The organism is Klebsiella sp. CD33 (assembly GCF_051992865.1).
GTDB lineage: Bacteria > Pseudomonadota > Gammaproteobacteria > Enterobacterales > Enterobacteriaceae > Klebsiella > Klebsiella pneumoniae.
Genome location: NZ_CP197023.1, coordinates 5,000,132 through 5,115,474, shown reverse-complemented (window position 1 = coordinate 5,115,474; position 115,343 = coordinate 5,000,132). Strand labels below are relative to the sequence as shown.

Below are 115,343 nucleotides of genomic sequence, written 5' to 3'. Positions count from 1 at the left end.
GCGTCAAACGGCAGGCGCGAGCTGAGCAGCACCATGCCGTCGATCTGCTTGGTGATGATAAGGTCGATAAAGGTTTTTTCTTTCTGATTCTGGTGGGCGCAATCGCCGATTAACACCAGATAGCCGTGCTCGGCGGCAGTGACTTCAATACCGCGGATCACTTCACTAAAGAAGGGGTCGCAGATATCCGGGACGATCACGAGGATCGTCCGCGATTCGTTGCGCTTCATATTGCGTCCGAGCGACTGCGGTAAATAGCCGACTTCCAGCGCCGCCTGCTCGACCCGGTTACGGGTGGCTTGCGACACCTTATCAGGGTTCATCAACGCTCGGGACACGGTTGCCGTGGAAACGTTTGCCTTGAGGGCGACGTCTTTCATGGTGGCGGCAACCACTTGTTTTTTGGGCTTCACCTGGTTTCTCCTCGCTGAATGGCGCTGGCATTTCCCTTGGGCGCTAACTGCTGCATCATTTTTATCAGATAGTCGCGGCAGTGAGTTACAGAATTTTCATGAAAAACGTGATGCTTGTTAAATTTTTCGATCCGGCTCGCAAGAGAAGGCTTATCCTTCAATCGGATCGACATCCAGCACCCACTTCACTTTTCTCGCCTCCGGAAGCGTATTGATCAGCGCCAGCGTACCGCTAACGATATGTTGCAGACGCACCCGCGAAGGATGCTGCAGCAATATTTGCCAGCGCCAGCGGCCGCCGCGCTTTGGCGCCAGCGCCGGAACCGGACCGAGCACCCATAGCTTTTCGTCGGCCAGCGGGCTGGCCTGCAGCAGATTGCGCAGCTGCTGTAAAAACAGCGGCGCCTGCTGGTTGTTATGGTCTTCCGCACGAATCAGCACATGGCTGGTCCACGGCGGCAGCTGCATCGTCTGCCGCTCTGCCAGCGCCTGTTCGGCAAAGGCGTCGTAGCCTTTATACAGCAGGGTCTGCAGTAGAGGGTGTTCCGGATGGTGGGTTTGAAGAATGACCTCGCCCTGTTTTCCTGCCCGGCCCGCTCGCCCGGAGACCTGGGTATAAAGCTGAGCGAAACGCTCTGCGGAGCGGAAATCAGCGGAAAACAGCGCCCCGTCGACATCCAGCAGGGAGACGAGGGTGACGTCCGGGAAGTGGTGCCCTTTGGCCAGCATTTGGGTGCCAATCAGAATACGCGCCCCGCCGCGATGGACGGCGGCGAGATGCTCCTCCAGCGCTCCTTTGCGGCTGGTGGTATCGCGGTCGATACGCGAGATAGGCACCTCAGGGAACAGCGGCGCCAGGGCCTGCTCCAGCTGCTCGGTGCCGATCCCTACCGGCACCAAATGCGTGGAGCCGCAGGAAGGACACTGGCGCGGGATCGGGCGCTGGCTGTCGCAATGGTGGCAGCGTAGATGGTGCTGCGCCTGGTGCAACGTATAGTAACTGTCGCAGCGCGGGCATTCCGCTATCCAGCCGCAATCGTGGCACAGCAGCGCTGGCGCAAAGCCGCGGCGGTTAAGAAACAGGATCACCTGGTTATCCGCTTGCAGGTGCTGGCGCATACGGTTAATCAGCGCGGGAGACAGGCCCGCCTGCAGCGGTTGCCCTTTGAGATCGAGCACGTGCTGCTGGGCCGGGCGCGCATTGCCCGCGCGTTTGCTTAAGGTTAACTGGCGGTATTTACCCTGGCGGACGTTATGCAGAGTCTCCAGCGCCGGCGTCGCCGAGCCGAGAATTATCGGGATCTGCTCGCTGTGGGCGCGCCATACCGCCAGGTCGCGGGCATGGTAGCGCCAGCCTTCCTGCTGCTTGTAGGAGCTATCATGCTCTTCGTCGATGACGATGACGCCGAGATCTTTAAATGGGGTAAACAGCGAGGAGCGGGTGCCGATCACAATGGCCGCTTCGCCATTTTTCGCCTTCAGCCAGGCCGAGAGACGTTCGCTGTCATTGAGCCCGGAGTGCAGCACTTCCACCGGCGCGTTAAAGCGCTGGCGAAATCGGGCGATGGTTTGCGGCGTCAGGCCGATCTCCGGCACCATCACCAGCGCCTGGCGCCCCTGCGCCAGCACATTCTCCAGCACGCTCAAATAGACTTCCGTTTTCCCGGAGCCGGTAATACCCGCCAGCAGCCAGGCGGAGAAACGATCGGCGGCGCTGTGGATCGCCCCGACGGCGGTGGCCTGCTCGGTATTCAGGCGCAGGCGTTCGCCGGCAACCGAATACGCGCTGCGCCAGTCGGTGAGGGCGGGCGCTTCGCAGGCCAGCTCCGCCAGCCCTTTACCGCGCAGCGCCTGCAGCGCCGCTTCATTGAATTCCAGTTCGCCAACCTGATGACGCCAGATTTTACCCTGGCGCAGCGCCGCCAGCGCCTGCTGCTGCTTCCGGGAGCGTTTCAGGCCGTTAAGGTCGACAACCTGCCCCTGCTCGGTGGCGAACCAGTACCACAGCGGCGTGGCGCTGGCGGGTTTGCCCTGGCGCAGCATAACGGGTAATGCATGGAACAGCACATCGCCGATCGGGTGATGGTAATACTCAGCCGCCCACATCAGCAGTCGCCAGACAGTCGTGGAGAAGACCGGCTCGTCGTCCAGCGCTTCGGCGACCGGTTTTAGCTCATCCAGCGGCAGTTCGCTGCGCTCGCTCACCGCCGCGACAATGCCGATCCGCTCCTGTTTGCCGAACGGCACCCGCACCCGACAGCCCGCTTTGACCGCCATGCCTTCAGGCAGCAGGTAGTCAAAAGTGCGCGGTAGCGGAACGGGTAGGGCAACGTGGGCGACGGACATGTCATCTTCCTGACTTGAAATCTGGCGGGATAGTATACACATTACGATAAGGCGGCGCGGATCAGTTTGCATATGCTGGTCAAATTCTGTATGATTCGCCGCCTTTGATGCGCTTTATATCGCATTGAAGATTGACCATTACCGCGTGCTTCACGCTGTCAGCAGCGTAGAAGGCGACGGGAAATTACTAATATCGCGTGGTGTCTGGCGTTAGGGCTGGAAGAGCGACGCGGCCTTAACTGAGGTTCTCCCATGAAAAAAGGTATTCACCCAAATTACGACGAAATTACTGCTACCTGTTCTTGCGGTAATGTCATGAAAATCCGCTCCACCGTTGGTCACGACCTGAACCTCGACGTGTGCGGCAAATGCCACCCGTTCTTCACCGGCAAACAGCGTGATGTTGCTACCGGTGGCCGTGTTGACCGCTTCAACAAGCGCTTCAGCATCCCGGGCAGCAAGTAAGTTGCCAGAAGAAGCCGCCTCAGGGCGGCTTTTTTGTCTCTTCCGCCTGCCTGGGCGGGAAAGAAAAAAGGGCGGAAGATTATTCCGCCCTTTTTATCGTCTCAGTATTCCCACGTATCCGGGTCGATTCCCAGTTCACGCATAATCGCTTTCGCCGCTTCCGGGATCTCATCGCTGCGCTCTTTACGCAGGTCTTCATCGTTAGGCAACGGTTGTCCGGTAAAGGCATGCAGAAACGCTTCGCACAGCAGCTCGCTGTTGGTCGCGTGACGCAGGTTATTCACCTGACGACGCGTGCGTTCATCGGTGAGGATTTTTAACACCTTCAGAGGAATGGAAACCGTAATTTTCTTTACTTGTTCACTCTTCTTACCGTGCTCAGCGTATGGGCTGATATATTCGCCGCTCCATTCAGCCATGAGATACCTTAATCCTCTGTTTATTAGTGAAGGGCCAGAATATTCCGCCCGGGCTATAATTGCGCGTAGTTTACCGTATGCGCGGGCTTTCTGACATGAGATAAGCCGCCGACGACGTGCGCTAATGCATATAATTTTAACGGCTATTTGCACTTTGCTCAATCTATACGCAAAGAAGTTTAGATGTCCAGATGTATTGACGTCTATTGTGACAATGATTACTCTGGAGCCTGACTTTTCACCGATTCAGCCCAGGAACTTCCCAACATGACGCGTAAACAGGCCACCATCGCAGTGCGTAGCGGTTTAAATGACGACGAGCAGTACGGTTGCGTTGTCCCGCCGATTCACCTCTCCAGTACCTATAACTTCACCGGCTTTAATGAACCGCGCGCCCACGACTACTCCCGTCGTGGCAATCCGACGCGCGATGTGGTGCAGCGCGCCTTAGCGGAGCTGGAGGGCGGCGCCGGCGCGGTGCTGACCAATACCGGAATGTCGGCGATCCTGCTGGTGACGACAGTGTTCCTTAAACCGGGCGATCTGCTGGTGGCGCCGCACGACTGCTACGGCGGCAGCTACCGTCTGTTCGACAGCCTGGCGAAGCGCGGCTGCTATCGCGTCCAGTTTGTCGATCAAAGCGATGAGCAGGCGTTGCGGGCGGCGCTGGCGGAAAAACCGAAGCTGGTGTTGGTGGAAAGCCCAAGTAATCCATTGCTGCGGGTGGTGGATATTGCGAAAATCTGTGGTCTGGCGCGTGAGGCCGGGGCAATTAGCGTGGTGGACAACACCTTCCTGAGCCCGGCGTTGCAAAACCCGCTGGCGCTGGGCGCCGATCTGGTGCTGCATTCCTGTACCAAATACCTCAATGGTCACTCCGATGTGGTGGCCGGGGTGGTGATTGCCAAAGATCCGGCAACTGTCACCGAACTGGCATGGTGGGCGAATAATATTGGCGTCACCGGCAGCGCCTTCGACAGCTATCTGCTGTTGCGCGGGCTGCGGACGCTGTCTCCACGGATGGAAGTGGCGCAGCGAAATGCCCTGGCGATCGTTGAGTATCTGAAAACCCAGCCGCTGGTGAAAAAGCTGTATCATCCATCGCTGCCGGAAAACCAGGGGCATGAAATTGCGGCGCGTCAGCAAAAAGGTTTTGGCGCAATGTTAAGCTTCGAGCTTGACGGTGACGAGCAGACGCTGCGCCGTTTTCTGAGCGGGCTGTCGCTGTTTACACTGGCGGAATCGCTGGGGGGCGTTGAAAGCCTGATTTCCCATGCGGCAACGATGACGCATGCCGGCATGGCGCCTGAAGCGCGTGCCGCCGCCGGAATTTCAGAAACGCTCCTGCGTATATCGACCGGTATTGAAGATGGTGAAGATTTAATTGCCGACCTGGAAAATGGCTTCCGGGCAGCAAACGAGGAATAAAGATGAGTGTGATTGCGCAGGCAGGGGCGAAGGGTCGTCAGCTGCACAAATTTGGTGGGAGTAGTTTAGCGGATGCGAAATGTTACCTGCGCGTCGCGGGGATCATGAAGGAGTATTCGCAGGCGGGGGATATGATGGTCGTCTCCGCCGCTGGCAGCACCACCAACCAGCTGATCAGCTGGCTTAAGCTTAGCCAGAGCGATCGCCTTGCTGCGCATCAGGTTCAGCAGTCGCTTCGCCGCTATCACACCGAGCTGATTGGCGGTCTGCTGGAGCCTGCGGCGGCGGATACGTTGATAGCCGCCTTTATCCACGACCTTGAGCGTCTGGCTGGTCTGCTGGACGGCGGGGTTTCCGAAGCGGTCTATGCGGAAGTGGTCGGCCATGGGGAAGTGTGGTCCGCGCGCCTGATGGCGGCGGTCCTCAATCAGCTGGGTATGGAAGCCGCCTGGCTGGACGCGCGCGCGTTCCTGCGCGCGGAACGCGCCGCGCAGCCGCAGGTGGATGAAGGATTATCCTATCCGCTGCTGCAGCAGCTGATGGCGCAGCATCCTAACAAACGTCTGGTGGTGACCGGCTTTATCTCCCGCAACCAGGCCGGCGAAACCGTCCTGCTGGGCCGTAACGGGTCTGACTACTCTGCCACCCAGATCGGCGCGCTGGCGGGCGCCTCCCGGGTCACTATCTGGAGCGACGTTGCCGGGGTGTACAGCGCGGATCCGCGCAAGGTGAAAGACGCCTGCCTGCTGCCGCTGCTGCGTCTGGACGAAGCCAGCGAGCTGGCGCGCCTGGCCGCGCCGGTGCTCCATGCCCGCACGCTACAGCCGGTTTCCGCCAGTGATATCGATCTGCAGTTACGCTGCAGCTACACGCCGGAACAGGGTTCCACGCGCATTGAGCGCGTGCTGGCCTCCGGTACCGGCGCACGGATTGTCACCAGCCATGACGACGTCTGCCTGGTGGAGTTCCAGGTGCCGGCCGGTCACGATTTCAAACTGGCGCATAAAGAGCTGGACGCTCTGCTCAAACGCGCCCAGCTGCGCCCGTTAGCCGTTGGCGTCCATGCCGACCGTAAGCTGCTGCAGTTCTGCTATACCTCCGAGGTGGCCGACAGCGCGCTGAAATTGCTCGATGAAGCCGGTCTGCCGGGCGAGCTGCGTCTGCGTCAGAAGCTGGCGCTGGTGGCGATGGTGGGCGCGGGAGTCACCCGTAACCCGCTGCACTGCCACCGTTTCTGGCAGCAGCTCAAAGGGCAGCCGGTGGAGTTCACCTGGCAGTCTGAAGAGGGGATCAGCCTGGTGGCGGTGCTACGCGCCGGGCCGACGGAAAGCCTGATCCAGGGGCTGCATCAGTCCTTGTTTCGCGCCGAAAAGCGTATTGGCCTGATGCTGTTCGGCAAAGGGAACATTGGTTCCCGCTGGCTGGAGCTTTTCGCCCGTGAACAAACTACGCTCTCGGCGCGTACTGGTTTCGAGTTTATTCTCGCCGGCGTAGTCGACAGTAAACGCAGCCTGCTGAATTACGACGGGCTGGATGCCAGCCGGGCGCTGGCTTTCTTCAACGATGAAGCGGTGGAGCAGGATGAAGAGTCGCTGTTCCTGTGGATGCGCGCGCACCCGTATGATGATTTAGTGGTGCTGGACGTCACCGCCAGCGAACAGCTGGCCGACCAGTATCTTGATTTCGCCAGCCATGGCTTCCACGTCATTAGCGCCAACAAGCTGGCGGGCGCCAGCAGCAGTAATAAATATCGTCAGATCCACGACGCGTTTGAGAAGACGGGGCGCCACTGGCTATATAACGCCACCGTGGGCGCCGGCTTGCCGGTGAACCATACGGTGCGCGACCTGATCGACAGCGGCGATACTATTCTCGGCCTGAGCGGTATCTTCTCGGGAACGCTCTCCTGGCTGTTCCTGCAGTTCGATGGCACCGTGCCGTTCACCGACCTGGTGGATCAGGCGTGGCAGCAGGGGCTGACCGAGCCGGATCCGCGCGTCGATCTGTCCGGTAAGGATGTGATGCGTAAGCTGGTGATCCTCGCGCGGGAAGCGGGCTATGACATCGAACCGGATCAGGTGCGTGTGGAATCACTGGTGCCGGCGCACTGTGAAGAGGGGTCGGTCGATCACTTCTTTGAGAATGGCGAAGAGCTGAACGAGCAGATGCTGCAGCGTCTGGAAGCGGCCCGCGAGATGGGACTGGTGCTCCGCTACGTGGCGCGCTTTGATGCCAACGGCAAAGCACGCGTCGGTGTGGAAGCGGTACGCGAAGAGCACCCGCTGGCGGCGCTGCTGCCGTGCGATAACGTGTTTGCCATCGAAAGCCGCTGGTATCGCGATAACCCGCTGGTGATCCGCGGGCCCGGCGCCGGGCGTGATGTGACCGCCGGGGCGATCCAGTCGGATATTAACCGCCTGGCGCAGCTGCTGTAAGCGTCGCGTTATACTCTTGAACCAGTGAGGCCACTATTTGCGTTACGCGCCCTGCGGAATACAGGGCGCTCTGCGCAAACGCGGGTCTGTTTTTCAGCCATATTGTAAACCGTCGGCTGGCCGCAAGGTCTGGTAGAAAGGCGTTCTCTTCTGCAGTGCCGGCAAGCCGGCAGACCATTTTCTGATTCTCTTCCTGCGTCCAACGCTGCCATGAATTTTGCCACCAGCCATGATGGGTTTTCCCCTGTAGCTGCCACGGAGCCGGGCTGGCTGGGTTCCTTATCTCTTCTTCCACATACCATAGATCGCCTTGCCGCTGACGAAAAAGCGGCGCCCAGGCAACGATCGCCGCGCCGCGTAAAAAGCATTCATGCGCAATAACGTGCGTTTTCACCTCTGGAAACCGCTGGCTGAGCAGTTTGAAATGACCGTGCGCGGCGATAACCGGGCGCAATATATTGCCGCGGGCATGGCGCTTTTGCATTGCGCTGCCGTACTGGATTTCATCGAACTGACTGCGTTGTAAAAAGCGCATTTCAGTGAGAGAAATACGTTGAATAATATCGTTAGTCTCCTCCCTGTCGGCTTGTCCGCCGCGCCAGTGATAGCGTAATGATTCGCCTACCGCGAAAGGAGTGAAATTAGAGGTAAGATGAATAACATTACCGCGCACGGCATCAAAGCTTAATAAAAAATAGAGCTTTTGCCCGGCGGCATTACCTTGGAATGGCGCTATCAACGGTACGCTGCAAATACGTCGTGGGGCTTCAATTGGGACGATGTGTGGGAATTTTGGCGTCCAGACCTTTTTACAGTGGCGGCACTGAAGGCGTTGCGTACCCTGCGGATTGCGGCCGTAGCGAATAATATCCCGCTGATAGCATACCGGGCAAAAATAGCCGTAGCGGCGGGCATGATCCGTCAGATAAGCCGCCAGCCAGGGGCGGAATTCCCGTTCGTTAAACAGGGGGGGATAGCTGCCGCAGGCTGCGCAGTAGAGCGCCGGGTAGCCCAGCCGAAAATTCGGGAAATGATACTCAGCCGCAGACGGTAAACCTAAATTGCGGCAGCCAAAAGTTTTACAGGCATTAATGGTAAAGAGAGTATCCACTGGCAGGTCAATACCAACGATTTTTACAGGTCGTTAATTTTGTCCTGCTCAGGTTGCATACAACTGTGAATGCTCTCACATAAAAAAGTCTTTCAGAACGTAACTTAGCGGTTCTTTATCACTCTGAAAGGAACTCCGATGAAACTAAAAACAATGAGCGCAGCACTTCTGTTGACTTTGCCTTTCTGGGCCTGCGCCAAAGATGTCACCATAATTTATACCAACGATCTTCATGCCCATGTCGAACCTTATAAAGTGCCATGGATAGCGGATGGTAAACGAGATATTGGTGGTTGGGCGAATATCACGACGATGGTGAAACAGGAAAAAGCGAAAAATAACGCGACCTGGTTTTTTGATGCCGGGGATTATTTTACCGGGCCTTACATCAGTAGCCTGACGAAGGGCAAAGCGATAATCGATATTATGAATACGATGTCCTACGATGCGGTGACTATCGGTAATCATGAGTTCGATCACGGCTGGGATAATACGCTGCTTCAGCTTAGCCAGGCGACATTCCCGATTGTTCAGGGCAATATTTTTTATCAGAACAGCGATAAATCGTTCTGGGATAAGCCCTATACCATTATCGAAAAAGATGGCGTGAAAATTGGCGTGATTGGCCTGCACGGCGTGTTTGCTTTTAATGACACCGTTTCTGCCGCGACGCGAGTGGGTATCGAAGCGCGCGATGAGGTGAAATGGCTACAGCATTATATCGATGAACTTAACGGTAAAGTGGATCTGACCGTGGCCCTGATCCATGAAGGCGTCCCGGCGCGTCAGTCGAGCCAGGGGGGAACCGATGTGCGTCGTGCGCTGGATAAAGATATTCAGACTGCGGGTCAGGTGAAAGGTCTGGACGTTTTAATTACCGGCCATGCTCACGTTGGCACACCGGAGCCCATTAAAGTGGGTAATACGTTGATTCTTTCTACCGATAGCGGCGGCATCGATGTGGGTAAACTGGTGCTGGATTATCAGGAGAAACCGCACCAATTCACGGTGAAGCACTTTGAGCTGAAGACGCTTTATGCCGATGAGTGGAAGCCTGATCCGCAGACAAAACAGGTCATCGACGGCTGGAATAAGCAACTTGATCAACTGGTGCAGCAGGTTGTCACGCAATCACCAGTCGAACTGACCCGCGCTTATGGCGTCTCTTCGCCGCTGGGCAATCTTGCCGCTGACGCCTTGCTGCTGGCAGCAGGTAGGAGTACGCAGATGGCGTTAACCAACTCGGGCGGGATCCGGAATGAGATCCCCGCCGGGGCGGTGAGCATGGGCGCCGTTATCAGCACCTTCCCGTTTCCCAACGAGCTGGTCACCATGGATCTAACCGGGAAGCAGTTGCGTAGCCTGATGGAGCATGGCGCCGGGTTGAGCAACGGCGTGCTGCAGGTCTCCCGGGGACTGGAAATGAAGTATGACAGCAGCAAACCTGTGGGCCAGCGCGTTGTGTTATTCAGGCTAAACGGTAAACCGATTGACGATACGACGGTTTACCATATTGTCACCAACAGCTTCCTTGCAGATGGCGGCGATGGTTTTGTCGCGTTTACCGAGGGGCAGGCGCGTAATACCTCCGGCGGCTATTACGTTTCAAATGCGGTCGTAGACTATTTCAAAGCCGGGCAAAAGATAACGGATGAGCAGCTTAACGGGCAGCGCGTTGTCGATGTGAAGAAATAAGTTTTTAAGGCCGGGCAGTCAGCCCGGCCTTAAGCGATCAGCGGGCCGCAAATACCGCCCTGGCGGCAAACAGGCCGTTGAGGGCCGCCGGGAATCCGGCATAGACTGCCATCTGCATGATCGCTTCCGTAATCTCCTCTTGCGTCAGGCCGACGTTTAATCCCGCGGCAATGTGTACTTTCAGCTGTGGCTCGGCGTTACCCAACGCCGTGAGCGCGGCGATGGTGGCGATTTCCCGGCTGCGTAAATCGAGCCCTGGCCTGGCGTAAATATCGCCGAAGGGGAACTCAATCAGATAGCGGGCGAAATCGGGGGCGATATCCCGCAGGCTGTCGACGACGGCTTCCCCGCCCTTACCATCCACCCGCTGAAGCATTTCCTGACCGATGATGTAACGTTCGCTGGACATCGTTTTTTCCTCTCTGTGATGGTGCGTTAAGAGGAAGGGTAGGGAAGTGTGCCGGACTTGAGTAATACCCTTTTCGTGATACCTTTTCAGTATGACAACTTCAAGATTACATTCTCTGGATATTCGCCTGCTGCGCGCCTTTGCCGTGGTAGCGGAGGAAAATAACATCAGCCGGGCGGCGCAGCGGTTATTTATCTCGCAGCCGCCGCTGACCCGCCATATCCGCCATCTGGAAGCGCAGCTGGGGGTGACACTGTTTCAGCGCCATAGCAAAGGCCTGATCCTGACCGACGCGGGTAGAGAGGTGCTGGAGATGATTCAACCTCTGCTGGTGCTCCAGGAACGCACGCTGGCGGCATTGAGTGAGCTCGCCGCCCACTCGCCGCAGGCTCTACGTCTGGGCGTGACGACGGCCTTCGAACAGGGCATTTTCGCCGCCGTTGAGGCTGCGCTGAGCGAACATACCCGCGCGTTGCATATCACCCGCCACGCCTCACCGGCGCTGGTTCAGCAGGTACGCAAAGGCAAACTCGATGCGGCGCTGGTCGCGTTGCCGCTCAATACTGAAGGGCTGCACCTGCACCCATTGCCGTATCATGAGCCGCTCATGGCGGCATTACCTGCCTCCTGGCCGGAAGCCGCCAGGCCAGGGCTGACGTTAAGCGCGCTCAATCATCGGCCGCTGTTCTGGTTTAAACGCGAGCGTAATCCTGGTTTCTTTGACTACACGCGCCGCATTTTCGACCGGGCTGGCTATGCCCCGACGTATGTGGAAGAGCCGGCCGAGCATGATGTGCTGCTGGCGCGTATTGCGCGCGGGGAAGGCATGATCCTGCTGCCGGCGTCCTTTTCCGCGATTCAGCGTCAGGGGGTGGCGTTCTGCCCGGTGGCTGAGGGCGACGCGATGCCGTTAAGCCTTGGGGTGATTTATCCGCCTCACCAGGCAGAGTCCGTGCAGCAATGGCTTTCTCTGCTGGATGGCATTCTGGCGACTGGCTAGTCTCAGGCTGACTCGCGAGCCACCTTATATTGCCCACCGAGCCGCTTCCTGTGCGTGGCCAGGTGATCGGAAGATGAACTTTTTTCATGTAGGTGACCTATTCCTCACTCTTTACGCAGATTTTTCTATTGACGCCCGCGCGCTTTTCCGTCATTTTTACATCTGGACGTCTAAACGTATAGAAGTTCGCAATATAACAGCCATTACATGCGATTGATGAGGTAAGGTATGAGCTTTTTTCACGCCAATCAGCGGGAAGCCCTGAATCAGAGCCTGGCGGAAGTCCAGGGCCAGATTAATGTGTCTTTTGAATTCTTTCCGCCGCGCACCAGTGAAATGGAGCAAACCCTGTGGAAATCCATCGATCGCCTGAGCAGTCTGAAACCGAAGTTTGTTTCGGTAACCTATGGCGCGAACTCTGGCGAGCGCGATCGCACCCACAGCATCATCAAAGGCATTAAAGAGCGAACCGGTCTGGAAGCAGCGCCGCACCTGACCTGTATCGATGCCAGCCGCGATGAGTTGCGCACTATCGCTCAGGATTACTGGAACAACGGTATCCGCCATATCGTCGCCCTGCGCGGCGACCTGCCGCCGGGCAGCGGTAAACCGGATATGTACGCCGCCGATCTGGTGACGTTGCTGAAAGAGGTAGGCGATTTTGATATCTCTGTCGCCGCGTATCCGGAAGTGCATCCGGAGGCGAAAAGCGCGCAGGCGGATTTACTGAACCTGAAACGCAAAGTAGAAGCAGGGGCCAACCGCGCGATCACCCAGTTCTTCTTCGATGTGGAAAGCTACCTGCGTTTTCGCGATCGCTGCGTCTCGGCAGGCATCGACGTGGAAATCATTCCCGGTATCCTGCCGGTTTCCAACTTTAAACAGGCGAAAAAGTTTGCGGATATGACCAACGTCCGTATCCCGGTGTGGATGTCAAAAATGTTCGAAGGGCTGGATAACGACGCCGAAACCCGTCAACTGGTGGGGGCGAATATCGCCATGGACATGGTGAAGATCTTAAGCCGGGAAGGGGTCAAGGATTTCCACTTCTACACCCTGAACCGCGCCGAGATGAGCTACGCCATCTGCCATACGCTGGGCGTACGCCCGGCCTGAGTTTTCATTAACGTTTAGTGCGATGGCGAAGCCGGTATTCGCCATCGCTTTTTTTTGCCCAAAACGCTGATACAGGTCAGGGGAGAGCAGAAGATAAAGCGCGTATAGTGCCAGCCTGATAATTGACAGGGATGGGTTATGCAATGGCAAGGAAGAGCGATCCACTGGCGTTTGGCGGTTTGGCGTTATTAACGCTGATCTGGAGCTTTAGCTGGATCGCGATGAAGCAAGTGACGAGCTATATCGGCGCTTTTGACTTCACGGCGCTGCGCTGTATTTTTGGCGCCGTGGTGCTATGGATAGTGATGTTGATCCGCGGTAAAGCGCTCAAGCCGACGCCTTTCGGCTACACCCTGGCGATCGCGTTATTGCAAACCTGTGGCATGGTCGGTCTGGCACAGTGGGCGCTAATGAGCGGTGGCGCCGGTAAAGTGGCGATCCTGAGTTATACCATGCCATTCTGGGTAGTGGTGATGGCCGCGTTATTCTTAGGTGAGCGCATGCGGCGATGGCAGTATATCGCCATCGGGGTGGCATGCGTGGGCCTGATACTCGTACTTCAGCCTTGGCAACTCGACTTTACTTCCCTGAAAAGCGCCTTGCTGGCGATCCTCTCCGGCGTGAGCTGGGGGGCAGGTGCGATCGTCGCGAAGCGTATGTATACCCGGTATCCGCAGGTTGATTTGCTGGCGCTAACGACATGGCAGATGCTATATGCCGCCGTAGTAATGAGCGTAGTGGCCTGGCTCGTCCCGCAACGGGCGGTAGACTGGCAGCCCGACGTTTTCTGGGCCCTGGCTTACAGCGCAATCCTTGCAACGGCGCTGGCCTGGAGTCTGTGGCTTTTTGTACTGCGTAATTTACCGGCAAGTATAGCCGGTCTGAGTACGCTGGCCGTACCGGTCTGTGGCGTGCTATTTTCCTGGTGGCTACTACATGAAAATCCAGGAAAGGTGGAAGGTTGTGGCATTGCGTTGATAGTACTGGCGTTGGCGATGATCAGTATCAAGAGACGAGGGGCATAGCCTGCTCCGGCCTGCAGAGATGCATAAAAAACACCCGGCTGACGCCGGGTGTTTTGCTCTGGTTTATTCCCATTCCTGCAGGAAGCGCTGACCATACTGGTCGGCCACCAGCAGCGCGGCGTAGACCTGGTCGGAATCAACGCCGCCCGGCATATTGTGAATGGTTTCGCCTTCAGCGCAGGCGGCTTCCGCCACCAGACGCATTTTGGTCGGGATATCACCTTTGATATCCAGCTGCGCCAGGGTGATCGGCAGCCCAACGCTGTGGCACAGCGCGGCGACGGTCTCTATTTCGTCCACCGGCGCATTTTCCAGCACCAGCTGCGTCAGGGTTCCGAACGCCACTTTTTCCCCGTGATAATAGTGATGGGCGTCAGGGATGGCCGTCATGCCGTTATGAATCGCGTGCGCCGCCGCGAGACCACCGCTTTCGAAACCCACGCCGCTCAGATAGGTGTTGGCTTCCACCACCCGCTCCAGCGCCGGGGTGACCACGTGCTGTTCGGCGGCCAGCATCGCTTTTTCACCCTCTTCGAGTAAGGTGTTGTAGCATAGCTCGGCCAGCGCCAGCGCCGCCTGGGTGCACTTCCCGCCCGCCATGGTGGTGGCGCCGCTACGGGAGCAGGCGCGGGCTTCGAACCAGGTAGCCAGCGCATCGCCAATCCCGGCGGCCAGCAGGCGGGCCGGCGCGCCGGCAACGATCTGCGTATCGACAATGACCATGTTGGGGTTGCGCGGCAGCATCAGGTAGCTGTCGAATTCCCCTTCGTCGGTGTATATCACCGACAGCGCGCTGCACGGCGCATCGGTGGAGGCGATGGTGGGGGCGATCGCCACCGGCACATTCATAAAGTGGGCCAGCGCTTTCGCGGTATCCAGGGTTTTGCCACCGCCGATCCCCAGCACGGCGGTGCACTTCGCGTTGCCGGCGATATCGCGTAGGCGGTTGATTTCATTATGCGAACACTCACCGCCAAACGGCGCGATTTCGGCCGCCAGGCCAGCGTCGGCCAGGCTTTTACGCAGCATCTCTTCCGCAAACCCCAGGACGAACTTATCACCGACCACCAGCCAGCGCTCGGCCAGCGGTTTCAGATAGTCGCCGAGGCGCTTGATGGCGCCTGCGCCCTGGATATATTTGCCTGGTGATTGAATAATGCGATCCATTTCGATTCCTCCTCGATGACCGTGACGCCGCCCGCAGGCGGCTCGCGGATCCGGTTACAGATTCAGCGTGCCAAAGGCGTTATTCCAGTCTTGTTCAAACTTCTCTATGGCTGACTCTACCGCAGGGGTGCCGAGCATTTGTTGCGCTACATCTAGTGGAAGGGTGATTGCTTCGCAGCCAGCCAGCAGACAATCCAGCGCCTGGCGTGGCGTTTTGAAGCTTGCCGCCAGAACTTTGCTCTCGAGCGCATGCATTTCCAGCAGGGATTGCAGCTCCTGCACCATGCGGATGCCGTCCCCGCCCTGGGCGTCGACGCGGTTAACGTAAGGCGCGACGTACTTTGCGCCGGCCAGCGCGGCCAGCAGGCCTTGCGAAGCGCTGTAGACGGCGGTGCCAAGGGTCGGGATGCCTTCTTTCTTCAGCAGTTTGATAGCGGCGAGCCCTTCGGCGGTGACCGGGATTTTGACCACAATGCCCGGCACGGCATTGCTCAGACGTTTGGCCTCTTCCACCATGCCCTGCGCGTCGCGGCTCATGGTCTGCGCGAAGAGGGTGCCCTCCGGACCGACGGCTTTTTGCAGGCGCGGCAGCACATCCCAGACCGGGACTTTACCGGCGGCGATAATGCTCGGGTTGGTGGTTACCCCGGCCAGCGGGTAGATGCGGGCCAGGCGTTCCACTTCGGCGACGTTGGCGGTATCCAGATAGAGTTCCATTGTGTTTTCCTCAATGCTTAATTCGGTGCTGTCGTTGAGGTAAGCATACGGCTTTCGTTCGAAGGATAGCCAGATGACAAATTTGCCAAAAACTGGATAAATGTACGCATCGTGATTAAGGATGATTTAGATCACATTTATCGGCGCTGGCTGGGATGGAAGGTTACTATAGCGCGCAAAAAAGTCAGGTTTAACACACAAAAATCTAGTTTTTTACCGGGGATGCTTTTTCCGTCAGCTGGCTATGGTACTGGCGGCGGTATTCAGACGGCGAGCGTTCCGTAGTTTTGCGGAACAGGCGGCAGAAGTAGTTGCTGTCGGCGAAGCCGCAGGCGTGGGCGATGTCTTTCACTTTCATATCGTGGCCCTTCAGCAGCATACGGGCCTGTTCGAGACGAATATGGTTTAGATATTCATTGAAGCCCATTGGCCCACATTTCTGGAACAGATGGGAAAGATAGTTGGGAGAGAGGTAGAACGCCTGGGCCACCGATTCCCGGCTCAGCGGTTCCGCATAATGGATGTCCATATATTGGCGGATCGCTTCAAACAACGCCTGGCTGCGCGAGGAGGTTTGCGCCTGGCTGCCGAGAAGATCATGGCAGTGGCTGAGCAGGCTGACGACGATGCTGCGGGCGGTTTGCTGCTCCTGCGGTTGCATCCGGAGTTCATTGAGCGCCTGCAGCAGAAATGATCCGACGCGCGGCCCGCGGCGCAGCGCCTGCCGCTTGTCGACAACAGTTATCGCCTTGCCATTCCAGTGCTGCAGCGAGCACTCCAGCTGCTGCTTAGCGAACAGGATGCTTAACAGCAGGCAAGGCGCTTGCCACTGCGGGCAGTTCCAGCTATCGCCAGGGATATAGAGCACGTCATGGGCCTCAAGGAGCGGGGTGTTATCGCCGAGGGCCTGGTCGGGCAACTGCCCATCAAGGAGAATATTCAGACGGGGAAAATCCACCTGCACCACCGGCTCAGCAGGCGAGCGCGTCTCGCCGGCGAAATAAACCCGGCCGAGGCTGGTCTGCTTTTTTAGCAATGCATCAATAAGCTGATTGATATCGTTGTCCATCATTCTTCCGTTCAGCGCATCACCCTTTTCATCATACCGGACATTATTCCAGCGGTAAAAGCGCTGCCTGTCGCTCTTGCCTCTCAGATAAGATATGTTATATCGTAACAATTTTTCGCCATTGATAGCAAACTCAGGAGAGAGTAATGACCAGAAAGATCCCCCTGCTGGCCTTAGGATTCGGCATGGCTTTAGCCAGCGCCCAGGCGTTCGCCCACGGCAACCATAGCCATGGCCCGGCGTTAACCGAAGTGGAGCGTCAGGCCAGCGAAGGCATTTTTGCGGATAAAGATGTGCAGGACCGCGCGCTGAGCGACTGGGAAGGCGTCTGGCAGTCGGTGAACCCGTATCTGCTCAACGGCGATCTCGATCCGGTGCTGGAGCAGAAGGCGAAAAAGCCCGGCGGCAAGAGCGTGGAGGAGTATCGCGCCTATTATAAGAAGGGCTACGCCACCGATGTGGAGCAGATTGGCATTGAAGATGACGTGATTGAGTTCCACGTTGGCCAGACCGTCAATAGCTGTAAATACCGCTATTCAGGCTATAAAATTCTGCATTACGCCTCCGGTAAGAAGGGCGTGCGTTATCTGTTCGAGTGCCAGCAGGGCGATGCCAAGGCGCCGAAATTTGTGCAATTCAGCGACCATATCATTGGCCCGCGTAAATCACAGCATTTCCATATTTTCATGGGCAATGAATCACAGGAGGCGTTGCTGAAAGAGATGGATAACTGGCCGACCTATTATCCGTATGCGCTGCATAAAGAACAGATCGTTGATGAGATGCTGCACCACTAGAACGGGCGGAAAACCCCCGGCCGGGCGGCCGGGGAGAGATAGATTAACCGGTGTTACGCATACCGGCGGCGACGCCGGCGATGGTGACCATCAGCGCTTGTTCAACGCGCGGATCCGGGTCCTTGCCCTCTTCTTCAGCCTGGCGTGAACGGTGCAGCAGTTCCGCCTGCAGGACGTTCAGCGGGTCGGTATAGATATTACGCAGCTGGATAGACTCGGCGATCCACGGCAGGTCGGCCATCAGATGGGAGTCGTTGGCGATGGCCAGCACGACGTTGATATCGGCAGCCAGCAGCTTGCGCAGCTCGGAACCCAGCGCCCACAGCTCCGGCTTCACCAGGCGCTGATCGTAGTACTCCGCCAGCCACAGGTCGGCCTTCGAGTAAACCATCTCCAGCATGCCGAGGCGGGTAGAGAAGAACGGCCAGTCGCGACACATGGCTTCCAGTTCACTCTGTTTTCCACCTTCGACCACCTTCTGCAGCGCAGCGCCAGCGCCCAGCCAGGCCGGCAGCATCAGGCGGTTCTGGGTCCAGGCGAAGATCCACGGAATGGCGCGCAGCGACTCGACGCCGCCGGTTGGACGACGTTTTGCCGGACGCGAACCCAGCGGCAGTTTGCCCAGCTCCTGCTCCGGGGTCGCAGAGCGGAAGTAAGGGACGAAATCTTTGTTTTCACGCACGTAGCCGCGATACATCTTGCACGACACGTCGGACAGCTCGGCCATGATGTCGCGCCATTCTGCTTTCGGCTCCGGCGGCGGCAGCAGGTTGGCTTCCAGAATGGCGCTGGTATACAGCGACAGGCTGCTGATGGTGACTTCCGGCAGGCCGTACTTAAAGCGGATCATCTCGCCTTGCTCGGTAACGCGCAGGCCGCCTTTCAGGCTTCCCGGCGGCTGCGAGAGCAGCGCGGCGTGGGCCGGCGCGCCGCCGCGGCCGATAGAGCCGCCGCGACCGTGGAACAGCGTCAGTTCAATACCGGCTTTTTCGCAGGTTTTGATCAGCGCGTCCTGCGCCTGGTACTGCGCCCAGGAGGCGGCCATCACGCCGGCATCTTTAGCGGAGTCAGAGTAGCCGATCATGACCATCTGCTTGCCCTGGATAAAGCCGCGGTACCAGTCGATATTCAGCAGCTGGGTCATGACGTCGTTGGCGTTGTTGAGGTCATCCAGCGTTTCGAACAGCGGGGCCACCGGCAGAGCAAAGCCAATCCCGGCTTCTTTCAGCAGGAGATGAACCGCCAGCACATCGGACGGCGTTTTCGCCATCGAGATCACGTAGGCGGCGATCGATCCGCGCGGCGCCTCGGCGATCACCTTGCAGGTGTCGAGAACTTCACGCGTCTCTTCGCTTGGCTCCCACTGGCGCGGCAGCAGCGGACGTTTGGAATTCAGTTCGCGGATCAGGAAAGCCTGTTTGTCGGCTTCCGACCAGCTTTCGTAGTCGCCGATCCCGAGGTAACGGGTCATTTCACCCAGCGCTTCGGTATGGCGGGTGCTTTCCTGACGAATATCAATACGCACCAGCGGTACGCCGAAAGACTTCACGCGGCGCAGGGTGTCGAGCAGTTCGCCGTTGGCGATAATGCCCATGCCGCAGGCCTGCAGCGATTTATAGCAGGCGTACAGCGGCTCCCACAGCTGCTCGTTCTGAGTGATCAGTCCCGCCGGTTTCGGCAGCTTCTGACCTTTCAGACGCGCTTCCAGCCAGGCCTGGGTCTCCATCAGTTGAGAGCGCAGTTTTTTCATCAGATAACGGTAAGGTTCCTGAGCGCCCTCGGCGCCAGCCAGGGCGCGCAGCTCGTCGGTACACTCCACCATCGACAGTTCGGAGATCAGCACCTGCACGTCTTTGAGGAACAGGTCGGTCGCTTTCCAGCGGCTGAGCAGCAGCACGTGGCGGGTGATGTCGGCAGTCACGTTCGGGTTGCCGTCGCGGTCGCCGCCCATCCACGAGGTGAAACGCACCGGGACGAAGTCCACCGGCAGCTGATAGCCAAGGTTGGCTTCCAGCTGTTCGTTCAGCTCGCGCAGATAGTTAGGCACCCCTTCCCACAGGCTGTTTTCCACCACCGCGAAGCCCCATTTGGCTTCATCGACCGGGGAAGGGCGGTGCTTACGAATTTCATCGGTATGCCACGACTGGGCGATCAGCTGGCGCAGACGGCGCATTAGCTGATGGTGCTCGTAGTCAGCGATATCTTTGTTGTCCAACTGCTTAAGGCAGTTGTTCACTTCCACCATTTTATGGATCAGCGTCCGGCGGGTGATCTCGGTCGGGTGGGCGGTTAACACCAGCTCCAGAGACAGCGATTCCACCGCTTGTTTGATGGTCTCTTCGTTGAGATTGGGTTGGTCTTTGAGCTTTCTCAGGGTACGCGCAATGACTTCCGGATTGCTGGCCGCTTCGCCATTCGCCGAAATGCTGTGGTACTGCTCAGCGGTGTTGGCCAGATTCAGAAACTGGCTGAAGGCACGGGCCACCGGCAGCAGTTCGTCGTTTGACAAATTCTGCAGCGTGGTCAGCAGCTCCTGGCGGTTAGCTTCGTTGCCGGCGCGTGAAGATTTGGACAACTTACGGATAGTTTCGACACGATCAAGAATATTTTCTCCCAATGCATCCTTGATGGTATCGCCCAGCACCTTGCCGAGCATACTGACATTACTACGCAATGCGGAATATTGTTCGTTCATGTTACCCCAGACACCCCATCTCATTTTATTTTGTTATATCCGCTGCGCTGGAACGTGAGCAACGGATAAGCAACCCGTCTTTTATAAAGCCACGTAAATACCCCCACGTCAATTACTGCGAAATCGCTTCAGCAAACGAGTAAATCGCCGTAATTTGCGAAATTTAATTCAGGGAGCGCTGGATAAGTATCGCTTATGGAAATGTGACGATCGTCACCGTTCCGCCCCGGGAGAACGGGGCGGAAAAAGAGGGCGATTTTAGTGCCAGCAGAAGTGATGAACCACCTGGCTAATCAGCTCCCGGGTCGGCTTGATAAAGCGCGTCTCCAGATACTCGTCAGGCTGATGGGCCTGATTGATGGAGCCCGGGCCGAGAACCAGCGTCGGACACAGCGTCTGGATAAACGGCGCTTCGGTGCAGTAATTCACCACGTCGGTCTGCGCGCCAAGCAGTTTCTCGACCACCTGCACCAGCTTATGGTCCGGCGGGCACTCGTAGCCGGGGATCGGCGGATGCAGCTCAGAGACCGTCAGGCGGCCCGGCCAGCGTTCGCTGACCGGGGCCAGCGCCTCGCCCAACAGACCATTAAGATCGTTTAGGGTCATCCCCGGCAGCGGGCGGATATCCATATGCAGTTCACAGCAGGCGCAGATACGGTTTGAGGCATCGCCGCCATGGATAGCGCCCAGGTTGAGGGTTGGGTAAGGGACCGTAAACGCCTCGAAGTGGTAGCGCTCTTTAAGCAGATCGCGCAACTGCATAATCCGGCCGATGGCGTCGTGCATCAGCTCAATCGCGTTGACCCCGCGCGCCGGATCGCTGGAGTGGCCGGACTGGCCCTGAATACGGATCGCGTTGGACATATGGCCTTTGTGGGCGCGGATCGGCTGCAGGGAGGTGGGCTCGCCGATGATGGCGCAGTCCGGGCGCAGCCGGGTGGTTTCGGCAAAGTAGCGCGCGCCGGCCATGCTGGTCTCTTCGTCGGCAGTGGCCAGAATATACAGCGGCTTTTTCAGCGTGGTGACGTCGACATCGCGCAGGGCGTCGAGAATAAAGGCGAAGAAGCCTTTCATATCGGCCGTGCCGAGGCCGTAGAGCTTGTTATCGTGTTCGGTGAGGGTGAACGGGTCGCGCGTCCAGCGGCCATCATCGAACGGCACGGTATCGGTATGCCCGGCGAGCAGCAGGCCGCCGGCGCCGTGTCCGGTGCTGGCCAGCAGGTTGAATTTATGGCGCGTATCCGGCACCGGCTGTATCTCAACATTGAAGCCGAGATCGCGGAACCAGCCTGCCAGCAAATTGATTAAAGACTCATTGCTTTGATCGAGAGCCTCTTCGGTCGCGCTGATGGACGGTGTGGCGATCAACGCGCGGTAAATCTCGATAAAGGGCGGTAAATTGTTTTTCATTGTTGACACACCTTGGGTCGTGATAGTATCAATATTCATGCATTTATTGTGAATAAAAATACAATATCGTTGAGCGTAAGAAAACCCATCGAATGTAAGGAGATGCGCTTCCAATGTTAAATACGCTGATTGTGGGTGCCAGTGGTTATGCCGGCGCAGAGCTGGTGACCTATATCAATCGTCATCCGCATATGAACATAACCGCTTTGACGGTCTCCGCGCAAAGCAATGATGCGGGAAAATTAATTTCCGACCTGCATCCGCAGCTCAAAGGCATTGTCGATATGCCGCTGCAGCCGATGTCCGATATCAGCGAATTCAGCGCTGGCGTGGACGTGGTGTTTCTCGCCACCGCGCACGAAGTGAGTCACGATCTGGCGCCGCAGTTTCTTGCCGCTGGCTGCGTGGTGTTCGATCTCTCCGGTGCCTTCCGCGTTAACGATGGGGCGTTCTACGAAAAATATTACGGTTTCACTCATCAGCATCCCGACCTGCTCAAACAGGCGGTGTATGGTCTGGCGGAGTGGAGCGCGGATGCGCTTAAAGACGCGCAGTTAATCGCAGTGCCAGGCTGCTATCCGACGGCGGCGCAGCTGTCGCTGAAGCCGCTGATTGAGGCCAATCTGCTGGATCTCAACCAGTGGCCGGTAATCAACGCTACCAGCGGGGTGAGCGGCGCGGGTCGTAAGGCCGCGATCGGCAACAGCTTCTGTGAAGTTAGCCTGCAGCCGTACGGCATATTTAACCATCGCCATCAGCCGGAGATTGCCAGCCACCTCGGGGCAAAGGTAATTTTTACCCCGCACCTGGGTAATTTTAAGCGCGGCATCCTGGAAACTATCACCTGCCGCCTGAAGCCGGGCGTCGGCCATGCGCAGATCGCGGCGGTTTACCAGCAGGCTTACGCCGATAAACCACTGGTACGTTTATATGATAAAGGCGTGCCCGCTTTGAAAAGCGTCGAAGGCCTGCCATTCTGTGATATCGGTTTTGCCGTGCAGGACGATCATCTCATCGTCGTCGCGGCAGAGGATAACCTGCTGAAAGGCGCCGCAGCGCAGGCGGTGCAGTGCGCGAATATTCGTTTCGGCTTCGCTGAGACGCAGTCTCTTATTTAAGGTGTGATGATGAACCCATTAATTATCAAACTTGGCGGCGTATTACTCGATAGCGAAGAAGCGCTGGAGCGCCTGTTTACCGCGCTGGTTAACTACCGTGAAGCGCACCAGCGTCCGCTGATTATCGTCCACGGCGGCGGCTGCGTGGTGGATGAGCTGATGAAGCAGCTCAACCTGCCGGTGCAGAAGAAAAATGGCTTGCGCGTTACGCCGGCTGAGCAAATCGACATCATCACCGGCGCGCTGGCGGGAACCGCCAACAAGACGCTGCTGGCGTGGGCGAAAAAACATGGTATTTCCTCGGTAGGCCTGTTCCTCGGCGATGGCGATAGCGTGAAGGTGACGCAGCTGGATGCTGAGCTGGGCCATGTCGGGCTGGCGCAGCCGGGCTCCCCGACGCTGATCAACACCCTGTTGGCCGGCGGTTACCTGCCGGTGGTGAGCTCTATCGGGGTGACCGATGAAGGCCAGCTGATGAACGTCAACGCTGACCAGGCGGCGACAGCGCTGGCGGCCACCCTGGGGGCGGATCTGATCCTGTTGTCTGACGTTAGCGGTATCCTCGACGGTAAAGGGCAGCGCATTGCCGAGATGACCGCCGAGAAAGCGGAGCAGCTGATCGAGCAGGGGATTATCACCGACGGCATGATTGTTAAAGTGAATGCGGCCCTTGACGCCGCACGTGCTCTGGGTCGTCCGGTGGATATCGCCTCCTGGCGTCACGCCGAGCAGCTGCCGGCGTTATTTAACGGCACGCCGATCGGCACACGTATTCTGGCTTAAGATTTCATGCCCGGCGGCGCGTCGTCTGCCGGGCTTACAAGACCGTAGGCCGGGCGGCACAATGCCGCCGGCGGAACTAACGAATAAAGGAAGCATGTTATGGCACTTTGGGGCGGGCGTTTTACACAGGCAGCAGATCAACGGTTCAAACAGTTCAACGACTCGTTGCGCTTCGACTATCGTCTGGCGGAGCAGGATATCGTTGGCTCTGTCGCCTGGTCGAAAGCGCTGGTAACGGTCGGCGTTCTAAGTGCCGCTGAACAGCAGCAGCTGGAAGAAGCGCTGAACGTGCTGCTGGAAGAGGTGCGCGCCAATCCGCAGCAAATCCTCGCCAGCGATGCCGAAGATATTCACAGCTGGGTGGAAGGCAAGCTGATCGATAAAGTGGGCCAGCTGGGCAAGAAACTGCACACCGGGCGCAGCCGTAACGACCAGGTCGCCACCGATCTTAAACTGTGGTGCAAAGATACCGTTGTCGAACTGCTCTCGGCGAACCGTCAGCTGCAGAGCGCGCTGGTGGAGACCGCCCAGCAGAATCAGGACGCGGTAATGCCGGGGTACACCCACCTGCAGCGCGCCCAGCCGGTGACGTTCGCGCACTGGTGTCTGGCCTACGTGGAAATGCTGGCGCGTGACGAAAGCCGTCTGCAGGACGCGCTGAAGCGCCTCGACGTCAGCCCGCTGGGCTGCGGCGCGCTGGCGGGGACGGCGTATGAGATCGACCGCGAGCAGCTGGCCGGCTGGCTGGGCTTTGCCTCCGCCACCCGCAACAGCCTCGACAGCGTGTCCGATCGCGATCATGTGCTGGAGCTGCTTTCCGATGCGGCTATCGGCATGGTGCATCTGTCGCGCTTTGCGGAAGATTTGATTTTCTTTAACTCCGGCGAGGCGAACTTCGTCGAGCTTTCCGACCGTGTAACCTCCGGCTCCTCGCTGATGCCGCAGAAGAAAAACCCGGACGCCCTGGAGCTTATCCGTGGCAAATGCGGCCGCGTGCAGGGTGCGCTGACCGGCATGATGATGACGCTGAAAGGACTGCCGCTGGCCTACAACAAAGACATGCAGGAAGATAAAGAGGGGCTTTTCGACGCCCTGGATACCTGGCTCGACTGCCTGCATATGGCGGCCCTGGTGCTGGACGGCATTCAGGTAAAACGCCCGCGCTGTGCGGAAGCGGCGCAGCAGGGCTATGCCAACGCCACTGAGCTGGCGGATTATCTGGTGGCGAAAGGCGTACCGTTCCGCGAGGCGCACCATATTGTCGGTGAAGCGGTAGTGGAAGCCATTGCGCAAGGGAAACCGCTGGAAGCGCTGACCCTGGCCGATCTGCAGAAATTCAGCCCGGTGATTGCGGACGATGTGTATCCGATCTTGTCGCTGCAGTCCTGCCTCGAGAAACGCGCAGCGAAAGGCGGCGTCTCGCCGCAGCAGGTAGCCCAGGCTATCAACGAGGCGAAGGCTCGTTTAAGCTAATCCTTAGATATCTGCCCTCCCTGACCCGGCCAAGCCCAGCGACGCCGGGTTTTTTATGCAAAAAAAAAGCGGACGCAAGGTCCGCAAAAGTTCACGTTGGCTTTAGTTGTTCGGGTAGAGAAACAGTGTGACGGGTCAGTGATTTTCACAGGTAGACCGTCTTTATGGGCGTATTATTGAACAGAAAACTTGATAGGGATAATCGTTCGTTGCTATGCTATCTATCGCCATGGACTATCGTGGCGATGGAGGATGAATAATGAATATTCGCGATCTTGAATACCTGGTAGCGCTCGCCGAACACCGCCACTTCCGGCGGGCGGCTGACTCATGCCATGTGAGCCAACCGACGCTCAGCGGACAGATCCGCAAGCTGGAGGATGAGCTTGGCGTCATGCTGCTGGAGCGCACCAGCCGTAAGGTTCTGTTTACCCAGGCGGGGCTGTTGCTGGTGGATCAGGCGCGTACCGTGTTACGCGAAGTAAAAGTGCTCAAGGAAATGGCAAGCCAACAAGGGGAAACCATGTCCGGGCCGCTGCATATCGGCCTGATCCCGACAATTGGCCCGTACCTGCTGCCGCACATCATTCCGATGCTGCATCAGACCTTCCCGAAGCTGGAAATGTATCTGCACGAAGCGCAGACCCATCAGCTGCTGGCTCAGCTCGACAGCGGTAAGCTCGACTGCGCCATCCTGGCGCTGGTCAAAGAGAGCGAGGCCTTTATCGAGGTGCCGCTGTTCGATGAGCCGATGATGCTGGCTATCTATGAAGATCATCCGTGGGCGAACCGCGATCGGGTGCCGATGTCGGATCTGGCCGGTGAAAAGCTGCTGATGCTGGAGGATGGCCACTGTCTGCGCGATCAGGCGATGGGCTTCTGCTTTGAAGCGGGGGCGGATGAGGATACCCACTTCCGCGCGACCAGCCTGGAAACGCTGCGCAATATGGTGGCGGCAGGCAGCGGCATTACCCTGCTGCCGGCGCTGGCGGTGCCGCAAGAGAGAAAACGCGATGGCGTAGTCTACCTGCCGTGCATTAAGCCAGAGCCAAGACGCACCATCGGTCTGGTTTATCGTCCGGGCTCCCCGCTGCGCAGCCGCTATGAACATCTGGCGGAGGCCATCCGCGGCACGATGGATGGCCATTTCGACAAGGCGTTAAAACAGGCGGTTTAAGCCGTTCAGCGCGGCAACCCGGTACGCTTCCGCCATGGTCGGGTAGTTAAAGGTGGTGTTGACGAAGTACTCAATGGTGTTGCCACCGCCTTTCTGCTCCATGATCGCCTGGCCGATATGAATAATTTCGGCCGCGCGCTCGCCAAAGCAGTGAATGCCAAGGATCTCCTTGGTTTCACGATGGAACAGGATCTTCAGCGTACCAACGCTCATACCGACGATTTGCGCCCGCGCCAGGTGTTTAAACTGGGCGCGGCCCACCTCATACGGCACTTTCATCGCCGTCAGCTGCTGCTCGGTTTTCCCGACGGAGCTGATTTCCGGAATGGTATAGATCCCGGTCGGGATATCTTCAATCAGATGCGCTGAGGCTTCGCCTTTCACCAGCGCCTGGGCGGCAATGCGTCCTTGATCGTAAGCGGCAGAAGCCAGGCTTGGATAGCCGATGACATCGCCAACCGCATAGATGTGCGGGAGGGCGGTCTGATACATGCTGTTGACCTTCAGCTGACCGCGGCTGTCGGTCTGCAGACCGATATTTTCCAGCGCCAGGGTGTCGGTGTTGCCGGTGCGGCCGTTAGCGTACAGCAGGCAATCGGCCTTCAGCTTTTTGCCGGACTTCAGGTGCATGATCACCCCGTCATCCACCCCTTCAATTTTCTCATACTCCTCGTTGTGGCGAATAACCACGCCGCTGTTCCAGAAGTGATAAGAGAGCGAGTCTGACATCTCCTGATCGAGGAAGGCCAGCAGACGATCGCGGGTGTTGATCAGATCGACCTTCACCTCCATGCCGCGGAAGATCGACGCATATTCACAACCGATCACCCCGGCGCCGTAAATGATCACATGGCGCGGCTCATGCTGCAGGCTGAGAATCGAATCGCTGTCATAGATGCGCGGGTGGTGGAAATCGACATCCGCCGGATGGTAGGGGCGCGATCCACAGGCGATAACGAATTTCTCCGCGGTCACAGTCTCGACCGTGCCGTCATGGCACTCCAGCGCCAGAGTATGCTCATCCACGAAGTGGGCATTGCCCTGCAGAATTTCACAGTGGTTGCGCTCATAGAATCCCTGGCGCATATGAGTCTGCTGGTTGATGACGCTGTCGGCATGGTTAAGGATGTCGGCGAAAGAAGAGCGAAGAAGGCGGGAGTGGTCGCTGTAGAGGGGGTTTTGGTTAAACTCGATAATACGGCTGACGGCATGGCGGAGGGCTTTCGACGGGATGGTGCCCCAGTGGGTGCAACCGCCGCCGACATTATGGTAGCGCTCGATGACGGCAACGCGTGCTCCCTGTTTCACCAGTCCCATGGCGGCGCCTTCCCCGCCAGGACCGGAACCAATCACTATTGCATCATAATCCCAAGAGTGTGACATGGCATTACTCACCTGTTTTATACATAAAATAAACACGATGATAACATTCGCTGCGCTTTAACCCAATTATCGTTGTGCTTTTTTGCAGCATAAAAGCAGAAACGGCTCGTAAACAATCATTCACAATCCAGGGCAAACCGATTAGTTTTAATCTCTGGTATAGTGCCAGCAGGGCTATTGGAAGGATTCATACATCGTGATGGGCGTAAGAGCACAACAAAAAGAAAAAACCCGCCGTTCGCTGGTGGAAGCGGCATTCAGTCAACTTAGCGCTGAGCGGAGTTTCGCCAGCCTGAGCTTGCGTGAAGTGGCACGGGAAGCAGGGATCGCGCCGACGTCCTTTTATCGTCATTTTCGCGACGTCGATGAGCTGGGCCTGACGATGGTCGATGAGAGCGGACTGATGCTGCGCCAGCTGATGCGCCAGGCGCGCCAGCGGATAGCCAAAGGCGGCAGCGTGATCCGCACCTCGGTCTCCACCTTTATGGAATTTATCGGTAACAACCCGAACGCCTTCCGCCTGCTGCTGCGCGAGCGCTCGGGAACTTCTGCGGCGTTTCGCGCCGCCGTCGCACGCGAGATCCAGCACTTTATTGCGGAACTCGCCGACTATTTAGAACTCGAAAACCATATGCCGCGCGCCTTTACCGAAGCGCAGGCTGAAGCTATGGTCACCATCGTTTTTAGCGCTGGCGCGGAAGCGCTGGATGTCGGCCCTGAGCAGCGCCGGCAGCTGGAGGAACGGTTGGTACTGCAGCTTCGAATGATCTCGAAAGGCGCGTATTACTGGTATCGCCGTGAACAAGAAAAAATGTCACATCATTCCGAATAACGTGAAGGACGAGCAATGAAACACTCAGTTCAAGATAAAGGTACGCTGCTGCTGGCGCTGATTGCCGGGTTATCCATTAATGGCGCCTTTGCGGCGCTGTTCAGTTCGATAGTTCCGTTTTCCGTCTTCCCCATTTTATCCCTGCTGCTGACGGTCTACTGTCTGCATCAGCGCTATCAGAATCGCAGTATGCCCGTTGGGCTACCGGGCCTGGCCGCCGCCTTTTTTATTCTCGGGGTGCTGTTGTACAGCACCGTCGTGCGTGCGGAGTACCCGGATATCGGTTCTAACTTCTTCCCGGCCGTTCTGTCCGTCGCGATGGTCTTCTGGATCGGCTACAAGATGCGTAACCGCAAAGATACCGCAGCCGAGTAAGCCGCAAGCGGTAAAAAAACCGGCAATATGACGTTGCCGGTTTTTTTGGGCCTATTTGCGGGTCAGCAGGACGCCGCACTCCATGTGATGGGTATACGGGAACTGGTCGAACAGCGCCAGCCGGGTAACGTTGTGCGTCTGGCTTAGCGTTTCCAGATTGCGACACAGCGTTTCCGGGTTGCACGAAATGTACAAAATACACGGATAGGCCTGCACCATTTTTTCCGTCTCGCTGTCCAGCCCGCTGCGCGGTGGATCGACGAAGATGGTTTCGCACTGATAGCTATGCAGATCGATACCCTGCAGCCGGTTGAACTGCCGCACCCCGTTCATCGCCTGAGTAAACTCTTCCGCCGCCATGCGGATAATCTGCACGTTGTCGATATGGTTAGCGGCGATGTTGTACTGCGCCGCCGCCACCGACGGTTTGGCGATTTCGGTGGCCAATACGCGATCGAAATTACGTGCCAGCGCCAGCGAGAAGTTACCGTTGCCGCAGTACAATTCCAGCAGGTCGCCAGTCGCCCCTTTGGTGACATCCAGTGCCCACTCCAGCATCTGAATGTTCATGGCCGCGTTCGGTTGGGTAAAGCTGTTTTCCACCTGACGGTAGATCATCTCCCGCCCGCCAACCGGCAGGCGTTCATCTATATAATCCTGATCGAGCTCGATTTTAGTTTTGGTCGCCCGCCCAATCAGATGCACATTGAGCCCCTGGGCTCGCAGGGCGTCACGCAGCGCCTCCGCTTGCTCACGCCAGGCATCGTCCAGCTTTTTATGATATAGCAGCGAAACGACCGCCTGGTTGCTGAGGGTGGTCAGATAGTCAATCTGGAACAGCTTCTGGCGTAGCACGGGATTGTTGCGTACGCCCTCCAGCATGGCGGTCATCAGCTGATTGATCAGCGCGCTGGCGGCCGGGAAGCTGTCAACGCGAATTCGCGACCGGGTCTGCTGATCGAAAATAATATGGTACAGATCGTCGCCATCGTGCCACAGACGGAACTCGGCGCGCATACGGTAGTGGCTGACCGGCGAACGAAACACTTCCGGAACCGGCGCGGCAAAAGGCGCCATCATGGTTTGCAAACGGACGACTTTTTCTGCCAGCTGCGCTTCGTATTGTTCGGTAGGAAGGTGTTCGGGGGTCATGATGTATCCTGAATAAAATAAGTACGCGGGGATTGTAGGGAAAGCGCCGGGGATGTCCAGCCTCGAATGCCGCGGGAAATATAATTAGCAGTCTGGACATCTATATGGTTCTGATTGTAGCATTCGCCTACCGGTCCTGTGAGTTAAAAGGGAACCCAGTGGAAATCTGGGGCTGACGCGCAGCGGTAAGGAAGGTGAGAAATGAGCGCACTCGGTGCAGACACTGCGGCTAGCCGTGGGAAGTCATTATTTCTTGAAACAGCCTCCAAGCCCGAAGACCTGCCGGAATACGTCGCACTGGGTTTTATCGTCGCGAGCAACTGATAAAACCTGCGGCATCCTTTTTCTGTTTCGGATGCTTTTACAATGATTAAAAAAGCTTCGCTGATGACGGCCTTATCCGTCACGGCATTTTCCGGCTGGGCGCAGGATAGCAATTCAGATACGTTGGTGGTGACAGCAAACCGTTTTCAACAGCCGGTCAATACCGTGCTGGCGCCGACCGACATTGTGACGCGCGATGACATTGACCGCTGGCAGTCCAAAGATTTAAACGATGTCATGCGTCGTCTTCCCGGGGTCGATATTGCCCGCAACGGCGGCATGGGGCAGAGCGCTTCGCTGTATGTTCGGGGGACGGAGGCTCGTCACGTGCTGGTGCTGATCGACGGTGTGCCGATGGCGCGTCCGGGGATCTCCAACGGCGTAGATATCAGTCAGATCCCTATCTCACTGGTCCAGCGGGTGGAATACATCCGCGGCCCGCGCTCCGCGGTGTACGGCTCCGGAGCGATCGGCGGGGTGGTGAACATCATCACCATGACCGACGCTGAGCGTTCGCAGATCAACGCCGGCGCGGGTACGAACGGCTATCAGTCCTATGACGGCGCCTTTAACAAGCGGTTTGGCGATACGTTGGTTACCGCTGCTGGCGCCTATCAGACCACCAAAGGGTTTAACGTCCAGCCGAATTCCTCTTACAGCGGCGACAGCGATCGCGACGGCTACCGCAATAAAATGCTGTGGGGCGGGGTACAGCATCAGTTCGATGACAACTTCTCGGGGTTCTTCCGCGGCTATGGTTATTCCGCCAACGCTGACTATGACCAGGGTAACTGGGGCTACGCAGGTGGAAACGATGAAGATCAATCCTATACCCAATCCTGGGATACCGGTCTGCACTACCACTCCGGAATTTACTCCTCCCAGCTGATTGCTAACTATCAGCGCATCAAAGATTACAACTACAGCAGCGACGCTGGCCGCTATGCCGCGGGCACCACCCTGGATGATATGGAACAGCGCTATATCCAGTGGGGAAATAATGTTGTGGTAGGCCATGGGGCAGTGAGCGGCGGCGTTGACTGGAAACAAGAGAAGCTGAAATCCAGCGGAACGACCAGTACCGACGTGTATAAGCGTGACACCACCGGTCTTTATCTGACGGGACAGCAGCAGATTGACAGCGTGACGCTGGAAGCTTCCGGCCGTGAGGATCATGACGAGCAGTTTGGCTGGCACGGTACCTGGCAGACGGCCGCAGGCTGGGAATTTATCGACGGTTATCGGACAACGCTCTCGTACGGCACAGGATTCCTCGCCCCCTCCCTCGGGCAGCAGTACGGCGCAGAACGCTTTGGCATCGCCTCTAACCCGAATCTGAAGCCAGAGGAGTCGAAGCAATGGGAAGCGGGCCTTGAAGGGTTAACGGGGCCGGTCGACTGGCGCCTCTCCGCGTATCGCTATGAGATTCAAAACCTCATCGATTACGACAACAACGCCTATTACAACGTCAAGTCGGCGACGATTAAGGGGCTGGAGTGGACGGGGAATATAACCACCGGGCCGGTGGAGCACCATCTGACGCTGCAGTATGTTGACCCTCGCGATGATGAAACCAATAAGATCCTCTATCGCCGGGCGAAGCAGCAGGTGAAATACGAGCTGAACGGCCAGGTCTACGATCTGGGGTGGGATGTGACGTATCACTACATCGGCAAGCGTTACGATTATGACTACGACAACTCGCGTACCGTCAATATGGGTGGGTTGAGCCTCTGGGATGTCGGTTTATCGTATCCCGTCACCTCACACCTGACAGTTCGTGGTAAAATAGCCAACCTGTTCGATAAAGATTACGAGACAGTTTATGGCTACCAATCTGCAGGACGGGAATACACCTTGTCTGGCAGCTACACCTTCTGATCCACGTCCCACCGTGCTGGTGTTTGATTCCGGCGTCGGTGGGTTGTCGGTTTATAATGAGATTCGGCAGCTGCTGCCGAATCTGCATTACATCTATGCTTTCGATAACGTTGCCTTCCCCTATGGCGAGAAGAGCGAGGAGTTTATCGTTGAGCGCGTTGTGGAAATCGTCACCGCTGTCCAGCAGCGTTATCCCCTGGCGCTGGCGGTGATCGCCTGCAATACCGCCAGTACCGTCTCCCTGCCTGCCCTGCGTGAAAAGTTCGCTTTCCCCGTCGTTGGCGTGGTGCCGGCGATCAAGCCCGCCGCCCGTTTAACGGCGAACGGCATTGTTGGCCTGCTGGCGACGCGCGGTACCGTAAAGCGTCCTTATACCCGTGAGCTGATCGACCGCTTTGCCAATGAATGTCGGATTGAAATGCTGGGGTCGGCGGAGCTGGTGGAGCTGGCGGAAGCGAAGCTGCACGGCGAGCCTGTGCCGTTAGAAGAGCTGCGCCGTATCCTGCGCCCATGGCTGCGGATGCAGGAGCCGCCGGATACGGTGGTGCTGGGCTGCACCCACTTTCCTCTTTTACAGGAGGAGCTGCAGCGCGTTCTGCCGGAAGGCACACGGCTGATCGATTCCGGCGCGGCGATTGCCCGTCGCACCGCCTGGCTGTTAGAGCATGAAGCGCCGGATGCGAAGTCCAGCGACGAGAATAAGGCATTCTGCATGGCGCTGACGGCAGAAACAGAACAGCTTTTACCCGTTCTGCGTCGCTATGGCTTCTCGACGCTGGAAAAATTACCGCTCTAAGGGCGTTTTGCACAAAAAAGAGACGGTTGAATAATTTTTTGAAAACAGGGCTTGTCAACGTCTCAGAACTCCCTATAATGCGCCTCCACTGACACGGAACAACGGCAAGCAAGCCGCCGGGTCAGCAGGGTTTTAGCGGTGAAGTTCAGCGCTAAAAACTGACAGAGAAAAGCAAAATAAGGGCTTGACTCTGAATGAGGAAAACGTATTATACGGGACCTCGCAACGGTGAGCTGAAAGCCGCGTTGCAACTGCTCTTTAACAATTTATCAGACAATCTGTGTGGGCACTCAAAGTGACATGGATTCTTAACGTCCTCGGACGAAAAATGAATACCAAGTCTCAAGAGTGAACACGTAATTCATTACGAAGTTTAATTCTTTGAGCATCAAACTTAAATTGAAGAGTTTGATCATGGCTCAGATTGAACGCTGGCGGCAGGCCTAACACATGCAAGTCGAGCGGTAGCACAGAGAGCTTGCTCTCGGGTGACGAGCGGCGGACGGGTGAGTAATGTCTGGGAAACTGCCTGATGGAGGGGGATAACTACTGGAAACGGTAGCTAATACCGCATAATGTCGTAAGACCAAAGTGGGGGACCTTCGGGCCTCATGCCATCAGATGTGCCCAGATGGGATTAGCTAGTAGGTGGGGTAACGGCTCACCTAGGCGACGATCCCTAGCTGGTCTGAGAGGATGACCAGCCACACTGGAACTGAGACACGGTCCAGACTCCTACGGGAGGCAGCAGTGGGGAATATTGCACAATGGGCGCAAGCCTGATGCAGCCATGCCGCGTGTGTGAAGAAGGCCTTCGGGTTGTAAAGCACTTTCAGCGGGGAGGAAGGCGTTAAGGTTAATAACCTTGGCGATTGACGTTACCCGCAGAAGAAGCACCGGCTAACTCCGTGCCAGCAGCCGCGGTAATACGGAGGGTGCAAGCGTTAATCGGAATTACTGGGCGTAAAGCGCACGCAGGCGGTCTGTCAAGTCGGATGTGAAATCCCCGGGCTCAACCTGGGAACTGCATTCGAAACTGGCAGGCTAGAGTCTTGTAGAGGGGGGTAGAATTCCAGGTGTAGCGGTGAAATGCGTAGAGATCTGGAGGAATACCGGTGGCGAAGGCGGCCCCCTGGACAAAGACTGACGCTCAGGTGCGAAAGCGTGGGGAGCAAACAGGATTAGATACCCTGGTAGTCCACGCCGTAAACGATGTCGATTTGGAGGTTGTGCCCTTGAGGCGTGGCTTCCGGAGCTAACGCGTTAAATCGACCGCCTGGGGAGTACGGCCGCAAGGTTAAAACTCAAATGAATTGACGGGGGCCCGCACAAGCGGTGGAGCATGTGGTTTAATTCGATGCAACGCGAAGAACCTTACCTGGTCTTGACATCCACAGAACTTTCCAGAGATGGATTGGTGCCTTCGGGAACTGTGAGACAGGTGCTGCATGGCTGTCGTCAGCTCGTGTTGTGAAATGTTGGGTTAAGTCCCGCAACGAGCGCAACCCTTATCCTTTGTTGCCAGCGGTCCGGCCGGGAACTCAAAGGAGACTGCCAGTGATAAACTGGAGGAAGGTGGGGATGACGTCAAGTCATCATGGCCCTTACGACCAGGGCTACACACGTGCTACAATGGCATATACAAAGAGAAGCGACCTCGCGAGAGCAAGCGGACCTCATAAAGTATGTCGTAGTCCGGATTGGAGTCTGCAACTCGACTCCATGAAGTCGGAATCGCTAGTAATCGTAGATCAGAATGCTACGGTGAATACGTTCCCGGGCCTTGTACACACCGCCCGTCACACCATGGGAGTGGGTTGCAAAAGAAGTAGGTAGCTTAACCTTCGGGAGGGCGCTTACCACTTTGTGATTCATGACTGGGGTGAAGTCGTAACAAGGTAACCGTAGGGGAACCTGCGGTTGGATCACCTCCTTACCTTAAAGAACCTGCCTTTGCAGTGCTCACACAGATTGTCTGATGAAAAACAGCAGTAAAAACCTCTACAGGCTTGTAGCTCAGGTGGTTAGAGCGCACCCCTGATAAGGGTGAGGTCGGTGGTTCAAGTCCACTCAGGCCTACCAAATTTGCGAAGCAAATTTGAAGAGGTTGCAAACGATGGGGCTATAGCTCAGCTGGGAGAGCGCCTGCTTTGCACGCAGGAGGTCTGCGGTTCGATCCCGCATAGCTCCACCATCTTTACTGCGAACACAAGAAAACTTCAGAGTGAACCTGAAAAGGTGCACTGCGAAGTTTTGCTCTTTAAAAATCTGGATCAAGCTGAAAATTGAAACGATACACAGTTAATGTGTGTTCGAGTCTCTCAAATTTTCGCAATCAGAAGTGAAACATCTTCGGGTTGTGAGGTTAAGCGACTAAGCGTACACGGTGGATGCCCTGGCAGTCAGAGGCGATGAAGGACGTGCTAATCTGCGAAAAGCGTCGGTAAGGTGATATGAACCGTTATAGCCGGCGATGTCCGAATGGGGAAACCCAGTGTGATTCGTCACACTATCGTTAACTGAATACATAGGTTAACGAGGCGAACCGGGGGAACTGAAACATCTAAGTACCCCGAGGAAAAGAAATCAACCGAGATTCCCCCAGTAGCGGCGAGCGAACGGGGAGCAGCCCAGAGTCTGAATCAGCTTGTGTGTTAGTGGAACGGTCTGGAAAGTCCGACGGTACAGGGTGATAGTCCCGTACACCAAAATGCACAGGTTGTGAACTCGAAGAGTAGGGCGGGACACGTGGTATCCTGTCTGAATATGGGGGGACCATCCTCCAAGGCTAAATACTCCTGACTGACCGATAGTGAACCAGTACCGTGAGGGAAAGGCGAAAAGAACCCCGGCGAGGGGAGTGAAAAAGAACCTGAAACCGTGTACGTACAAGCAGTGGGAGCACCTTCGGGTGTGACTGCGTACCTTTTGTATAATGGGTCAGCGACTTATATTCTGTAGCAAGGTTAACCGTATAGGGGAGCCGCAGGGAAACCGAGTCTTAACTGGGCGTTAAGTTGCAGGGTATAGACCCGAAACCCGGTGATCTAGCCATGGGCAGGTTGAAGGTTGGGTAACACTAACTGGAGGACCGAACCGACTAATGTTGAAAAATTAGCGGATGACTTGTGGCTGGGGGTGAAAGGCCAATCAAACCGGGAGATAGCTGGTTCTCCCCGAAAGCTATTTAGGTAGCGCCTCGTGAATTCATCTTCGGGGGTAGAGCACTGTTTCGGCTAGGGGGTCATCCCGACTTACCAACCCGATGCAAACTACGAATACCGAAGAATGTTATCACGGGAGACACACGGCGGGTGCTAACGTCCGTCGTGAAGAGGGAAACAACCCAGACCGCCAGCTAAGGTCCCAAAGTCATGGTTAAGTGGGAAACGATGTGGGAAGGCACAGACAGCCAGGATGTTGGCTTAGAAGCAGCCATCATTTAAAGAAAGCGTAATAGCTCACTGGTCGAGTCGGCCTGCGCGGAAGATGTAACGGGGCTAAACCATGCACCGAAGCTGCGGCAGCGACACTATGTGTTGTTGGGTAGGGGAGCGTTCTGTAAGCCTGCGAAGGTGTGCTGTGAGGCATGCTGGAGGTATCAGAAGTGCGAATGCTGACATAAGTAACGATAAAGCGGGTGAAAAGCCCGCTCGCCGGAAGACCAAGGGTTCCTGTCCAACGTTAATCGGGGCAGGGTGAGTCGACCCCTAAGGCGAGGCCGAAAGGCGTAGTCGATGGGAAACAGGTTAATATTCCTGTACTTGGTGTTACTGCGAAGGGGGGACGGAGAAGGCTATGTTAGCCGGGCGACGGTTGTCCCGGTTTAAGCATGTAGGCTGATTGTCCAGGCAAATCCGGATAATCAAGGCTGAGGTGTGATGACGAGGCACTACGGTGCTGAAGTAACAAATGCCCTGCTTCCAGGAAAAGCCTCTAAGCATCAGGTAACATTAAATCGTACCCCAAACCGACACAGGTGGTCAGGTAGAGAATACCAAGGCGCTTGAGAGAACTCGGGTGAAGGAACTAGGCAAAATGGTGCCGTAACTTCGGGAGAAGGCACGCTGGTGTGTAGGTGAAGTCCCTGCGGATGGAGCTGAGACCAGTCGAAGATACCAGCTGGCTGCAACTGTTTATTAAAAACACAGCACTGTGCAAACACGAAAGTGGACGTATACGGTGTGACGCCTGCCCGGTGCCGGAAGGTTAATTGATGGGGTTATCCGTAAGGAGAAGCTCTTGATCGAAGCCCCGGTAAACGGCGGCCGTAACTATAACGGTCCTAAGGTAGCGAAATTCCTTGTCGGGTAAGTTCCGACCTGCACGAATGGCGTAATGATGGCCAGGCTGTCTCCACCCGAGACTCAGTGAAATTGAACTCGCTGTGAAGATGCAGTGTACCCGCGGCAAGACGGAAAGACCCCGTGAACCTTTACTATAGCTTGACACTGAACATTGAGCCTTGATGTGTAGGATAGGTGGGAGGCTTTGAAGCGTGGACGCCAGTCTGCGTGGAGCCAACCTTGAAATACCACCCTTTAATGTTTGATGTTCTAACGTTGGCCCCTTACCGGGGTTGCGGACAGTGTCTGGTGGGTAGTTTGACTGGGGCGGTCTCCTCCCAAAGCGTAACGGAGGAGCACGAAGGTTAGCTAATCCTGGTCGGACATCAGGAGGTTAGTGCAATGGCATAAGCTAGCTTGACTGCGAGCGTGACGGCGCGAGCAGGTGCGAAAGCAGGTCATAGTGATCCGGTGGTTCTGAATGGAAGGGCCATCGCTCAACGGATAAAAGGTACTCCGGGGATAACAGGCTGATACCGCCCAAGAGTTCATATCGACGGCGGTGTTTGGCACCTCGATGTCGGCTCATCACATCCTGGGGCTGAAGTAGGTCCCAAGGGTATGGCTGTTCGCCATTTAAAGTGGTACGCGAGCTGGGTTTAGAACGTCGTGAGACAGTTCGGTCCCTATCTGCCGTGGGCGCTGGAGAATTGAGGGGGGCTGCTCCTAGTACGAGAGGACCGGAGTGGACGCATCACTGGTGTTCGGGTTGTCATGCCAATGGCACTGCCCGGTAGCTAAATGCGGAAGAGATAAGTGCTGAAAGCATCTAAGCACGAAACTTGCCCCGAGATGAGTTCTCCCTGAGACTTTAAGTCTCCTGAAGGAACGTTGAAGACGACGACGTTGATAGGCCGGGTGTGTAAGCGCAGCGATGCGTTGAGCTAACCGGTACTAATGAACCGTGAGGCTTAACCTTACAACGCCGAAGATGTTTTGGCGGATTTGAGAGAAGATTTTCAGCTTAGATTCAGAGTTGAGTACGCAATATAAAGAATTGCATACTGAGCACAAAGAATTTGCCTGGCGGCACTAGCGCGGTGGTCCCACCTGACCCCATGCCGAACTCAGAAGTGAAACGCCGTAGCGCCGATGGTAGTGTGGGGTCTCCCCATGTGAGAGTAGGGAACTGCCAGGCATCAAATTGCAGTAAGCCGGGGTGACAACCGGTGGTAATAAAGCGAAGAAATTCGGTGGAGCGGTAGTTCAGTCGGTTAGAATACCTGCCTGTCACGCAGGGGGTCGCGGGTTCGAGTCCCGTCCGTTCCGCCACTTATTTAACATTAAGCCTGCTCAAATAGCAGGCTTAGTGGTAAGAAAATTTTAGGGGCGTAGTTCAATTGGTAGAGCACCGGTCTCCAAAACCGGGTGTTGGGAGTTCGAGTCTCTCCGCCCCTGCCATTTATAAGAATCCTTTGCTCAGGCAAAGGATTTTTTTTATCTCTAATCTCCATTGGCAATATCCCCTACGAAAATACCTTGCTGATCTCCGTCCATGGAGAGTAGCGTTTATTCCAGAATAGGGTTTTTCAGGATCTCATGGATCTGCGCCTGCTTATCGCTATTTTGTAACCAGATCGCATAAAGTGGACGGGATAACGTAGCGCTGTCCATGACCGTATGTAACCCATGCTTCTCTTTCGCCCAGCGAACAGGTAGCCAACAGCAGCCGTTCAGGCGCGATAATTGCTGATAGATCAGTTCAGCTGAAGAGGTAGTGAGCAGCGGAACATCATCGCTTCCTATCAGTCCAACTTCGTTTTGCTGAAAATCAGGCCCCCATTCAAGGCGCAAGTAATTCAATTCATTTCTGTTTTTTGCAGGCGATGCGCAATACAGGGCAAGAGTAAAATTACCCAACAGCTGGCTGCTTAATTCATCCATCTTCGGCGATTCGGTGGTGATCAGCAGATCCAACTGGCGTTCGTGAAGCTGTTTAACCAACGACTGCCGCTGCGCGATACGGGCTTCAAACTGGAGATTGTAAGGTGCGCTGTAGAGGGTACCGAGCCAGCTGTTAAGCATACATTCCCACAGGGAGGCGCTGGCCCCAATGGAGAATTCATTATGTCGCGAAGAGTGTGCCACCTCCTTGCGCGCAGCCTGCCAGGTATTCATGAGCGTTTCGGCATAGGGGAGGAGCTTTTCGCCGGCGGTCGTCAGGCGGATGTTATTACGATGACGGGTGAACAGATTCACACCAAGTTGATTTTCCAGCTGACGAATACGAAAGCTGACTGCTGACTGTGTCAGGTAAAGCGCCTCTGCTGCTCGCCCAAAGTGACGAGTTCTACTCACTTCCAGGAAAGTCTTGAGCAATTCCGTATCCACACCGTTCTCCACAAAATTATTTGTCGTGATGATTTAAATGTTTTGTTTGACGCTCTGTCAAGCGTAACTAATACTCCGCGCCATAAATAGCTCGGCCAAAGAATCAGGAGCGTGTAGGATGGCGGAAAGCTTTACGACGACTAATCGTTTTTTCGACAATAAAAATTATCCACGCGGGTTCTCCCGTCACGGTGATTTCACCATCAAAGAGGCGCAACTGCTGGAACGTCATGGTTATGCCTTTAACGAACTGGAACTGGGTAAGCGCGAACCTGTTACCGAAGATGAAAAACAATTTGTCTCGGTGTGCCGTGGTGAACGTGAGCCGGTGACGGAAGCAGAACGCGTATGGATTAAGTATATGGCGCGTATCAAGCGGCCGAAGCGTTTCCATACTCTGTCCGGCGGCAAACCGCAGATGGAAGGCGCTGACGATTACACCGAAAGCGATGACTAAGAAAAAAGGGCGTAAGCCCTTTTTTTACGCCATCATTTTCTGCAGATGGTTGAGCATCCGATCAATTGCCCGATAGCTGAGCGCCTCCTGCAAATGACAGCGTTCAATCTCTTCAACCTCTGCCAGATCGGCAATGGTTCTCGCAACCTTTAACAGACGCTGCCAGGCGCGAATAGAAAGCCCCAGCTGCGTTAGCGTCTGTTCCAGCCAGACAGCATCCTCCCGCCTTAAGCGACAGCAGTTCTTCATTTCACGATTCTCAAGATGGGCATTGAGTTTATTTTGCCTGAGCATTTGTCGTTCACGCGCCGCCAGCACCCGCTGCCGGACCGTTGCGCTCGATTCTTCACCCTGCGAGCCCTGACTCAGTATTCCTGGCGGCGGCAATGGGATCTCTAAGGAAAGATCGAAGCGGTCGAGGAAGGGGCCTGACAGGCGTCCAAGGTAGCGCAATGTCTGCTCCGGCGATGCACGATTATGTTTACCCTGATAATGTCCTGTCGGGCTTGGATTCATCGCTGCAATAAGCTGAAAGCGCGCCGGATAGTCAATTTTGGCGCGCGAGCGTGATATGTGGATCTTGCCTGACTCAATGGGTTCGCGTAGCGCATCCAGTACCCGCCGCTCAAACTCCGGCAGTTCATCAAGAAACAGCACGCCATTATGGGCAAGGGAAATCTCACCGGGGACCGGTATCGAGCCGCCGCCCACCATCGCTGCCAGCGAGGCGCTATGGTGGGGGGCGCGGAACGGCCTCTGACGCCACCGCGTCTTTGCGGTGTGGAGGTTGACCAGACTCTGTATGGCCGCGCTCTCCAGCGCTTCCTGATTGCTTAATGGCGGCAGGAGACCGGGGAGTCGGCTGGCTAGCATGGTTTTCCCGGTCCCGGGCGGGCCTATCAGGAGCAGGTTGTGACCACCGGCGGCCACAATCTCCAGCGCTCGTTTGCCCTGCTGCTGGCCGATAACATCGAGCAGATCTTCGTAGCGTTCATCCCGAGCAGGCGCCTCGGCGAGAGGCGGCGAAAGCGATGTCTGCCCCGCAAGAAATGCGCAAACCTCCTGCAGATGGTCGGCGACCAGACAATCGCTGCCGCCGATCAGGCCGACCTCCGCCGCATTGTCAGAGGAGACGACAATGCGCCGGCCGGCTTTGATGGCCTCCATTGCGCTGGGGATTGCCCCTGGAACGCCTCGTAACCCACCTGTAAGGGCGAGTTCGCCCACAAACTCATATTGATTCAGTCGCGTCGTGTTGAGCTGCTCTGAGGCAACGAGAAGCGCGAGAGCGATGGGCAGATCGTATCGTCCGCCTTCTTTGGGCAGATCCGCTGGCGCCAGGTTAATGGTTATCTTCTTCGCAGGAAAAGCGTAGCCGCTGTTGATCAGGGCGCTGCGGACCCGGTCGCGGGCCTCTTTCACGGTGGTTTCCGGCAGCCCGACCATAGTTAGACCAGGAAGACCGTTGCTGAGATGAACCTCAACGGTAATCAATGGCGCTTCGATACCGAGCGCCGCGCGAGTATAGACGATAGCGAGCGACATAAAACCTCCTGGACAGAGAAGAATTATGGTTGGCATGACGTAAAGCGAGAACGGAAAAAGTGCGAATTTAGAACTGCGTATCCATACTTTTCGCGGCATATCGTTACATTTAGCCGAAAATGGACGTTTGATCGCAAAACAGAGCTATGTTGGCAAAGAGGGCGCCGAAGAGCGCGGCAGGGGTGAGAAAACTGAATTTTTTTCATTTTTGATTTTTTTCATATAAAACAATTATTTTTATTGAAACCGTTAGGCTGATCAGCAACGAAGATATAAAAAAATCTTGTGCTTTATGTGATGTCTGTGGTAACTCTTTAGGTATTCCTTCGAACAAGAAGCCAGAAAGTATAGAAAATGACAGCCCTTCTACGAGTGATTAGCCTGGTCGTGATTAGCGTGGTGGTGATTATTATCCCACCGTGCGGGGCTGCACTTGGACGAGGAAAGGCTTAGAAATCAAGCCTTAACGAACTAAGACCCCCGCACCGAAAGGTCCGGGGGTTTTTTTATAACTGAAATAACCTAAGCGAGGAGCAGATGATGACTTTTAGCATAAAATTCTGTTTCTCCAGATTTATGACGGGGAACTAACTATGAATGGCGCGCAGTGGGTGGTACATGCTTTGCGGACACAGGGAGTCGACACAGTTTTTGGCTATCCGGGTGGCGCAATTATGCCGGTTTACGATGCACTGTATGACGGCGGCGTGGAGCACCTGCTGTGCCGGCATGAGCAAGGGGCAGCCATGGCGGCCATTGGTTATGCGCGAGCAACCGGTAAAACCGGGGTGTGTATCGCGACGTCCGGCCCGGGCGCGACCAATCTGATCACCGGCCTGGCGGACGCCCTGCTTGACTCTATTCCCATCGTAGCTATCACCGGCCAGGTGGCCGCACCCTTCATCGGCACGGATGCGTTCCAGGAAGTAGACGTTCTCGGTTTGTCACTGGCCTGTACTAAGCACAGTTTCCTTGTGCAGTCTCTGGACGAACTGCCGCGGGTTATTGCTGAGGCTTTCCAGGTGGCAAACTCAGGCCGTCCAGGTCCGGTGCTGGTTGATATCCCTAAGGATATTCAGATGGCGCAGGGCGACCTCGATCCCCATTTCTCTACCGTCGCCGATGAGATGGCATTTCCGCAGGCGGAAGTGGCGCAGGCTCTGCAGATGCTGGCCCAATCGCAGCAACCGATGCTGTATGTTGGCGGCGGGGTCGGCATGGCGCAGGCGGTACCGGCTTTGCGCGAATTCCTGGCGGTGACCAGGATGCCGGCAACCTGCACCCTGAAAGGGCTGGGCGTGGTGGATGCTGATTATCCCTATTATCTCGGCATGCTGGGAATGCACGGCACTAAGGCGGCCAACCTGGCGGTACAGGAGTGCGATCTGCTGATCGCCGTCGGCGCGCGCTTTGACGATCGCGTAACCGGTAAGCTCAATACCTTCGCACCGCATGCCAAAGTGATCCACATGGACATCGATCCGGCGGAGCTGAACAAGCTGCGTCAGGCGCATATCGGTCTGACAGGCGATCTGAACTGCCTGCTGCCGGCGCTGCAGCAGCCGTTAGCTATCGATGGCTGGCGCGAGCGGAGTGCCGCACTGCGTGCCGAGCATGCCTGGCGTTACGATCATCCCGGTGAGGCAATCTACGCGCCGCTGCTGCTGAAGCAGCTTTCCGACCGCAAGCCGGCGGACAGCGTGGTGACCACCGACGTTGGCCAGCACCAGATGTGGTCGGCTCAGCATATGACCTATACCCGCCCGGAAAACTTTATCACCTCCAGCGGCTTAGGCACCATGGGCTTTGGCCTGCCGGCCGCCGTTGGCGCCCAGGTGGCGCGCCCTAACGATACGGTGATCTGTATCTCCGGTGACGGCTCCTTCATGATGAATGTACAGGAGCTGGGCACCGTTAAACGCAAGCAGTTACCGCTGAAGATCGTGTTACTCGACAACCAGCGGTTAGGGATGGTTCGACAATGGCAGCAGCTGTTTTTCCAGGAACGTTATAGCGAAACCACTCTGACTGATAACCCTGATTTCCTCACGCTGGCCAGCGCCTTCGGTATTCCTGGCCAACACATCACCCGTAAAGACCAGGTTGAAGCGGCACTCGACACCATGCTTTCGAGCCAGGGGCCATACCTGCTTCATGTCTCAATCGACGAACTTGAGAATGTCTGGCCGTTGGTGCCGCCCGGCGCCAGTAACTCTGAAATGCTGGAGAAATTATCATGATGCAACATCAGGTCGCTTTACAGGCACGTTTCAACCCGGAAACCTTAGAGCGCGTGCTGCGCGTTGTCCGCCACCGGGGTTTCCACATCTGCGCAATGAACATGGAAACCGCGCCGGACGCACAGAACATAAATATCGAATTGACCGTTGCCAGCCCGCGGCCCGTCGAATTACTGTTTAGTCAATTAAGCAAACTGGTCGACGTTGCCTGCGTCGAGATCCAGCAACCCACATCACAACAAATCCGCGCCTGAGCGCAAAGGAAGAAAAATGACGACGAAAAAAGCTGATTACATTTGGTTCAATGGCGAGATGGTTCCGTGGGGCGAAGCGAAAGTTCATGTGATGTCCCATGCGCTGCACTACGGTACCTCGGTATTCGAGGGGATCCGTTGCTACGACTCGCACAAAGGCCCGGTGGTGTTCCGTCATCGCGAACATATGCAGCGTCTGCATGATTCAGCCAAAATTTATCGTTTCCCGGTCTCCCAGAGCGTCGACGAACTGATGGAAGCCTGCCGCGAAGTCATTCGAACCAATAATCTGACCAGCGCTTATATCCGTCCGCTGGTGTTTGTTGGCGATGTCGGCATGGGGGTAAACCCGCCTGCGGGTTACAACACTGACGTGATCATCGCGGCGTTCCCATGGGGAGCCTACCTCGGCGCAGAAGCGCTTGAGCAGGGGATCGATGCAATGGTCTCTTCCTGGAACCGCGCGGCGCCGAACACTATCCCGACGGCAGCGAAAGCCGGTGGTAATTATCTTTCCTCGCTGCTGGTTGGCAGTGAAGCGCGTCGCCATGGCTATCAGGAAGGTATCGCCCTCGATGTTAACGGCTATATCTCCGAAGGCGCAGGGGAAAACCTGTTTGAAGTGAAGGACGGTGTACTGTTCACCCCGCCGTTTACCTCTTCCGCGCTGCCGGGCATTACCCGCGACGCCATTATCAAGCTGGCGAAAGATCTTGGTATCGAAGTCCGCGAGCAGGTGTTGTCCCGTGAATCCCTGTATCTGGCGGATGAAGTCTTCATGTCCGGCACTGCGGCGGAAATCACCCCGGTACGCAGCGTGGACGGCATCCAGGTCGGCGCAGGCCGTCGCGGTCCGGTAACCAAACGCATTCAGGAAGCCTTCTTTGGCCTCTTCACCGGTGAAACAGAAGATAAATGGGGCTGGTTGGATCCGGTAAGTAAGTAATTAAAAATGGGACGGCACGCACCGTCCCATTTAATAAACACAGATGGGAGTAAAAAGAGCATGCCTAAGTACCGTTCCGCCACCACCACACATGGCCGCAATATGGCGGGCGCCCGCGCGTTGTGGCGCGCAACCGGAATGACCGATGCCGATTTCGGCAAACCGATTATCGCCGTCGTTAACTCCTTTACCCAGTTTGTCCCCGGGCACGTGCACCTGCGCGATCTCGGCAAACTGGTTTCCGAGCAGATTGAAGCCGCCGGTGGCGTGGCCAAAGAATTCAACACCATCGCAGTGGATGATGGGATCGCTATGGGCCACGGGGGTATGCTCTATTCACTGCCATCCCGCGAGCTGATCGCCGACTCGGTGGAGTATATGGTTAACGCCCACTGCGCTGATGCCATGGTTTGTATCTCCAACTGCGACAAAATCACCCCGGGGATGCTGATGGCCTCCCTGCGTTTGAATATTCCGGTGATCTTTGTTTCCGGCGGCCCGATGGAAGCCGGGAAGACCAAGCTGTCAGATAAAATCATCAAGCTTGACCTGGTGGATGCGATGATTCAGGGGGCGGATCCGAAAGTGTCCGACGAGCAGAGTAATCAGGTGGAACGCTCCGCCTGCCCGACCTGCGGCTCCTGTTCCGGGATGTTCACGGCGAACTCCATGAACTGCCTGACCGAAGCGCTGGGCCTGTCACAGCCGGGCAACGGCTCTCTGCTGGCGACCCACGCCGATCGTAAGGAGCTGTTCCTAAACGCCGGGAAACGTATCGTGGAGCTGACCAAACGCTATTACGAGCAGGATGACGCTTCCGCGCTGCCGCGCAATATCGCCAGCAAGGCGGCCTTTGAGAACGCTATGACGCTGGATATCGCCATGGGCGGCTCCACCAATACCGTTCTGCACCTGCTGGCGGCGGCGCAGGAAGCTGAAATCGACTTCACCATGAGCGATATCGATAAGCTCTCCCGCAAAGTGCCGCAGCTGTGTAAGGTGGCGCCGAGCACGCAGAAATACCATATGGAAGATGTGCATCGCGCCGGCGGCGTGCTGGGCATTCTGGGCGAGCTGGACCGCGCCGGGCTGCTGAATCGCGAAGTCAAAAACGTCCTTGGCCTGACGCTGCCGCAGACCCTGGAACAGTACGATGTGATGGTGACCCAGGACGACGCGGTGAAAAAAATGTTCCGCGCCGGCCCGGCGGGCATCCGTACCACCCAGGCGTTCTCGCAAGACTGCCGCTGGGATACCCTGGATGACGATCGCGCCGAAGGCTGTATCCGTTCTCTGGAACACGCTTACAGCAAGGACGGCGGCCTGGCGGTGCTGTACGGCAATTTCGCAGAAAACGGTTGTATCGTGAAAACCGCCGGCGTGGACGACAGCATCCTGAAATTTACCGGTCCGGCGAAAGTATATGAGAGCCAGGACGATGCGGTTGAGGCCATCCTCGGCGGTAAAGTCGTGGAAGGCGACGTCGTGGTGATCCGCTACGAAGGGCCGAAAGGCGGGCCGGGGATGCAGGAGATGCTTTACCCCACCAGCTTCCTGAAGTCGATGGGGCTGGGCAAAGCGTGCGCGCTGATCACCGATGGCCGTTTCTCCGGCGGCACCTCAGGGCTCTCTATCGGTCACGTCTCTCCGGAAGCGGCGAGCGGCGGCAACATTGCGCTCATTGAAGATGGCGACATGATCGCGATTGATATTCCGAACCGCAGCATCCAGCTGCAGCTGAGCGATGCGGAAATTGCGGCGCGTCGTGAAGCCCAGGAAGCGCGTGGCGACCAGGCGTGGACGCCGAAGAATCGCCAGCGTCAGGTCTCCTTTGCTCTTCGCGCCTACGCCAGCCTGGCGACCAGCGCCGACAAAGGCGCGGTACGCGATAAATCCAAGCTGGGTGGCTAATCATGGCGGATTCACAACCCTTGTCCGGCGCCCCTGAGGGCGCCGAGTACCTGCGAGCAGTGCTGCGCGCGCCGGTTTATGAAGCGGTGCAGAAAACGCCGCTGCAAAAAATGGATAAGCTCTCGTCGCGGCTGGATAACGTTATTCTGGTGAAGCGTGAAGATCGCCAGCCGGTACACAGCTTTAAGCTGCGCGGCGCTTACGCGATGATGTCCAGCCTGACTGCCGAACAGAAATCCCACGGGGTGATCACCGCTTCGGCGGGCAACCATGCCCAGGGCGTGGCGTTTTCCGCATCGCGGCTGGGCGTTAAGGCGCTGATCGTGATGCCGGTAGCGACCGCCGATATCAAAGTCGATGCCGTTCGCGGCTTTGGCGGCGAAGTGCTGCTGCACGGCGCCAACTTTGACGAAGCGAAGGCGAGAGCGATTGAGCTGGCGCAACAGCAGGGTTTTACCTGGGTGCCGCCGTTCGATCACCCAATGGTCATCGCCGGACAGGGAACCCTGGCGCTGGAGCTGCTGCAGCAGGATGCCCATATTGACCGCGTATTCGTCCCGGTGGGCGGCGGCGGTCTGGCAGCGGGCGTGGCGGTGCTGATCAAGCAGCTGATGCCGCAGATCAAAGTGATCGCGGTGGAGGCGGAAGATTCTGCTTGCCTGAAGGCGGCGCTGGACGCAGGCCATCCGGTGGATCTGCCGCGCGTCGGCTTGTTTGCCGAAGGCGTGGCGGTCAAACGCATCGGCGATGAAACGTTCCGTTTATGCCAGGAGTATCTGGACGATATCATCACCGTCGATAGCGATGCTATCTGCGCGGCGATGAAGGATCTGTTCGAAGATGTGCGGGCGGTGGCGGAGCCTTCCGGCGCGCTGGCGCTGGCGGGGATGAAAAAGTATATCGCCCAGCATAACATCCGCGGCGAGCGTCTGGCTCATATTCTGTCCGGGGCCAACGTCAACTTCCACGGCCTGCGCTACGTGTCCGAGCGCTGCGAGCTCGGGGAACAGCGCGAAGCGCTGCTGGCGGTGACGATCCCGGAAGAGAAAGGTAGCTTTTTGAAGTTTTGCCAGCTACTGGGGGGCCGCTCGGTGACGGAGTTCAACTACCGCTTTGCCGATGCCAAAGACGCCTGTATTTTTGTCGGGGTACGCCTGAGTCGTGGCCTGGAAGAGCGCAAAGAGATCCTCCAGTTACTGAACGACGGCGGCTACAGCGTGGTGGATCTCTCTGATGATGAGATGGCTAAGCTGCATGTGCGCTATATGGTCGGCGGCCGGCCGTCAAAAGCGCTGCAGGAGCGGCTGTTCAGCTTCGAGTTTCCGGAATCGCCGGGGGCGCTGCTGAAATTCCTGCATACCCTTGGCACCCACTGGAATATTTCACTGTTCCACTACCGCAGCCACGGCACTGACTATGGTCGGGTACTGGCGGCCTTCGAGTTGGGCGAGCACGAGCCGGACTTTGAAACTCGTCTCAATGAGCTGGGCTATGAGTGCCACGACGAAACGCATAACCCGGCATTCCGCTTTTTCCTCGCGGGTTAGTGGTTGGGAAGAATTTTCCAGAAAGCATCAATAAGCGGCTCATGCAGCCGCTTTTTTTGTGCGCAAACACCCAGCTCAAACGGCGTTTGCTCATCGCTGCGCTCCAGGATCATCACCCTGTTGCGTACCGGCTCCGGACTGTTCTCCAGCACCACTTCCGGCAGCAGCGCCACGCCGCATCCCAGGGCGACCATCGACACCATCGCTTCGTGCCCGCCGACGGTGGCGTAGATTGACGGATTGCTGATTTTATGCCGCCGAAACCACAGCTCGATGCGCCGACGTACCGGCCCCTGGTCGGCCATGATAAAGGGCACTGTCGACCAGTCGGGGCGCTCGACGGTCACCTGGTTGCGCACCGGGCAGGGAAGGGCCGGGGCAATTAACACCACGGCGAGGTTCTCCAGCATCGAAAACGCCACCGACCCTGGCAGAGTCTCCGGCTTACCGGCAATCGCCAGGTCGGCTTCGCCGGTGACGACCTTCTCCATAGCGTCGGCGGCGTCGCCGGTCGAGAGCTTGATCTCCACCGAGGGGTGCGCGGCGCGAAAGCGGTCGAGGATCGGCGGCAGATGGCTATAGGCGGCGGTGACAGAGCAGAAGATGTGCAGCTCGCCGGAGAGCGAAGGGCCCTGCTGATCGATGACGTGACGAAGCTGCTGATACTGCAATAAAGTCTGTTGGGCAAAGGTACGTAACTCTTCCCCGGCTTCGGTAAGGGTCACCGTGCGATTATCTCGCACGAACAGCGGCTGGCCGAGGTCCTCTTCCAGGCGTTGGATCTGGCGCGAAAGCGTCGACGGGCTGACGTGCATGGCCCGCGCGCTGCGGCCAAAATGGCGGCTTTCCGCCAGATGCAGAAAGGTTTTCAGATCGCGTAAATCCACGGCGCGTACTCCCCGGTTTTGTATTTCATAAAATGCAACGTGACGTTGTGAATATATCAATTTCCGCAATAAAATTCCTGTCATATAGTAAGTTCATTCTCGCAAAAGCGAACCGAACAATAAGCACGACACAACATCACGGAGTTACAGACATGGCTAACTACTTTAATACACTGAACCTGCGCCAGCAGCTGGCACAGCTGGGCAAATGCCGCTTTATGGCGCGCGACGAATTCGCCGATGGCGCAAGCTACCTTCAGGGTAAAAAAGTGGTCATCGTCGGCTGCGGCGCGCAGGGCCTGAACCAGGGTCTGAACATGCGTGACTCCGGCCTGGATATCTCCTATGCGCTGCGTAAAGAAGCGATCGCTGAGAAGCGCGCCTCCTGGCGTAAAGCGACTGAAAACGGCTTCAAAGTCGGCACTTATGAAGAGCTGATCCCGCAGGCCGACCTGGTGGTTAACCTGACGCCGGACAAACAGCACTCAGACGTTGTGCGCTCCGTACAGCCGCTGATGAAAGACGGCGCAGCGCTGGGTTACTCCCACGGCTTCAACATCGTGGAAGTGGGCGAGCAGATCCGTAAAGACATCACCGTGGTGATGGTGGCGCCGAAGTGCCCGGGCACCGAAGTGCGTGAAGAGTACAAACGCGGTTTCGGCGTACCGACGCTTATCGCGGTACACCCGGAAAACGACCCGAAAGGCGAAGGCATGGCGATTGCCAAAGCATGGGCTGCGGCGACAGGCGGCCACCGCGCGGGCGTGCTGGAGTCTTCCTTCGTGGCGGAAGTGAAATCTGACCTGATGGGCGAGCAAACCATCCTTTGCGGCATGCTGCAGGCGGGTTCTCTGCTGTGCTTCGACAAGCTGGTGGCGGAAGGTACCGATCCGGCGTATGCAGAAAAACTGATTCAGTTCGGCTGGGAAACCATCACCGAAGCGCTGAAGCAGGGCGGCATCACCCTGATGATGGATCGCCTCTCCAACCCGGCGAAACTGCGCGCTTATGCGCTGTCCGAGCAGCTGAAAGAGATCATGGCGCCGCTGTTCCAGAAACACATGGACGACATCATCTCCGGCGAATTCTCCTCCGGCATGATGGCGGACTGGGCGAATGATGATAAGAAACTGCTGACCTGGCGTGAAGAGACCGGCAAAACCGCCTTCGAAACCGCGCCGCAATATGAAGGCAAAATCGGCGAGCAGGAGTACTTCGATAAAGGCGTTCTGATGATCGCGATGGTGAAAGCGGGCGTTGAGCTGGCCTTCGAAACCATGGTGGCCTCCGGCATCATCGAAGAGTCTGCTTACTACGAATCACTGCATGAGCTGCCGCTTATCGCCAACACCATCGCCCGTAAGCGTCTGTATGAGATGAACGTGGTTATTTCCGATACCGCTGAATATGGTAACTACCTGTTCTCTTACGCTTGCGTACCGCTGCTGAAAGAGTTCATGACCACCCTGCAGACCGGCGACCTGGGCACAGCGATTGCCGAAGGCGCGGTAGATAACGCGCAGCTGCGCGATGTGAACGAAGCGATTCGCAGCCACGCTATCGAGCAGGTTGGTAAGAAACTGCGCGGTTATATGACCGATATGAAGCGTATCGCGGTAGCCGGCTAATTCCTCGTCGTCTTTCGACTTGCCGATGCGTTGGCTACGGTACGTACACCCCAGTCACATAGTAATCTTTGTTCCTGGGGATGTACTTCCTTGCCGCCTTCCGGCAAGCCGAAATCCATAGAGGCATGGATTTGTTTAGTAGGCCTGATAAGCGAAGCGCCATCAGGCAAAAACCCGGAGATTAAGATCCCCGGGTTTTTTTATTATTTCCGGTACAGCACTTTGATGATGTGGTAGCCGAACTGGGTATGCAGCGGGCCGGTTGGCTCCAGTTCAGGGCAGGAGAAGACCACTTTATCGAAGGCTGGTACCATCTGGCCCTGGCGGAACTCACCCAGATCGCCGCCGCGTTTGCCTGACGGACAAATGGAGTGTTTCTTTGCCAGCTTGCCGAAATCGGCGCCGTTTTTGAGCTGCTCGAGCAGATCGAGCGCCAGTTTCTCTTCTTTTACCAGGATATGCAGTGCTGCCGCGGTTTTAGCCATGATTGCGCCTTGAGTGAGTTGGGATAAATCAGGGCGCCATAGTATCACGCGCTAGCGGCGATACAGCACCTTGATGATGTGGTAGCCGAATTTGGTTTTCACCGGGCCATAGGGTTTGAGCAGCGGACAGCTGAAGACGGCTTGATCAAACGGACCGACCATCGCGCCTTGCTGAAACTCGCCTAAGTCGCCGCCGTTGCGGCCAGACGGACATTTAGAATAGCGTTTCGCCAGATGATCGAAGCTGACGCCCCGCTCCAGTTTGGCGAGGATCTCCAGCGCCAGTTTCTCTTCTTTGACCAGGATATGCAGGGCCGCTGCGCTTTTTGCCATGACATCATTCTCAGGATGGTTTGCGTGGCTGACACTTTACCATCAGTCAGTAAATCTCGGCTCCGCTTTCTGCTACAATCCCCACCCCGTTCGAAGATTGAGCAAGACTCCCATGCGTTTAAACCCTGGCCAACAACAAGCCGTCGAATTCGTCACCGGACCGTGCCTGGTGCTGGCGGGCGCCGGTTCCGGTAAGACCCGCGTTATTACGAATAAAATCGCCCACCTGATCCGCGGCTGCGGCTATCAGGCGCGCCATATCGCGGCCGTGACCTTTACCAACAAAGCCGCGCGCGAGATGAAAGAGCGCGTTGGGCAAACGCTGGGGCGCAAAGAGGCGCGTGGGCTGATGATTTCCACCTTCCACACTTTGGGGCTGGATATCATTAAGCGCGAATACGCTGCGCTGGGTATGAAGTCTAACTTTTCCTTATTCGACGATACCGACCAGGTGGCGCTGCTTAAGGAACTGACCGAAGGGTTGATCGAAGATGACAAAGTGGTGCTTCAGCAGCTGATCTCGACGATCTCCAACTGGAAAAACGATCTAAAAACCCCGGCGCAGGCCGCCGCTGGCGCGAAAGGCGAACGGGATCGTATTTTCGCCCACTGCTATGGGCTATACGACGCGCACATGAAGGCCTGCAATGTCCTCGATTTTGACGATCTGATCCTGCTGCCAACGCTGCTGCTGCAGCGCAACGAGGAGGTGCGCGAGCGCTGGCAAAATAAGATCCGCTACCTGCTGGTGGATGAGTATCAGGATACCAATACCAGCCAGTATGAGCTGGTGAAACTGCTGGTGGGTCAGCGGGCGCGCTTTACCGTGGTGGGCGATGACGACCAGTCGATCTACTCCTGGCGCGGCGCGCGGCCGCAGAACCTGGTGCTGCTCAGCCAGGACTTCCCGGCGCTGCAGGTGATCAAGCTTGAGCAGAACTACCGCTCATCCGGGCGTATTCTGAAAGCCGCCAACATTTTGATCGCTAATAACCCTCACGTCTTTGAAAAGCGGCTGTTCTCCGAACTGGGATATGGCGCAGAGCTGAAAGTGCTCTCCGCCAACAATGAAGATCATGAAGCGGAGCGCGTGGCCGGGGAGCTGATCGCCCACCACTTCATTAATAAAACCAATTACAAAGACTACGCGATCCTTTATCGCGGCAATCACCAGTCGCGGGTCTTTGAAAAGATGCTGATGCAGAACCGCATCCCGTACAAAATCTCCGGCGGCACGTCGTTCTTTTCGCGTCCGGAAATTAAAGATCTGCTGGCCTATCTGCGCGTGCTGACCAACCCGGACGACGACAGCGCCTTCCTGCGTATCGTCAACACGCCGAAGCGCGAGATCGGCCCGGCGACGCTGCAAAAGCTCGGTGAGTGGGCAATGGGCCGCAACAAAGGCTTGTTCACCGCCAGCTTTGATATGGGTCTCAGCCAGACGCTGACCGGGCGCGGCTATGAATCTCTCACCCGCTTCACCCACTGGCTACGCGAGATCCAGCAGCTGGCCGAACGCGAGCCGGTCAACGCCGTGCGCGATTTGATTCGCGGGATCGACTACGAATCCTGGCTGTATGAAACCTCGCCCAGCCCGAAAGCCGCGGAAATGCGCATGAAAAACGTCAACCAGCTGTTTACCTGGATGACCGAGATGCTGGAAGGCAGCGAAATCGATGAGCCGATGACCCTGACCCAGGTGGTCACCCGCTTTACCCTGCGCGACATGATGGAGCGCGGCGAATCGGATGAAGAGCTGGATCAGGTGCAGCTGATGACTCTCCATGCGTCAAAGGGGCTGGAGTTCCCCTACGTTTATCTGGTGGGAATGGAAGAGGGATTGCTGCCGCACCAAAGCAGCATTGATGAAGATAACGTCGATGAAGAGCGCCGCCTGGCCTACGTTGGCATCACCCGTGCGCAGAAAGAGCTGACCTTTACGCTCTGTAAGGAGCGCCGGCAATATGGCGAGCTGGTGCGTCCTGAACCGAGTCGTTTTCTGCTGGAGCTACCTCAGGACGACCTTATCTGGGAGCAGGCACGCAAAACCATTACGCCTGAAGAGCGGATGCAAAAAGGCCAGGCCAACGTCGCTAATATTCGGGCGATGCTGGCAAAGGCGAAAAAAGCTTAGCGTCTCAGGCGATAAACTGCTGCCAGGCGGCGGAGAAGGGCATCACCAGTATTAGCGAGGGCAGCATATTGGCGGTAGGGAAGGCACGGATCCCGCACAGACGGAAACCGGTCGCCAGCATAATGATACCGCCGCAGGCGGTGAAATCGGCGATCATCGACGGATTGATTAACGCTATGATAAAGGTTGCCGCGAAAAACAGGATAACGAAAACAATCAGCTGGGGAATAAAGATCACGGTGATGATATACCCCAGCGTGGAGGCGAAAATCGCGGCAGTAAAAAAGTCGAGGATCGACTTGGTCAGCAGAATTGTCGGGTCGCCGGTCATCCCTTCGGTTAAGGCGCCGAAGATGCCGGTACCGCTGGCGCAGAACAGGATCAGCACGGCGATAAACTGATTCATAAAATCTTCCGCACCGACGCTGGCGCTGGACTGCGCCGGAAAGATACGTTCAATGGGGCTGCGCAGCGTTGTTCCGGCTCGTTCAATCCATTTTTCAATATTCAACAGGCCGCCGATAATAATAGCCAGGGCAATCGGCGGCAGGTTATGCAATTTATTGACAAAGAATATGCCCATACTGATTGAGATCAGTCCGGCGATCAACGGTAAGGTTTTTTTGAAATGTTCCGGAATAAAACGATTCAGTGAAGCGCCCGCCAGCGCACCAACGAGAAGCGAGCCGCTACAGACAAATATACCTATAGCCATAATTTATTTTCCCTAATAAAAATCAGGGCCTGAATATACAGGCCCTGAAATATTTAAATTAATTATTTAATGTTAAATACGCGGCTGGCATTACCCCAGGCGATTTTCTCTTTCAGGCCTGCTTCAAGTTCTAAAGGATCAAACCAGTCGCAGGCCTGATGAATATCTTCATACGGATAATCGACAGAGAACATCACGCGATCGGCGCCCATGACTTCAATAGCATTATTCAGTGAATGGGTATTGAAATGGCCGCTGGTGGTAACGATGAAGTTATTCTGCAGGTAGTGCATTAACGGTTTTTCCGCTTTACCCAGACCGCAGCCGAAACGCTGACGATAAAGACGATGTTGAGTGCGCGGCAGCATATGTACCAGCCCTTCGCCGAGGTGACCCAGCACCAGATTGAGGTTAGGATAACGATCGAACAGACCGCTCATCATCAGACGAATAGCATGCACTGCCGTTTCCTGAGCGAAGCCCCAGGCAGAGCCGATCAGGCTTTCGTAACCGGTATAGATGCCGCGCGCCGGGCCTTCCAGCGGTTCACGAGGATGCAGATAGACAGGCACGTTCAGCTCGTTGACCTTATCCCAGAATACCAGCATGGATTCGTCATCAAGATACAGGCCATGCTCGCTATCTTTAACGTTGGTGTAGCCGTTGATCAGCGCACCTTTCATGCCTAACTTTTTCACGGCGCGCTCCAGCTCTTCCGCCGCGGCTTCCGGGTTCTGCAATGCCAGGGTGGCGAAGGCGCTGAATTTGTCCGGATTTGGCTTAACATAATTCTCAACGATAAAATCGTTGGTATCGCGGGCAAAAGAGACGGCTTTGGCTTTATCTAAAATAGACTGGGCGCCAGGTGAAGTCAGAGAAAGAATTACATGATCAATATGACGCTGCGCCATTTCTTCCAGCTGAATGCTGCGATCCAGCAGGCGGCGTTCAACATCTTTCATATATTCTGTGCCGTTACGACCTGCTTCACCAGATGAATCCCACAGACGGTTATTTTCAGGAGTGGATACGTGTTCTTCTAAAGCAATTTTTCCGCGCATGATATTTTCCTTGCGATATGAGTCAGTGTGGCTTGATGCGAGGAGAATAAAAGCTTTCACGTATTACCAGCAATAAACCAAACGTAATAGGGGTTATTAATAAAACCAATACACGGGCGTATTTTGTTACTTAAATTTTAATAGAAGTACTCTGCTGTGCGGGATCGGCAAGCGTAGCGATCAGCGAGCGTAGCCAGATATGTCCGGGATCGCGGTGCAGCCGCTGATGCCAGACCTGACGGATGGCGATTTTGGCGAGGGGAAAAGGCAGCGGCCAGCTGCGGCAGGGATAGCGCCGGGTGATATGCCGCGCCACCTGTTCCGGGACGACGGCAATCATATCGCTTTCGGCCACCAGCTCACCGGTACCTAAAAAGCTTGGTAACGTTAGCGCAATGCGCCGGGGCATGTGGTGCTCATCAAGCAGCTTATCCATATCGCCATGGGCAGTTCCCTCCACGCGGATCGCCAGATGCTTTTCCTGGCGCCAGTCTTCGGCGCGGAGCTGTGCACGAATGCGAGGATGGTTTTCCGCAGCCAGGCAGACATATGATTGATCGAAGAGATGTTGCTGGTAGACGCTTTCCGGAAGCTGCGTCAGATAGCCGATCGCGAGATCGCATTTCCCGGATTCGAGGGCGTTGAGGGTCTGCTCATCCAGATTCTGCACCGTAAAGGTGATCCCGTCCGCCGCCTGCTGCTGGAGCGCAATTTGCAATAAAGGCAGCAGCGTCATTTGGCTGATATCGGTCATACCGATCGTAAAATTACGCTGGCTCTGCTGGGGAAGAAATTCAGGTTTGACCGCTAAATCGTTATCGACAAGCTGGAGAAGAGTCGAGATGGTGGGGGCGATCGCGTCCGCTCGCGGCGTCGGGATCATCCGCTGCCCGACCCGGACAAACAGCGGGTCAGCAAAATGATCTCGTAGTTTTTTCAGCAAAAGGCTGCCGGTGGGCTGGCTGATATCGAGCGCGTCCGCTGCTGGGGAAACATTGCCCAAGCGGTAGAGCGCAGAGAAAAAGCGTAGCGATTTGAAATCCAGTTCTTCCCGCATCCGCCCTCCTGGCTGGATATTATTTCAGCGTATCGCCGCTGGCGACCCGAAGTATCCAGTGGACGTAGCTTTGCCACTGACACTCCTGATCGACCATCTCCCGACCCAGCGGATGTTCATCCAGCCAGTTTCCCGGCAATATCAGCGTCAGTTGTTCGTCTTGAGCGGTCAGCTGAATGGCGGGCAACAGATCGTCGCGCCGCCGGCTGGCAAACAGGATTGCCAGTCGCAGCAGACGACACAGATGCTCAGCCACCCGCGGTGGGACGGCATTCTGTTGATGAAGCGAAGAGAGGTCGATAGCGTTAGTCTGGTTAAGGAGCAGCGTGGCAATCAGCTTCTTCTGCGCCGGGGTAAAGCCCGGCAGGTCGAGGTTATTGACCAGATAGGCGGCGTGCTGCGGCGCGCGCTTAAAATCCACGCTCAGCCCAATCTCATGCAGCGCACAGGCGCTAAGGAGTAAATCACGGCTTAGCGGATCCAGCTCCCAGCTGCCATCCAACTGACTGAGCAGATGACTGGCAAGGCCGCCGACGCGCTGGGCCTGTTCGGTGTCGATCATAAAACGACGCTGAATATTACGCAGCGTGCGGCTGCGGATGTCCTGCTCAACGGAGAGATGCAGCATGCCGTACACCAGGCCTTCGCGTAACGCGCCGCCCGCGAGGGTCATACACTGAATATTCAGTTCGCTGAAGATAGCGATCAGGATCGCCAGCCCGCTAGGAAACACCAGCGCCCGCTCAAGGGTTAAGCCTTCGATCTCCAGCTCTTCCAGACGTCCGCACTGGATAGCGCGCTGTTTAAGCTGCTGGAGTTTGGCGAGGGTGATTCGTTCATCCATCCCCTGCGCCATCATAATTTCCTGCAGAGCCTGAACGGTGCCGGAGGCGCCAACGCACACTTTCCATCCGTGATAGCGCAGCACATCGGCGACGGGCAGTAGCACCTCGCGCGCAGCCGCTTCGGCGAGATCGAAATTCTCTTTCGTCAGACTACGGTCGGCAAAATAGCGTTCAAGCCAAGTCACACAGCCCATCGACAGGCTAAACAGCGAGGTTGTTTGTGCGCCGGTCCCGGTCACCAGCTCGGTGCTGGCGCCGCCGATATCGACCACCAGGCGCTGATCGGCGCCGCCGGTGGTGTGGGCGACACCCTGGTAAATCAGGCGCGCTTCTTCTTCGCCGCTGATCACTTGCACTGGAGTGCCGAGGATCTCCTGCGCTTTCGCCAGAAACTCTCCCGCATTGACGGCAAGACGCAGCGTGGCGGTGGCCACGACGCGGATTTGCGTCGGCGGAATATCCTGCAGGCGCTCGGCAAACAGGCGTAAGCACTGCCAGCCCCGTTCCATCGCTTCTGCGGAGAGGGTGTTGTCGCTATTCAGGCCGGCGGCCAGTCGAACCTTACGCTTAATGCGGCTCAGCGTCTGGATGCTGCCCGCCACCTCGCGCACCACCAACATATGGAAACTATTGGAGCCCAAATCAATGGCGGCATATAGCGAGGTGGAGCTCATACTCTTCATCGTTCAGAAGGCTCCCTGGTCGGCGGGGCGCTTAGGCCCGATCCACATCACTGAGCGGGTCGCCAGAGGAAGGTCGCCCTGGCAGATTCTGAATGACTGAGCGTATGGCATAGATCTCTTAACCTGAACGACGACGATTGCGCGGTGGACCGTTACGGCGCGGGCCGTTGCCTGGGCGCGCACGGGTCAGACGCAGCGGCTTAGGCAGGTCGGTCATCAGCGCGTCCGGGTTGTACTTACTGACCGGAATTGAGTGACCAATATAGGTTTCGATCGCCGGCAGATTCAGCGCATACTCTTCGCAGGCGAGGCTAATGGAGTGACCGCTGGCGCCAGCGCGACCGGTACGGCCGATGCGGTGAACGTAATCTTCGCAGTCGTCCGGCAGATCGTAGTTAAAGACGTGAGTCACGGCCGGAATATGTAAGCCACGGGCGGCAACATCGGTCGCGACCAGAATATCGAGGTCGCCGCGGGTAAATTCTTCGAGAATGCGCAGACGTTTTTTCTGCGCCACGTCGCCGGTCAGCAGACCTACGCGATGGCCGTCGGCGGCGAGATGGCCCCAGATATCTTCGCAGCGGTGCTTGGTATTGGCGAAAACGATGGCGCGATCGGGCCACTCTTCTTCCAGCAGCGTCTGCAGCAGGCGCATTTTTTCTTCGTTGGACGGGTAGAAGAGCTCTTCTTTAATACGGTGGCCTGTCTTCTGTTCCGGCTCGACTTCAACGTACTCGGCGTTATTCATTTGTTCGAACGCCAGTTCGCGGACGCGATAAGAAAGGGTCGCGGAGAACAGCATGTTCAGGCGCTGAGTGGCCGGCGGCATGCGGCGGAACAGCCAGCGGATATCTTTAATAAAGCCGAGATCGTACATGCGATCGGCTTCGTCCAGCACGACAACCTGAATGGCGCCGAGGTTAATGTGGTTCTGCTTCGCGTAATCGATCAGACGACCAGTGGTACCGATTAGAATATCGACGCCGCTTTCCAGCACTTTCAACTGCTTATCGTAGCCGTCGCCGCCGTAAGCCAGACCCAGCTTCAGACCGGTGGCCTGCGCCAGTGGCTCAGCGTCGGCGTGGATCTGTACCGCCAGTTCACGCGTCGGCGCCATAATCAGCGCGCGCGGTTGGTTAACCTGGCGATCGGCGATAGCCGGGTGAGAGAGAAGATAATGAAACGTTGACGTCAGGAACGCCATCGTTTTACCGGTACCGGTTTGCGCCTGCCCGGCGACATCGCGGCCTTCCAGCGTCAGCGGAAGGGCGAGGGCCTGAATGGGTGTGCAATTATGAAACCCTTTCTTTTCAAGGGCTTCAATGACTGCCGGGTGCAGGGCGAAGTCGGAAAACTTCTGTTCTGTTAAATGTGTTTTGCTCATAGTGTGGTAGAATATCAGCTAACTATTGCATTAAGAAAGCGTATCCGGTGAAATAACGTCAACCTTTCGTTGGCGGTGTACGAAATTATTCAAGGTACGTCTACGGTAACTGAACGAATCCAGGATAGCTTAGACTACTAAGCGAGTCGGGAGCGATAAATCTGCAGCATGCAGTTCGCGTTCGGGCACCCTGGCGTCAACAGGCGAGTCCATGATGGATTGCGCCAGTTGGCAGGCCAGAGAATTGAGGTATCCTGAAGAATAGCGTGCATAACGTAGCCGCAGCGCGTCGTTGATGGCTACGACACCAACACACCAGGCTTATTCCTGTGGAGTTAAATATGAGCGACAAAATTATTCACCTGACTGACGACAGTTTTGACACGGACGTACTCAAGGCTGACGGGCTGACCCTCGTCGATTTCTGGGCAGAGTGGTGTGGTCCGTGCAAAATGATCGCCCCGATTCTGGATGAGATCGCTGAAGAGTATCAGGGCAAACTGACCGTAGCTAAGCTGAACATTGACCAGAACCCGGGCACTGCGCCGAAATACGGCATTCGCGGTATCCCAACCCTGCTGCTGTTTAAAAACGGCGAAGTGGCGGCCACTAAAGTTGGCGCACTGTCCAAGGGTCAGCTGAAAGAGTTCCTCGACGCTAACCTGGCGTAAGCGAATTGCTGTTCCGGCGTCCAGATTCCTATTTTTTGCGGAACTCTGGACGCCCGGCTGGAGTCGTGCTAAGTTAATCCACAGACTTCGTTTTAAACATACCTTGTTTGAATCTTGTTTTACCCGAAGCATCCCGCATAAATGCGCGTGAAGCTAATAATTCCGGGCTTTTCACTCATTCCGTCTAGTCGTTTCAGTTCTGCGTTCTTTCCTGTGACCAGGCAACGTACAGACACGAGATGAAGGCCGTTAACAGGCATGGAAGTTCCTGCCATACCATTCACAACATTAAGTTCGAGATTTACCCCGAGTTTAAGAACCCACACCACTATGAATCTTACCGAATTAAAGAATACGCCGGTTTCTGAGCTGATTACTCTCGGCGAAAATATGGGGCTGGAAAACCTGGCTCGTATGCGTAAGCAGGATATTATTTTTGCCATCCTCAAGCAGCATTCGAAGAGTGGCGAAGATATCTTTGGCGACGGCGTACTGGAGATACTGCAGGATGGATTTGGATTCCTCCGCTCCGCAGACAGCTCCTACCTCGCCGGCCCTGACGACATCTACGTATCCCCCAGCCAAATCCGCCGTTTCAACCTCCGCACTGGTGACACCATTTCCGGTAAGATTCGTCCTCCGAAAGAGGGTGAACGTTACTTTGCGCTGCTGAAAGTTAACGAAGTTAACTACGACAAGCCGGAAAACGCGCGTAACAAGATCCTGTTCGAGAACTTAACGCCGCTGCACGCGAACTCTCGCCTGCGTATGGAGCGTGGTAACGGTTCTACCGAAGACTTAACCGCTCGCGTACTGGATCTGGCCTCCCCGATTGGCCGCGGCCAGCGTGGCCTCATCGTCGCGCCGCCGAAAGCCGGTAAAACCATGCTGCTGCAGAACATCGCGCAGAGCATCGCATACAACCACCCGGACTGTGTCCTGATGGTACTGCTGATCGACGAACGTCCGGAAGAAGTGACCGAGATGCAGCGTCTGGTGAAAGGTGAAGTGGTTGCTTCCACCTTTGACGAGCCGGCATCCCGTCACGTGCAGGTTGCCGAGATGGTTATTGAGAAAGCGAAACGTCTGGTTGAACACAAGAAAGACGTTATCATCCTGCTCGACTCTATTACCCGTCTGGCGCGTGCCTACAACACCGTGGTTCCGGCTTCCGGTAAAGTGTTGACCGGTGGTGTGGACGCCAACGCCCTGCACCGTCCGAAGCGTTTCTTTGGTGCGGCACGTAACGTCGAGGAGGGCGGTAGCCTGACCATCATCGCCACGGCGCTGATCGACACCGGTTCCAAAATGGACGAAGTTATCTACGAAGAGTTTAAAGGCACCGGTAACATGGAACTGCACCTCTCTCGTAAGATTGCTGAAAAACGCGTCTTCCCGGCTATCGACTACAACCGTTCCGGTACCCGTAAAGAAGAGCTGCTTACCACTCAGGAAGAGCTGCAGAAAATGTGGATCCTGCGCAAAATTATCCATCCGATGGGTGAGATTGATGCGATGGAATTCCTCATCAATAAGCTGGCAATGACCAAGACGAATGATGACTTCTTCGATATGATGAAGCGCTCGTAAGGTAAAAAAAGCCAAAAACGCCACGCCTTTGCGTGGCGTTTTCATTTTGGGGTTTGTATGATCCAGAGACAGAGAAAGCGGGACGAAAGTTGTCGTATAATGGCGCCGGATAGCAGGCGGAGACAGCTTTAACAGACTAAAATCTATACAATAAATTTGTAATGTTCTGCTTTTCCCCTTCTGGAGTTGGGGCATCATCGCTATACTTCCCGGATTAACTATGCTGAGAGCACATGCGTTGTGAATTTACTCACTGCTATTACTGAATTAATCAGTATTTTCTTATTCACGACCCTCTTTATTTTTGTCGCGCGGAAAGTGGCAAAAAAGATCGGGTTAGTGGATAAACCCAACTATCGCAAACGGCATCAGGGGTTGATTCCGTTGGTCGGTGGTATCTCAGTTTATGCAGGTATCTGTTTCACTTTCGCCATCGCCGATTATTATATTCCTCACGCCTCGCTGTATCTGGCCTGCGCGGGGGTATTGGTGCTGGTTGGCGCGCTTGACGATCGCTTCGACATCAGCGTGAAAATTCGCGCGGTCATTCAGGCCGCGATCGCCGTGATTATGATGATGGCAGGGAATCTGCATCTGAGTAGTTTGGGCTTTATTTTTGGCTCGTGGGAACTGGTGCTGGGGCCCTTCGGCTTCTTCCTGACGCTGTTTGCCGTCTGGGCCGCTATCAATGCGTTCAACATGGTCGATGGTATCGACGGCCTGCTCGGCGGACTGTCATCGGTCTCTTTTGCGGCGACCGGGATTATCCTTTGGTTTGATGGTCAGTACAGCCTGGCGATGTGGTGTTTCGCGATGATCGCCGCCATTCTACCCTATATTCTTCTCAATCTTGGCGCCCTCGGCCGCCGCTATAAAGTCTTTATGGGTGACGCCGGCAGCACGATGATTGGCTTCACCATCATCTGGATCCTGCTGGAAACCACGCAAGGTAAAACGCATCCCATTAGCCCGGTGACCGCGCTGTGGATTATCGCTATCCCGCTGATGGACATGGTGGCGATTATGTATCGCCGCCTGCGCAAAGGCATGAGTCCTTTCTCACCGGACCGTCAGCATATTCATCATTTGATCATGCGCGCCGGGTTTACTTCCCGCCAGGCGTTTGTCCTGATTACCCTGGCCGCCGCCCTGCTGGCGCTGGTTGGCGTCGTGGCGGAGTACACCCGCATTGTGCCGGAATGGGTGATGTTAATTCTCTTTTTGGTAGCCTTCTTTCTTTATGGCTACTGTATTAAGCGCGCCTGGAAAGTGGCGCGCCTGGTTAAGCGCATCAGACGCAGAATTCGGCGACACAGCGGCAATAATCCGAAACTAACCAAGTAGAGCTGGGGATGTGATGACTCAACCATTACCGGGAGCACAAGCAGTGAACGTTGAGAACGAGCTGGATATTCGCGGGCTGTTTCGCGCTTTATGGGCAGGAAAAGGCTGGATAGTCGGCGGCGCCGTACTCTTCGCCGCCATCGTGCTGGTGTACACCTTCTTTGCTCGCCAGGAGTGGAGCGCCACGGCGATCACCGATCGGCCTACTGTCAATATGTTGGGGGGATACTATTCCCAACAGCAGTTCTTACGCAATCTGGACATTAAAGCCGACCTCGCCTCGGTCGACCAGCCTTCCGCCATGGATGAAGCGTATAAAGAGTTCATCATGCAGCTGGCCTCCTGGGATACCCGGCGCGATTTCTGGCTGCAAACGGACTACTACAAGCAGCGTCAGTCGGGTAATGCCCGCGCTGATGCGGCGATGCTGGATGACCTGATTAACAATATCCAGTTTATGCCAGGCGATGCGGCCAAGAGCATTAACGACAGCGTCAAACTGACCGCCGAGACCGGGCAGGATGCCAATAATCTGTTGCGTCAGTATGTGGCCTTCGCCAGCCAGCGGGCGGCAGGCCATCTTAACGACGAACTTAAAGGCGCCTGGGCGGCGCGGACGGTGCAGATGAAGGCGCAGGTGAAGCGCCAGGAAGAGGTGGCCGAGGCCATCTTCAACCGCCGGACGCACAGCGTGGAGCAGGCGCTGAAGGTGGCTCAGCAGCACAATATTTCACGTAGCGAAACGGATGTTCCTGCCGATCAGTTGCCGGATTCAGAGCTATTTTTATTGGGCAGGCCGATGCTGCAGGCCAGGCTGGAAAACCTGCAGGCCGTCGGGCCGGAATATGACCTCGATTACGACCAGAACCGCGCCATGCTGAGCACGTTGAACGTCGGTCCAACGTTAGATCCGCGTTTTCAGACTTACCGGTATTTGCGGACGCCGGAAGAACCTGTAAAACGCGATAGCCCGCGCCGTGTATTTCTGATGGTGATGTGGGGGATTGTGGGTGCGCTCATCGGCGCAGGCGTGGCGTTATCGCGTCGTCGTGTCCTGTGATTGCGGCCTGTGGTGAAGGGCAGATGACCTTCATCGCCTAATCGAAGAGAATCGATGTGAAAGTACTAACTGTATTTGGCACGAGGCCGGAAGCCATCAAGATGGCGCCTCTGGTCCATGCGCTGGCAAAGGATCCTCATTTTGAGGCGAAAGTATGCGTGACCGCGCAGCATCGGGAGATGCTCGATCAGGTGTTGAAACTTTTCTCTATTGTCCCGGACTACGATCTCAACATCATGAAGCCGGGGCAGGGGCTGACCGAGATCACCTGTCGCATCCTTGAAGGGCTGAAGCCGGTGCTGGAGTCGTTTAAACCCGACGTGGTGCTGGTGCATGGCGATACCACCACCACCATGGCGGCGAGCCTGGCGGCGTTTTACCAGCGGATACCGGTGGGTCACGTAGAGGCCGGCCTGCGCACCGGCGATTTAAGTTCGCCGTGGCCGGAAGAAGGCAACCGTACGTTGACCGGCCATCTGGCGACATACCATTTCGCCCCCACGGAAACCTCGCGGCAGAACCTGCTGCGGGAAAATATTGCCGACAGTCGGATCACGGTCACCGGGAATACGGTCATTGACGCCCTGTTCTGGGTGCGGGATCGGGTGCTGGGTGATGAAGCGCTACGGGAGACCCTGCTGCAGCGCTATCCTTTCATCAGCCACGGTAAAAAGATGATTCTGGTTACCGGCCACCGGCGGGAAAGCTTTGGGCTCGGTTTTGAACAGATCTGCCAGGCGCTGGCCGAGATAGCCCATACCCACCCTGAGGTGCAGATTGTCTATCCGGTTCACCTGAATCCTAATGTCAGCGAGCCGGTGAATCGTATTCTTGGTCATATTGACAATGTGATGTTGATTGAACCGCAGGATTACCTGCCGTTCGTCTGGCTGATGGATCGCGCCTGGCTGATCCTGACCGATTCCGGCGGCATTCAGGAAGAGGCCCCCTCGCTGGGTAAGCCGGTGCTGGTCATGCGCGATATGACCGAACGTCCGGAAGCGGTGGCCGCCGGCACCGTGTGTCTGGTGGGCACCGACAGCCAGCGCATCGTCGCGGAAGTGACGCGACTGCTGGAGGATGATGCTGCATACCAGGCGATGAGCCGCGCGCATAATCCCTATGGCGATGGCGAAGCATGTCGTCGCATTTTGTCTGCACTTAAAAATAATCAGGTAACGCTATGAGTTTTTCTACCATTTCAGTGATTGGCCTTGGCTATATCGGGCTGCCAACCGCTGCCGCGTTCGCCTCCCGGCAGAAGCGGGTGGTCGGCGTTGATGTTAATCAACATGCCGTGGAGACCATTAACCGTGGAGAGATTCATATCGTGGAGCCAGATCTGGCGAGCGTGGTGAAGACCGCGGTCGAGCAGGGGTATTTAAGCGCCACCACCACTCCGGTGGAGGCGGATGCTTACCTGATTGCCGTGCCGACGCCGTTTAAAGATCGCCACGAGCCGGATATGGTGTTTGTCGAGTCGGCCGCCAAATCCATTGCGCCGACGTTAAAGAAAGGGTCGCTGGTGATCCTCGAGTCCACCTCACCGGTCGGGTCGACCGAACAGATGGCCGAGTGGCTGGCGGAGATGCGCCCGGATCTTAGCTTCCCCCAGCAGGTGGGTGAAGCGGCGGACGTGAATATCGCCTACTGCCCGGAGCGGGTATTGCCCGGTCAGGTGATGGTCGAGCTGATTAAAAACGACCGTGTTATCGGCGGCATGTCGCCGGTCTGCTCCGCTCGCGCCAGCGAGCTGTATAAAATCTTCCTTGAAGGCGAATGCGTGGTGACCAACTCGCGCACCGCCGAGATGTGCAAGCTGACGGAAAACAGCTTCCGCGACGTCAACATCGCTTTTGCCAACGAACTGTCGCTGATTTGCGCCGACCAGGGGATTAACGTCTGGGAGCTGATCCGCCTGGCGAACCGCCATCCGCGCGTCAATATCCTGCAGCCGGGCCCGGGTGTTGGCGGCCACTGTATCGCCGTCGACCCATGGTTTATCGTGGCGCAAAACCCGCAGCAGGCGCGTCTGATCCGCACCGCTCGCGAGGTCAACGACCACAAGCCGGAATGGGTTATCGAACAGGTGAAAGCGCAGGTGGCGGACTGCCTGAATGCCACCAACAAGCGGGCCAGCGAACTGACGATCGCCTGTTTTGGCCTCGCTTTTAAACCGAATATTGACGACCTGCGCGAAAGTCCGGCGATGGAAATTGCCGCGCAGATTGCCCGCTGGCACAGCGGCACGACCCAGGTGGTTGAGCCCAACATTCACGCGCTGCCGAAGAAACTCGATGGACTGTGTACGCTGGCGACCCTTGAGGCGGCGCTGGCCAGCGCCGATGTGCTGGTGATGCTGGTCGATCACAATGAATTTAAAGCCGTTAGCGGCGATAGCGTCACCCAGGCGTTTATCGTCGACACCAAAGGAGTGTGGCGGTGAGAACCATTCTGGTCACCGGCGGCGCGGGCTTCATTGGTTCGGCGGTAGTGCGGGAGATTATCCAGCACACCGCCGATCGCGTGGTGGTGGTGGATAAACTGACCTACGCCGGCAATTTAATGTCGCTGGCGCCGGTGGCGCAGGATGCGCGTTTCGCCTTTGAACAGGTGGATATCTGCGACCGCGCCGAGCTGGATCGCATTTTTCGTCAGCATCAACCGGATACGGTGATGCACCTGGCGGCGGAAAGCCATGTCGATCGTTCGATTGACGGCCCGGCGGCGTTTATCGAGACCAATATCGTGGGCACCTATACGCTGCTGGAGGCGGCCCGTAGCTGGTGGAATACCCTGGCTACGGCGCAAAAATCGGCGTTTCGCTTCCATCACATCTCCACCGATGAAGTGTATGGCGATCTGCACGGCAGCGATGATTTCTTTACCGAGACCACGCCCTATGCGCCAAGCAGCCCCTATTCGGCTTCGAAAGCCAGCAGCGACCACCTGGTGCGCGCCTGGCTGCGAACCTACGGCCTGCCGACGCTTATCACCAACTGCTCAAATAACTACGGCCCGTATCACTTTCCCGAGAAGCTGATCCCGCTGACGATCCTTAACGCGCTGGCGGGCAAGCCGCTGCCGGTGTATGGCAATGGACAACAGATCCGCGACTGGCTGTACGTGGAAGATCACGCCAGAGCGCTGTATCTGGTGGCGACCCGCGGCGAACCGGGCGAAACTTACAATATCGGCGGTCATAACGAACGTAAAAATATCGAGGTGGTGGAAACCATTTGTCAGCTGCTGGAAGAGCTGGCGCCGGATAAGCCGCAGGGCGTGGCGCACTATCGCGATCTGATCGCCTTCGTTGCCGATCGTCCGGGCCACGATCTGCGCTATGCCATTGATGCCTCGAAGATTGCCCGCGAGCTGGGCTGGACGCCGGCAGAGACTTTCACCTCCGGTATGCGTAAGACCGTGGCGTGGTATCTGGCGAACGAGGCCTGGTGGCGTCAGGTTCAGGACGGAAGCTATCAGGGCGAGCGTCTTGGGCTGCAAAGCTAATCATCTCTGGGGGGAATGATGAAAGGTATTATTCTGGCGGGCGGTTCCGGAACGCGGCTACATCCCATCACCCGCGGCGTATCGAAGCAGCTGTTGCCGATCTACGATAAGCCGATGATCTACTACCCGCTGTCGGTATTAATGCTGGCCGGGATCCGTGAGATCCTGATTATCACCACGCCGGACGACCTACGTGATTTCCAGCGCCTGCTCGGCGATGGCTCAGAGTTTGGCATTGCGCTGCACTATGCCGTACAGCCGACGCCGGATGGTTTAGCCCAGGCGTTTATCATCGGCGAAGCCTTTCTTAACGGCGAACCGGCGTGTCTGGTGTTAGGCGACAATATCTTCTTCGGCCAAAGCTTTAGCCCGAAGCTGCGCAGCGTCGCTGCCCGCACGGAAGGGGCGACGATTTTTGGCTATCAGGTGATGGATCCTGAGCGCTTTGGCGTGGTGGAGTTTGATGATAACTTCCGTGCGCTATCGCTGGAAGAGAAGCCGAAGCAGCCGAAGTCGAACTGGGCGGTCACCGGTCTCTATTTCTACGATGGCAAGGTGACGGAGTATGCCAAACGGGTCAAACCATCCGAGCGCGGCGAGCTGGAAATCACCTCCATCAACCAGATGTATCTGGAGGATGGCGCATTGACCGTCGAACTGCTTGGACGCGGCTTTGCCTGGCTGGACACCGGCACCCACGATAGCCTGATCGAGGCCAGCATGTTCGTGCAGACCGTCGAGAAGCGCCAGGGCTTTAAAATCGCCTGTCTGGAAGAGATCGGCTGGCGTAACGGCTGGCTGGACGACGACGGCGTCAAACGTGCGGCGAAGCGGCTGGAAAAAACCGGCTACGGCCAATATCTGCTGGATCTGCTCCGTGCCCGTCCGCGCCAGTATTGACCCCCTGGAGTGGGAGAACCGCTTCTTTGCCGTGAACAGCGCGATCGTGCGCTTTGACGAGCACGCGCCGCGGCTGACGCCTGAGGCGCTGGCGGGGTGGTCGCGAGTGCAGGCGAAGATCGCCGCCAGCGACACCGTCCGGCTGGACGCGCTGCAGCGGCTGGGTTTTCAGCTGGTGGAAGGTGAGGTCGATCTGGCGCTGCCGGTGGGCAGCCCTGCAGATGCCGGCGCAGACGTCGCCGTGGAAGCGGATATTGCGCCGCTGCGCGAGCAGGCGGCGCAGGCATTTGCCATGAGCCGCTTTCGCGCGCCCTGGTACGCTGCCGACGCTAGCGGCCGCTTCTATGCCCAGTGGATTGAAAATGCGGTGCGCGGCACCTTCGATCATCAGTGCCTGATTTACCGCCATCCTGAGGGCGATATTCGCGCCTTTGTCTCCCTGCGGCAGATCACTGCGACCGAAGCGCGTATCGGCCTGCTGGCCGGACGCGGCGCCGGGGCGCAGTTGATGCAGGCGGCGCGGTACTGGGCCGCCTCGCGCGGACTTTCTATACTGCGGGTGGCGACCCAGATGGGCAACACCGCCGCGCTTAAACGTTATATTCTCAGCGGTGCTAACGTGGAAAGCACCGCCTACTGGCTATACAGGTGACCCCCATGATCCCATTTAACGCGCCGCCGGTGGTTGGAACCGAGCTTGATTACATGCAGTCTGCGATGAACAGCGGCAAGCTGTGCGGCGACGGCGGCTTTACGCGCCGCTGCCAGCAGTGGATGGAGCAGCGATTTGGCACGGCAAAAGCGCTACTGACCCCTTCCTGCACGGCTTCGCTGGAGATGGCCGCGCTGCTGCTGGATATCCAGCCGGGCGACGAAGTGATTATGCCCAGCTATACCTTTGTCTCCACCGCCAACGCCTTTGTGCTGCGCGGGGCGAAAATCGTCTTCGTTGATATCCGTCGCGATACGATGAATATCGACGAAACGCTCATCGAAGCCGCCATCACCGATAAAACCCGGGCGATTGTCCCGGTGCATTATGCCGGCGTAGCTTGCGAGATGGACACCATCATGGCCATCGCCGACAAATACAACCTGTTTGTGGTGGAAGACGCCGCACAGGGGGTGATGTCCACCTACAAGGGGCGCGCGCTGGGCACCATCGGCCATATCGGCTGCTTCAGCTTCCATGAAACCAAAAACTACACCGCCGGCGGTGAGGGCGGGGCGACGCTGATCAACGATCGCACGCTGGTGGAACGCGCGGAGATTATTCGCGAAAAAGGCACCAACCGCAGCCAGTTCTTTCGCGGCCTGGTGGATAAATATACCTGGCGGGACATTGGCTCCAGCTATCTGATGTCCGACCTGCAGGCCGCCTATCTGTGGGCGCAGCTGGAAGCGGCGGAGCGCATCAACCAGCAGCGCCTGGCCCTGTGGCAGAACTACTATGATGCGCTGCTGCCGCTGGCGCGCGCCGGGCGTATCGAACTGCCGACGGTTCCGGCCGACTGCGGGCAAAACGCGCACATGTTCTACATTAAGCTGCGTGATATCGAGGATCGCAGCAGACTGATCGCCTGGCTGAAAGAGGCGGAGATCCTCGCGGTATTCCATTACATTCCCCTGCACAGCTGCCCGGCAGGCGAACAGTTCGGCGAATTCCGCGGTGAAGACCGCTACACCACTCAGGAGAGCGAGCGTCTGGTACGCCTGCCGCTGTTTTACAATCTGTCTGTGGTGAACCAGCGGACGGTGATTAACTCGCTGCTGAGCTACTTCTCCTGATATGTCGTTAGCAAAAGCCTCACTGTGGACGGCGGCATCGACGCTGGTCAAAATCGGCGCCGGTCTGCTGGTCGTCAAGCTGCTGGCCGTCTCGTTTGGGCCGGCGGGCGTTGGCCAGGCCGGTAACTTCCGGCAACTGGTCACCGTACTCGGCGTGCTGGCCGGGGCCGGGATATTTAATGGCGTCACGAAGCTGGTGGCGCAGCATCACGACGATCCCCCGCGCCTGAAGCAGGTGGTGGGCACCTCGTCGGCGATGGTGCTTGGCTTTTCCACCCTGCTGGCGCTGGTATTTTTACTGGCGGCGGCGCCGATAAGCCAGGGGCTGTTCGGCCATACGCACTATCAGGGGCTGGTACGCCTGGTGGCGCTGGTGCAGATGGGGATCGCCTGGGCGAATTTCCTGCTGGCGCTGATGAAAGGCTTTCGCGATGCGGCGGGTAACGCCTTCTCGCTGATTGCCGGGAGCCTGATCGGCGTGGCGGCTTACTATGCTTGCTACGTGTTGGGAGGCTATCAGGGCGCGCTGCTGGGGCTGGCGTTAGTTCCAGCGCTGGTGGTGGTCCCGGCGGGTATTATGCTCTGGCGGCGGGGTAATATCCCGCTGAGCGCCCTGCGTCCGCGCTGGGATAACGGTCTGGCGGGACAGCTATCGAAATTTACCCTGATGGCGCTGATAACCTCGGTGACCCTGCCGGTAGCCTATGTGATGATGCGTAATCTGCTGGCGGCGCATTACGGCTGGGAGGCGGTCGGGATCTGGCAGGGGGTGAGCAGCATCTCCGATGCCTACCTGCAGTTTATTACCGCCTCGTTTAGCGTCTATCTGCTGCCGACGCTGTCGCGGCTGAGCGCCAAAACGGATATCACCCGCGAGATAGTCAAGTCGCTGAAATTCGTCCTGCCGGCAGTAGCGGCGGCGAGCCTGACGGTCTGGCTGCTGCGCGATTTTGCCATCTGGCTGCTGTTTTCCGATCGCTTTACCGCGATGCGTGACCTGTTCGCCTGGCAGCTGGTGGGCGACGTTTTAAAAGTAGGCGCCTACGTCTATGGCTATCTGGTGATCGCCAAAGCGTCGCTGCGTTTTTATATTCTGACGGAAATCAGCCAGTTCGCACTGCTGACCGCATTCTCACACTGGCTTATACCGTCGCACGGCGCGGTTGGCGCGGCGCAGGCATATATGGCCACTTATATTGTTTATTTCGCCCTTTGTAGTGGCGTGTTTTTACTCTGGCGTAAACGGGCATGACAGCACTGATACATGTACTGGGATCGGATATCCCGCATCATAACCAGACCGTACTGCGGTTCTTTAACGACGAACTGGCCGCCGACCCGCAGGCCCGGAGATTTATGATCGTCGGTGATGAGGCCAGCGTGCGTGATGGGTATCCGGCGCTGGACATCACCTGTTATCCGGGGAAAAAGGCGCTGGCGCAGGCAGTGATTGCTACCGCGAAAGCCAACCGCCAGCAGCGCTTTTTCTTCCACGGCCAGTTCAATACCGGGCTGTGGCTGGCGCTGTTGAGCGGTGGCATCCGCCCGTCGCAGTTTAACTGGCATATCTGGGGGGCGGATCTGTATGAAAATTCTGCCAGCCTGAAGTTTCGCCTGTTCTATCCGCTGCGCCGTATGGCGCAGGGGCGGGTAGGGCGCGTTTTCGCCACCCGCGGCGATCTCAGCTGGTTCGCTAACCGCCATCCGCGCGTCCCGGGCGAGCTGCTCTACTTCCCGACCCGTATGGATCCGGCGCTGAATACCCTGGCCGATAACGATCCGCGCGGTGATACCCTGACTATTCTGGTCGGCAACTCCGGGGATCGCAGCAATGAACATATTGCCGCGCTGAAGGCAATCCATCAGCAGTTTGGCGATACGGTAAACGTCATCGTGCCGATGGGCTATCCAGCGAAAAACGACGCCTATATCAATGAGGTTCGCGAGGCGGGGGCGGCGCTGTTTAGCGGTGAGCATCTGCAGATCCTCAGCGAGAAGCTGGAGTTTCATGATTATCTGGCGCTGCTGCGCCGCTGCGATCTGGGCTATTTTCTGTTTGCCCGCCAGCAGGGGATCGGCAGCCTGTGTCTGCTGATTCAGGCGGGCATCCCCTGCGTGCTCAATCGGGAAAACCCGTTCTGGCAGGATATGGCCGAGCAGCATGTGCCGGTGCTGTTCACCAGCGACGCGCTGGACGTCAGCGTGGTGCGCGAAGCGCAGCGTCAGCTGGCGAGCGTGGATAAATCCGCTATCGCCTTCTTCCGGCCGAACTATCTGACGGGCTGGCGGCGGGCGCTACGGTTAGCGGCGGAGGGGCAGGCATGACGTTAATGCAATTTAGCGGGCTGCTGGTGGTCTGGCTGCTGTCGACGCTGTTCATCGCCACCGCCACCTGGTTTGAGTTCCGTCGGGTACGCTTTAACTTCAACGTTTTTTTCTCGTTGCTGTTTCTGCTGACCTTTTTCTTCGGCTTCCCGCTGACCAGTATTCTGGTGTTCCGCTTTGACGTCAGCGTGGCGCCGCCGGAGATTTTGCTGCAGACGCTGCTGATCGCGGTGTGCTTCTACGTAGTCTACTACGTGACCTATAAAACGCGGCTGCGTTCGGCATCGCGTGAGGTTGCGCATCGCCCGCTGTTTACCATGAACCGGGTGGAAACCCATCTGGCGTGGGGCATTTTGATGGGGCTGGCGCTGCTGTGCGTCGGCATCTTCTTCGCCCACAATGGTTTCCTGCTGTTTAAGCTCAACTCCTACAGCCAGATTTTCTCTGCTGAAGTGTCCGGCGTGGCGTTGAAGCGCTTCTTTTACTTCTTTATTCCGGCGATGCTGGTGGTCTATTTTCTGCGCCAGGATTATAAGGCATGGATCTTCTTCCTCGTCAGCACGGTGGCCTTTGGTTTGCTGACCTACGCCATCGTCGGCGGGACGCGCGCCAATATCATCATCGCCTTCGCCATCTTTCTGTTCATCGGTATTATCCGCGGCTGGATCAGCCTGTGGATGCTGGCGGCGGCGGGTGTGCTGGGTATTGTCGGCATGTTCTGGCTGGCGCTGAAGCGCTACGGGATGAACGTCAGCGGCGACGAAGCGTTTTATACCTTTCTGTATCTCACGCGCGACACCTTCTCACCGTGGGAGAACCTGGCGCTGTTGCTGCAGAACTACGACAAGATCGATTTCCAGGGTCTGGCGCCGATGATCCGCGACTTCTACGTCTTTATCCCCAGCTGGCTGTGGCACGGTCGCCCGACGATGGTGCTCAATACCGCCAACTACTTTACCTGGGAAGTATTAAACAACCATTCGGGGCTGGCGATCTCGCCGACGCTGATTGGCTCGCTGGTGGTGATGGGCGGCGTCTGGTTCGTACCGCTGGGCGCCGTGGCGGTAGGGTTGATTATTAAATGGTTCGACTGGCTGTATGAGCTGGGCAACCGGGAGAGCAATCGCTATAAAGCGGCTATCCTGCACAGTTTCTGTTTCGGCGCTATCTTCAACATGATAGTGCTGGCGCGCGAGGGGCTGGATTCGTTCGGCTCCCGCGTGGTGTTTTTCCTCGTGATCTTTGGTATCTGCTTGCTGGCGGCGAAACTGCTGTACTGGTTCCTGGATAGCGTGGGACTGATTCATAAGCGCGTAAAACCGCTTTCGCAACCGCAAGTCTGAGAAGGATGGACATGACTGGGACCATTTCCGCGCCGTTGTACCTGTTAAGAGGGCTGCAGCTCATAGGCTGGCGCGATATGCAGCACGCTCTGGATTATTTGTTTGCCGACGGCGCGCTCCGCGAGGGGACGCTGGTGGCCATTAATGCTGAGAAAATGCTGGCCGTAGAGGATAACCCGGAGGTACGGGCGCTGATTGAGGCGGCGGAGTTTAAATATGCCGATGGCATCAGCGTGGTGCGTTCGCTGCGCAAAAAATACCCGCAGGCCCAGGTATCCCGCGTCGCCGGGGCCGATCTCTGGGAAGCGTTAATGCAGCGCGCCGGCGCTGAAGGGACACCGGTGTTTTTGGTTGGTGGTAAACCTGAGGTCCTGGCGCAGACAGAATCCAGGCTGCGTCAGCGCTGGCAGGTGAACATCGTCGGCAGCCAGGACGGTTATTTCACCCCTGAGCAACGCCAGGCATTGTTCGAACGCATTCGCGACAGCGGGGCGAAAATCGTCACCGTCGCGATGGGGTCGCCGCGCCAGGAGATCTTTATGCGCGACTGCCGGCGCCTGTATCCGCACGCGCTGTATATGGGCGTCGGCGGCACTTACGATGTTTTTACCGGGCACGTCCATCGGGCGCCGAAGTTCTGGCAGGATCTGGGGCTGGAGTGGTTCTATCGCCTGCTTTTGCAGCCGAGCCGCATCAAGAGACAGTTCCGTCTGCTGCGCTATTTACGTTGGCATTATTCCGGTAAGCTCTGATATTCCACTGTAACCAGGCGAGTTTGCATACATATTCTGTGTAATCTCTTCACTCGCCTGATACTTTATTTGCCATTTCCGCAAAATTAATTAACCATTCGCAGGCTTCATACGCGCCGGGGAGACCTGCGCGTCGGCAAGGCTATGGTTTCAGTTAATAACAATAACCGGGAGTACCCGGAATACGGCAAACACAAGAGGATATATGACTGAGAAAAAAGCGGAGCTCCAGCGTGGACTGGAGGCCCGGCATATTGAACTGATCGCCCTTGGCGGGACGATAGGCGTGGGGTTGTTTATGGGGGCGGCCAGTACCTTGAAATGGGCTGGGCCTTCCGTGCTGCTGGCGTATATTATCGCTGGCCTGTTCGTCTTTTTCATTATGCGCTCAATGGGCGAAATGCTGTTCCTTGAGCCTGTCACTGGCTCCTTCGCGGTGTATGCGCATCGCTATATGAGCCCCTTCTTCGGCTATCTGACCGCGTGGTCCTACTGGTTTATGTGGATGGCGGTGGGGATCTCGGAGATTACCGCCATCGGGGTCTATGTGCAGTTCTGGTTCCCGGAGATGGCGCAGTGGATCCCGGCGTTGATTGCCGTGGGGCTGGTGGCGTTGGCTAACCTCGCGGCGGTCCGGCTATACGGTGAAATCGAGTTCTGGTTCGCCATGATAAAAGTGACCACCATTATCGTGATGATCGTCGTCGGGCTGGGCGTCATTTTCTTCGGCTTTGGCAACGGCGGCCACTCCATCGGTTTTGGTAATCTCACCGAACATGGTGGTTTCTTTGCCGGCGGCTGGAAGGGCTTCCTGACGGCGCTGTGTATCGTGGTCGCGTCCTATCAGGGGGTGGAGCTCATCGGCATTACCGCAGGTGAAGCGAAAAACCCGCAGGTGACGCTGCGCAGCGCGGTGGGCAAAGTGCTGTGGCGGATCCTGATTTTCTACGTCGGCGCGATTTTCGTTATCGTCACTATCTTCCCGTGGGATCAAATCGGCTCCAATGGCAGCCCGTTCGTACTGACGTTTGCCAAAATCGGTATTACCGCGGCGGCGGGAATTATCAACTTCGTGGTGCTGACGGCAGCGCTTTCCGGCTGCAACAGCGGAATGTACAGCTGCGGACGTATGCTGTACGCCCTGGCGAAGAACCGTCAGCTGCCGGCGGCGATCGGTAAGGTATCGCGCAACGGCGTTCCGTCCGTCGGTGTGGCGCTGTCGATTCTGATCCTGCTGGTGGGCTCCTGCCTGAATTACATTATTCCTAATCCGCAGCGGGTGTTCGTCTATGTCTATAGCGCCAGCGTCCTGCCGGGGATGGTGCCCTGGTTTGTGATCCTGATTAGTCAGCTGCGTTTCCGTCGCGTGCATCAGGCGGCGATTGCCAGCCATCCGTTCCGTTCGCTGCTGTTTCCGTGGGCCAACTATTTCACGATGGCCTTCCTGATCTGCGTGCTGGTCGGGATGGGACTGAATGATGAAACCCGCATGTCGCTCTTCGTCGGCATTATTTTTCTGGCCGCCGTCACCCTGATTTATAAGGTGTTTGGCCTCGGAAGACAGGGGCAAGTCAATAATACGGCTGAATAACAGTCAAAACGAACAAAGCATGAGCAAACGATAATTTTCTTTAAAAAGGCACTAGACAGCGGGGTAGGAAGTCCGTATTATCCGACCCCGCAACGGCGCTAAGCGCCCGTAGCTCAGCTGGATAGAGCGCTGCCCTCCGGAGGCAGAGGTCTCAGGTTCGAATCCTGTCGGGCGCACCATTAACCCGGTGCTGGAGCTGCGGTGGTTTTAATACCGCGTAAAAGGTTTGCAGTGGTGGCTATAGCTCAGTTGGTAGAGCCCTGGATTGTGATTCCAGTTGTCGTGGGTTCGAATCCCATTAGCCACCCCATTATTTGATAGAGTTGTGAATTTGCGAAGGTGGCGGAATTGGTAGACGCGCTAGCTTCAGGTGTTAGTGTTCTTACGGACGTGGGGGTTCAAGTCCCCCCCCTCGCACCACGACTTTAACGAATTGAACTAAAAATTCAAAAAGCAGTATTTCGGCGAGTAGCGCAGCTTGGTAGCGCAACTGGTTTGGGACCAGTGGGTCGGAGGTTCGAATCCTCTCTCGCCGACCAATTTTGAACCCCGCTTCGGCGGGGTTTTTTGTTTTCTGCTACCGTCCGCCATCTCTTATTTCTCTGATCTTGCTGATAAAAAATCTTCTCTTTGCTTAAGAATACGCGTCAGGAAAACTCTCAATTCATCACTGTGGTAGATGCAATTTCCCCGGATCCTGTGCGATAATAACCGGGTAGATGCTCATTCCATCTCTTATGTTCGCCTTCGTGCCTCATAAACTCCGGAATGATGCAGAGCCGTTCTTACGGTGCTTATCGTCCACTGACAGATGTCGCATTTATGCCTCATCAAACACCATGGACATTACGTTGAGTGAAGCACCCAATTTGTTGTCAAACAGACCTGTTTTAACGCCTGCCCTGATTTCAGCGCAGGCGTTTTTTTCTTTCGGGGATCCGTCAATGTGAAGGCGGGGGAGAAGGGCTATCGCCCCGCAGGAGGCGATAGCCATGCCAGGTTATGGCTGAGGATTATTCTGCAGCGTCAGCAGCAGTCCATCTCGGCGCATAGCGGCGGCTTCTTCCGGCTGATGCAGGCGGTCCAGGACATCCGCCAGCCAGGCGTAATCAAAGGCATCCGGACGCTGCTTAAGCGCGGCGCGGAAGGCGATGCTGGCCTCCTGCCATTCGCCGTGCCGCATCAGCGACTGGCCCAGGGTGCTCCACAGCAGCGGACGGTCGCCAACGGCTTTGATCTGCTGGCGCAGCACTTTCTCAAGCTGTTCCGGGTTATTGGTCTTCAGACGCGGGATCGGCATCACCAGACGGTCATCATACTGTTTCTTCAGACCATCAATGATAATTTGCTGCGCGGTATCGTGATCGTCGCTCTCGATGAGGCGCTCGGCCATCGCCACCTGCAGCGGCACCAGCGCCCGCGTTTTACGGCTCTGGTTGCGCCACCATTCGCGTAGTCCTTCGCTGCCGCCATCGGCCAGCGCTTTATCCATCAGGCCAACCCAGGCCAGCTGTTCCAGCGCCGCGCGGTGCGCTTCATCGCCGACGTTAGCTTTCGCCATCGACGGAATGATGTCCAGCAGCGACTGCCAGGCGCCGGTGCGGGTGTATGCCTGTTCGGCGAGGCGCAGCACTTCCGGATGACGCGGGGTAATTTCCAGCAGCTTATCGATGCCATGGCGCGCGGCGTGATTTTCATTACGCGCCAGCTGCAGGCGAACGCGAGTGATTTCCACCGGGATCAGGTCATCGCCCGCCAGCTCGGTGGCGCGCTCCAGATGCTGGTTGGCCCGCGCTTCATCGCCGCGCTGCTGAGCCGCTTCCGCCGCCAGAAGATAGTTCACCACCGGCTGTTCGGCGTGATCGGCATTTTTCGCCATCAGCTTCTCAACCTGCTGGTAATCACCTTCCGCCAGCTTAAGCAGCGCCTGCTCGGTTTGCTTACGCGCGCGACGGCGTTTACGGCCGACAAACCAGCCGCGCGTATGCGCCCCGGTGCGGAAAATGCGGCGCAGCAGCCATTCAATGGCGAACAGCACCACCATGGCGAGGATCAGGATGATCACCAGCCCGGTCACGCTGGTCTCGATATTGTAATTATCGGTCTGGATCAGGACGTAGCCCTGATGCCCGGCGATCATCGGGCCAAGCACGATCCCGGCGATCAACAGTGCGAAGAGTAAAAGAATTTTCAGCATGCGTTACTCTCCTTGCGGCGCAGCGGGGGCGGCCGGCGCAGCAGGTGCGGGCGAAGGCGCGCCGCCCGCGGTAACGGCAGGCTGCGCCATCAGGTTGCGCACTCGGGTCTGCATCAGTTTTTCCAGCAACGCCTGGCTCTGCAGCGTTTCCGGCACCGTCATGGTAATGCTTTGCTGACTGAGCTTATCCACCTCGTCGAGGAAGGCTTTGGTGGTGGCGTCATCGGTATCATAATAGGCGCGTACCCAGGTCGAGACGTTATCCAGCGACTGTTTCCAGGTCTCTTCCTGATGGCGCGGAACTGCCTGCGCGGCGACCAGCAGGCGAGAGCGAATATTTTCCCGCAGATAGATATCCTGATTCGGCGCCAGCAGCGGGACCGCCGTTTCATCGCGGCGGCGCACGGTGATAAAGCTGTCCATAAAGTTCTGCCAGCTTTTCTGCAGGTTGACGCGCCATTCGCTGATAGAGCTGGAAAGCTCATCGCTATCAGCGTCCATCGGCGAATCGTCATCGTTATTATCGGCCAGCCGCAGGTTATCGATTTGGTTCGCCAGCTGATTAACCTTGAGGATCATGCCGTCATAGTCCACCTGGCTTACCGCGGAGAGGGTGGCGATGTCGTCGGTGATCGCCCGGCGGGCGCCGATGAGGCTTGGGTCGTTCATGTCGGCGAGGCTGGCGTCAGCGCTTTTCAGCAGCGCGGCGGCGGTGGTGACATCCTGATCGCTCCACAGCTTACGTCCCGCCAGCTTGACGAGGAAGTCGGCCTGGGCCAGCAGCCAGGTTTTGGCATCGCTACCGGAAATCACCGCCACTTTTTGCTGCAGCTCATCCAACTGTTTGGCCAGCGTCTCCTGCTGATGTTTGGCTTCGTTTAGCTGGTCGGCCTGCTGTTTGATAACACCTTCCAGTTCACTTTTTTGATTTTCCTGCGCTTTTTGCAGCGCCGCGACCTGGCTTGCTAATTCAGAGGTAGTTGCGTTTTGCCGCGTGGCCTGTTGTTTGTTCAGGCCATACAGGCCGATGCCGGCGGCTATCGCAATGGCGATAGCGATCGCGCTGAGCGCCAGGCTGGTTTTATTGCCTGCCTTCTTCTTCTCAGTATTCTCTGGCTGTGGTGTGGTCTCCACGGCCTCCCTGGTCTCTTCAACCACGGCGGATTGATTTTGTTGTTCCGTCATTATGGCTTCCAATGTTGAGAGTTATTGTAATGCGCGTAGCAGCGCATCGTTGTCGGCGCTATCGGCAACCTGAATCTCCTGCCAGCCCAGTTCCCGGGCCTGAAGGGCCAGACGTTCGCTGACAACGACAACGCGGCAGTGCAGGAGCCACTGTTCGCGATACCATTGCGGTATTAACGACCATAGCTGCTGCAGCATCTCGCCGCTGGTGACCACCAGCGTGGTGACTCCGCGAGATTGCCAGCGCATCGCTTCTTCTGCGCCATCGTAATGTTTTGCACTACGTTGATAACATTCACAAAATGTGACCCTGGCGCCGCGCTCGGTCAGCGTCGCGCCTAAGAGTTCCCGCCCGCCATTGCCGCGTAGGATCAGCGCATTTTTCCCGGCAATGTTTTGTAATTCAGGTAATTGTAGCAAGACTTCGCTAATTTCCCGATCTAACGGGTAATGGATATGCTGCCCACTGACCGTATGCAGGGCCAGCGCCGTCGTGCGGCCAATGGCAAAATAGCGCGGAGAAGTGGGCCAGGGCAGGCCCTGCTGCTGCAGACGGGCATGGGCGAATTCCACCGCATGCTGGGATAGCGCAAATAGCAGATCGTCGGGCCCCAGTCGGGCAAGCGCATCGCCCAGCGCGGGAAGCTCCCTGCCAGGCGTAAATTCTATCAGCGGAAAGCTCCAGGCCACGCGTCCCATGGCCCGCAGACGGCTGACCAGCGCTTCTCCTTGCGGTAGTGGACGAGTGACCAGTATGCTCATCGCGGGGCTTCTCCATCATAAACCGCCGCGAGAATCTCGCGGGCGCCATTATCCAGAAGCTCTTCCGCCAGCGAGATGCCGAGGGCTTCCGCTTGTTCCGCTGGCCCGCGTCGTTCGCCGCGCACCAGCTGTGAACCATCCGGAGCGCCAACCAGCGCCCGCAGCCACAGTTCCCCGTCCTTCAGTTCCGCATAGCTGCCGATCGGCACCTGGCAGCCGCCTTCGAGGCGGGTGTTCATCGCCCGCTCGGCGCGCACGCGCACCGCCGTTTCCGTATGGTTGAGAGGCGCTAACAGCCCCCGGGTCCATGCATCATCAAGACGGCATTCGATGCCGACCGCGCCCTGGCCGACCGCCGGCAGAGATTGCTCAGGCGACAGCGGCTGGCGAATACGCGCTTCCAGCTGCAGGCGCTTCAGGCCGGCGGCGGCGAGGATGATGGCGTCGTACTCGCCGTTATCCAGCTTACTCAGCCGGGTACCGACGTTACCGCGCAGAGAGCGGATCGCCAGGTCCGGACGGGTGGCGGCCAGCTGGCACTGACGGCGTAAACTTGACGTGCCAACGACGCTGCCGGCCGGCAGTTCGTCAATCGAGGCATAGCGATTGGAGACAAACGCGTCGCGCGGATCGTCGCGCTCGCAGATAGTCACCAGCCCCAGGCCCTCCGGGAATTCCACCGGCACATCTTTCATCGAATGGACGGCGATATCGGCGCGCCCTTCGAGCATGGCGAGCTCTAACTCTTTCACAAATAAGCCTTTGCCCCCCACCTTTGCCAGCGGAGTATCAAGGATGACATCCCCGCGCGTGACCATCGGCACCAGCTCGACCTTCAGTCCGGGATGCGCTTGTTCCAGGCGCGCTTTAACATACTGCGCCTGCCATAGCGCAAGCGGGCTTTGCCGTGTGGCAATTTTCAAAACTTTGTCTAACATGCTTGTTACCGTCATTATCGACCACTATCCATCCTAACATTGTTGTCTTACGGATGTTAGTTTTCACGGTTTATGTGGGAGGTGGCTCCGGCCCACTCTTTTTTAACCTTTCATGCGCGTGGCGGTTGCCGGAGGCGTAGTGAGGAATTTACAGGTAATAAACGGTGCTACACTTGTATGTAGCGCATCTTTCTTTACGGTCAATGAGCAAGGTGTTAAATTGATCACGTTTTAAACCATTTGTCAGTCCGCTGCTCATCACAACCACACCGACGACGAATGGTGACGGTTTTTGTTGAAATACTGAAATCCTCCGTACTATTGTACCTCGGGTTTTTGAACATCAGGCGATATGTCTTGTACCTCTATATTGAGACACTGAAACAGAGACTGGATGCCATCAACCAATTGCGCGTGGATCGCGCGCTTGCTGCCATGGGACCCGCTTTCCAGCAGGTTTACAGTCTACTGCCAACGTTATTACATTATCATCACCCGCTGATGCCGGGTTACCTTGACGGTAACGTTCCCCGTGGCATTTGCCTCTACACGCCTGATGAAACCCAACGCCACTATCTTGAAGAACTGGAACTGCATCGCGGTATGCAGACTCAGGAGCCGCCGAAAGGCGAGCTGCCGATCACCGGCGTCTACTCGATGGGCAGTACTTCCTCCGTCGGCCAGAGCTGCTCTTCCGATCTTGATATCTGGGTATGTCACCAGGCCTGGCTGGATAGCGAAGAGCGCCAGCTGCTGCAGCGAAAATGCAGCCTGCTTGAGAGCTGGGCTGCCTCGCTCGGCGTGGAAGTCAGCTTCTTCCTGATCGACGAAAACCGTTTCCGTCATAACGAAAGCGGTAGCCTCGGCGGCGAAGACTGCGGTTCGACCCAGCATATCCTGTTGCTTGATGAGTTCTACCGCACCGCGGTACGCCTCGCCGGCAAGCGTATTCTGTGGAATATGGTGCCGTGCGATGAAGAAGAGCATTACGATGATTACGTGATGGGACTGTATGCCCAGGGCGTGCTGACGCCTAACGAATGGCTCGATCTTGGCGGCCTCAGTTCGCTGTCGGCGGAAGAGTACTTCGGCGCCAGCCTGTGGCAGCTGTATAAAAGTATCGACTCCCCCTATAAAGCGGTGCTGAAAACGCTGCTGCTGGAAGCCTACTCCTGGGAATACCCCAATAACCGCCTGTTAGCGAAAGATATCAAACAGCGTTTGCACGACGGGGAGATTGTCTCCTTCGGCCTCGACCCGTACTGCATGATGCTGGAGCGCGTGACCACCTATCTGCAGGCCATCGAAGATGAAACCCGCCTCGACCTGGTGCGCCGCTGCTTCTACCTGAAAGTTTGTGAAAAACTCAGCCGCGAACGCGCCTGCGTCGGCTGGCGTCGCGAAGTCGTCAGCCAGTTGGTGAATGCCTGGGGCTGGGACGAAAAGCGTCTGATGATGCTCGACAACCGCGCCAACTGGAAAATCGATGAAGTGCGCAAGGCGCACAACGAACTGCTTGACGCCATGATGCAGAGCTATCGTAATCTGATCCGCTTCGCGCGGCGCAATAACCTTAGCGTCTCCGCCAGCCCGCAGGATATTGGCGTGCTGACCCGTAAGCTGTATGCGGCCTTTGAAGCGCTGCCGGGGAAAGTGACGCTGGTAAACCCGCAAATTTCGCCGGATCTGTCGGAACCGAACCTGACCTTTATCCACGTGCCGCCGGGCCGCGCCAACCGTACCGGTTGGTATCTGTACAACCGCGCGCCGGACATGGAATCGATCATCAGCCATCAGCCGCTGGAATATAACCGTTATCTTAATAAGCTGGTGGCCTGGGCCTGGTTTAACGGCCTGCTGACCTCACGCACCCGCCTGTTTATTAAGGGCAACGGCATCGTCGATCTGGCGAAGCTGCAGGAGATGGTGGCCGACGTGTCGCACCACTTCCCGCTGCGCCTGCCGGCGCCGACGCCAAAGGCGCTGTACAGCCCGTGCGAAATCCGCCACCTGGCGATTATCGTCAACCTCGAATATGACCCAACCGCGGCCTTCCGCAACCAGGTGGTGCACTTCGATTTCCGTAAGCTGGATGTTTTCAGCTTCGGCGAAGAGCAAAAATGCCTGATCGGCAGCGTCGACCTGCTGTATCGCAACTCGTGGAACGAAGTGCGTACGCTGCACTTTAACGGCGAACAGGCGATGATCGAGGCGCTGAAAACGATCCTCGGCAAAATGCACCAGGACGCCGCGCCGCCGGACAGCGTGGAGGTGTTCTGCTATAGTCAGCACCTGCGCGGCCTGATCCGCACCCGCGTACAGCAGATGATCTCCGAATGTATCGAACTGCGTCTCTCCAGTACCCGGCAGGATACCGGGCGCTTCAAAGCGCTGCGCGTCTCCGGCCAGACGTGGGGGCTGTTCTTCGAGCGGCTTAACGTTTCGGTGCAGAAGCTGGAAAACGCCATTGAGTTCTACGGCGCTATCTCGCACAACAAGCTGCACGGGCTGTCGGTGCAGGTGGAAACCAATCACGTTAAGCTGCCGGCGGTGGTTGATGGCTTCGCCAGCGAAGGGATTATTCAGTTCTTCTTTGAAGACGCGGATAATAACGACAGCGGCTTTAACATCTATATTCTTGATGAGAGCAACCGCGCCGAGGTCTATCATCACTGCGAGGGCAGTAAAGAGGAGCTGGTGCGCGACGTCAGCCGCTTCTATTCGTCATCGCACGATCGTTTCACCTACGGCTCCAGCTTCATCAACTTCAACCTGCCGCAGTTCTATCAGATTGTCGAGGTAGACGGGCGCACCCAGGTGATCCCTTTCCGCACCCAGGCGATTGCCGCCGCGATACCCACCAGCCAGGACGTTACCGCCTCGCCGGTGCTGCAGCAGCGCTACTCGTAGATTTGGCCCGGATAAGGCGCGATGCGCCGCTATCCGGGAAACACGTCATTAACGGAATTTCACCGTCTCACCGGCCTGCTGGCTCGCCGCCTGCTCCAGCAGATCCCAGAAGGTTTCGCCGCTGCGATCGCAGATCCACTCGTCGCCTTTGAGATCGAAGTGATAGCCGCCCTGTTTGGTGGCCAGCCACACCTGGTGCAGCGGCTCCTGACGGTTAATAATGATTTTGCTGCCGTTTTCAAAGCTGATGGTCAGCACGCCGCCGTTGATTTCGCAGTCGATGTCGCTATCGCCGTCCCAGTCGTCCAGACGTTCTTCGATGGTCATCCACAGGCTATCGGCCAGGCGATGGAATTCACTGTCGTTCATAATTTGATTCTGCTTTTTTGATTTTTGAAGATGGGTCGCAGTATAGCGCGAAACAAAAGCGCGCGCAGTCGGATGCTAAAGGCTTGCTTTTACGTCTTCTCCTGCGATGATAGAAAGCAGAAAGAATGAATCACGGGCAACTATCAATGAAAAACGTTTTTCCTACGCTTGCCGTTTTGTTTGCGATCTTCAGCCTGACCGGCTGTGGTCTGAAAGGGCCTCTCTATTTCCCACCGGCGGACAAAACCGCGCCGCCGCCGACCAAACCGGTTAACCCTGGCATTCAGAGCGCAACGCCGGATCGTAACGATCGTGGCGATACCGGTGGTCCGAGCCAGGTCAATTACTAACGATAACGTTCTGTTCCGCGCAACTGGAGTAGATGATGCAGTTCTCTAAAATGCATGGCCTTGGCAACGATTTTATGGTCGTTGACGCGGTAACGCAGAATGTTTTTTTCTCGCCGGAGCTGATTCGCCGCCTGGCGGATCGCCACCTTGGCGTCGGGTTCGATCAGCTATTGGTCGTCGAACCGCCCTACGATCCGGATCTGGATTTCCACTACCGGATCTTTAACGCCGACGGCAGCGAAGTGTCGCAGTGCGGCAACGGCGCGCGCTGTTTTGCCCGCTTCGTCCGGCTGAAAGGCCTGACCAATAAACGTGATATCCGCGTGAGTACGGCCAACGGGCGTATGGTATTAAGCGTAACGGAAGACGATCTGGTGCGGGTGAACATGGGCGAGCCCAACTTCGAGCCGTCCCAGGTGCCGTTCCGCGCCAACAAAGCGGAAAAGACCTATATCATGCGTGCCGCCGAGCAGACAGTATTGTGCGGCGTGGTGTCCATGGGAAATCCGCACTGCGTCATCCAGGTTGATGATGTGGATACGGCGGCGGTGGAAACTCTCGGCCCGGTGATGGAAAGCCATGAGCGTTTTCCGGAGCGCGCCAATATCGGCTTTATGCAGGTGGTCGGTCGGTCTCATATCCGTCTGCGCGTCTACGAACGCGGCGCGGGGGAAACCCAGGCCTGCGGCAGCGGCGCTTGCGCCGCGGTGGCGGTGGGGATCCAGCAGGGGCTGCTGGCGGAAACGGTACGCGTGGAATTACCCGGCGGTCGTCTTGATATCGCCTGGAAAGGCCCGGGCCAGCCGCTGTTTATGACCGGCCCGGCGGCCCATGTCTATGATGGATTTATTCATTTATGAAACCAATCGGGGAAGAACAGCAGGAGGTTGCCAGCGCGTTGAACGATCGCGCAGTGGTGGACTATCTGTTGCAACATCCTGAATTTTTTATTCGTAATGCCGCCCAGGTCGAACATCTCCGCGTCCCGCATCCGGTACGCGGTACGATTTCGCTGGTGGAGTGGCACATGATGCGGGCGCGTAACCATATTCATGTGCTGGAAGAGAATATGTCGCTGCTGATGGAGCAGGCGGTCGCTAATGAAAGCCTGTTCCAGCGTCTGCTGCAGCTGCAAACGCGGCTGGCGGCGGCGGAGAGCCTCGACGATATGCTCAACCGCCTTCACCGCTGGGCACGCGAGCTGGGGCTGGCGGGCGCCACGGTGCGCCTGTTTCCTGACTGCTGGCGCCTCGGCGCGCCCTCGAAGTTTACCCATCTGGCATTAAACCGGCAGGCGTTTGAGCCGATCCGTATTCAACGTCTGGGCCAGGCGCGCCACTATCTTGGACCGCTGAACGGCCCGGAGCTGCTGGTGGTGCTGCCGGAGGCGAAGGCCATTGGGTCTGTGGCGATATCGCTGCTGGGGGGCGATAATGCCCCGGGGGTGATGCTCTTCAGCAGCCGCGATGCGCAGCATTATCAGCCAGGGCAGGGGACGCAGCTGTTGCAGGAGATTGCCCAGATGCTGCCCGGCCTGCTGGAGCGCTGGATTCAACGCGCATGACCGATTCTCCTCTCTTCTCCGCCGTCGCCCGCTTTCTTCGCCATCTTGGCGTTGAACGCCAGCTCAGCCCGATCACGTTACTGAATTACCAGCGACAGCTGGACGCGCTGATCGCCCTGGCGGATGAGGCGGGCCTGAAAAGCTGGTCGCAGTGCGATGCCGCTCAGGTGCGAAGCTTTGCGGTGCGTAGTCGCCGCGCGGGGTTAGGCCCGGCAAGCCTGGCGCTTCGCCTGTCGGCGCTGCGCAGTTTCTTCGACTGGCTGGTCGGCCAGGGCGAGCTCAGCGCCAATCCGGCGAAGGGGATTGCCGCGCCGAAAATTCCCCGCCACCTGCCAAAAAATATTGACGTCGATGACGTCAATCGACTGCTGGATATCGATCTCAACGATCCGCTGGCGGTGCGCGATCGGGCGATGCTGGAGGTGATGTACGGCGCGGGATTGCGTTTGTCCGAACTGGTCAACCTGGATATCAAACACCTCGATCTCGAAAGCGGTGAGGTCTGGGTGATGGGCAAAGGCAGTAAGGAGCGTCGTTTGCCGATCGGTCGCAACGCGGTGGCATGGATTGAGCACTGGCTGGATTTGCGCGGCCTGTTCGGTACCGACGACGACGCGCTGTTTTTGTCGAAGCTGGGCAAACGTATTTCGGCGCGCAACGTACAGAAGCGATTCGCCGAGTGGGGCATTAAGCAGGGGCTGAACAGCCATGTGCACCCGCACAAGCTGCGCCACTCCTTTGCCACCCATATGCTGGAGTCGAGCGGCGATCTGCGCGGCGTGCAGGAGCTGCTGGGGCATGCTAACCTCTCCACCACCCAAATCTATACCCATCTTGATTTTCAACACCTTGCCTCGGTGTACGATGCCGCGCATCCGCGCGCTAAACGGGGGAAATAATGCGTTTTTACCGACCTCTGGGCCAGATTTCCGCGCTGACGTTTGACCTGGACGATACCCTTTACGATAACCGCCCGGTGATTGACCGGACGATGCACGAGTCGCTGGCCTTTGTGCGCAGCTACCATCCTTCGCTCAGCCAGTTCGACGCCCATGAGCTTAATCAGCTGCGTCAGACGCTGCTGGCTGCTGAACCTGAGATTTATCATGACGTGACCGTCTGGCGCCACCGTGCGCTGGAGTTAGGTATGCGTAATGCCGGGCTCTCCGCCGAAGCGGCGAAAGCGGGGGCCGATGCGGCGATGGAACACTTCGCTCACTGGCGCAGCCGCGTCGATGTTCCGCAGGAGACCCACGATACGCTGGCGAAGCTGGCGGAGAAGTGGCCGCTGGTGGCCATTACCAATGGCAACGCCCGCCCGGAACTGTTCGGTCTGAGCGACTATTTCCGCTTCGTGCTGCGCGCCGGACCGGATGGCCGCTCCAAGCCGTTTGCCGACATGTACCACCTTGCGGCGGAGCGTCTGAATGTGCCGCTCGGGCAGATTCTGCACGTCGGCGATGATCTGACTACCGACGTGGCCGGCGCTATTCGCTGTGGGATGCAGGCCTGCTGGATCAAACCGCAAGGCGCGGACCTGATGCACACCGCGGACAGCCGCCTGCTGCCGCATATTGAAATTTCACGGTTGGCATCTCTGACCTCGCTGATATAATCACCAGTCACTCTGTATATATTAACAGGGGTTCGTGGAACCCCTTCTCTTCCGGCGGTGCCAATGGACGTTTCTTACCTGCTCGACAGCCTTAATGACAAACAGCGTGAAGCCGTAGCGGCCTCGCGCACCAATATGCTGGTTCTGGCAGGGGCGGGCAGTGGTAAGACGCGCGTTCTGGTGCACCGTATCGCCTGGCTGCTGAGCGTGGAGAACTGTTCCCCGTATTCCATTATGGCGGTGACCTTTACCAACAAAGCGGCGGCGGAGATGCGTCACCGTATCGGCCAGCTGATGGGCACCACCCAGGGCGGCATGTGGGTGGGCACCTTCCACGGCCTGGCGCACCGTTTGCTGCGCGCGCACCATCTGGATGCCAACCTGCCGCAGGACTTCCAAATCCTCGACAGCGAAGACCAGCTGCGTCTGCTGAAGCGTCTGATTAAGGCGATGAACCTCGATGAGAAACAGTGGCCGCCGCGCCAGGCGATGTGGTACATCAACAGCCAGAAAGATGAAGGGCTGCGCCCGCATCATATTCAGAGCTACGGCAATCCGGTCGAGCAGACCTGGCAGAAGGTCTATCAGGCCTATCAGGAAGCCTGCGACCGCGCCGGGCTGGTGGACTTCGCCGAGCTGCTGCTGCGCGCCCACGAGCTGTGGCTGAACAAACCGCATATCCTGCAGCACTACCGCGAGCGCTTCACCAATATTCTCGTCGATGAATTCCAGGATACCAACAACATTCAGTACGCCTGGATCCGCCTGCTGGCGGGCGATACCGGCAAGGTGATGATCGTCGGCGATGACGATCAGTCTATCTATGGCTGGCGCGGCGCGCAGGTCGAGAACATTCAGCGCTTCCTTAACGACTTCCCCGGCGCGGAAACCATCCGCCTGGAGCAGAACTATCGCTCGACCAGCAATATTCTCAGCGCTGCCAACGCCCTGATTGAAAACAACAACGGTCGGCTGGGCAAAAAGCTGTGGACCGACGGCGCCGACGGCGAGCCGATTTCGCTGTACTGCGCCTTCAACGATCTCGACGAAGCGCGCTTTGTGGTGAACCGAATTAAAACCTGGCAGGAGAACGGCGGTGCGCTGGAGCAATGCGCCATTCTCTATCGCAGTAACGCCCAGTCGCGCGTGCTGGAAGAGGCCCTCCTGCAGGCCAGCATGCCGTACCGTATCTACGGCGGCATGCGCTTCTTCGAGCGTCAGGAAATCAAAGACGCGCTCTCTTACCTGCGCCTTATCGCCAACCGCAACGACGACGCGGCGTTCGAGCGAGTGGTTAATACGCCGACCCGCGGCATTGGCGACCGCACGCTGGACGTGGTGCGCCAGACGTCGCGCGATCGCCAGCTGACGCTGTGGCAGGCCAGTCGCGAGCTATTGAAAGAAAAAGCGCTGGCCGGTCGCGCCGCCAGCGCCCTGCAGCGCTTTATGGAACTGATTGACGCGCTGGCGCAGGAGACCACCGATATGCCGCTGCACGTTCAGACCGATCGGGTGATTAAAGACTCCGGCCTGCGCGCGATGTACGAGCAGGAGAAAGGCGAGAAGGGCCAGACCCGTATTGAAAACTTAGAGGAGCTGGTGACGGCGACGCGCCAGTTCAGCTACAACGAAGAAGATGAAGATCTGATGCCGCTGCAGGCGTTCCTCTCCCACGCCGCGCTGGAAGCGGGCGAGGGGCAGGCGGACACCTGGCAGGACGCGGTTCAGCTGATGACCCTGCACTCGGCGAAAGGGCTGGAGTTCCCGCAGGTGTTCATCGTCGGCGTCGAAGAAGGGATGTTCCCGAGCCAGATGGCCCTAGATGAAGGCGGCCGCCTGGAGGAGGAGCGTCGCCTGGCCTACGTCGGCGTAACGCGCGCCATGCAGAAGCTGACGCTGACCTATGCGGAAACCCGCCGTCTGTACGGGAAAGAGGTTTATCACCGCCCGTCGCGCTTTATCGGCGAGCTGCCGCAGGAGTGCGTAGAAGAAGTGCGTCTGCGAGCCACGGTGAGCCGCCCGGTAAACCATCAGCGACTGGGCGCGCCGATTGCCGAGAGCGATACCGGCTACAAGTTAGGCCAGCGCGTACGGCATCCGAAGTTTGGCGAAGGCACTATTGTCAACCTCGAAGGCAGCGGCGAGCACAGCCGACTGCAGGTGGCTTTTCAGGGCCAGGGAATCAAATGGCTGGTGGCGGCTTACGCCCGGCTGGAGGCAGTGTAACTTTAAGAAAAATATCATTATTTTGTAATATTCTGCTACCTTTATACGTTAAGGCGCCTGATTTGCGCTTTCGCGTTCCGTTGCGTGTTGACGCCGATTTTGCGCTGGCGTAACATGCGCGCACGATTACGCTAAGAGGACATTCGCCTTGGACACACCCAGTAGATGCTGGCTCAACTTCCTGTCATTCAGGAACAACTCCTAAGGCTATCCTCTTATGCTGATAGCCTTAGCGGTTGTCAGCGACCTGCCCCATTCCCGTCGCGCTGAGTCAGGCTTAATGGTCTGAAACCCAATTTGTTTCTGTGTGCCCACCGAACTGTCCGATAATTTTTTTGCATTGGGAGTCCCGGTCATGCTGAGCGCATTTCAACTGGAAAACAATCGTTTAACGCGCCTGGAAGCCGATGAGATCAAACACCTCGCCAGCTCGGTGTGGGTCGATCTGGTCGAGCCTGACGACGATGAGCGAAGCCGCGTGCAGACGGAACTGGGTCAAAACCTGGCGACGCGCCCGGAACTGGAAGATATCGAAGCCTCCGCGCGTTTCTTTGAAGATGAAGACGGGTTACACATCCACTCGTTCTTCTTTTTTGAAGATGCCGACGATCACGCCGGCAACTCTACCGTGGCGTTTACCATCCGCGAAGGCCGCCTGTTCACACTGCGCGAGCGCGAACTACCCGCTTTCCGCCTCTACCGTATGCGCGTGCGTAACCAGACGCTGGTCGACGGCAACGCCTACGAACTGCTGCTCGACCTGTTCGAGACCAAAATCGAGCAGCTGGCGGATGAAATTGAAAACATCTACAGCGACCTGGAAAAGCTGAGCCGCGTCATTATGGAAGGCCATCAGGGCGACGAGTACGACGAAGCGCTGTCGACGCTGGCGGAACTGGAAGATATCGGCTGGAAGGTGCGCCTCTGTCTGATGGATACCCAGCGCGCGCTGAACTTCCTCGTGCGCAAGGCGCGCCTGCCGGCGGGCCAGCTGGAGCAGGCGCGGGAGATCCTGCGCGATATCGAATCTCTGCTGCCGCACAACGAATCGCTGTTCCAGAAGGTGAACTTCCTGATGCAGGCGGCGATGGGTTTTATCAATATCGAGCAGAACCGCATTATCAAGATCTTCTCGGTGGTCTCGGTGGTATTCCTGCCGCCAACTCTGGTGGCCTCCAGCTACGGGATGAACTTTGAATTTATGCCGGAGCTGCATTGGAGCTTTGGTTATCCGGGAGCCATCGTGTTTATGATGTTGGCCGGCCTGGCGCCATATCTCTACTTCAAGCGTAAAAACTGGCTGTAAAAAAAGGGAGCGTCGGCTCCCTTCTTTACTGGCTGATGCAGGCTTAGCCTCTGCGCAACCGGCGTTGGGTATACAGCGCATCGACGATAAACACCGCCAGCGCGACCCAGATAAAGCCAAAGGTCACCATTTTATCCTTGCCCGGCACTTCGCCGTAGAACGTCACCGCCAGCAGGAACATCAGCGTTGGGCCGATGTACTGGAAAAAGCCCAGCGTGGAGAGCCGCAGACGCGTTGCCGCCCCGGTAAAGCACAGCAAAGGGATGGTGGTCACCACGCCCGCGGCCATCAGCAGCAGATTGAGCGACCAGGGGTTCTCGCCCATATGGCTGGTCGGGCTGTCGGTGATGCCGAACAACCAGATTGCCGCCACCGGCAGCAGCCACAGCGTTTCCACCAGCATGCCGGTTTGCGCATCGACAGCAATTTTCTTTCGCACCAGGCCGTAAAAGGCAAAACTGAAAGCCAGCCCAAGACCGATTATCGGCAGCGAACCAAAGGTCCACAGCTGGACCAGCACGCCGCAAAAGGCGAGGATCACCGCCAGCCACTGCAGACGACGAAAGCGTTCGCCGAGGAAAATCATCCCCAACAAAATATTCACCAGCGGGTTGATAAAGTAGCCGAGGCTGGCTTCCAGCATATGGTGGTTATTCACCGCCCAGATGAACAACAGCCAGTTACCGCCGACCAGCACTGCCGAGAGCGCCAGCAGGAAGATCTTGCGCGGCGTTTTCAGCAGCTTTTTCACCTGTGGCCACTGGCGGCTGACGCTGATGAGCGCCACCATGAAGAAGAAAGACCAGATCACGCGATGGGTTAGAATTTCATCGGCGGGAACATAGTAGATAAGTTTGAAGTACGCTGGCGCGATACCCCAGATAAAGTAGGCGGCGAGGGCCAGAATGATCCCCAACCGCGTCTGTTTCGCATCCATCGGTAAAATCCATTGCCAAAGAGAGTGATGTTACTCGATTTTGGCCAATCAACCCACCATATAGGTGGCCGTTGCGCTGGCAATATAGACCTGAGCTTCGTTATGCAGTTCCACGCGGGCAACCGCCACTTTATTGCCGGCGCGCAGCAGGGTGCTGGTGGCGGTAAAACGTTCGCCGCGGCCCGGACGCAGGTAGTCCACGCGCAGGTCGATGGTTCCCATACGGGAAAGCCGTTGGCGCAACTCTTCTTCGTTGATGGTGTCATGGCGGGTAAGGGTACTGCCGACGCAGACCAGGCCAGCGGCAACGTCCAGCGCGGAGGCGATCACCCCGCCATGCAGAATGCTTTGCGCCCAGTTGCCGACCATCATCGGCTGATTATTAAAGCTAAGCTGGGCAAACGCTTTTTCGTAGCGTTCCAGTTCGAGACCGAGGGCGCGGTTAAACGGCATGTGATAGACGAAAATCTCCCCTACCAGTTTCAGGGCTGCTTCGGCAGTAAGTTCAGACATAACACCGGTTCCATTCGTTAATAAAATGTTGATTTTATGCTTCTAAAATATTGATTTCCACTTTCGGAGCGGATTAGGGGGCAGGTGATTAATAAACAGGTAGAATGGCTTCAGGTTAAACAAAAATAAAAACTATTTTTCAGGAGACCAGCATGCGTATCTCTTTGGCCTGCCTGGTGGCGCTGTGCGCGCTACCGGCCGGTGTTATGGCGCAGGACGCGTCGGTACACGACAAACCGGCAGTGCGCGGCAGCATTATCGCCAACCTGCTCCAGGACCATGATAATCCTTTCCTGCTCTACCCTTATGAGAGCAACTATCTGCTCTATACGTGGACCAGCGACCTCAATAAAGAGGCGATCCGCAGCTATGACTGGGCCGAAAATGCCCGTAAAGATGAAGTGAAGTTTCAGCTAAGCCTGGCGTTCCCGCTGTGGCGCGGTATCCTGGGCGATAATTCGCTGCTGGGCGCGTCCTATACCCAGAAATCCTGGTGGCAGCTCTCTAACAGCAAAGAGTCGGCGCCGTTTCGCGAAACCAATTATGAACCCCAGCTGTTTTTGGGCTTTGCGACCGACTACCAGTTTGCCGGCTGGACGCTGCGCGATATCGAGATGGGGTATAACCACGACTCGAATGGGCGTTCCGACCCCACCTCGCGCAGCTGGAATCGGCTTTATGCCCGCCTGATGGCGCAAAACGGTAACTGGCTGGTGGAAGTGAAGCCATGGTATGTGGTGGGCAACACCGATGATAACCCGGATATCACCAAATATATGGGCTATTACCGGCTGAAGGTGGGCTACCAGCTGGGAGAGGCGATCCTCAGTGCGCAGGGGCAATACAACTGGAACACCGGCTACGGCGGGGCGGAACTTGGCGTGAGCTATCCCATTACCAAACATGTTCGCGCCTATACGCAGATCTACAGCGGCTATGGCGAGTCGCTTATCGACTATAACTTTAACCAAACGCGCGTCGGCGTCGGGCTAATGCTCAACGATCTGTTTTAATCGTTGCACTCTGGCTCGCAGGCGCTGAAAATAGCGCCTGTTTTCTTTTCAGGCAAATGGGGTCAACGTGGCACAGGCGGAAGTATTAAATCAGGAATCGCTGGCTAAGCAGGTTTTACAAGAGACCTTCGGCTACCAGCAGTTCCGTCCTGGCCAGGAAACGATTATCGAGACGGCGCTCGAAGGCCGGGACTGCCTGGTGGTCATGCCGACCGGTGGCGGCAAGTCGCTGTGCTATCAGGTGCCGGCGCTGGTCATGGGCGGTCTGACGGTCGTGGTCTCACCGCTGATCTCGCTGATGAAGGACCAGGTCGATCAGCTGCTGGCCAACGGCGTGGCGGCGGCTTGTCTGAACTCGACGCAAAGCCGTGAGCAGCAGCAGGAGGTGATGGCCGGCTGCCGCAGCGGGCAGGTTCGTCTGCTGTATATCGCGCCGGAACGGCTGATGCTGGATAACTTTCTTGAGCATCTGGCGAACTGGAACCTGGCGATGCTGGCGGTAGACGAGGCGCACTGTATCTCGCAATGGGGCCATGACTTCCGTCCGGAATATGCCGCGCTGGGCCAGCTGCGTCAGCGGATGCCGCAGATCCCGTTTATGGCGTTGACCGCCACCGCCGATGATACCACCCGCCGCGATATCGTCCGCCTGCTGGGGCTTAACGATCCGCTGATTCAGGTCAGCAGCTTCGACCGTCCAAACATCCGCTATATGCTGATGGAGAAATTCAAGCCGCTCGATCAGCTGATGCGCTACGTTCAGGATCAGCGCGGCAAATCGGGCATTATCTACTGCAACAGCCGTTCGAAAGTGGAAGACACCGCCGCCAGGCTGCAAAGCCGCGGTATTAGCGCGGCGGCTTACCATGCCGGTCTGGAAAACGACGTGCGCGCCGAGGTGCAGGAGAAATTCCAGCGCGACGATCTGCAGATCGTGGTGGCGACGGTGGCCTTCGGGATGGGCATTAACAAGCCGAACGTCCGCTTTGTGGTGCATTTTGATATTCCGCGCAATATAGAATCCTACTATCAGGAGACCGGCCGCGCCGGGCGTGATGGTCTGCCGGCGGAAGCGATGCTGTTTTACGATCCGGCGGATATGGCGTGGCTGCGCCGCTGTCTGGAAGAAAAACCCGCCGGGCCGCTACAGGATATCGAACGGCATAAGCTGAATGCGATGGGGGCGTTTGCCGAAGCGCAGACCTGTCGCCGTCTGGTGCTGCTGAACTATTTTGGCGAAGGGCATCAGGAGCCGTGCGGCAACTGCGATATCTGTCTTGACCCGCCAAAGCAGTACGATGGCTTAATGGACGCCCGCAAGGCGCTTTCAACGATTTACCGGGTCAATCAACGCTTCGGAATGGGTTACGTGGTGGAGGTCCTGCGCGGGGCCAACAACCAGCGCATCCGAGAGATGGGCCACGATAAGCTGCCGGTTTACGGTATCGGCCGGGAGCAAAGTCACGAGCACTGGGTGAGCGTGATCCGCCAGCTGATCCACCTTGGGCTGGTGACGCAGAATATCGCCCAGCACTCCGCGCTGCAGCTGACCGAAGCCGCGCGACCGGTGCTGCGTGGCGAAGTGCCGCTGCAGCTCGCCGTGCCGCGTATCGTGGCGCTGAAGCCAAAGGCGATGCAGAAATCCTTTGGCGGCAATTACGACCGTAAACTGTTCGCCAAGCTGCGCAAATTACGTAAAGCGATCGCCGACGAAGAGAACATCCCGCCATATGTGGTCTTTAACGACGCGACGCTTATCGAGATGGCCGAACAATCGCCGCTGACCGCCGGCGAAATGCTCAGCGTCAACGGCGTGGGGACACGCAAGCTCGAGCGTTTCGGGAAGCCGTTTATGGCGCTGATCCGGGCGCATGTTGATGGCGACGATGAGTAGTCAGCTGGCTGAAAAAGTGCCAGAATAGTTTCTCTCTTCATTATTTTCCTGCGAGTTAACTATGCTGATGCTTTTCCTCACCGTGGCGCTGGTGCATATCATTGCGCTGATGAGCCCGGGGCCGGACTTTTTCTTTGTCTCACAAACGGCCATCAGCCGCTCGCGAAGAGAGGCGATGATGGGTGTGCTGGGGATCACCTGCGGCGTCATGGTCTGGGCGGGAGTGGCGCTGCTCGGCCTGAACCTGATCCTCGCCCGTATGGCGTGGCTGCATAACATTATAATGGTCGGCGGGGGCCTGTATCTATGCTGGATGGGCTACCAGATGCTGCGTGGCGCGCTGAAAAAAGAGAAGGTGGCCTCGGCGGAGCCGCAGGTGGAGCTGGCCCGCAGCGGACGCAGCTTCGTGAAGGGATTGCTGACCAATCTGGCGAATCCGAAAGCGATTATCTACTTCGGCTCGGTGTTTTCGCTGTTCGTGGGTGACAGCGTCGGCGCCGGCGCGCGCTGGGGCATTTTCCTGCTGATTATCGTTGAGACGCTGGCCTGGTTTATGGTGGTTGCCAGCCTGTTCGCCCTGCCGGGGATGCGCCGCGGCTATCAGCGGATGGCGAAGTGGATCGACGGTATCGCCGGTACGCTGTTTGCGGGCTTCGGCATCCACCTGATTATCTCGCGTTAACCGGCATGCTGTTTCCCACCCGGTTGTTTCCGGGTGGGAAAGTATCAGTGGCGAAGCCGCTGCAGCTCGTCTTCAGACAGACCGGTCATTTCCATAATCGCCTGGTCATCAATACCGCGATTGCGCATCGCTTCGGCAACCTGCACCAGAGCCTGGTGTTTCCCTTCTTTTATGCCTTGCTGTACGCCTTTCTCCATACCTTCTGCAAGCCATGTTTCCGCCAGCGTCATCAGTAATCCTCCATGCTGCGGCACGCGCTGTGCCAGCCCGTACAAGAGTGTCCGAGTATCTTCGGCATCCCCTGCCTGAGCCATATAGTTTACCAATACGGTGATTTGTTGTCCGCTCATCTGCTCCAGCATTAAGAGGTGGGTCAACTTATCCAGCAATTGCGCCATATCGCGCTGGCGGATGTGCTTTTGCACCAGCGTCAGGGCTGCCATGCTGCGGTGCTGCATGATGTCGTCGTCGGGGATCACCGTGATATCGACCAGCGGAAACGCCCCGCTATAGAGCTGGCTGGCGGTCTCAGGATCGGCAAAATTATCCAGCCAGCGCATCGACCAGGGATAGGGGCTGCGTCGTCCCTGATAGAAGAGAATAGGGATAACCAGAGGCAGCGTTTTATGGCCGCTCTCCAGGTGCCGCTGCATGGCGGCGATGGCATAGCGCATCAAGCGAAAGGCCATCAGCTTATCGGGTGCGCTCTGGTGCTCGATCAGAACATGGACATAGCCCGCACCGCGGGTGGTTTCCAGCGAATAAAGGATATCGCTGTAGTAAGGCCTGAGATCGTCTTCAAGAAAGCTGCCGGATTCCAGACGCAGGGTGTCCAGTTTGCAGATCTGTGTTAACGACGGAGGCAGGTGGAGCTCGATAAAATCGCGCGCCGTCTCTACCCGTGAGAGAAAAGTTTTAAATACTGCATCATGAGGGGTCGCCGTTTCCGCCATTGCCGTTCATCCGTGAATCACGTATCTGGCGGCATCCTGACATGGCGGGTTCAGCGCCGACAGCGGGCAAAAAAATTAATTACCCACTTTGCGCGCCGGCTCGCGCAGAGAGAAAGCGTCGTTCACCTGGCGAACCTCTCTTTGCGAGCGAGATTCCATGATTCAGGCATGGCGGGCGGAGGCGAGCAGCGCCCCGACCAGCATAAACAGTGAACCAAAGACTTTGTTCAACGCCTTCATCTGCTTTGGCTCTTTGATCCATGCGGAAATGCGCTGCGCCAGGGTCGCATAGCCAATCATCACAATGATATCGACGACGATGGTGGTGACGCCCAGAACGAGATATTGCATCACCTGCGGCTGGTGCGGCAGGATAAACTGCGGAAACAGGGCGGCCAGAAAAACAATGCTTTTGGGATTGGTGAGATTTACGAACACCGCGCGCTGGAACAGTTTGCCGCGCGTCTGCGCCTTCGCCAGCGTATTCAGGTCGATCGCCCCTGCCGCCCGCCATTGCTGGATACCCAGCCAGATCAGGTAGGCGGCGCCGGCCCATTTCAGCACCTCAAAGGCCAGCACCGAGCGGGAGAAGAGAGTGCCGAGACCAACGCCAACCAGCACGATATGAATAACCAGCCCGGTCTGCAAGCCGGCAATCGACGCCGCCGCGCCGCGGTATCCGTGGTTAATGGAGGTGGTCATGGTATTAATCGCTCCGGAACCCGGCGACAGGCTGAGAATAATTGATGTCAGCAGGTAGGCGAACCACCACTCAATGGTCATGAGAAACTCCCTGATTGTCTGTTTTTATGCCACAATACGCTATTGTGTCAGCATTGTGTGATACACGGTAAAAAAACGATTTTCAGCGGTTAACAGGGGTGTAAACCCGATGTTTGGGCAGAAAAAGGACTGGGAAACACGAGAAAACGCGTTTGCGGCCTTTAGCATGGGGCCGCTGACGGATTTCTGGCGACAGCGCGAAGAAGCTGAATTTAAAGGCGTCGACGATGTACCGGTACGCTTTGTCCGCTTTTGCGCGCAACATAACGATCGTCTGGTGTTGATTTGCCCCGGGCGCATTGAAAGCTACGTGAAGTATGCTGAAGTGGCCTACGATCTCTTTCACTGCGGCTTTGACGTGATGATCATTGACCATCGCGGGCAGGGACGCTCGGGCCGCCTGCTCTCAGATACCCACCGCGGACACGTGGTTAACTTCAGCGACTATGTTGATGACCTGGCCGCGCTCTGGCAGCAGCAGGTGGTTCCTGGACACTGGCGAAAACGGTTTATCCTTGCCCATTCTATGGGCGGAGCGATTGCCACGCTTTTTCTGCAACGTTACCGGGCGCATTGCGATGCAATAGCGCTCTGCGCGCCGATGTTCGGGATTATCATTCGGCTGCCGGACTGGATGGTGCGCCATATTCTCGACTGGGCTGAGGGCCATCAGCGCATTCGCGAAGAGTATGCCATCGGCACCGGGCGCTGGCGGGCGCTGCCTTTTGCCGTTAACGTGCTGACGCACAGTCGGCAACGCTATCGTCGCAACCTGCGCTTCTATGCCGATGAGCCGCGGCTGCAGGTCGGCGGTCCGACCTGGCACTGGGTGCGTGAGGGCATGCTGGCCGGCGACGAAGTGCTGGCGAATGTGGAAAAAGATACCGCCCCGACGCTGCTTTTACAGGCGGAGGAGGAGCGGGTGGTCGATAATCTGATGCACGACCGCTATTGCGAATTACGGGCCGCTGCCGGCCATCCCTGTGAGGGCGGTAAGCCGCTCGTCATTGAAGGGGCATATCATGAGATCCTTTTTGAAAAGGACGCTATGCGCTCAGTCGCGCTCAATGCCATCGTCGAGTTTTTCAATCGACATACTTAATCCGACGATAACGCTCGTCGCCCTGCTTAGAGGTTAACTTTTTTATGTACCAGGTTGTTGCGTCTGATTTAGACGGCACGCTGCTTTCCCCCGATCATTTCCTGACCCCGTATGCCAAAGAGACGCTGAAGCTACTTACCGCCCGTGGGATCAATTTCGTCTTCGCCACCGGCCGTCACTACATCGACGTCGGGCAAATCCGCGATAATCTCGGCATCCGGTCGTACATGATCACCTCTAACGGCGCCCGCGTTCACGATAGCGATGGTCAGCAAATCTTTGCCCATAACCTCGATCGCGATATTGCCGCCGACCTGTTTGAGATCGTGCGTAACGACCCGAAAATCGTCACTAACGTTTATCGGGAAGACGAGTGGTATATGAACCGCCATCGTCCGGAAGAGATGCGCTTCTTCAAGGAGGCGGTGTTTAACTACAAGCTGTATGAGCCGGGCGAACTGGATCCGCAGGGGATCAGCAAAGTATTCTTTACCTGCGAGGATCATGAGCATCTGCTGCCGCTGGAGCAGGCGATGAACGCCCGCTGGGGCGATCGGGTGAACGTCAGCTTCTCCACCTTAACCTGCCTGGAAGTCATGGCGGGTGGGGTATCGAAGGGGCATGCGCTGGAGGCGGTGGCGAAGATGCTCGGCTACACTCTTTCCGATTGCATCGCCTTCGGCGACGGTATGAACGACGCTGAGATGCTGTCGATGGCTGGCAAAGGCTGCATCATGGCCAACGCCCACCAGCGGCTGAAGGATCTGCATCCGGAACTGGAAGTGATCGGCAGTAACGCCGACGATGCTGTCCCGCACTACCTGCGTAAGCTATACCTCGACTGAAAAAGATTGACGACTGGCGAACAAGTGTCCAGTCGTCAACCTGACTCTTCGCTACAATGCCTGTTCTTTATCCAACGAGACGACCATTGTGGCGCTGTTAATTATCACCACTATCCTGTGGGCCTTTTCTTTTAGCCTGATTGGCGAATACCTGGCCGGTAGCGTCGACAGCTATTTTTCGGTGCTGATGCGCGTGGGCCTGGCGGCGCTGGTGTTCCTGCCTTTCCTGCGCACGCGCGGCCAGTCTCCGCGCACGATCGTGCTCTATATGCTGGTGGGCGCGATGCAGCTAGGCATCATGTACCTGCTGGCTTTCCGCGCCTATCTCTATCTTACGGTCTCGGAATTTCTGCTGTTTACCGTGTTTACTCCCCTGTATATCACACTGATCTACGACCTGCTCAGCGGACGTAAGCTGCGCTGGGGCTATCTGCTGAGTGCCGCGCTGGCGGTGCTGGGGGCGGCGATTATCCGCTATGACAAAGTCAGCGATCATTTCTGGACCGGGCTGTTACTGGTACAGCTGTCAAACCTCTGCTTCGCCATCGGTATGGTGGGGTATAAGCGTCTGATGGAGGTGCGTCCGATGCCGCAGCACAATGCCTTTGCCTGGTTCTATGTCGGGGCCTTTATCGTGGCGGTGGCGGCGTGGTTTATGCTCGGCAACGCCCAGAAGCTGCCGACCACCACGCTGCAGTGGAGCGTGCTGGTGTGGCTCGGCGTGGTGGCTTCCGGGCTGGGTTACTTTATGTGGAACTATGGCGCCACCCAGGTGGATGCCGGCACGCTGGGGATCATGAATAACGTCCATGTCCCCGCCGGGCTGCTGGTTAACCTTGCCATCTGGCAGGAGCAGCCGCACTGGCCGAGCTTTATTAGCGGAGCGTTGGTGATCCTGGCCTCGCTGTGGGTCCATCGCCGCTGGGTCGCTCCGCACTCCGGACAAACGGCAGATGATCGCAGGCGTGGTTCCGCGCAGAGCGAATAAACGCTTCGGTGACCGGTTGACGCTGTTCGCCATCGCGAACGGCCGCGTACAACCGGCTCCATAATCCCTCACCCAGGGTTTTGGTGACCACCAGGCCCTGGCGTTCAAAGCTTTCCACCACCCAGTGCGGCAGCGCGGCGATGCCCATCCGGGCAGCCACCATCTGGATCAACAACAGCGTGTTATCGACGCTTTTCAGCTGCGGGCTGATGCCGGCCGGCTGCAGGAAGTGGCGCCAGATATCGAGGCGCCCGCGCTGCACGGGATAAATCAACAGCGTTTCCGCGGCCAGGTCCTCCGGGGTAACCAGCGTCTTCATAGCTAACGGATGCTCGGGCGCCAGCACCAGACGCACCTCAAAATCAAACATCGGCGAGTAGTGCAGGCCGCTGCGCGGCAGAATATCGGAGGTCATCACCAGATCCAGTTCACCCTGCTGCAGCGCAGGCTGTGGGTCGAAGGTGACGCCGGAATGGAAGTCGACCTCCACATGTGGCCAGCGGGCGCGGAAATTCTCCAGCGCCGGCGTCAGCCACTGAATACAGCTGTGACATTCGATAGCCAGCCTCAGCCGGGTCTGCTGTGGTTCGTTACAGTCCTGCAGGGCGCGAGCGATCTGCGGCAGCACCTGGTTGGCCAGCTGTAAGAGGATTTCCCCCTGAGGAGTAAAACGCAGCGGCTGGCTCTTACGCACAAAGAGACGAAAGCCAAGGCGCTGTTCCAGATCGCTGAACTGGTGAGACAAGGCGGACTGGGTCTGGTGCAGGGCCGCTGCCGCACCCGCCAGTGAACCGCTGTTCCGCAACGCTTGCAGCGTTTTCAGATGTTTAATTTCGATCATGAAAGTCCTTCACTTCGCCATGAGCAATTTGCGCTTGAGGAATATACAGTAACTGTCAATTATGGATGTGTAAACATCTGGACGTCTAAAACTCGTCATATTTCGACTTGCAGATGCGTTGGCTGCCTTGCATACCCCAGTCACTTCCTTCAGTAAGCTCCTGGGGATGCGCATCGTTGCCGACTTCCTGCAAGCCGAACTATTGAGATTTTTGCTTCAGATTCAATGAAATAAGAGAGGAACAAAAATGACAATTATTAACCACACCCTCGGTTTTCCTCGCGTTGGCCTGCGCCGCGAGCTGAAAAAAGCGCAAGAGAGCTACTGGGCGGGCAACGCCACTCGCGAGGAACTGCTGGCGGTAGGCCGTGAGCTGCGCGCCCGTCACTGGGAGCAGCAGAAACAGGCGGGCGTTGATCTGCTGCCGGTGGGGGATTTCGCCTGGTACGACCATGTTCTGACTACCAGCCTGCTGCTTGGCAACGTGCCGGCTCGTCATCAGAACAAAGACGGATCCATCGACATCGATACCCTGTTCCGCATTGGCCGCGGCCGCGCGCCGACTGGCGAACCGGCCGCCGCTGCGGAAATGACCAAATGGTTTAACACCAACTATCACTATATGGTGCCGGAGTTCGTGAAGGGCCAGCAGTTCAAACTGAGCTGGACCCAACTGCTGGATGAAGTAGACGAAGCGCTGGCGCTGGGCCACAAGATCAAGCCCGTGCTGCTGGGGCCGGTAACCTATCTGTGGCTGGGTAAAGTGAAAGGTGAACCGTTTGACCGCCTGACCCTGCTGAATGCCATCCTGCCGGTTTACCAGCAGGTGCTGGCCGAACTGGCGAAACGCGGCATCGATTGGGTGCAGATTGATGAACCGGCGCTGGTGCTGGAGCTGCCGCCAGCGTGGCTGGAGGCCTTTCAACCGGCTTATGACGCCCTGCAGGGCCAGGTGAAGCTGCTGCTGACTACCTATTTTGAAGGCGTTAGCGACAATCTCGCGACCATTGCTGCGCTACCGGTCCAGGGGCTGCACGTCGATCTGGTGCACGGCAAAGATGATGTTGCCGAACTGCACAACCGCCTGCCGGCCGACTGGCTGCTGTCCGCGGGCTTGATCAATGGGCGTAACGTCTGGCGCGCCGATCTCACCGAAAAGTATGCGCAAATTAAAGACCTCGTCGGTAAGCGCGAGCTATGGGTCGCGTCATCCTGCTCTCTGCTGCATAGCCCGATCGATCTGAGCGTGGAGACGCGCCTTGATGCGGAAGTGAAGAGCTGGTTTGCCTTCGCGCTGCAGAAATGCGGTGAGCTGGCGCTGCTGCGCGATGCGCTGAACAGCGGCGATACAGCGGCGATTACCGAGTGGAGCGCGCCAATCCAGGCCCGTCGCCATTCGACCCGCGTGCACAACGCGGAGGTGGAAAAACGGCTGGCGGCGATCACTGCTCAGGACAGCCAGCGCGCCAGCCCCTATGAGGTTCGCGCGCAGGCACAGCGCCAGCGCTTTAACCTGCCGAAATGGCCGACCACCACCATCGGGTCATTCCCGCAAACGACCGAGATCCGCGGCCTGCGCCTGGACTTCAAAAAGGGTAACCTTGACGCCAGTCATTATCGGACGGGGATTGCGGAACATATTAAGCAGGCGATCGTCGAGCAGGAGCGGTTAGGTTTAGACGTACTGGTGCACGGGGAGGCCGAGCGGAACGACATGGTGGAATACTTCGGCGAACATCTGGACGGTTTTATCTTCACGCAAAACGGCTGGGTGCAGAGCTATGGTTCCCGCTGCGTGAAGCCGCCGGTGGTGATCGGCGACGTCAGCCGTCCGCAGGCGATCACCGTCGACTGGGCGAAGTATGCGCAGTCGCTGACCGACAAGCCGGTGAAAGGGATGCTCACTGGACCGGTGACCATTCTGTGCTGGTCCTTCCCGCGGGAGGATGTCAGCCGTGAAACCATCGCGAAACAGATTGCGCTGGCCCTGCGTGATGAAGTGGCGGATCTGGAGGCGGCGGGGATCGGCATCATCCAGATTGATGAGCCGGCGCTGCGCGAAGGGTTACCGCTGAAGCGCAGCGACTGGGATGCCTATCTGCAGTGGGGTGTGGAAGCCTTCCGCCTTAATGCTGCGGTCGCCAAAGACGACACGCAGATCCATACTCACATGTGCTATTGCGAGTTCAATGACATCATGGACTCCATTGCCGCGCTGGACGCTGACGTGATCACCATTGAAACCTCGCGGTCCGATATGGAGCTGCTGGAGTCGTTCGAAGCGTTCGAGTACCCCAATGAGATCGGGCCGGGAGTATATGATATTCACTCGCCGAACGTGCCGAGCGTGGAGTGGATCGAAGCGCTGCTGAAGAAAGCCGCGCAGCGTATTCCGGCGGAGCGGCTGTGGGTTAACCCGGACTGCGGCCTGAAAACTCGCGGCTGGCCGGAAACCCGCGCCGCGCTGGCGAATATGGTGCAAGCGGCGCGAAATCTGCGCCAGTCCGCCTAATCGTTACGCGAAAAATCAAAAAGGAGGCATTTGCCTCCTTTTTTCATGCTTAGGGCGATTAGCCTTTTTTACCGCCATACTGAGCAAACCAGGCGAGCATCCGCTGCCAGCCGTCTTTGGCTGACTCTTCATGATAGCTGGCGCGATAGTCGGCGTTAAAGGCATGATCGGCTTCGGGATAGACCATGATTTCCGCCGTGGCGTTGGCTGCCCGCAGCGCCTGACGCATAGTCTCGACGGTGTCCTGCGGAATGCTGGCGTCTTTAGCGCCGTACAGACCAAGCACCGGGGCGTTGAGATCGACGGCGATATCTACCGGGTGCTTCGGCGAATTCAGTGATTTTTCTCCCACCAGCTTACCGTACCAGGCCACTGCCGCTTTAAGCTGCGGGTTATGCGCGGCATACAGCCAGGTAATGCGTCCGCCCCAGCAGAAGCCGGTGATCAGCAGACGATGGGCATCGCCGCCGTGGCGCGCCGCCCAGCTGGCGACGTGGTCGAGATCCGCCAGCACCTGCGCGTCCGGCACCTTGCTGACCAGCTCTTTGAACAGGGTCGGGATATCGTGGTACTCATTCGGATCGCCCTGACGGAAGTACAATTCAGGCGCGATAGCCAGATAGCCTTCCTGCGCCAGGCGGCGACAAAGATCGCGAATATGTTCATGCACGCCGAAAATTTCCTGTACCACGATAACGATCGGCAGCGGACCGTCGGCATTTTTCGGGCGGGCGTGGTAGGCCGGCATGTTTTCACCCTGAGAGGGAATCGACGTCTCTCCGGCGATAATATGCTCTTCCGGCGTATGAACGGCGGTTGCGGCGTGTGGTGAAGCTGCAGGTGCGAATCCAGGTTGCTTGGTGGTGGTCATGGTATTCTCCGTACCCTTATTTATTAGCGCATCAGTAACTATAGACCCTTTACCTTTAGTTCGGGCGGTAATAAAGCACAGTGCCTGAAAGCGGCTATCTTTTGTTCTGTGATGATGAATATAACTTGTTAATGTGATGTGTATCACTATTTACTGAAAAACAACTGCAATCATTATTGGTCTTGGTGACTATCATCACAAAATTTTGCCAGGGGCTTCTGTACAGTACCGTTTTGCTTCTGCTGATAATTCGACCCACAGAGGAGTTTTTTATGTCCAAGTCTGATGTTTTTCATCTCGGCCTCACCAAGAACGATTTACAAGGGGCTACGCTGGCTATCGTCCCTGGCGATCCGGAGCGTGTGGAAAAGATCGCCGCGCTGATGGATAAGCCGGTTAAACTGGCATCTCACCGCGAATTTACCTCCTGGCGCGCGGAGCTGGACGGCAAACCAGTGATCGTCTGCTCTACTGGCATCGGCGGCCCGTCGACTTCCATCGCCGTGGAAGAGCTGGCGCAGCTGGGGGTGCGTACCTTCCTGCGTATCGGCACCACCGGCGCGATTCAACCGCACATTAACGTTGGCGATGTGCTGGTGACTACCGCCTCCGTTCGTCTGGACGGCGCCAGCCTGCACTTCGCGCCGATGGAGTTCCCGGCCGTCGCAGACTTCGCCTGTACCACCGCGCTGGTGGAAGCGGCGAAATCAATCGGCGCGACCACGCATATCGGCGTGACTGCCTCCTCGGATACCTTCTACCCGGGCCAGGAGCGTTACGACACCTTCTCCGGCCGCGTGGTGAGCCGCTTCAAGGGCTCAATGGAAGAGTGGCAGGCAATGGGCGTGATGAACTATGAAATGGAATCCGCCACGCTGCTGACCATGTGCGCCAGCCAGGGCCTGCGCGCCGGGATGGTAGCCGGGGTTATCGTGAACCGTACCCAGCAAGAGATCCCTAACGCCGAAACCATGAAGCAAACCGAAAGCCACGCGGTGAAAATCGTCGTGGAAGCGGCGCGTCGTCTGCTGTAATTCAACTCTTTCCCTGTCAGGCCGGATCCTCCGGCCTTTCTTTTTTGCGTCGCCTCTCGCAGGAAATTCCTTTTAAACTGGACGTTTGTACAGCACAATTCTATTTTGTGTCATCAGGTTATCGCAGGGGGCGTCGTGGATCTCTCCATTATTATCAGCGCGGTTATCGCACTGGCAGCCGGGTTAATGGTTGGCTGGCTGGCGACCAAAGCGCGTGCCGATCAAATTCGGGCCGATCTCATCGAGGAACGGCGAGAGTTGGATATTGAGCTGAGCGCCGCCCGCCAGCAACTGGCGCAGGAGGCCCACTGGCGTGAGGAGTGTGAGCTGCTGAACAACGAGCTGCGCAGCCTACGGGATATCAATACCTCGCTCGAGGCCGATCTCCGTGAGGTCACCACCCGGCTCGAATCCACCCAGCTGCATGCGGAAGATAAGATCCGCCAGATGATGAACAGCGAGCAGCGCCTTAGCGAGCAGTTTGAAAACCTCGCCAACCGTATTTTCGAACACAGCAACCGGCGGGTCGATGAGCAAAACCGCCAGAGCCTGCATGGCCTGCTGACGCCGCTACGCGAACAGCTGGACGGGTTCCGCCGCCAGGTGCAGGAGAGCTTTGGCCAGGAGGCGCGTGAAAGACATACCCTGGCGCATGAGATCCGCAATCTGCAGCAGTTGAACGCGCAGATGGCACAGGAGGCGCTGAACCTGACCAAAGCGCTGAAGGGGGATAACAAAACTCAGGGCAACTGGGGGGAAGTGGTCTTAACCCGCGTGCTGGAGGCCTCCGGCCTGCGCGAAGGCTATGAGTACCAGACTCAGGTCAGTATTGAGACCGACAACCGCTCGCGGATGCAGCCGGACGTTATCGTGCGCCTGCCGCAGGGTAAGGACGTGGTGATCGACGCCAAAATGACCCTGGTCGCCTATGAGCGCTATTTCAACGCCGAAGACGACTACACCCGCGAAGTCGCGCTGCAGGAACACCTTGCCTCGGTGCGAAACCATATTCGCCTGCTGGGACGCAAGGATTATCAACAGCTGCCTGGCCTGCGCTCGCTCGACTATGTGCTGATGTTTATTCCCGTTGAGCCGGCGTTCCTGCTGGCCATCGATCGCCAGCCTGAGCTCATCAGCGAGGCGCTGCAAAATAATATTATGCTGGTTAGCCCGACGACGCTGCTGGTAGCCCTGCGCACTATCGCCAATCTGTGGCGCTATGAGCACCAGAGTCGTAACGCGCAGAAGATTGCCGAGCGGGCGGGGCGCCTTTACGACAAAATGCGCCTGTTTGTGGATGATATGTCCGCCATCGGCCAGAGCCTGGATAAGGCGCAAGAGAGCTATCGCCAGGCGATGAAAAAGCTCGCTTCCGGGCGTGGTAATCTGCTGGCCCAGGCGGAGGCCTTTCGCGGCCTGGGCGTGGAGGTCAAGCGCGGGATTAATCCTGATTTAGTCGAACAAGCTACGGCTCAGGACGAGCAATATCGTCTCGAAGATGAGGATAACCTGCCGGAAAATGACGCATTTTCACCCGACTCTGCCGAGACGGTGCGTAGCCGGGAGGCGGCTCCGCCACGCTGAAACGTATGGGAAATGCGCTGAGTCTGATACACTCAGTGAACATTTTCTTGAAAAGCAAGCAGGCATAGAGATGGTTGAGGATTCACAAGAAACGACGCACTTTGGCTTTCAGACGGTCGCTAAAGAGCAGAAAGCAGATATGGTGGCGCATGTATTCCATTCTGTCGCCGCAAAATATGATGTGATGAACGACTTGATGTCGTTTGGGATCCATCGTTTGTGGAAGCGTTTCACCATCGACTGCAGCGGCGTACGTCGCGGGCAGACCGTGCTGGATCTGGCTGGTGGTACCGGTGATTTGACGGCCAAGTTCTCCCGCCTGGTAGGGGAAACCGGCCGCGTCATGCTTGCTGATATCAATGATTCTATGCTCAAAATGGGCCGCGAAAAGCTGCGCAATATCGGCATCGTAGGCAACGTTGAGTATGTTCAGGCCAACGCGGAAGCCCTGCCTTTTGCTGATAATACCTTTGACTGCATCACCATCTCTTTCGGTCTGCGTAACGTGACCGACAAAGAGAAAGCGCTGCGTTCGATGTACCGCGTGCTGAAGCCGGGCGGACGTCTGCTGGTGCTGGAGTTTTCTAAACCCATTATCGAACCGCTGAGCAAAGCCTACGACGCTTACTCCTTCCATATCCTGCCGAAGGTGGGCGAGCTGGTGGCAAAGGATGGCGACAGCTATCGCTACCTGGCGGAATCTATTCGTATGCATCCGGACCAGGAAACCCTGAAAGGGATGATGCAGGATGCGGGCTTCGAAAACGTGGATTACTACAACCTGACGGCGGGTATCGTTGCTTTGCATCGCGGTTACAAGTTCTGACAGGAGGGACGCTATGCCTTTCACACCCCTGGTTACCGCTGGCATTGAAACGGCGCTGAATACTTTCCTCTGGCGCGACAAAGCGCTTAAACCCGCTCGTCAGCGCCTGCTGGGCAAGGTATTGCGGGTCCAGCTGCAGGATTTCGCCACGCCCGTGGTGCTGGTATTCAGCGAACGCCAGGTTGACGTCCTGAGCGCCTGGGACGGAGAGGCCGATTGCACCGTGATTACCCGGCTCAGCGTGCTGCCAAAACTACGCAATCGTCAGCAGCTCACGGCGCTTATTCGCAGCGGTGATCTGGAAGTGCAGGGCGATCTGCAGGTGGTGCAGAATATGGTCTCCCTGTGCGACCTGGCAGAGTTTGATCCCGCTGAACTGCTGGCGCCCTATACCGGCGATATTGTGGCCGAAGGCGTCGGTAAAGTCCTGCGCGGCGGCGCTCAGTTTCTGCTGAAGGGCGCAGAGCGCCAGCAGCGCTATGTCGCGGAAGCGATCACTGAAGAGTGGCGCCTGGCGCCGGGGCCGCTGGAGCTGGCCTGGTTTGCTGAAGAGACAACGGCTATTGAGCGCGCGCTGGCCGCACTGGAAAAACGGCTGGAAACGCTGGAGGGCAAATGACGCCAGGAGAATTACGGCGCCTGTATTTCATCATCCACACCTTTTTGAGCTACGGGCTCGATGAGCTCATCCCCAAAATGCGGATCACGTTGCCGCTGCGTATCTGGCGGCGGATGCTGTTCTGGATGCCAAACCGCCATCAGGATCAGCCTCTTGGCGCCCGCCTTCGGCTGGCGCTCCAGGAGCTGGGGCCGGTGTGGATAAAATTCGGCCAGATGCTTTCCACCCGCCGGGATCTCTTTCCGCCGCATATTGCCGATCAGCTGGCGCTGTTGCAGGACCGCGTGGCGCCCTTTGAAGGGAAGCTCGCGCAGCAGCAGATAGAGAAAGCGATGGGGGGGCTGCCGGTCGAGACCTGGTTTGATGATTTCTCCGTTGAGCCGTTAGCCTCGGCGTCCATCGCCCAGGTGCATACCGCGCGTCTGAAAGAGAATGGCAAAGAGGTGGTGATCAAGGTTATCCGCCCGGATATTTTGCCGATCATTAAAGCGGACATGAAGCTCATCTACCGCCTGGCGCGCTGGGTACCGCGTCTGCTGCCTGACGGTCGTCGTCTGCGCCCGCAGGAGGTAGTTCGTGAATATGAAAAAACGCTGCTGGATGAGCTGAACCTGCTGCGGGAATCCGCCAACGCTATTCAGCTGCGGCGTAATTTCGAAGACAGCCCGATGCTGTACGTGCCGGAGGTGTACCCCGACTACTGCAGCGAAAGCATGATGGTAATGGAGCGCATTTACGGTATCCCGGTGTCCGATGTGGAGGCGCTGGAGGCCCAGGGCACCAATATGCAGCTGCTGGCGGAGCGGGGCGTGCAGGTCTTCTTCACCCAGGTGTTCCGCGACAGCTTCTTCCATGCCGATATGCATCCTGGCAACATATTCGTCAGCTACGAGCATCCGGAAGATCCGCAGTATATCGGCATCGACTGCGGTATTGTCGGCTCACTGAACAAAGAAGATAAGCGCTATCTGGCGGAAAACTTTATCGCCTTTTTCAACCGCGATTATCGTAAAGTTGCCGAGCTGCACGTCGATTCCGGTTGGGTTCCGCCCGATACCAACGTTGAAGAGTTTGAGTTCGCGATCCGCACGGTCTGCGAGCCGATCTTTGAGAAGCCGCTGGCGGAGATCTCCTTCGGCCACGTGCTGCTTAATCTGTTCAATACCGCGCGGCGTTTCAATATGGAAGTCCAGCCGCAGCTCGTTTTACTACAGAAGACATTACTTTACGTAGAAGGGGTAGGCCGGCAGCTCTATCCTCAGTTAGACTTGTGGAAAACGGCGAAGCCTTTCCTCGAGTCGTGGATCAAAGATCAGGTCGGCATTCCGGCGCTGGTGCGCGCGTTTAAAGACAAAGCGCCGTTCTGGATCGAAAGAATGCCGGAAATACCTGAGCTGGTGTATCAGAGCCTGCAGCAGAGCAAACAGCTGCAGACCAGCGTCGATACTATTGTACGGGATATGCATGTGCGTCATGTGCGCCAGGGCCAATCCCGTTACCTGTTTGGTATAGGCGCGGTTTTATTGCTCAGTGGTACGCTGCTCTTTATCCATCGCCCTGAGTGGGGAATGATGCCCGGTTGGCTGATGGCCGGCGGTGTGGTGACCTGGCTTATTGGCTGGCGGAAAACCCACTGATCGGTTCGCCTCTTCATGACGCAGGCTTATTTGCGCAAAATCATGTCGGCGGCCTGACGAAGAGGCGGCTCGCAGGATGGCGTGTATAATGCGTCCACACAATTCATCATCTGTCATAGGGGAACGTGTATGGGTGGTATCAGTATTTGGCAGTTATTAATTGTTGTCGTCATCGTAGTTCTGCTTTTTGGGACGAAGAAGCTGAGCTCGCTGGGGTCTGACTTAGGGGCATCTATCAAAGGCTTTAAAAAAGCCATGAGTGATGATGATAAACCCGAAAAGTCGGCGCCAGACGCAGATTTCACGGCGAAAACCATCGCCGATAAACAGGATGATGCAAAAAAAGACGAGACAAAACGCCACGACAAAGAGCAGGTGTAACTCGTGTTCGATATTGGTTTTAGTGAACTACTGCTGGTGTTTGTGATTGGCCTCATTGTTCTGGGGCCACAGCGGCTTCCCGTAGCGGTTAAAACGGTAGTTGGCTGGATCCGTACGTTACGCTCGCTGGCGACCACGGTACAAAATGAGCTGGCCCAGGAGCTAAAACTGCAGGAGTTCCAGGAGAGCCTGAAGAAGGTGGAAAAGGCTAGCCTGAATAACCTGACGCCGGAGCTGAAAGCCTCGATGGATGAACTGCGCGAGGCCGCGGAGTCGATGAAGCGCTCCTATAGCGCCCACGATCCCGAAAAAGCCAGCGACGAAGCCAATACCATCCTTAATCCGGTGGTCAAAGGCAGCGAAGCGCAGCGCCAGGACGTCACGCCGGCGACGGCAGAACATCAGGCCAGCGCTCCGGCTCATGCGCCAGATCCCGTTGCCGACGAGCAATCTGCTTCACCGGCTGACCTTCAGGCAGAGAAAACGTCCGCTACGGCGGCAGCTCCCCATTCTTCCCCCGCATCGAGTGATAAACCGTAAACATGGGCGTAGACGATACACAACCGCTAATTTCGCATCTGATTGAGCTGCGCAAGCGTCTGCTCAACAGCATCATTGCTATTCTGGTGATCTTCCTGGCGCTGGTCTATTTCGCCAATGATATCTACCAGCTGGTCTCGGCCCCGCTTATCAGTAAGATGCCTGTGGGCGCGACGATGATCGCCACCGATGTCGCTTCACCTTTCTTTACGCCGATAAAGTTGACCTTCATGGTGTCGGTGATCCTGTCGGTGCCGATTATTCTTTACCAGGTATGGGCCTTCGTCGCGCCGGCGTTGTATAAGCACGAACGCCGGCTGGTGGTGCCTTTACTGGTATCCAGTACCCTGCTGTTCTATATCGGCATGGCTTTCGCCTATTTTGTCGTGTTTCCGCTGGCGTTCGGCTTCCTGACCCATGCGGCGCCGGAAGGGGTGCTGGTCTCGACCGATATTCGCAGCTATCTCGACTTCGTGATGGCGCTGTTTATGGCATTCGGGGTCTCCTTTGAGGTGCCGGTCGCCATTGTGTTGCTCTGCTGGATGGGCGTTACCACGCCGGAAGACTTGCGTAAAAAAAGGCCGTATGTGCTGGTGGGTGCCTTCGTGGTGGGCATGCTGCTGACGCCGCCGGACGTATTCTCGCAGACGCTGCTGGCCATTCCGATGTACTGTCTGTTTGAAGTCGGGGTGTTCTTCGCCCGCTTCTACACCGGGAAGCGCCTGACGCGCGATGACGACGCCGCGGCCGAAGCTGAAGCCGCAGAGCACAGAGAAGAGTAATACCGCCAACCGCCCGTCAGGGCGGTTGGCATATGGGAGCGATCATGTTTGATATCGGCGTTAATCTGACCAGTTCGCAGTTTTCCCGCGATCATGATGAGGTAGTGGCGCGCGCCCTGGCGGCGGGGGTTAACGGCATGCTGCTGACCGGCACAAATTTGGCGGAGAGCCAGCAGGCACAGAAACTGGCGAGCCGCTATTCCGGCTGCTGGTCCACGGCGGGGGTTCATCCCCATGACGGTAGCAGCTGGACGCCAGCGGTCGCCGAGGCGATTTATACCCTCGCCGGCGAGCCGCAGGTGGTGGCGATAGGCGAGTGCGGTCTGGATTTTAACCGGAATTTTTCCACGCCGCACGAGCAGGAGGTAGCGTTCAGCGCCCAGTTGGCGCTGGCCGCTGAGCTGTCGATGCCGGTGTTTTTGCACTGCCGCGACGCCCACGATCGGTTTCTGACGCTGCTTAAACCCTGGCTTGAGAAGATCCCGGGCGCGGTGCTGCACTGCTTTACCGGCAGCCGCAGCGAGGTGCAGGAATGCCTGGATCTGGGCCTGTTTATCGGTATTACCGGTTGGGTATGCGATGAGCGGCGGGGACTGGAGCTGCGCGAGCTGCTGCCGGCGATCCCGGCGGAACGTCTGCTGCTGGAGACCGATGCGCCTTATCTGCTGCCGCGCGACCTCAAGCCGAAACCGGCCTCGCGGCGTAACGAGCCCGCGTATTTGCCGCATATCCTGGCCAGCGTCGCGGCCTGGCGCGGCGAGGAGGCGCAATGGCTGGAGGCGCAAACGGACGCAAACGTCAGGGCGCTGTTTGGCGTCGACATTAACGGCGTTTAGATTTTCTGGAAGTCGGTATTTTTAACGCTCTGCAGGACTTGCTTATTCAGCAGGTTTAACAGCAACATAGAGCGCGCTTCGCCGTCGGGCTCGGTGAAGATCGCCTCCAGGCCTTCAAAGGCGCCGTCGGTGATTAGCACGCTATCGCCCTCATGCGGCGTTTCCGGGTCGGTAATCCCTTCCGGTTTGTAGATAGAAAGCTGATGGATGACCGCCGAGGGGACGATAGCGGGTAGGGCGCCAAAGCGCACGAAGTTGTTAACCCCGCGAGTGGCGCTGATGGTGGTGGTATGAATCACCTCTGGATCGAACTCAATAAACAGGTAGTTCGGGAACAACGGTTCGCTGACCATGGTGCGTTTACCGCGAATGATTTTTTCCAGCGCAATCGTCGGCATCAGGCAGTTAACTGACTGACGTTCCAGATGTTCCTGGGCTCGTTGTAGCTGCCCACGTTTGCAATACAGTAAGTACCAGGCTTGCATAATGACTCATTCCACTTCTAATAACGGCAAGCATAACAAATGGCTGGTGTAATCGCGAAAGCCATTATAATTGAAATCCAAATTTCAGCGTTCTTTCACGCTAATTTAACAAAATTACAGCATCGCGCCGTCGAACACCGTATAATTAGCCGCCTGTAGAGAGGTCAATAACACTTCCATGAAATATCACGATCTTCGCGACTTTCTGACACTCCTGGAACAACAGGGCGAACTAAAACGTATCACTCTGCCGGTCGATCCTCACCTGGAAATCACCGAAATTGCCGACCGGACTCTGCGCGCCGGCGGCCCGGCGCTGCTGTTTGAGAATCCGAAAGGCTATACCATGCCGGTGCTGTGCAATCTGTTCGGCACGCCGCGTCGCGTGGCGTTGGGGATGGGGCAGGAGGATGTCAGTTCGCTGCGCGAGGTGGGTAAACTGTTGGCCTTTCTGAAAGAACCTGAGCCGCCAAAAGGCTTCCGCGACCTGTTTGATAAGCTGCCGCAGTTCAAGCAAGTGCTGAATATGCCGACCAAACGCCTGCGCGGCGCCCCCTGTCAGCAAAAAATCATCCAGGGCGATGATGTC

General features: G+C 57.1%; 100 protein-coding genes, 8 tRNA genes, 3 rRNA genes, 1 pseudogene and 1 riboswitch (2 of these 113 running past the window's edge). Of the genes and pseudogenes, 78 read left to right on the top strand and 34 right to left on the bottom strand.

Annotation, left to right across the window (positions count from 1 at the left end; genetic code table 11):
• Together cytR and priA are read right to left on the bottom strand one after the other, a co-directional pair.
• On the bottom strand, positions 1-413 hold the 5' portion of the coding sequence (gene cytR, locus ACR809_RS24990) for a DNA-binding transcriptional regulator CytR (RefSeq protein ID WP_002882921.1). Its footprint begins 616 nt before the window's first position; 413 of the gene's 1,029 nt are visible here — the first part of the coding sequence; its start codon is at positions 411-413; its stop codon lies beyond the left edge, outside the window.
• A gap of 150 nt (positions 414-563) precedes the next feature.
• Positions 564-2,759 (bottom strand): primosomal protein N', encoded by a 2,196-nt coding sequence (gene priA / locus ACR809_RS24985; RefSeq protein WP_065801175.1) that lies wholly within the window; start codon positions 2,757-2,759, stop codon positions 564-566.
• Positions 2,760-3,011: 252 nt separating this feature from the next.
• On the opposite strand from priA, the gene rpmE reads away from it, so the two are divergent.
• Positions 3,012-3,224 (top strand): 50S ribosomal protein L31, encoded by a 213-nt coding sequence (rpmE, locus tag ACR809_RS24980; RefSeq protein WP_002882922.1) that lies wholly within the window; start codon positions 3,012-3,014, stop codon positions 3,222-3,224.
• A gap of 101 nt (positions 3,225-3,325) precedes the next feature.
• On the opposite strand, the gene metJ is transcribed toward rpmE, so the two are convergent.
• On the bottom strand, positions 3,326-3,643 hold the full coding sequence (gene metJ / locus ACR809_RS24975) for a met regulon transcriptional regulator MetJ (RefSeq protein WP_002882924.1): 318 nt from the start codon (positions 3,641-3,643) through the stop codon (positions 3,326-3,328).
• 267 nt (positions 3,644-3,910) lie between these two features.
• On the opposite strand from metJ, the gene metB reads away from it, so the two are divergent.
• The gene (gene metB, locus ACR809_RS24970; RefSeq protein ID WP_004150388.1) at positions 3,911-5,071 is read left to right on the top strand and encodes a cystathionine gamma-synthase; all 1,161 of its coding nucleotides are present in this window, start codon (positions 3,911-3,913) and stop codon (positions 5,069-5,071) included.
• Between the two features lie 2 nt (positions 5,072-5,073).
• Complete coding sequence (locus tag ACR809_RS24965; protein ID WP_020802759.1) at positions 5,074-7,506, top strand: bifunctional aspartate kinase/homoserine dehydrogenase II; 2,433 nt, start codon at positions 5,074-5,076, stop codon at positions 7,504-7,506.
• On the opposite strand, the gene ACR809_RS24960 is transcribed toward ACR809_RS24965, so the two are convergent.
• The gene (locus ACR809_RS24960; protein ID WP_020802769.1) at positions 7,481-8,617 is read right to left on the bottom strand and encodes an IS1/IS1595 family N-terminal zinc-binding domain-containing protein; all 1,137 of its coding nucleotides are present in this window, start codon (positions 8,615-8,617) and stop codon (positions 7,481-7,483) included. The genes ACR809_RS24965 and ACR809_RS24960 overlap by 26 nt on opposite strands.
• A 138-nt stretch (positions 8,618-8,755) precedes the next feature.
• On the opposite strand from ACR809_RS24960, the gene ACR809_RS24955 reads away from it, so the two are divergent.
• On the top strand, positions 8,756-10,312 hold the full coding sequence (locus ACR809_RS24955) for a bifunctional metallophosphatase/5'-nucleotidase (protein WP_048990881.1): 1,557 nt from the start codon (positions 8,756-8,758) through the stop codon (positions 10,310-10,312).
• Positions 10,313-10,349: 37 nt separating this feature from the next.
• Here the strand turns inward: ACR809_RS24955 and ACR809_RS24950 are convergent, their stop codons facing one another.
• Positions 10,350-10,721, bottom strand: coding sequence for a carboxymuconolactone decarboxylase family protein (locus ACR809_RS24950; RefSeq protein ID WP_122051631.1), 372 nt, complete (start codon positions 10,719-10,721; stop codon positions 10,350-10,352).
• Between the two features lie 91 nt (positions 10,722-10,812).
• Here ACR809_RS24950 and ACR809_RS24945 point away from each other — a divergent pair, with 91 nt between their 5' ends.
• The 3 genes from ACR809_RS24945 (at position 10,813) to ACR809_RS24935 (ending at position 13,862) form a co-directional block, all read left to right on the top strand.
• Positions 10,813-11,721 carry a LysR family transcriptional regulator gene (locus ACR809_RS24945; RefSeq protein ID WP_020802763.1) on the top strand — a complete coding sequence of 303 codons (909 nt, stop codon included), beginning with the start codon at positions 10,813-10,815 and terminating at the stop codon, positions 11,719-11,721.
• A gap of 228 nt (positions 11,722-11,949) precedes the next feature.
• Complete coding sequence (metF, locus tag ACR809_RS24940) at positions 11,950-12,837, top strand: methylenetetrahydrofolate reductase (protein WP_002882952.1); 888 nt, start codon at positions 11,950-11,952, stop codon at positions 12,835-12,837.
• A 143-nt stretch (positions 12,838-12,980) separates the two neighbouring features.
• Positions 12,981-13,862, top strand: coding sequence for a DMT family transporter (locus ACR809_RS24935; RefSeq protein ID WP_004177983.1), 882 nt, complete (start codon positions 12,981-12,983; stop codon positions 13,860-13,862).
• A gap of 63 nt (positions 13,863-13,925) precedes the next feature.
• Here the strand turns inward: ACR809_RS24935 and gldA are convergent, their stop codons facing one another.
• The 3 genes and pseudogenes from gldA to ACR809_RS24920 form a co-directional block, all read right to left on the bottom strand.
• Positions 13,926-15,029, bottom strand: a complete 1,104-nt coding sequence (gene gldA, locus ACR809_RS24930; protein WP_004146274.1) for a bifunctional L-1,2-propanediol dehydrogenase/glycerol dehydrogenase — start codon at positions 15,027-15,029, stop codon at positions 13,926-13,928.
• Positions 15,030-15,083: 54 nt separating this feature from the next.
• On the bottom strand, positions 15,084-15,746 hold the full coding sequence (gene fsa, locus ACR809_RS24925) for a fructose-6-phosphate aldolase (RefSeq protein ID WP_122051630.1): 663 nt from the start codon (positions 15,744-15,746) through the stop codon (positions 15,084-15,086).
• A gap of 205 nt (positions 15,747-15,951) precedes the next feature.
• Positions 15,952-16,937: pseudogene (locus ACR809_RS24920) on the bottom strand (helix-turn-helix transcriptional regulator).
• A 24-nt stretch (positions 16,938-16,961) separates the two neighbouring features.
• On the opposite strand from ACR809_RS24920, the gene zinT reads away from it, so the two are divergent.
• On the top strand, positions 16,962-17,612 hold the full coding sequence (gene zinT, locus ACR809_RS24915) for a metal-binding protein ZinT (protein WP_004177973.1): 651 nt from the start codon (positions 16,962-16,964) through the stop codon (positions 17,610-17,612).
• Positions 17,613-17,655: 43 nt separating this feature from the next.
• On the opposite strand, the gene ppc is transcribed toward zinT, so the two are convergent.
• Entirely contained in the window at positions 17,656-20,307 is a 2,652-nt protein-coding gene (gene ppc / locus ACR809_RS24910; protein WP_004181636.1) for a phosphoenolpyruvate carboxylase, read from the bottom strand.
• Positions 20,308-20,565: 258 nt separating this feature from the next.
• A complete protein-coding gene (argE, locus tag ACR809_RS24905) occupies positions 20,566-21,717 on the bottom strand; it encodes an acetylornithine deacetylase (protein ID WP_004177969.1) in 1,152 nt (383 codons plus the stop codon).
• 113 nt (positions 21,718-21,830) lie between these two features.
• On the opposite strand from argE, the gene argC reads away from it, so the two are divergent.
• The 4 genes from argC to oxyR all read left to right on the top strand — a co-directional run bounded on the left by argC (position 21,831) and on the right by oxyR (position 26,268).
• Positions 21,831-22,835, top strand: coding sequence for an N-acetyl-gamma-glutamyl-phosphate reductase (argC, locus tag ACR809_RS24900; protein WP_004181637.1), 1,005 nt, complete (start codon positions 21,831-21,833; stop codon positions 22,833-22,835).
• A 6-nt stretch (positions 22,836-22,841) separates the two neighbouring features.
• Positions 22,842-23,618 (top strand): acetylglutamate kinase, encoded by a 777-nt coding sequence (gene argB, locus ACR809_RS24895; protein ID WP_015959218.1) that lies wholly within the window; start codon positions 22,842-22,844, stop codon positions 23,616-23,618.
• A gap of 99 nt (positions 23,619-23,717) precedes the next feature.
• Complete coding sequence (gene argH, locus ACR809_RS24890; RefSeq protein WP_004146283.1) at positions 23,718-25,091, top strand: argininosuccinate lyase; 1,374 nt, start codon at positions 23,718-23,720, stop codon at positions 25,089-25,091.
• Positions 25,092-25,350: 259 nt separating this feature from the next.
• On the top strand, positions 25,351-26,268 hold the full coding sequence (oxyR, locus tag ACR809_RS24885) for a DNA-binding transcriptional regulator OxyR (RefSeq protein WP_002883015.1): 918 nt from the start codon (positions 25,351-25,353) through the stop codon (positions 26,266-26,268).
• Here the strand turns inward: oxyR and sthA are convergent.
• Positions 26,251-27,651, bottom strand: coding sequence for a Si-specific NAD(P)(+) transhydrogenase (gene sthA / locus ACR809_RS24880; protein ID WP_002883016.1), 1,401 nt, complete (start codon positions 27,649-27,651; stop codon positions 26,251-26,253). The two genes, oxyR and sthA, sit on opposite strands and share 18 nt — an antisense overlap.
• Before the next feature lie 196 nt (positions 27,652-27,847).
• Here sthA and fabR point away from each other — a divergent pair, with 196 nt between their 5' ends.
• Both fabR and ACR809_RS24870 read left to right on the top strand, forming a co-directional pair.
• Positions 27,848-28,483, top strand: a complete 636-nt coding sequence (gene fabR, locus ACR809_RS24875; protein WP_004151856.1) for an HTH-type transcriptional repressor FabR — start codon at positions 27,848-27,850, stop codon at positions 28,481-28,483.
• A 15-nt stretch (positions 28,484-28,498) separates the two neighbouring features.
• Positions 28,499-28,858 carry a YijD family membrane protein gene (locus ACR809_RS24870; protein WP_002883021.1) on the top strand — a complete coding sequence of 120 codons (360 nt, stop codon included), beginning with the start codon at positions 28,499-28,501 and terminating at the stop codon, positions 28,856-28,858.
• A 51-nt stretch (positions 28,859-28,909) separates the two neighbouring features.
• Here the strand turns inward: ACR809_RS24870 and trmA are convergent, their stop codons facing one another.
• Positions 28,910-30,010, bottom strand: a complete 1,101-nt coding sequence (trmA, locus tag ACR809_RS24865) for a tRNA (uridine(54)-C5)-methyltransferase TrmA (RefSeq protein WP_080893151.1) — start codon at positions 30,008-30,010, stop codon at positions 28,910-28,912.
• A gap of 114 nt (positions 30,011-30,124) precedes the next feature.
• A riboswitch (cobalamin riboswitch) is annotated at positions 30,125-30,311 on the top strand.
• Positions 30,312-30,376: 65 nt separating this feature from the next.
• On the opposite strand from trmA, the gene btuB reads away from it, so the two are divergent.
• From btuB to ACR809_RS24820, 9 genes are all read left to right on the top strand, one after another.
• Entirely contained in the window at positions 30,377-32,215 is a 1,839-nt protein-coding gene (gene btuB, locus ACR809_RS24860; RefSeq protein ID WP_004146288.1) for a TonB-dependent vitamin B12 receptor BtuB, read from the top strand.
• On the top strand, positions 32,160-33,011 hold the full coding sequence (gene murI, locus ACR809_RS24855) for a glutamate racemase (protein ID WP_002883026.1): 852 nt from the start codon (positions 32,160-32,162) through the stop codon (positions 33,009-33,011). Before btuB ends, murI begins: the two co-directional genes overlap by 56 nt.
• Positions 33,012-33,407: 396 nt before the next feature.
• Positions 33,408-34,947 (top strand): 16S ribosomal RNA (locus tag ACR809_RS24850).
• A gap of 69 nt (positions 34,948-35,016) precedes the next feature.
• Positions 35,017-35,093 (top strand) — tRNA-Ile (locus ACR809_RS24845).
• A gap of 36 nt (positions 35,094-35,129) precedes the next feature.
• A tRNA-Ala gene (locus ACR809_RS24840) sits at positions 35,130-35,205 on the top strand.
• Positions 35,206-35,374: 169 nt separating this feature from the next.
• Positions 35,375-38,276 (top strand): 23S ribosomal RNA (locus ACR809_RS24835).
• 103 nt (positions 38,277-38,379) lie between these two features.
• Positions 38,380-38,495 (top strand): 5S ribosomal RNA (gene rrf, locus ACR809_RS24830).
• The 16S, 23S and 5S rRNA genes sit together here with 4 tRNA genes alongside, the layout of an rRNA operon.
• 57 nt (positions 38,496-38,552) lie before the next feature.
• Positions 38,553-38,629: transfer RNA gene (locus ACR809_RS24825), tRNA-Asp, on the top strand.
• 53 nt (positions 38,630-38,682) lie between these two features.
• Positions 38,683-38,758: transfer RNA gene (locus tag ACR809_RS24820), tRNA-Trp, on the top strand.
• Between the two features lie 108 nt (positions 38,759-38,866).
• Here ACR809_RS24820 and hdfR read toward each other — a convergent pair.
• Positions 38,867-39,688 (bottom strand): HTH-type transcriptional regulator HdfR, encoded by an 822-nt coding sequence (gene hdfR / locus ACR809_RS24815; protein WP_004181639.1) that lies wholly within the window; start codon positions 39,686-39,688, stop codon positions 38,867-38,869.
• Positions 39,689-39,806: 118 nt separating this feature from the next.
• Here hdfR and ACR809_RS24810 point away from each other — a divergent pair, with 118 nt between their 5' ends.
• Positions 39,807-40,145 (top strand): DUF413 domain-containing protein, encoded by a 339-nt coding sequence (locus ACR809_RS24810; RefSeq protein WP_004146520.1) that lies wholly within the window; start codon positions 39,807-39,809, stop codon positions 40,143-40,145.
• 24 nt (positions 40,146-40,169) lie between these two features.
• Here ACR809_RS24810 and ACR809_RS24805 read toward each other — a convergent pair whose 3' ends face one another.
• On the bottom strand, positions 40,170-41,690 hold the full coding sequence (locus ACR809_RS24805; RefSeq protein ID WP_002883134.1) for a YifB family Mg chelatase-like AAA ATPase: 1,521 nt from the start codon (positions 41,688-41,690) through the stop codon (positions 40,170-40,172).
• Positions 41,691-42,044: 354 nt separating this feature from the next.
• Between ACR809_RS24805 and ilvL the strand changes: the two genes are divergently transcribed.
• The 7 genes from ilvL to ilvA all read left to right on the top strand — a co-directional run bounded on the left by ilvL (position 42,045) and on the right by ilvA (position 48,588).
• Positions 42,045-42,143: an ilv operon leader peptide gene (ilvL, locus tag ACR809_RS24800; RefSeq protein ID WP_001311244.1), complete on the top strand. Its 99-nt coding sequence runs from the start codon at positions 42,045-42,047 to the stop codon at positions 42,141-42,143.
• Positions 42,144-42,227: 84 nt separating this feature from the next.
• On the top strand, positions 42,228-42,281 hold the full coding sequence (ilvX, locus tag ACR809_RS24795; protein ID WP_201281575.1) for a peptide IlvX: 54 nt from the start codon (positions 42,228-42,230) through the stop codon (positions 42,279-42,281).
• Between the two features lie 2 nt (positions 42,282-42,283).
• Positions 42,284-43,930: an acetolactate synthase 2 catalytic subunit gene (gene ilvG, locus ACR809_RS24790; RefSeq protein ID WP_002883142.1), complete on the top strand. Its 1,647-nt coding sequence runs from the start codon at positions 42,284-42,286 to the stop codon at positions 43,928-43,930.
• A complete protein-coding gene (gene ilvM, locus ACR809_RS24785) occupies positions 43,927-44,184 on the top strand; it encodes an acetolactate synthase 2 small subunit (RefSeq protein ID WP_002883170.1) in 258 nt (85 codons plus the stop codon). The genes ilvG and ilvM overlap by 4 nt, the downstream gene beginning before the upstream one ends.
• Positions 44,185-44,200: 16 nt before the next feature.
• The gene (ilvE, locus tag ACR809_RS24780) at positions 44,201-45,130 is read left to right on the top strand and encodes a branched-chain-amino-acid transaminase (RefSeq protein WP_122051629.1); all 930 of its coding nucleotides are present in this window, start codon (positions 44,201-44,203) and stop codon (positions 45,128-45,130) included.
• Between the two features lie 60 nt (positions 45,131-45,190).
• The gene (ilvD, locus tag ACR809_RS24775) at positions 45,191-47,041 is read left to right on the top strand and encodes a dihydroxy-acid dehydratase (RefSeq protein WP_122051628.1); all 1,851 of its coding nucleotides are present in this window, start codon (positions 45,191-45,193) and stop codon (positions 47,039-47,041) included.
• Positions 47,042-47,043: 2 nt separating this feature from the next.
• Positions 47,044-48,588: a threonine ammonia-lyase, biosynthetic gene (gene ilvA / locus ACR809_RS24770; protein ID WP_002883174.1), complete on the top strand. Its 1,545-nt coding sequence runs from the start codon at positions 47,044-47,046 to the stop codon at positions 48,586-48,588.
• Here the strand turns inward: ilvA and ilvY are convergent.
• Positions 48,585-49,475: an HTH-type transcriptional activator IlvY gene (gene ilvY, locus ACR809_RS24765; RefSeq protein ID WP_002883176.1), complete on the bottom strand. Its 891-nt coding sequence runs from the start codon at positions 49,473-49,475 to the stop codon at positions 48,585-48,587. The genes ilvA and ilvY overlap by 4 nt on opposite strands.
• A 152-nt stretch (positions 49,476-49,627) precedes the next feature.
• Here ilvY and ilvC point away from each other — a divergent pair, with 152 nt between their 5' ends.
• Positions 49,628-51,103, top strand: coding sequence for a ketol-acid reductoisomerase (gene ilvC / locus ACR809_RS24760; protein WP_002883178.1), 1,476 nt, complete (start codon positions 49,628-49,630; stop codon positions 51,101-51,103).
• Between the two features lie 203 nt (positions 51,104-51,306).
• Here ilvC and ppiC (ACR809_RS24755) read toward each other — a convergent pair whose 3' ends face one another.
• Together ppiC (ACR809_RS24755) and ppiC (ACR809_RS24750) are read right to left on the bottom strand one after the other, a co-directional pair.
• Complete coding sequence (gene ppiC / locus ACR809_RS24755; RefSeq protein WP_002883180.1) at positions 51,307-51,588, bottom strand: peptidylprolyl isomerase PpiC; 282 nt, start codon at positions 51,586-51,588, stop codon at positions 51,307-51,309.
• Between the two features lie 51 nt (positions 51,589-51,639).
• On the bottom strand, positions 51,640-51,921 hold the full coding sequence (gene ppiC, locus ACR809_RS24750) for a peptidylprolyl isomerase PpiC (RefSeq protein ID WP_002883181.1): 282 nt from the start codon (positions 51,919-51,921) through the stop codon (positions 51,640-51,642).
• Between the two features lie 112 nt (positions 51,922-52,033).
• Here ppiC (ACR809_RS24750) and rep point away from each other — a divergent pair, with 112 nt between their 5' ends.
• Positions 52,034-54,055 carry a DNA helicase Rep gene (rep, locus tag ACR809_RS24745; protein ID WP_004181641.1) on the top strand — a complete coding sequence of 674 codons (2,022 nt, stop codon included), beginning with the start codon at positions 52,034-52,036 and terminating at the stop codon, positions 54,053-54,055.
• A 4-nt stretch (positions 54,056-54,059) separates the two neighbouring features.
• Here the strand turns inward: rep and ACR809_RS24740 are convergent, their stop codons facing one another.
• From ACR809_RS24740 to rhlB, 5 genes are all read right to left on the bottom strand, one after another.
• Positions 54,060-54,770 carry a DUF554 domain-containing protein gene (locus ACR809_RS24740; RefSeq protein WP_122051627.1) on the bottom strand — a complete coding sequence of 237 codons (711 nt, stop codon included), beginning with the start codon at positions 54,768-54,770 and terminating at the stop codon, positions 54,060-54,062.
• Positions 54,771-54,832: 62 nt separating this feature from the next.
• Positions 54,833-55,831 (bottom strand): amidohydrolase family protein, encoded by a 999-nt coding sequence (locus ACR809_RS24735; RefSeq protein WP_004181642.1) that lies wholly within the window; start codon positions 55,829-55,831, stop codon positions 54,833-54,835.
• A 130-nt stretch (positions 55,832-55,961) separates the two neighbouring features.
• Positions 55,962-56,888, bottom strand: a complete 927-nt coding sequence (locus ACR809_RS24730; protein WP_004177951.1) for a LysR family transcriptional regulator — start codon at positions 56,886-56,888, stop codon at positions 55,962-55,964.
• A 19-nt stretch (positions 56,889-56,907) separates the two neighbouring features.
• Positions 56,908-58,416 carry a guanosine-5'-triphosphate,3'-diphosphate diphosphatase gene (gppA, locus tag ACR809_RS24725; protein WP_004150419.1) on the bottom strand — a complete coding sequence of 503 codons (1,509 nt, stop codon included), beginning with the start codon at positions 58,414-58,416 and terminating at the stop codon, positions 56,908-56,910.
• 118 nt (positions 58,417-58,534) lie between these two features.
• The gene (gene rhlB, locus ACR809_RS24720; RefSeq protein ID WP_002883222.1) at positions 58,535-59,800 is read right to left on the bottom strand and encodes an ATP-dependent RNA helicase RhlB; all 1,266 of its coding nucleotides are present in this window, start codon (positions 59,798-59,800) and stop codon (positions 58,535-58,537) included.
• A gap of 341 nt (positions 59,801-60,141) precedes the next feature.
• On the opposite strand from rhlB, the gene trxA reads away from it, so the two are divergent.
• From trxA to ACR809_RS24625, 19 genes are all read left to right on the top strand, one after another.
• Positions 60,142-60,471 carry a thioredoxin TrxA gene (trxA, locus tag ACR809_RS24715; RefSeq protein WP_002883224.1) on the top strand — a complete coding sequence of 110 codons (330 nt, stop codon included), beginning with the start codon at positions 60,142-60,144 and terminating at the stop codon, positions 60,469-60,471.
• A gap of 330 nt (positions 60,472-60,801) precedes the next feature.
• A complete protein-coding gene (gene rho / locus ACR809_RS24710; protein ID WP_002883293.1) occupies positions 60,802-62,061 on the top strand; it encodes a transcription termination factor Rho in 1,260 nt (419 codons plus the stop codon).
• Between the two features lie 240 nt (positions 62,062-62,301).
• Positions 62,302-63,405 carry a UDP-N-acetylglucosamine--undecaprenyl-phosphate N-acetylglucosaminephosphotransferase gene (gene wecA / locus ACR809_RS24705; protein ID WP_002883295.1) on the top strand — a complete coding sequence of 368 codons (1,104 nt, stop codon included), beginning with the start codon at positions 62,302-62,304 and terminating at the stop codon, positions 63,403-63,405.
• Positions 63,406-63,418: 13 nt separating this feature from the next.
• Entirely contained in the window at positions 63,419-64,465 is a 1,047-nt protein-coding gene (gene wzzE, locus ACR809_RS24700; RefSeq protein ID WP_002883296.1) for an ECA polysaccharide chain length modulation protein, read from the top strand.
• Between the two features lie 56 nt (positions 64,466-64,521).
• Positions 64,522-65,652, top strand: coding sequence for a non-hydrolyzing UDP-N-acetylglucosamine 2-epimerase (gene wecB, locus ACR809_RS24695; protein ID WP_002883297.1), 1,131 nt, complete (start codon positions 64,522-64,524; stop codon positions 65,650-65,652).
• The gene (wecC, locus tag ACR809_RS24690; protein ID WP_002883302.1) at positions 65,649-66,911 is read left to right on the top strand and encodes a UDP-N-acetyl-D-mannosamine dehydrogenase; all 1,263 of its coding nucleotides are present in this window, start codon (positions 65,649-65,651) and stop codon (positions 66,909-66,911) included. Before wecB ends, wecC begins: the two co-directional genes overlap by 4 nt.
• Positions 66,908-67,975 carry a dTDP-glucose 4,6-dehydratase gene (gene rffG, locus ACR809_RS24685; protein ID WP_002883303.1) on the top strand — a complete coding sequence of 356 codons (1,068 nt, stop codon included), beginning with the start codon at positions 66,908-66,910 and terminating at the stop codon, positions 67,973-67,975. The genes wecC and rffG overlap by 4 nt, the downstream gene beginning before the upstream one ends.
• A gap of 18 nt (positions 67,976-67,993) precedes the next feature.
• The gene (gene rfbA / locus ACR809_RS24680) at positions 67,994-68,875 is read left to right on the top strand and encodes a glucose-1-phosphate thymidylyltransferase RfbA (protein WP_002883307.1); all 882 of its coding nucleotides are present in this window, start codon (positions 67,994-67,996) and stop codon (positions 68,873-68,875) included.
• On the top strand, positions 68,853-69,527 hold the full coding sequence (gene rffC / locus ACR809_RS24675) for a dTDP-4-amino-4,6-dideoxy-D-galactose acyltransferase (RefSeq protein ID WP_122051626.1): 675 nt from the start codon (positions 68,853-68,855) through the stop codon (positions 69,525-69,527). The genes rfbA and rffC overlap by 23 nt, the downstream gene beginning before the upstream one ends.
• A 5-nt stretch (positions 69,528-69,532) precedes the next feature.
• Positions 69,533-70,663, top strand: a complete 1,131-nt coding sequence (rffA, locus tag ACR809_RS24670; RefSeq protein WP_002883310.1) for a dTDP-4-amino-4,6-dideoxygalactose transaminase — start codon at positions 69,533-69,535, stop codon at positions 70,661-70,663.
• A 1-nt stretch (position 70,664) separates the two neighbouring features.
• A complete protein-coding gene (gene wzxE, locus ACR809_RS24665; protein WP_122051625.1) occupies positions 70,665-71,915 on the top strand; it encodes a lipid III flippase WzxE in 1,251 nt (416 codons plus the stop codon).
• Positions 71,912-72,988 carry a TDP-N-acetylfucosamine:lipid II N-acetylfucosaminyltransferase gene (locus tag ACR809_RS24660; protein WP_122051624.1) on the top strand — a complete coding sequence of 359 codons (1,077 nt, stop codon included), beginning with the start codon at positions 71,912-71,914 and terminating at the stop codon, positions 72,986-72,988. The genes wzxE and ACR809_RS24660 overlap by 4 nt, the downstream gene beginning before the upstream one ends.
• The gene (gene wzyE, locus ACR809_RS24655) at positions 72,985-74,331 is read left to right on the top strand and encodes an ECA oligosaccharide polymerase (protein WP_122051623.1); all 1,347 of its coding nucleotides are present in this window, start codon (positions 72,985-72,987) and stop codon (positions 74,329-74,331) included. Before ACR809_RS24660 ends, wzyE begins: the two co-directional genes overlap by 4 nt.
• A gap of 11 nt (positions 74,332-74,342) precedes the next feature.
• Positions 74,343-75,083 (top strand): lipopolysaccharide N-acetylmannosaminouronosyltransferase, encoded by a 741-nt coding sequence (wecG, locus tag ACR809_RS24650; protein ID WP_004181648.1) that lies wholly within the window; start codon positions 74,343-74,345, stop codon positions 75,081-75,083.
• 205 nt (positions 75,084-75,288) lie between these two features.
• The gene (thrP, locus tag ACR809_RS24645) at positions 75,289-76,674 is read left to right on the top strand and encodes a bifunctional threonine/serine APC transporter ThrP (protein WP_002883322.1); all 1,386 of its coding nucleotides are present in this window, start codon (positions 75,289-75,291) and stop codon (positions 76,672-76,674) included.
• Positions 76,675-76,776: 102 nt separating this feature from the next.
• Positions 76,777-76,853: transfer RNA gene (locus ACR809_RS24640), tRNA-Arg, on the top strand.
• A 55-nt stretch (positions 76,854-76,908) separates the two neighbouring features.
• Positions 76,909-76,984: transfer RNA gene (locus tag ACR809_RS24635), tRNA-His, on the top strand.
• A gap of 23 nt (positions 76,985-77,007) precedes the next feature.
• Positions 77,008-77,094 (top strand) — tRNA-Leu (locus ACR809_RS24630).
• 42 nt (positions 77,095-77,136) lie between these two features.
• Positions 77,137-77,213, top strand: a tRNA-Pro gene (locus tag ACR809_RS24625).
• A gap of 461 nt (positions 77,214-77,674) precedes the next feature.
• Here ACR809_RS24625 and hemY read toward each other — a convergent pair.
• The 4 genes from hemY to hemC are packed head-to-tail and all read right to left on the bottom strand — an operon-like array spanning position 77,675 to position 81,756.
• Positions 77,675-78,871, bottom strand: a complete 1,197-nt coding sequence (gene hemY, locus ACR809_RS24620) for a protoheme IX biogenesis protein HemY (RefSeq protein WP_004152054.1) — start codon at positions 78,869-78,871, stop codon at positions 77,675-77,677.
• A 3-nt stretch (positions 78,872-78,874) separates the two neighbouring features.
• Positions 78,875-80,056 carry a uroporphyrinogen-III C-methyltransferase gene (gene hemX, locus ACR809_RS24615; protein WP_004150429.1) on the bottom strand — a complete coding sequence of 394 codons (1,182 nt, stop codon included), beginning with the start codon at positions 80,054-80,056 and terminating at the stop codon, positions 78,875-78,877.
• Positions 80,057-80,077: 21 nt separating this feature from the next.
• Positions 80,078-80,818 carry a uroporphyrinogen-III synthase gene (hemD, locus tag ACR809_RS24610; protein ID WP_002883380.1) on the bottom strand — a complete coding sequence of 247 codons (741 nt, stop codon included), beginning with the start codon at positions 80,816-80,818 and terminating at the stop codon, positions 80,078-80,080.
• Positions 80,815-81,756 carry a hydroxymethylbilane synthase gene (gene hemC / locus ACR809_RS24605; protein WP_002883381.1) on the bottom strand — a complete coding sequence of 314 codons (942 nt, stop codon included), beginning with the start codon at positions 81,754-81,756 and terminating at the stop codon, positions 80,815-80,817. The genes hemD and hemC overlap by 4 nt, the downstream gene beginning before the upstream one ends.
• 357 nt (positions 81,757-82,113) lie before the next feature.
• Between hemC and cyaA the strand changes: the two genes are divergently transcribed.
• Positions 82,114-84,666, top strand: coding sequence for a class I adenylate cyclase (gene cyaA / locus ACR809_RS24600; RefSeq protein WP_002883383.1), 2,553 nt, complete (start codon positions 82,114-82,116; stop codon positions 84,664-84,666).
• Positions 84,667-84,714: 48 nt separating this feature from the next.
• Here cyaA and cyaY read toward each other — a convergent pair whose 3' ends face one another.
• Positions 84,715-85,035 carry an iron donor protein CyaY gene (gene cyaY, locus ACR809_RS24595; protein ID WP_002883389.1) on the bottom strand — a complete coding sequence of 107 codons (321 nt, stop codon included), beginning with the start codon at positions 85,033-85,035 and terminating at the stop codon, positions 84,715-84,717.
• Between the two features lie 146 nt (positions 85,036-85,181).
• Between cyaY and lptM the strand changes: the two genes are divergently transcribed.
• The 8 genes from lptM to corA all read left to right on the top strand — a co-directional run bounded on the left by lptM (position 85,182) and on the right by corA (position 92,096).
• A complete protein-coding gene (lptM, locus tag ACR809_RS24590; protein ID WP_002883392.1) occupies positions 85,182-85,385 on the top strand; it encodes an LPS translocon maturation chaperone LptM in 204 nt (67 codons plus the stop codon).
• A gap of 35 nt (positions 85,386-85,420) precedes the next feature.
• A complete protein-coding gene (gene dapF, locus ACR809_RS24585; RefSeq protein WP_002883394.1) occupies positions 85,421-86,245 on the top strand; it encodes a diaminopimelate epimerase in 825 nt (274 codons plus the stop codon).
• A complete protein-coding gene (locus ACR809_RS24580) occupies positions 86,242-86,949 on the top strand; it encodes a DUF484 domain-containing protein (RefSeq protein WP_122051622.1) in 708 nt (235 codons plus the stop codon). The genes dapF and ACR809_RS24580 overlap by 4 nt, the downstream gene beginning before the upstream one ends.
• Positions 86,946-87,848 carry a tyrosine recombinase XerC gene (gene xerC, locus ACR809_RS24575; RefSeq protein WP_002883396.1) on the top strand — a complete coding sequence of 301 codons (903 nt, stop codon included), beginning with the start codon at positions 86,946-86,948 and terminating at the stop codon, positions 87,846-87,848. The genes ACR809_RS24580 and xerC overlap by 4 nt, the downstream gene beginning before the upstream one ends.
• Positions 87,848-88,564, top strand: coding sequence for a 5-amino-6-(5-phospho-D-ribitylamino)uracil phosphatase YigB (yigB, locus tag ACR809_RS24570; protein ID WP_004146477.1), 717 nt, complete (start codon positions 87,848-87,850; stop codon positions 88,562-88,564). Before xerC ends, yigB begins: the two co-directional genes overlap by 1 nt.
• A 63-nt stretch (positions 88,565-88,627) precedes the next feature.
• Positions 88,628-90,790, top strand: coding sequence for a DNA helicase II (uvrD, locus tag ACR809_RS24565; RefSeq protein WP_002883398.1), 2,163 nt, complete (start codon positions 88,628-88,630; stop codon positions 90,788-90,790).
• A 148-nt stretch (positions 90,791-90,938) separates the two neighbouring features.
• Positions 90,939-90,995: a YsgD/CorL family protein gene (ysgD, locus tag ACR809_RS24560; RefSeq protein ID WP_349815745.1), complete on the top strand. Its 57-nt coding sequence runs from the start codon at positions 90,939-90,941 to the stop codon at positions 90,993-90,995.
• Between the two features lie 150 nt (positions 90,996-91,145).
• Complete coding sequence (gene corA, locus ACR809_RS24555) at positions 91,146-92,096, top strand: magnesium/cobalt transporter CorA (RefSeq protein ID WP_002883400.1); 951 nt, start codon at positions 91,146-91,148, stop codon at positions 92,094-92,096.
• A gap of 43 nt (positions 92,097-92,139) precedes the next feature.
• Here the strand turns inward: corA and rarD are convergent, their stop codons facing one another.
• Both rarD and yigI read right to left on the bottom strand, forming a co-directional pair.
• A complete protein-coding gene (rarD, locus tag ACR809_RS24550; RefSeq protein ID WP_002883402.1) occupies positions 92,140-93,033 on the bottom strand; it encodes an EamA family transporter RarD in 894 nt (297 codons plus the stop codon).
• Positions 93,034-93,081: 48 nt separating this feature from the next.
• Complete coding sequence (yigI, locus tag ACR809_RS24545; protein WP_002883404.1) at positions 93,082-93,546, bottom strand: acyl-CoA thioesterase YigI; 465 nt, start codon at positions 93,544-93,546, stop codon at positions 93,082-93,084.
• Between the two features lie 152 nt (positions 93,547-93,698).
• Between yigI and pldA the strand changes: the two genes are divergently transcribed.
• From pldA to rhtC, 3 genes are all read left to right on the top strand, one after another.
• Positions 93,699-94,559: a phospholipase A gene (gene pldA / locus ACR809_RS24540; RefSeq protein WP_002883408.1), complete on the top strand. Its 861-nt coding sequence runs from the start codon at positions 93,699-93,701 to the stop codon at positions 94,557-94,559.
• A gap of 67 nt (positions 94,560-94,626) precedes the next feature.
• Positions 94,627-96,453 (top strand): ATP-dependent DNA helicase RecQ, encoded by a 1,827-nt coding sequence (gene recQ, locus ACR809_RS24535; RefSeq protein WP_122051621.1) that lies wholly within the window; start codon positions 94,627-94,629, stop codon positions 96,451-96,453.
• A gap of 61 nt (positions 96,454-96,514) precedes the next feature.
• Positions 96,515-97,135 (top strand): threonine export protein RhtC, encoded by a 621-nt coding sequence (gene rhtC / locus ACR809_RS24530; protein ID WP_004152056.1) that lies wholly within the window; start codon positions 96,515-96,517, stop codon positions 97,133-97,135.
• Positions 97,136-97,179: 44 nt separating this feature from the next.
• Here rhtC and ACR809_RS24525 read toward each other — a convergent pair whose 3' ends face one another.
• Positions 97,180-98,088 carry an Rpn family recombination-promoting nuclease/putative transposase gene (locus tag ACR809_RS24525; RefSeq protein WP_023317407.1) on the bottom strand — a complete coding sequence of 303 codons (909 nt, stop codon included), beginning with the start codon at positions 98,086-98,088 and terminating at the stop codon, positions 97,180-97,182.
• Between the two features lie 162 nt (positions 98,089-98,250).
• Positions 98,251-98,871, bottom strand: coding sequence for a homoserine/homoserine lactone efflux protein (gene rhtB / locus ACR809_RS24520; RefSeq protein WP_122051620.1), 621 nt, complete (start codon positions 98,869-98,871; stop codon positions 98,251-98,253).
• Positions 98,872-98,980: 109 nt separating this feature from the next.
• On the opposite strand from rhtB, the gene pldB reads away from it, so the two are divergent.
• The 3 genes from pldB to ACR809_RS24505 all read left to right on the top strand — a co-directional run bounded on the left by pldB (position 98,981) and on the right by ACR809_RS24505 (position 101,806).
• Positions 98,981-99,973, top strand: a complete 993-nt coding sequence (gene pldB / locus ACR809_RS24515; RefSeq protein WP_002883412.1) for a lysophospholipase L2 — start codon at positions 98,981-98,983, stop codon at positions 99,971-99,973.
• 44 nt (positions 99,974-100,017) lie between these two features.
• Positions 100,018-100,818: a sugar/pyridoxal phosphate phosphatase YigL gene (yigL, locus tag ACR809_RS24510; protein WP_004146466.1), complete on the top strand. Its 801-nt coding sequence runs from the start codon at positions 100,018-100,020 to the stop codon at positions 100,816-100,818.
• 88 nt (positions 100,819-100,906) lie between these two features.
• A complete protein-coding gene (locus tag ACR809_RS24505) occupies positions 100,907-101,806 on the top strand; it encodes a carboxylate/amino acid/amine transporter (RefSeq protein WP_002883414.1) in 900 nt (299 codons plus the stop codon).
• On the opposite strand, the gene metR is transcribed toward ACR809_RS24505, so the two are convergent.
• Positions 101,694-102,647, bottom strand: a complete 954-nt coding sequence (metR, locus tag ACR809_RS24500) for an HTH-type transcriptional regulator MetR (protein WP_002883415.1) — start codon at positions 102,645-102,647, stop codon at positions 101,694-101,696. The genes ACR809_RS24505 and metR overlap by 113 nt on opposite strands.
• A gap of 247 nt (positions 102,648-102,894) precedes the next feature.
• Between metR and metE the strand changes: the two genes are divergently transcribed.
• Complete coding sequence (gene metE, locus ACR809_RS24495) at positions 102,895-105,159, top strand: 5-methyltetrahydropteroyltriglutamate--homocysteine S-methyltransferase (RefSeq protein ID WP_122051619.1); 2,265 nt, start codon at positions 102,895-102,897, stop codon at positions 105,157-105,159.
• A gap of 58 nt (positions 105,160-105,217) precedes the next feature.
• On the opposite strand, the gene ACR809_RS24490 is transcribed toward metE, so the two are convergent.
• Complete coding sequence (locus tag ACR809_RS24490) at positions 105,218-106,030, bottom strand: dienelactone hydrolase family protein (RefSeq protein ID WP_122051618.1); 813 nt, start codon at positions 106,028-106,030, stop codon at positions 105,218-105,220.
• 272 nt (positions 106,031-106,302) lie between these two features.
• On the opposite strand from ACR809_RS24490, the gene udp reads away from it, so the two are divergent.
• From udp to tatD, 9 genes are all read left to right on the top strand, one after another.
• A complete protein-coding gene (udp, locus tag ACR809_RS24485; protein ID WP_002883419.1) occupies positions 106,303-107,064 on the top strand; it encodes a uridine phosphorylase in 762 nt (253 codons plus the stop codon).
• Positions 107,065-107,199: 135 nt separating this feature from the next.
• The gene (gene rmuC / locus ACR809_RS24480; protein ID WP_002883420.1) at positions 107,200-108,648 is read left to right on the top strand and encodes a DNA recombination protein RmuC; all 1,449 of its coding nucleotides are present in this window, start codon (positions 107,200-107,202) and stop codon (positions 108,646-108,648) included.
• A gap of 70 nt (positions 108,649-108,718) precedes the next feature.
• Positions 108,719-109,474, top strand: a complete 756-nt coding sequence (ubiE, locus tag ACR809_RS24475) for a bifunctional demethylmenaquinone methyltransferase/2-methoxy-6-polyprenyl-1,4-benzoquinol methylase UbiE (RefSeq protein WP_002883421.1) — start codon at positions 108,719-108,721, stop codon at positions 109,472-109,474.
• A gap of 13 nt (positions 109,475-109,487) precedes the next feature.
• Positions 109,488-110,093 carry a ubiquinone biosynthesis protein UbiJ gene (ubiJ, locus tag ACR809_RS24470; RefSeq protein WP_002883422.1) on the top strand — a complete coding sequence of 202 codons (606 nt, stop codon included), beginning with the start codon at positions 109,488-109,490 and terminating at the stop codon, positions 110,091-110,093.
• A complete protein-coding gene (ubiB, locus tag ACR809_RS24465; RefSeq protein WP_004177924.1) occupies positions 110,090-111,730 on the top strand; it encodes a ubiquinone biosynthesis regulatory protein kinase UbiB in 1,641 nt (546 codons plus the stop codon). The genes ubiJ and ubiB overlap by 4 nt, the downstream gene beginning before the upstream one ends.
• A gap of 129 nt (positions 111,731-111,859) precedes the next feature.
• On the top strand, positions 111,860-112,111 hold the full coding sequence (tatA, locus tag ACR809_RS24460) for a Sec-independent protein translocase subunit TatA (RefSeq protein WP_002883425.1): 252 nt from the start codon (positions 111,860-111,862) through the stop codon (positions 112,109-112,111).
• Positions 112,112-112,114: 3 nt separating this feature from the next.
• A complete protein-coding gene (gene tatB, locus ACR809_RS24455) occupies positions 112,115-112,651 on the top strand; it encodes a Sec-independent protein translocase protein TatB (protein ID WP_004181653.1) in 537 nt (178 codons plus the stop codon).
• Positions 112,652-112,653: 2 nt separating this feature from the next.
• On the top strand, positions 112,654-113,433 hold the full coding sequence (tatC, locus tag ACR809_RS24450; protein WP_002883427.1) for a Sec-independent protein translocase subunit TatC: 780 nt from the start codon (positions 112,654-112,656) through the stop codon (positions 113,431-113,433).
• Positions 113,434-113,465: 32 nt separating this feature from the next.
• Complete coding sequence (tatD, locus tag ACR809_RS24445; protein ID WP_004146458.1) at positions 113,466-114,269, top strand: 3'-5' ssDNA/RNA exonuclease TatD; 804 nt, start codon at positions 113,466-113,468, stop codon at positions 114,267-114,269.
• Here tatD and rfaH read toward each other — a convergent pair.
• The gene (rfaH, locus tag ACR809_RS24440; RefSeq protein ID WP_002883430.1) at positions 114,266-114,754 is read right to left on the bottom strand and encodes a transcription/translation regulatory transformer protein RfaH; all 489 of its coding nucleotides are present in this window, start codon (positions 114,752-114,754) and stop codon (positions 114,266-114,268) included. The genes tatD and rfaH overlap by 4 nt on opposite strands.
• Positions 114,755-114,932: 178 nt before the next feature.
• Here rfaH and ubiD point away from each other — a divergent pair, with 178 nt between their 5' ends.
• Positions 114,933-115,343 carry the start of a 4-hydroxy-3-polyprenylbenzoate decarboxylase gene (gene ubiD / locus ACR809_RS24435; RefSeq protein ID WP_009309755.1) on the top strand. The gene runs 1,065 nt beyond the window's last position, so 411 of the gene's 1,476 nt are visible here — the first part of the coding sequence; its start codon is at positions 114,933-114,935; the stop codon falls past the right edge of the window.

Excerpts from the sequence above, each read along its gene's own strand:
- priA (WP_065801175.1), bottom strand. The coding sequence starts at position 2,759 with ATGTCCGTCGCCCACGTTGCCCTACCCGTTCCGCTACCGCGCACTTTT.
- rpmE (WP_002882922.1), top strand. The coding sequence starts at position 3,012 with ATGAAAAAAGGTATTCACCCAAATTACGACGAAATTACTGCTACCTGT.
- metJ (WP_002882924.1), bottom strand. The coding sequence starts at position 3,643 with ATGGCTGAATGGAGCGGCGAATATATCAGCCCATACGCTGAGCACGGT.
- metB (WP_004150388.1), top strand. The coding sequence starts at position 3,911 with ATGACGCGTAAACAGGCCACCATCGCAGTGCGTAGCGGTTTAAATGAC.
- ACR809_RS24965 (WP_020802759.1), top strand. The coding sequence starts at position 5,074 with ATGAGTGTGATTGCGCAGGCAGGGGCGAAGGGTCGTCAGCTGCACAAA.
- ACR809_RS24955 (WP_048990881.1), top strand. The coding sequence starts at position 8,756 with ATGAAACTAAAAACAATGAGCGCAGCACTTCTGTTGACTTTGCCTTTC.
- ACR809_RS24950 (WP_122051631.1), bottom strand. The coding sequence starts at position 10,721 with ATGTCCAGCGAACGTTACATCATCGGTCAGGAAATGCTTCAGCGGGTG.
- ACR809_RS24945 (WP_020802763.1), top strand. The coding sequence starts at position 10,813 with ATGACAACTTCAAGATTACATTCTCTGGATATTCGCCTGCTGCGCGCC.
- metF (WP_002882952.1), top strand. The coding sequence starts at position 11,950 with ATGAGCTTTTTTCACGCCAATCAGCGGGAAGCCCTGAATCAGAGCCTG.
- ACR809_RS24935 (WP_004177983.1), top strand. The coding sequence starts at position 12,981 with ATGGCAAGGAAGAGCGATCCACTGGCGTTTGGCGGTTTGGCGTTATTA.
- gldA (WP_004146274.1), bottom strand. The coding sequence starts at position 15,029 with ATGGATCGCATTATTCAATCACCAGGCAAATATATCCAGGGCGCAGGC.
- fsa (WP_122051630.1), bottom strand. The coding sequence starts at position 15,746 with ATGGAACTCTATCTGGATACCGCCAACGTCGCCGAAGTGGAACGCCTG.
- zinT (WP_004177973.1), top strand. The coding sequence starts at position 16,962 with ATGACCAGAAAGATCCCCCTGCTGGCCTTAGGATTCGGCATGGCTTTA.
- ppc (WP_004181636.1), bottom strand. The coding sequence starts at position 20,307 with ATGAACGAACAATATTCCGCATTGCGTAGTAATGTCAGTATGCTCGGC.
- argE (WP_004177969.1), bottom strand. The coding sequence starts at position 21,717 with ATGAAAAACAATTTACCGCCCTTTATCGAGATTTACCGCGCGTTGATC.
- argC (WP_004181637.1), top strand. The coding sequence starts at position 21,831 with ATGTTAAATACGCTGATTGTGGGTGCCAGTGGTTATGCCGGCGCAGAG.
- argB (WP_015959218.1), top strand. The coding sequence starts at position 22,842 with ATGATGAACCCATTAATTATCAAACTTGGCGGCGTATTACTCGATAGC.
- argH (WP_004146283.1), top strand. The coding sequence starts at position 23,718 with ATGGCACTTTGGGGCGGGCGTTTTACACAGGCAGCAGATCAACGGTTC.
- oxyR (WP_002883015.1), top strand. The coding sequence starts at position 25,351 with ATGAATATTCGCGATCTTGAATACCTGGTAGCGCTCGCCGAACACCGC.
- sthA (WP_002883016.1), bottom strand. The coding sequence starts at position 27,651 with ATGTCACACTCTTGGGATTATGATGCAATAGTGATTGGTTCCGGTCCT.
- ACR809_RS24870 (WP_002883021.1), top strand. The coding sequence starts at position 28,499 with ATGAAACACTCAGTTCAAGATAAAGGTACGCTGCTGCTGGCGCTGATT.
- trmA (WP_080893151.1), bottom strand. The coding sequence starts at position 30,010 with ATGACCCCCGAACACCTTCCTACCGAACAATACGAAGCGCAGCTGGCA.
- btuB (WP_004146288.1), top strand. The coding sequence starts at position 30,377 with ATGATTAAAAAAGCTTCGCTGATGACGGCCTTATCCGTCACGGCATTT.
- murI (WP_002883026.1), top strand. The coding sequence starts at position 32,160 with ATGGCTACCAATCTGCAGGACGGGAATACACCTTGTCTGGCAGCTACA.
- ACR809_RS24810 (WP_004146520.1), top strand. The coding sequence starts at position 39,807 with ATGGCGGAAAGCTTTACGACGACTAATCGTTTTTTCGACAATAAAAAT.
- ACR809_RS24805 (WP_002883134.1), bottom strand. The coding sequence starts at position 41,690 with ATGTCGCTCGCTATCGTCTATACTCGCGCGGCGCTCGGTATCGAAGCG.
- ilvL (WP_001311244.1), top strand. The coding sequence starts at position 42,045 with ATGACAGCCCTTCTACGAGTGATTAGCCTGGTCGTGATTAGCGTGGTG.
- ilvG (WP_002883142.1), top strand. The coding sequence starts at position 42,284 with ATGAATGGCGCGCAGTGGGTGGTACATGCTTTGCGGACACAGGGAGTC.
- ilvM (WP_002883170.1), top strand. The coding sequence starts at position 43,927 with ATGATGCAACATCAGGTCGCTTTACAGGCACGTTTCAACCCGGAAACC.
- ilvE (WP_122051629.1), top strand. The coding sequence starts at position 44,201 with ATGACGACGAAAAAAGCTGATTACATTTGGTTCAATGGCGAGATGGTT.
- ilvD (WP_122051628.1), top strand. The coding sequence starts at position 45,191 with ATGCCTAAGTACCGTTCCGCCACCACCACACATGGCCGCAATATGGCG.
- ilvA (WP_002883174.1), top strand. The coding sequence starts at position 47,044 with ATGGCGGATTCACAACCCTTGTCCGGCGCCCCTGAGGGCGCCGAGTAC.
- ilvC (WP_002883178.1), top strand. The coding sequence starts at position 49,628 with ATGGCTAACTACTTTAATACACTGAACCTGCGCCAGCAGCTGGCACAG.
- ppiC (WP_002883180.1), bottom strand. The coding sequence starts at position 51,588 with ATGGCTAAAACCGCGGCAGCACTGCATATCCTGGTAAAAGAAGAGAAA.
- ppiC (WP_002883181.1), bottom strand. The coding sequence starts at position 51,921 with ATGGCAAAAAGCGCAGCGGCCCTGCATATCCTGGTCAAAGAAGAGAAA.
- rep (WP_004181641.1), top strand. The coding sequence starts at position 52,034 with ATGCGTTTAAACCCTGGCCAACAACAAGCCGTCGAATTCGTCACCGGA.
- ACR809_RS24740 (WP_122051627.1), bottom strand. The coding sequence starts at position 54,770 with ATGGCTATAGGTATATTTGTCTGTAGCGGCTCGCTTCTCGTTGGTGCG.
- ACR809_RS24735 (WP_004181642.1), bottom strand. The coding sequence starts at position 55,831 with ATGCGCGGAAAAATTGCTTTAGAAGAACACGTATCCACTCCTGAAAAT.
- ACR809_RS24730 (WP_004177951.1), bottom strand. The coding sequence starts at position 56,888 with ATGCGGGAAGAACTGGATTTCAAATCGCTACGCTTTTTCTCTGCGCTC.
- gppA (WP_004150419.1), bottom strand. The coding sequence starts at position 58,416 with ATGAAGAGTATGAGCTCCACCTCGCTATATGCCGCCATTGATTTGGGC.
- rhlB (WP_002883222.1), bottom strand. The coding sequence starts at position 59,800 with ATGAGCAAAACACATTTAACAGAACAGAAGTTTTCCGACTTCGCCCTG.
- trxA (WP_002883224.1), top strand. The coding sequence starts at position 60,142 with ATGAGCGACAAAATTATTCACCTGACTGACGACAGTTTTGACACGGAC.
- rho (WP_002883293.1), top strand. The coding sequence starts at position 60,802 with ATGAATCTTACCGAATTAAAGAATACGCCGGTTTCTGAGCTGATTACT.
- wzzE (WP_002883296.1), top strand. The coding sequence starts at position 63,419 with ATGACTCAACCATTACCGGGAGCACAAGCAGTGAACGTTGAGAACGAG.
- wecC (WP_002883302.1), top strand. The coding sequence starts at position 65,649 with ATGAGTTTTTCTACCATTTCAGTGATTGGCCTTGGCTATATCGGGCTG.
- rfbA (WP_002883307.1), top strand. The coding sequence starts at position 67,994 with ATGAAAGGTATTATTCTGGCGGGCGGTTCCGGAACGCGGCTACATCCC.
- rffA (WP_002883310.1), top strand. The coding sequence starts at position 69,533 with ATGATCCCATTTAACGCGCCGCCGGTGGTTGGAACCGAGCTTGATTAC.
- wzxE (WP_122051625.1), top strand. The coding sequence starts at position 70,665 with ATGTCGTTAGCAAAAGCCTCACTGTGGACGGCGGCATCGACGCTGGTC.
- ACR809_RS24660 (WP_122051624.1), top strand. The coding sequence starts at position 71,912 with ATGACAGCACTGATACATGTACTGGGATCGGATATCCCGCATCATAAC.
- wzyE (WP_122051623.1), top strand. The coding sequence starts at position 72,985 with ATGACGTTAATGCAATTTAGCGGGCTGCTGGTGGTCTGGCTGCTGTCG.
- wecG (WP_004181648.1), top strand. The coding sequence starts at position 74,343 with ATGACTGGGACCATTTCCGCGCCGTTGTACCTGTTAAGAGGGCTGCAG.
- thrP (WP_002883322.1), top strand. The coding sequence starts at position 75,289 with ATGACTGAGAAAAAAGCGGAGCTCCAGCGTGGACTGGAGGCCCGGCAT.
- hemY (WP_004152054.1), bottom strand. The coding sequence starts at position 78,871 with ATGCTGAAAATTCTTTTACTCTTCGCACTGTTGATCGCCGGGATCGTG.
- hemX (WP_004150429.1), bottom strand. The coding sequence starts at position 80,056 with ATGACGGAACAACAAAATCAATCCGCCGTGGTTGAAGAGACCAGGGAG.
- hemD (WP_002883380.1), bottom strand. The coding sequence starts at position 80,818 with ATGAGCATACTGGTCACTCGTCCACTACCGCAAGGAGAAGCGCTGGTC.
- hemC (WP_002883381.1), bottom strand. The coding sequence starts at position 81,756 with ATGTTAGACAAAGTTTTGAAAATTGCCACACGGCAAAGCCCGCTTGCG.
- cyaY (WP_002883389.1), bottom strand. The coding sequence starts at position 85,035 with ATGAACGACAGTGAATTCCATCGCCTGGCCGATAGCCTGTGGATGACC.
- lptM (WP_002883392.1), top strand. The coding sequence starts at position 85,182 with ATGAAAAACGTTTTTCCTACGCTTGCCGTTTTGTTTGCGATCTTCAGC.
- dapF (WP_002883394.1), top strand. The coding sequence starts at position 85,421 with ATGCAGTTCTCTAAAATGCATGGCCTTGGCAACGATTTTATGGTCGTT.
- ACR809_RS24580 (WP_122051622.1), top strand. The coding sequence starts at position 86,242 with ATGAAACCAATCGGGGAAGAACAGCAGGAGGTTGCCAGCGCGTTGAAC.
- xerC (WP_002883396.1), top strand. The coding sequence starts at position 86,946 with ATGACCGATTCTCCTCTCTTCTCCGCCGTCGCCCGCTTTCTTCGCCAT.
- yigB (WP_004146477.1), top strand. The coding sequence starts at position 87,848 with ATGCGTTTTTACCGACCTCTGGGCCAGATTTCCGCGCTGACGTTTGAC.
- uvrD (WP_002883398.1), top strand. The coding sequence starts at position 88,628 with ATGGACGTTTCTTACCTGCTCGACAGCCTTAATGACAAACAGCGTGAA.
- corA (WP_002883400.1), top strand. The coding sequence starts at position 91,146 with ATGCTGAGCGCATTTCAACTGGAAAACAATCGTTTAACGCGCCTGGAA.
- rarD (WP_002883402.1), bottom strand. The coding sequence starts at position 93,033 with ATGGATGCGAAACAGACGCGGTTGGGGATCATTCTGGCCCTCGCCGCC.
- yigI (WP_002883404.1), bottom strand. The coding sequence starts at position 93,546 with ATGTCTGAACTTACTGCCGAAGCAGCCCTGAAACTGGTAGGGGAGATT.
- pldA (WP_002883408.1), top strand. The coding sequence starts at position 93,699 with ATGCGTATCTCTTTGGCCTGCCTGGTGGCGCTGTGCGCGCTACCGGCC.
- rhtC (WP_004152056.1), top strand. The coding sequence starts at position 96,515 with ATGCTGATGCTTTTCCTCACCGTGGCGCTGGTGCATATCATTGCGCTG.
- ACR809_RS24525 (WP_023317407.1), bottom strand. The coding sequence starts at position 98,088 with ATGGCGGAAACGGCGACCCCTCATGATGCAGTATTTAAAACTTTTCTC.
- rhtB (WP_122051620.1), bottom strand. The coding sequence starts at position 98,871 with ATGACCATTGAGTGGTGGTTCGCCTACCTGCTGACATCAATTATTCTC.
- pldB (WP_002883412.1), top strand. The coding sequence starts at position 98,981 with ATGTTTGGGCAGAAAAAGGACTGGGAAACACGAGAAAACGCGTTTGCG.
- yigL (WP_004146466.1), top strand. The coding sequence starts at position 100,018 with ATGTACCAGGTTGTTGCGTCTGATTTAGACGGCACGCTGCTTTCCCCC.
- metR (WP_002883415.1), bottom strand. The coding sequence starts at position 102,647 with ATGATCGAAATTAAACATCTGAAAACGCTGCAAGCGTTGCGGAACAGC.
- metE (WP_122051619.1), top strand. The coding sequence starts at position 102,895 with ATGACAATTATTAACCACACCCTCGGTTTTCCTCGCGTTGGCCTGCGC.
- ACR809_RS24490 (WP_122051618.1), bottom strand. The coding sequence starts at position 106,030 with ATGACCACCACCAAGCAACCTGGATTCGCACCTGCAGCTTCACCACAC.
- udp (WP_002883419.1), top strand. The coding sequence starts at position 106,303 with ATGTCCAAGTCTGATGTTTTTCATCTCGGCCTCACCAAGAACGATTTA.
- ubiE (WP_002883421.1), top strand. The coding sequence starts at position 108,719 with ATGGTTGAGGATTCACAAGAAACGACGCACTTTGGCTTTCAGACGGTC.
- ubiJ (WP_002883422.1), top strand. The coding sequence starts at position 109,488 with ATGCCTTTCACACCCCTGGTTACCGCTGGCATTGAAACGGCGCTGAAT.
- ubiB (WP_004177924.1), top strand. The coding sequence starts at position 110,090 with ATGACGCCAGGAGAATTACGGCGCCTGTATTTCATCATCCACACCTTT.
- tatA (WP_002883425.1), top strand. The coding sequence starts at position 111,860 with ATGGGTGGTATCAGTATTTGGCAGTTATTAATTGTTGTCGTCATCGTA.
- tatC (WP_002883427.1), top strand. The coding sequence starts at position 112,654 with ATGGGCGTAGACGATACACAACCGCTAATTTCGCATCTGATTGAGCTG.
- tatD (WP_004146458.1), top strand. The coding sequence starts at position 113,466 with ATGGGAGCGATCATGTTTGATATCGGCGTTAATCTGACCAGTTCGCAG.
- rfaH (WP_002883430.1), bottom strand. The coding sequence starts at position 114,754 with ATGCAAGCCTGGTACTTACTGTATTGCAAACGTGGGCAGCTACAACGA.